The organism is Streptomyces venezuelae (assembly GCF_008642275.1).
Taxonomy (GTDB): domain Bacteria; phylum Actinomycetota; class Actinomycetes; order Streptomycetales; family Streptomycetaceae; genus Streptomyces; species Streptomyces venezuelae_E.
In genome coordinates, this window is the sequence record NZ_CP029189.1 from 7161520 (window position 1) to 7275936 (window position 114417).

General features: G+C 73.7%; 95 protein-coding genes (2 of these 95 cut by a window edge). 41 read left to right on the forward strand and 54 right to left on the reverse strand.

What is annotated here, in order from left to right; translation table 11 throughout:
* On the reverse strand, positions 1-265 hold the 5' end (the start) of the coding sequence (locus DEJ51_RS31760) for a short-chain fatty acyl-CoA regulator family protein (RefSeq protein WP_223836245.1). Its footprint begins 1166 nt before the window's first position; only the first 265 of its 1431 coding nucleotides appear in the window; it begins with the start codon at positions 263-265; the stop codon falls past the left edge of the window.
* 220 nt (positions 266-485) lie between these two features.
* Here DEJ51_RS31760 and DEJ51_RS31765 point away from each other — a divergent pair, with 220 nt between their 5' ends.
* From DEJ51_RS31765 to DEJ51_RS31775, 3 genes are read left to right on the forward strand one after another with little or no spacing between them, the layout of a single operon-like run.
* On the forward strand, positions 486-2006 hold the full coding sequence (locus DEJ51_RS31765; protein ID WP_150261067.1) for an MmgE/PrpD family protein: 1521 nt from the start codon (positions 486-488) through the stop codon (positions 2004-2006).
* A complete protein-coding gene (prpB, locus tag DEJ51_RS31770) occupies positions 2006-2911 on the forward strand; it encodes a methylisocitrate lyase (RefSeq protein WP_150261068.1) in 906 nt (301 codons plus the stop codon). The genes DEJ51_RS31765 and prpB overlap by 1 nt, the downstream gene beginning before the upstream one ends.
* Before the next feature lie 22 nt (positions 2912-2933).
* Positions 2934-4070: a bifunctional 2-methylcitrate synthase/citrate synthase gene (locus tag DEJ51_RS31775; protein ID WP_150261069.1), complete on the forward strand. Its 1137-nt coding sequence runs from the start codon at positions 2934-2936 to the stop codon at positions 4068-4070.
* Between the two features lie 28 nt (positions 4071-4098).
* Here the strand turns inward: DEJ51_RS31775 and DEJ51_RS31780 are convergent, their stop codons facing one another.
* From DEJ51_RS31780 to DEJ51_RS31805, 6 genes are all read right to left on the reverse strand, one after another.
* A complete protein-coding gene (locus DEJ51_RS31780) occupies positions 4099-6555 on the reverse strand; it encodes a SpoIIE family protein phosphatase (protein WP_150261070.1) in 2457 nt (818 codons plus the stop codon).
* 14 nt (positions 6556-6569) lie between these two features.
* Positions 6570-7778 carry a PP2C family protein-serine/threonine phosphatase gene (locus DEJ51_RS31785; RefSeq protein WP_150261071.1) on the reverse strand — a complete coding sequence of 403 codons (1209 nt, stop codon included), beginning with the start codon at positions 7776-7778 and terminating at the stop codon, positions 6570-6572.
* A gap of 111 nt (positions 7779-7889) precedes the next feature.
* A complete protein-coding gene (locus DEJ51_RS31790) occupies positions 7890-8687 on the reverse strand; it encodes a VOC family protein (RefSeq protein WP_150261072.1) in 798 nt (265 codons plus the stop codon).
* A gap of 82 nt (positions 8688-8769) precedes the next feature.
* Positions 8770-9948 (reverse strand): D-alanyl-D-alanine carboxypeptidase family protein, encoded by a 1179-nt coding sequence (locus DEJ51_RS31795; RefSeq protein ID WP_150261073.1) that lies wholly within the window; start codon positions 9946-9948, stop codon positions 8770-8772.
* Positions 9949-10241: 293 nt separating this feature from the next.
* The gene (locus tag DEJ51_RS31800) at positions 10242-11666 is read right to left on the reverse strand and encodes an amino acid permease (protein WP_317852451.1); all 1425 of its coding nucleotides are present in this window, start codon (positions 11664-11666) and stop codon (positions 10242-10244) included.
* 241 nt (positions 11667-11907) lie between these two features.
* Positions 11908-12888 (reverse strand): hypothetical protein, encoded by a 981-nt coding sequence (locus DEJ51_RS31805; RefSeq protein ID WP_150261075.1) that lies wholly within the window; start codon positions 12886-12888, stop codon positions 11908-11910.
* 403 nt (positions 12889-13291) lie between these two features.
* Here DEJ51_RS31805 and DEJ51_RS31810 point away from each other — a divergent pair, with 403 nt between their 5' ends.
* The 10 genes from DEJ51_RS31810 (at position 13292) to DEJ51_RS31850 (ending at position 25338) form a co-directional block, all read left to right on the forward strand.
* Positions 13292-14731: an FGGY family carbohydrate kinase gene (locus DEJ51_RS31810; protein ID WP_150261076.1), complete on the forward strand. Its 1440-nt coding sequence runs from the start codon at positions 13292-13294 to the stop codon at positions 14729-14731.
* Positions 14728-16161 (forward strand): FAD-dependent oxidoreductase, encoded by a 1434-nt coding sequence (locus tag DEJ51_RS31815; RefSeq protein ID WP_150261077.1) that lies wholly within the window; start codon positions 14728-14730, stop codon positions 16159-16161. Before DEJ51_RS31810 ends, DEJ51_RS31815 begins: the two co-directional genes overlap by 4 nt.
* Positions 16158-17354: an NAD(P)/FAD-dependent oxidoreductase gene (locus DEJ51_RS31820; RefSeq protein ID WP_150261078.1), complete on the forward strand. Its 1197-nt coding sequence runs from the start codon at positions 16158-16160 to the stop codon at positions 17352-17354. The genes DEJ51_RS31815 and DEJ51_RS31820 overlap by 4 nt, the downstream gene beginning before the upstream one ends.
* Before the next feature lie 238 nt (positions 17355-17592).
* Positions 17593-19005, forward strand: a complete 1413-nt coding sequence (locus DEJ51_RS31825) for a hypothetical protein (protein WP_150261079.1) — start codon at positions 17593-17595, stop codon at positions 19003-19005.
* Entirely contained in the window at positions 19002-20447 is a 1446-nt protein-coding gene (locus tag DEJ51_RS31830; RefSeq protein WP_150261080.1) for a radical SAM/SPASM domain-containing protein, read from the forward strand. The genes DEJ51_RS31825 and DEJ51_RS31830 overlap by 4 nt, the downstream gene beginning before the upstream one ends.
* Positions 20448-20483: 36 nt before the next feature.
* On the forward strand, positions 20484-22508 hold the full coding sequence (locus tag DEJ51_RS31835) for a ferritin-like domain-containing protein (RefSeq protein ID WP_150261081.1): 2025 nt from the start codon (positions 20484-20486) through the stop codon (positions 22506-22508).
* A complete protein-coding gene (locus DEJ51_RS31840) occupies positions 22505-23488 on the forward strand; it encodes a hypothetical protein (protein WP_150261082.1) in 984 nt (327 codons plus the stop codon). The genes DEJ51_RS31835 and DEJ51_RS31840 overlap by 4 nt, the downstream gene beginning before the upstream one ends.
* Before the next feature lie 207 nt (positions 23489-23695).
* Positions 23696-23848 carry a hypothetical protein gene (locus DEJ51_RS34775; RefSeq protein WP_190620803.1) on the forward strand — a complete coding sequence of 51 codons (153 nt, stop codon included), beginning with the start codon at positions 23696-23698 and terminating at the stop codon, positions 23846-23848.
* 138 nt (positions 23849-23986) lie between these two features.
* The gene (locus DEJ51_RS31845) at positions 23987-24496 is read left to right on the forward strand and encodes a nucleoside deaminase (RefSeq protein WP_190620804.1); all 510 of its coding nucleotides are present in this window, start codon (positions 23987-23989) and stop codon (positions 24494-24496) included.
* Between the two features lie 95 nt (positions 24497-24591).
* Entirely contained in the window at positions 24592-25338 is a 747-nt protein-coding gene (locus tag DEJ51_RS31850) for a CPBP family intramembrane glutamic endopeptidase (protein WP_150261084.1), read from the forward strand.
* A 29-nt stretch (positions 25339-25367) separates the two neighbouring features.
* On the opposite strand, the gene DEJ51_RS31855 is transcribed toward DEJ51_RS31850, so the two are convergent.
* The 5 genes from DEJ51_RS31855 to DEJ51_RS35935 all read right to left on the reverse strand — a co-directional run bounded on the left by DEJ51_RS31855 (position 25368) and on the right by DEJ51_RS35935 (position 33384).
* Positions 25368-27047 carry an alpha/beta hydrolase gene (locus DEJ51_RS31855; protein ID WP_150261085.1) on the reverse strand — a complete coding sequence of 560 codons (1680 nt, stop codon included), beginning with the start codon at positions 27045-27047 and terminating at the stop codon, positions 25368-25370.
* 61 nt (positions 27048-27108) lie between these two features.
* Positions 27109-28857 (reverse strand): SulP family inorganic anion transporter, encoded by a 1749-nt coding sequence (locus tag DEJ51_RS31860; protein ID WP_411757366.1) that lies wholly within the window; start codon positions 28855-28857, stop codon positions 27109-27111.
* A 40-nt stretch (positions 28858-28897) separates the two neighbouring features.
* The gene (locus tag DEJ51_RS31865) at positions 28898-31642 is read right to left on the reverse strand and encodes a cation-translocating P-type ATPase (protein WP_150261087.1); all 2745 of its coding nucleotides are present in this window, start codon (positions 31640-31642) and stop codon (positions 28898-28900) included.
* Positions 31635-32594, reverse strand: coding sequence for a polyphosphate kinase 2 family protein (locus tag DEJ51_RS31870; RefSeq protein WP_150261088.1), 960 nt, complete (start codon positions 32592-32594; stop codon positions 31635-31637). Before DEJ51_RS31870 ends, DEJ51_RS31865 begins: the two co-directional genes overlap by 8 nt.
* A 31-nt stretch (positions 32595-32625) precedes the next feature.
* A complete protein-coding gene (locus DEJ51_RS35935; RefSeq protein ID WP_190620808.1) occupies positions 32626-33384 on the reverse strand; it encodes a MarR family winged helix-turn-helix transcriptional regulator in 759 nt (252 codons plus the stop codon).
* Between the two features lie 6 nt (positions 33385-33390).
* On the opposite strand from DEJ51_RS35935, the gene DEJ51_RS31880 reads away from it, so the two are divergent.
* On the forward strand, positions 33391-33843 hold the full coding sequence (locus tag DEJ51_RS31880; protein WP_411757367.1) for a DUF2809 domain-containing protein: 453 nt from the start codon (positions 33391-33393) through the stop codon (positions 33841-33843).
* Positions 33844-33894: 51 nt separating this feature from the next.
* Here the strand turns inward: DEJ51_RS31880 and DEJ51_RS31885 are convergent, their stop codons facing one another.
* Positions 33895-35073 (reverse strand): RNA polymerase sigma factor, encoded by a 1179-nt coding sequence (locus tag DEJ51_RS31885; RefSeq protein ID WP_150262275.1) that lies wholly within the window; start codon positions 35071-35073, stop codon positions 33895-33897.
* Positions 35074-35081: 8 nt separating this feature from the next.
* A complete protein-coding gene (locus DEJ51_RS31890) occupies positions 35082-35489 on the reverse strand; it encodes a YciI family protein (RefSeq protein ID WP_150261089.1) in 408 nt (135 codons plus the stop codon).
* 402 nt (positions 35490-35891) lie between these two features.
* Between DEJ51_RS31890 and DEJ51_RS31895 the strand changes: the two genes are divergently transcribed.
* On the forward strand, positions 35892-36506 hold the full coding sequence (locus DEJ51_RS31895; protein WP_150261090.1) for a response regulator transcription factor: 615 nt from the start codon (positions 35892-35894) through the stop codon (positions 36504-36506).
* Between the two features lie 31 nt (positions 36507-36537).
* Here DEJ51_RS31895 and DEJ51_RS31900 read toward each other — a convergent pair whose 3' ends face one another.
* The 5 genes from DEJ51_RS31900 to DEJ51_RS31920 form a co-directional block, all read right to left on the reverse strand.
* Positions 36538-38340 (reverse strand): ATP-binding cassette domain-containing protein, encoded by a 1803-nt coding sequence (locus tag DEJ51_RS31900; RefSeq protein WP_150261091.1) that lies wholly within the window; start codon positions 38338-38340, stop codon positions 36538-36540.
* Positions 38337-40124, reverse strand: coding sequence for an ATP-binding cassette domain-containing protein (locus DEJ51_RS31905; RefSeq protein ID WP_150261092.1), 1788 nt, complete (start codon positions 40122-40124; stop codon positions 38337-38339). The genes DEJ51_RS31900 and DEJ51_RS31905 overlap by 4 nt, the downstream gene beginning before the upstream one ends.
* A 74-nt stretch (positions 40125-40198) precedes the next feature.
* Positions 40199-40336 carry a SapB/AmfS family lanthipeptide gene (locus tag DEJ51_RS31910; RefSeq protein WP_030723876.1) on the reverse strand — a complete coding sequence of 46 codons (138 nt, stop codon included), beginning with the start codon at positions 40334-40336 and terminating at the stop codon, positions 40199-40201.
* The gene (gene lanKC / locus DEJ51_RS31915; protein WP_150261093.1) at positions 40333-43002 is read right to left on the reverse strand and encodes a class III lanthionine synthetase LanKC; all 2670 of its coding nucleotides are present in this window, start codon (positions 43000-43002) and stop codon (positions 40333-40335) included. The genes DEJ51_RS31910 and lanKC overlap by 4 nt, the downstream gene beginning before the upstream one ends.
* A 126-nt stretch (positions 43003-43128) precedes the next feature.
* Positions 43129-44370, reverse strand: a complete 1242-nt coding sequence (locus DEJ51_RS31920; protein WP_150261094.1) for a TerD family protein — start codon at positions 44368-44370, stop codon at positions 43129-43131.
* A 125-nt stretch (positions 44371-44495) separates the two neighbouring features.
* Here DEJ51_RS31920 and DEJ51_RS31925 point away from each other — a divergent pair, with 125 nt between their 5' ends.
* On the forward strand, positions 44496-44810 hold the full coding sequence (locus tag DEJ51_RS31925) for an NIPSNAP family protein (RefSeq protein WP_150261095.1): 315 nt from the start codon (positions 44496-44498) through the stop codon (positions 44808-44810).
* 39 nt (positions 44811-44849) lie between these two features.
* Here the strand turns inward: DEJ51_RS31925 and DEJ51_RS31930 are convergent, their stop codons facing one another.
* The 3 genes from DEJ51_RS31930 to DEJ51_RS31940 all read right to left on the reverse strand — a co-directional run bounded on the left by DEJ51_RS31930 (position 44850) and on the right by DEJ51_RS31940 (position 47470).
* Positions 44850-45062, reverse strand: a complete 213-nt coding sequence (locus DEJ51_RS31930; protein WP_150261096.1) for a hypothetical protein — start codon at positions 45060-45062, stop codon at positions 44850-44852.
* A 272-nt stretch (positions 45063-45334) separates the two neighbouring features.
* On the reverse strand, positions 45335-46429 hold the full coding sequence (locus DEJ51_RS31935) for a polyprenyl synthetase family protein (RefSeq protein ID WP_150261097.1): 1095 nt from the start codon (positions 46427-46429) through the stop codon (positions 45335-45337).
* 63 nt (positions 46430-46492) lie between these two features.
* Positions 46493-47470 carry a threonine/serine dehydratase gene (locus tag DEJ51_RS31940; protein ID WP_150261098.1) on the reverse strand — a complete coding sequence of 326 codons (978 nt, stop codon included), beginning with the start codon at positions 47468-47470 and terminating at the stop codon, positions 46493-46495.
* Between the two features lie 74 nt (positions 47471-47544).
* Between DEJ51_RS31940 and DEJ51_RS31945 the strand changes: the two genes are divergently transcribed.
* Positions 47545-48447: a LysR family transcriptional regulator gene (locus DEJ51_RS31945; RefSeq protein WP_150261099.1), complete on the forward strand. Its 903-nt coding sequence runs from the start codon at positions 47545-47547 to the stop codon at positions 48445-48447.
* A gap of 79 nt (positions 48448-48526) precedes the next feature.
* Here DEJ51_RS31945 and DEJ51_RS31950 read toward each other — a convergent pair whose 3' ends face one another.
* Positions 48527-49564, reverse strand: a complete 1038-nt coding sequence (locus DEJ51_RS31950) for a PP2C family protein-serine/threonine phosphatase (RefSeq protein WP_223836064.1) — start codon at positions 49562-49564, stop codon at positions 48527-48529.
* A 349-nt stretch (positions 49565-49913) separates the two neighbouring features.
* On the opposite strand from DEJ51_RS31950, the gene DEJ51_RS31955 reads away from it, so the two are divergent.
* Together DEJ51_RS31955 and DEJ51_RS31960 are read left to right on the forward strand one after the other, a co-directional pair.
* The gene (locus DEJ51_RS31955) at positions 49914-50831 is read left to right on the forward strand and encodes a class I SAM-dependent methyltransferase (RefSeq protein ID WP_150261101.1); all 918 of its coding nucleotides are present in this window, start codon (positions 49914-49916) and stop codon (positions 50829-50831) included.
* A gap of 71 nt (positions 50832-50902) precedes the next feature.
* A complete protein-coding gene (locus DEJ51_RS31960; protein ID WP_223836065.1) occupies positions 50903-51997 on the forward strand; it encodes a terpene synthase family protein in 1095 nt (364 codons plus the stop codon).
* Positions 51998-52049: 52 nt separating this feature from the next.
* Here the strand turns inward: DEJ51_RS31960 and DEJ51_RS31965 are convergent, their stop codons facing one another.
* The 6 genes from DEJ51_RS31965 to DEJ51_RS31990 all read right to left on the reverse strand — a co-directional run bounded on the left by DEJ51_RS31965 (position 52050) and on the right by DEJ51_RS31990 (position 57265).
* Entirely contained in the window at positions 52050-53447 is a 1398-nt protein-coding gene (locus tag DEJ51_RS31965; RefSeq protein ID WP_223836066.1) for a cytochrome P450, read from the reverse strand.
* Positions 53444-54064 (reverse strand): GTP-binding protein, encoded by a 621-nt coding sequence (locus DEJ51_RS31970; protein WP_150261102.1) that lies wholly within the window; start codon positions 54062-54064, stop codon positions 53444-53446. Before DEJ51_RS31970 ends, DEJ51_RS31965 begins: the two co-directional genes overlap by 4 nt.
* On the reverse strand, positions 54045-54404 hold the full coding sequence (locus tag DEJ51_RS31975) for a DUF742 domain-containing protein (protein ID WP_150261103.1): 360 nt from the start codon (positions 54402-54404) through the stop codon (positions 54045-54047). Before DEJ51_RS31975 ends, DEJ51_RS31970 begins: the two co-directional genes overlap by 20 nt.
* Entirely contained in the window at positions 54401-54811 is a 411-nt protein-coding gene (locus DEJ51_RS31980; protein ID WP_411757368.1) for a roadblock/LC7 domain-containing protein, read from the reverse strand. The genes DEJ51_RS31975 and DEJ51_RS31980 overlap by 4 nt, the downstream gene beginning before the upstream one ends.
* A gap of 2 nt (positions 54812-54813) precedes the next feature.
* Positions 54814-56301, reverse strand: a complete 1488-nt coding sequence (locus DEJ51_RS31985; protein ID WP_223836067.1) for an ATP-binding protein — start codon at positions 56299-56301, stop codon at positions 54814-54816.
* 352 nt (positions 56302-56653) lie between these two features.
* Positions 56654-57265: a TetR/AcrR family transcriptional regulator gene (locus DEJ51_RS31990; RefSeq protein WP_150261105.1), complete on the reverse strand. Its 612-nt coding sequence runs from the start codon at positions 57263-57265 to the stop codon at positions 56654-56656.
* Between the two features lie 100 nt (positions 57266-57365).
* On the opposite strand from DEJ51_RS31990, the gene DEJ51_RS31995 reads away from it, so the two are divergent.
* Positions 57366-58154, forward strand: coding sequence for an SDR family NAD(P)-dependent oxidoreductase (locus DEJ51_RS31995; protein WP_150261106.1), 789 nt, complete (start codon positions 57366-57368; stop codon positions 58152-58154).
* 80 nt (positions 58155-58234) lie between these two features.
* Here the strand turns inward: DEJ51_RS31995 and DEJ51_RS32000 are convergent, their stop codons facing one another.
* Entirely contained in the window at positions 58235-58669 is a 435-nt protein-coding gene (locus DEJ51_RS32000) for a hypothetical protein (protein WP_150261107.1), read from the reverse strand.
* A 264-nt stretch (positions 58670-58933) separates the two neighbouring features.
* Here DEJ51_RS32000 and DEJ51_RS32005 point away from each other — a divergent pair, with 264 nt between their 5' ends.
* The 4 genes from DEJ51_RS32005 to DEJ51_RS32020 all read left to right on the forward strand — a co-directional run bounded on the left by DEJ51_RS32005 (position 58934) and on the right by DEJ51_RS32020 (position 62682).
* A complete protein-coding gene (locus DEJ51_RS32005) occupies positions 58934-60211 on the forward strand; it encodes a sensor histidine kinase (RefSeq protein WP_150261108.1) in 1278 nt (425 codons plus the stop codon).
* A 15-nt stretch (positions 60212-60226) separates the two neighbouring features.
* Positions 60227-60946, forward strand: a complete 720-nt coding sequence (locus DEJ51_RS32010; protein WP_150261109.1) for a response regulator — start codon at positions 60227-60229, stop codon at positions 60944-60946.
* A gap of 75 nt (positions 60947-61021) precedes the next feature.
* Positions 61022-61804 (forward strand): crotonase/enoyl-CoA hydratase family protein, encoded by a 783-nt coding sequence (locus tag DEJ51_RS32015; RefSeq protein WP_150261110.1) that lies wholly within the window; start codon positions 61022-61024, stop codon positions 61802-61804.
* Positions 61805-61926: 122 nt separating this feature from the next.
* Entirely contained in the window at positions 61927-62682 is a 756-nt protein-coding gene (locus DEJ51_RS32020) for a DJ-1/PfpI family protein (RefSeq protein ID WP_150261111.1), read from the forward strand.
* A 7-nt stretch (positions 62683-62689) separates the two neighbouring features.
* Here DEJ51_RS32020 and DEJ51_RS32025 read toward each other — a convergent pair whose 3' ends face one another.
* From DEJ51_RS32025 to DEJ51_RS32045, 4 genes are all read right to left on the reverse strand, one after another.
* Positions 62690-63043, reverse strand: coding sequence for a UBP-type zinc finger domain-containing protein (locus tag DEJ51_RS32025; RefSeq protein ID WP_150261112.1), 354 nt, complete (start codon positions 63041-63043; stop codon positions 62690-62692).
* Positions 63040-64605: an ATP-binding protein gene (locus DEJ51_RS32035; protein WP_223836068.1), complete on the reverse strand. Its 1566-nt coding sequence runs from the start codon at positions 64603-64605 to the stop codon at positions 63040-63042. Before DEJ51_RS32035 ends, DEJ51_RS32025 begins: the two co-directional genes overlap by 4 nt.
* Complete coding sequence (locus DEJ51_RS32040) at positions 64602-66278, reverse strand: FAD-dependent oxidoreductase (RefSeq protein ID WP_150261113.1); 1677 nt, start codon at positions 66276-66278, stop codon at positions 64602-64604. Before DEJ51_RS32040 ends, DEJ51_RS32035 begins: the two co-directional genes overlap by 4 nt.
* Positions 66279-66422: 144 nt before the next feature.
* Complete coding sequence (locus DEJ51_RS32045) at positions 66423-67871, reverse strand: helix-turn-helix domain-containing protein (protein WP_150261114.1); 1449 nt, start codon at positions 67869-67871, stop codon at positions 66423-66425.
* 222 nt (positions 67872-68093) lie between these two features.
* Here DEJ51_RS32045 and DEJ51_RS32050 point away from each other — a divergent pair, with 222 nt between their 5' ends.
* The gene (locus DEJ51_RS32050) at positions 68094-68795 is read left to right on the forward strand and encodes a DUF4232 domain-containing protein (protein WP_150261115.1); all 702 of its coding nucleotides are present in this window, start codon (positions 68094-68096) and stop codon (positions 68793-68795) included.
* Between the two features lie 30 nt (positions 68796-68825).
* On the opposite strand, the gene DEJ51_RS32055 is transcribed toward DEJ51_RS32050, so the two are convergent.
* Positions 68826-69566, reverse strand: a complete 741-nt coding sequence (locus DEJ51_RS32055) for an ABC transporter ATP-binding protein (protein ID WP_150261116.1) — start codon at positions 69564-69566, stop codon at positions 68826-68828.
* Between the two features lie 196 nt (positions 69567-69762).
* Between DEJ51_RS32055 and DEJ51_RS32060 the strand changes: the two genes are divergently transcribed.
* The 5 genes from DEJ51_RS32060 to DEJ51_RS32080 all read left to right on the forward strand — a co-directional run bounded on the left by DEJ51_RS32060 (position 69763) and on the right by DEJ51_RS32080 (position 80260).
* Complete coding sequence (locus DEJ51_RS32060; protein WP_150261117.1) at positions 69763-73050, forward strand: ABC transporter permease; 3288 nt, start codon at positions 69763-69765, stop codon at positions 73048-73050.
* Positions 73047-75950: a hypothetical protein gene (locus DEJ51_RS32065; protein WP_150261118.1), complete on the forward strand. Its 2904-nt coding sequence runs from the start codon at positions 73047-73049 to the stop codon at positions 75948-75950. The genes DEJ51_RS32060 and DEJ51_RS32065 overlap by 4 nt, the downstream gene beginning before the upstream one ends.
* Positions 75947-76906, forward strand: coding sequence for an ABC transporter ATP-binding protein (locus DEJ51_RS32070; protein ID WP_150261119.1), 960 nt, complete (start codon positions 75947-75949; stop codon positions 76904-76906). The genes DEJ51_RS32065 and DEJ51_RS32070 overlap by 4 nt, the downstream gene beginning before the upstream one ends.
* Positions 76907-77451: 545 nt before the next feature.
* Positions 77452-79593, forward strand: a complete 2142-nt coding sequence (locus DEJ51_RS32075) for a PIG-L family deacetylase (RefSeq protein ID WP_150261120.1) — start codon at positions 77452-77454, stop codon at positions 79591-79593.
* A 142-nt stretch (positions 79594-79735) separates the two neighbouring features.
* A complete protein-coding gene (locus DEJ51_RS32080; RefSeq protein ID WP_150261121.1) occupies positions 79736-80260 on the forward strand; it encodes a hypothetical protein in 525 nt (174 codons plus the stop codon).
* A gap of 4 nt (positions 80261-80264) precedes the next feature.
* On the opposite strand, the gene DEJ51_RS32085 is transcribed toward DEJ51_RS32080, so the two are convergent.
* Complete coding sequence (locus DEJ51_RS32085; protein WP_150261122.1) at positions 80265-81749, reverse strand: glycoside hydrolase family 15; 1485 nt, start codon at positions 81747-81749, stop codon at positions 80265-80267.
* Positions 81750-82195: 446 nt separating this feature from the next.
* On the opposite strand from DEJ51_RS32085, the gene DEJ51_RS32090 reads away from it, so the two are divergent.
* Positions 82196-83695 (forward strand): DUF6056 family protein, encoded by a 1500-nt coding sequence (locus tag DEJ51_RS32090; protein WP_150261123.1) that lies wholly within the window; start codon positions 82196-82198, stop codon positions 83693-83695.
* Positions 83696-83710: 15 nt separating this feature from the next.
* Here DEJ51_RS32090 and DEJ51_RS35670 read toward each other — a convergent pair whose 3' ends face one another.
* From DEJ51_RS35670 to modA, 3 genes are all read right to left on the reverse strand, one after another.
* Complete coding sequence (locus DEJ51_RS35670; protein ID WP_150261124.1) at positions 83711-84862, reverse strand: methyltransferase domain-containing protein; 1152 nt, start codon at positions 84860-84862, stop codon at positions 83711-83713.
* Positions 84863-85351: 489 nt separating this feature from the next.
* On the reverse strand, positions 85352-87277 hold the full coding sequence (locus DEJ51_RS32100; RefSeq protein WP_150261125.1) for an ABC transporter permease: 1926 nt from the start codon (positions 87275-87277) through the stop codon (positions 85352-85354).
* On the reverse strand, positions 87274-88095 hold the full coding sequence (gene modA, locus DEJ51_RS32105) for a molybdate ABC transporter substrate-binding protein (protein ID WP_150261126.1): 822 nt from the start codon (positions 88093-88095) through the stop codon (positions 87274-87276). Before modA ends, DEJ51_RS32100 begins: the two co-directional genes overlap by 4 nt.
* 363 nt (positions 88096-88458) lie before the next feature.
* On the opposite strand from modA, the gene DEJ51_RS32110 reads away from it, so the two are divergent.
* Positions 88459-88878 carry a molybdopterin-binding protein gene (locus DEJ51_RS32110; RefSeq protein WP_150261127.1) on the forward strand — a complete coding sequence of 140 codons (420 nt, stop codon included), beginning with the start codon at positions 88459-88461 and terminating at the stop codon, positions 88876-88878.
* A gap of 74 nt (positions 88879-88952) precedes the next feature.
* Here DEJ51_RS32110 and DEJ51_RS32115 read toward each other — a convergent pair whose 3' ends face one another.
* From DEJ51_RS32115 to DEJ51_RS32140, 6 genes are all read right to left on the reverse strand, one after another.
* Entirely contained in the window at positions 88953-89768 is an 816-nt protein-coding gene (locus DEJ51_RS32115) for a class I SAM-dependent methyltransferase (RefSeq protein WP_223836069.1), read from the reverse strand.
* Between the two features lie 86 nt (positions 89769-89854).
* Positions 89855-90526 carry a pyridoxal 5'-phosphate synthase gene (locus DEJ51_RS32120; RefSeq protein WP_150261128.1) on the reverse strand — a complete coding sequence of 224 codons (672 nt, stop codon included), beginning with the start codon at positions 90524-90526 and terminating at the stop codon, positions 89855-89857.
* A 169-nt stretch (positions 90527-90695) separates the two neighbouring features.
* Positions 90696-94922, reverse strand: coding sequence for a bifunctional nitrate reductase/sulfite reductase flavoprotein subunit alpha (locus DEJ51_RS32125; protein WP_223836070.1), 4227 nt, complete (start codon positions 94920-94922; stop codon positions 90696-90698).
* A gap of 180 nt (positions 94923-95102) precedes the next feature.
* Positions 95103-96071 (reverse strand): GDSL-type esterase/lipase family protein, encoded by a 969-nt coding sequence (locus tag DEJ51_RS32130; RefSeq protein ID WP_150261129.1) that lies wholly within the window; start codon positions 96069-96071, stop codon positions 95103-95105.
* A gap of 174 nt (positions 96072-96245) precedes the next feature.
* Positions 96246-96878 (reverse strand): hypothetical protein, encoded by a 633-nt coding sequence (locus DEJ51_RS32135; RefSeq protein WP_150261130.1) that lies wholly within the window; start codon positions 96876-96878, stop codon positions 96246-96248.
* Entirely contained in the window at positions 96875-97216 is a 342-nt protein-coding gene (locus DEJ51_RS32140; RefSeq protein WP_223836071.1) for a S26 family signal peptidase, read from the reverse strand. The genes DEJ51_RS32135 and DEJ51_RS32140 overlap by 4 nt, the downstream gene beginning before the upstream one ends.
* A 153-nt stretch (positions 97217-97369) precedes the next feature.
* On the opposite strand from DEJ51_RS32140, the gene DEJ51_RS32145 reads away from it, so the two are divergent.
* Positions 97370-97876 carry a hypothetical protein gene (locus DEJ51_RS32145; protein ID WP_150261132.1) on the forward strand — a complete coding sequence of 169 codons (507 nt, stop codon included), beginning with the start codon at positions 97370-97372 and terminating at the stop codon, positions 97874-97876.
* A gap of 23 nt (positions 97877-97899) precedes the next feature.
* Here DEJ51_RS32145 and dacB read toward each other — a convergent pair whose 3' ends face one another.
* The 4 genes from dacB to DEJ51_RS32165 all read right to left on the reverse strand — a co-directional run bounded on the left by dacB (position 97900) and on the right by DEJ51_RS32165 (position 102701).
* The gene (gene dacB, locus DEJ51_RS32150; RefSeq protein ID WP_223836072.1) at positions 97900-99540 is read right to left on the reverse strand and encodes a D-alanyl-D-alanine carboxypeptidase/D-alanyl-D-alanine-endopeptidase; all 1641 of its coding nucleotides are present in this window, start codon (positions 99538-99540) and stop codon (positions 97900-97902) included.
* An 85-nt stretch (positions 99541-99625) separates the two neighbouring features.
* Entirely contained in the window at positions 99626-101050 is a 1425-nt protein-coding gene (locus tag DEJ51_RS32155) for a carotenoid oxygenase family protein (RefSeq protein WP_223836073.1), read from the reverse strand.
* 117 nt (positions 101051-101167) lie between these two features.
* Complete coding sequence (locus tag DEJ51_RS32160) at positions 101168-101554, reverse strand: hypothetical protein (RefSeq protein ID WP_150261133.1); 387 nt, start codon at positions 101552-101554, stop codon at positions 101168-101170.
* Between the two features lie 61 nt (positions 101555-101615).
* Entirely contained in the window at positions 101616-102701 is a 1086-nt protein-coding gene (locus DEJ51_RS32165; RefSeq protein ID WP_150261134.1) for a hypothetical protein, read from the reverse strand.
* Positions 102702-102917: 216 nt separating this feature from the next.
* Here DEJ51_RS32165 and DEJ51_RS32170 point away from each other — a divergent pair, with 216 nt between their 5' ends.
* The gene (locus DEJ51_RS32170) at positions 102918-103544 is read left to right on the forward strand and encodes a nucleoside/nucleotide kinase family protein (protein WP_150261135.1); all 627 of its coding nucleotides are present in this window, start codon (positions 102918-102920) and stop codon (positions 103542-103544) included.
* A 91-nt stretch (positions 103545-103635) separates the two neighbouring features.
* Here the strand turns inward: DEJ51_RS32170 and DEJ51_RS32175 are convergent, their stop codons facing one another.
* From DEJ51_RS32175 to DEJ51_RS32185, 3 genes are all read right to left on the reverse strand, one after another.
* A complete protein-coding gene (locus tag DEJ51_RS32175) occupies positions 103636-104241 on the reverse strand; it encodes a GOLPH3/VPS74 family protein (protein WP_150261136.1) in 606 nt (201 codons plus the stop codon).
* 125 nt (positions 104242-104366) lie between these two features.
* Positions 104367-105635 carry a Dyp-type peroxidase gene (locus tag DEJ51_RS32180; protein WP_150261137.1) on the reverse strand — a complete coding sequence of 423 codons (1269 nt, stop codon included), beginning with the start codon at positions 105633-105635 and terminating at the stop codon, positions 104367-104369.
* A complete protein-coding gene (locus DEJ51_RS32185) occupies positions 105625-106272 on the reverse strand; it encodes a molybdopterin-dependent oxidoreductase (RefSeq protein WP_150261138.1) in 648 nt (215 codons plus the stop codon). Before DEJ51_RS32185 ends, DEJ51_RS32180 begins: the two co-directional genes overlap by 11 nt.
* Positions 106273-106586: 314 nt before the next feature.
* Between DEJ51_RS32185 and DEJ51_RS32190 the strand changes: the two genes are divergently transcribed.
* From DEJ51_RS32190 to DEJ51_RS32200, 3 genes are all read left to right on the forward strand, one after another.
* Positions 106587-107684, forward strand: coding sequence for an alpha/beta hydrolase (locus DEJ51_RS32190; protein WP_150261139.1), 1098 nt, complete (start codon positions 106587-106589; stop codon positions 107682-107684).
* Positions 107685-107777: 93 nt separating this feature from the next.
* Positions 107778-108350: a PadR family transcriptional regulator gene (locus DEJ51_RS32195; protein ID WP_150261140.1), complete on the forward strand. Its 573-nt coding sequence runs from the start codon at positions 107778-107780 to the stop codon at positions 108348-108350.
* Positions 108351-108465: 115 nt separating this feature from the next.
* Positions 108466-110202 (forward strand): acyl-CoA dehydrogenase family protein, encoded by a 1737-nt coding sequence (locus DEJ51_RS32200; RefSeq protein WP_150261141.1) that lies wholly within the window; start codon positions 108466-108468, stop codon positions 110200-110202.
* Between the two features lie 62 nt (positions 110203-110264).
* On the opposite strand, the gene DEJ51_RS32205 is transcribed toward DEJ51_RS32200, so the two are convergent.
* On the reverse strand, positions 110265-110996 hold the full coding sequence (locus tag DEJ51_RS32205) for an SDR family oxidoreductase (protein WP_150261142.1): 732 nt from the start codon (positions 110994-110996) through the stop codon (positions 110265-110267).
* Between the two features lie 132 nt (positions 110997-111128).
* On the opposite strand from DEJ51_RS32205, the gene DEJ51_RS32210 reads away from it, so the two are divergent.
* Positions 111129-111731 (forward strand): TetR/AcrR family transcriptional regulator, encoded by a 603-nt coding sequence (locus DEJ51_RS32210; protein WP_150261143.1) that lies wholly within the window; start codon positions 111129-111131, stop codon positions 111729-111731.
* A 46-nt stretch (positions 111732-111777) separates the two neighbouring features.
* On the opposite strand, the gene bla is transcribed toward DEJ51_RS32210, so the two are convergent.
* Positions 111778-112680 (reverse strand): class A beta-lactamase, encoded by a 903-nt coding sequence (gene bla / locus DEJ51_RS32215; protein WP_150261144.1) that lies wholly within the window; start codon positions 112678-112680, stop codon positions 111778-111780.
* A 142-nt stretch (positions 112681-112822) separates the two neighbouring features.
* On the opposite strand from bla, the gene DEJ51_RS32220 reads away from it, so the two are divergent.
* The 3 genes in view from DEJ51_RS32220 to DEJ51_RS32230 are tightly spaced (each overlapping or abutting the next) and all read left to right on the forward strand, a layout consistent with a single transcriptional unit that may run on beyond the window.
* Positions 112823-113434, forward strand: a complete 612-nt coding sequence (locus tag DEJ51_RS32220; protein ID WP_223836074.1) for a TetR/AcrR family transcriptional regulator — start codon at positions 112823-112825, stop codon at positions 113432-113434.
* Complete coding sequence (locus DEJ51_RS32225) at positions 113424-114041, forward strand: hypothetical protein (protein ID WP_150261146.1); 618 nt, start codon at positions 113424-113426, stop codon at positions 114039-114041. The genes DEJ51_RS32220 and DEJ51_RS32225 overlap by 11 nt, the downstream gene beginning before the upstream one ends.
* On the forward strand, positions 114034-114417 hold the 5' portion of the coding sequence (locus tag DEJ51_RS32230; RefSeq protein WP_150261147.1) for a GNAT family N-acetyltransferase. 270 nt of this gene lie beyond the right edge of the window; the window shows 384 of its 654 coding nt (coding positions 1-384); the start codon lies at positions 114034-114036; the stop codon falls past the right edge of the window. The genes DEJ51_RS32225 and DEJ51_RS32230 overlap by 8 nt, the downstream gene beginning before the upstream one ends.

The following is a 114417-nucleotide window of genomic DNA, read 5'->3' on the forward strand; positions in this document are numbered from 1 at the left end:
CCTCGTCCCCGAGTGCCGTCCGCAGGTCGGTGGCCAGACGTTCCTCACCTGCCTCGGAGAAGAACTCCGGATCGACGCCGAGGACTTCGGCGATCCGCAGCAGCACGGGAGCGGTCAGCGGCCGCCGGCTGTGTTCGATCTGGTTGAGGTAGCTGGTGGACAGACCCAGGGCGCGGGCCAGTTCGACCTGGTTCATGCCCCGCTCGCGGCGCAGCCTGCGCAGTTTCGCGTGGGCGTAGATCTTTTGTCCGGCGGGCCGTTCCACGGGGATCACGAGCTCCTCTCCACGTCTCCTCGCCTGTGAAATTAGCATCCGCACCTTTCGCAGAATTCGCGGATTCGCAGCTCCGGCATGGACGGATTACGCAGGTTGGAGCCGTCGCGCGGGCCCTCCCGCCGGGGAAGACTCATCCGCGAACTCCCAGTCACCGCGAACCCCCGCGTCCACCCCACCGGCCACGCCACCGCACACCGCGAGGAGCCCCGTGATCGACCATCAGGTACGTGTCCACCCCAGCGCCGACCGACTGCCCCGCGAGGAGCAGCTCGCCTGGAAGCTGGCCGTCGTCGCCACCGGAACCCAGGACGCACCCGACCTCGATCCCGCGGCCGCGGCCACGGCGGTCGACCGGATCATCGACAACGCCGCGGTCGCCGTCGCCTCGCTGCGCCGCCGCCCGGTCGCCGTCGCCCGGGCCCAGGCGCTCGGCCACCGGACCCGTGGCGGTGCGTCGGTCTTCGGCGTCGCGGCCGGGACGCGCGTGTCTGCGGAATGGGCCGCCTGGGCCAACGGCACGGCCGTCCGCGAGCTGGACTTCCACGACACCTACCTCGCCGCCGACTACTCCCACCCCGGCGACAACCTCCCGCCCCTGCTGGCCGTGGCCCAGCGCACCGGGTGCTCCGGCGCGGACCTGCTGCGGGGCATCATCGCCGCCTACGAGATCCACGTCGCGCTGGTCAAGGGCATCTGCCTGCACGCGCACCGCATCGACCACGTCGCCCACCTCGGCGCCGCGACGGCGTGCGGCATCGGAGCGATGCTGCGGCTGGACACCGCGACCGTGTACCAGGCGGTGCAGCAGGCGGTGCACACCACCACCTCGACCCGGCAGTCGCGCAAGGGCGAGATCTCCAGCTGGAAGGCGTTCGCACCGGCCTTCGCGGGCAAGGCCGCGGTGGAAGCCGTGGACCGGGCCATGCGCGGTGAGGGATCCCCCTCGCCGATCTACGAGGGCGAGGACGGCTTCCTCGCCTGGATGCTGGACGGCCCGGACGCCTCGTACACCGTGTCACTGCCCGGGCCCGGCGAGGTGCGCCGGGCGATCCTCGACACCTACACCAAGGAACACTCCGCCGAATACCAGGCCCAGGCGGTCATCGATCTCGCCCGCACCCTGCGCGAGAAGGCCGGCCCGCTGGAGCGGGTCCGCTCGATCGTCCTGCACACCAGCCACCACACCCACCGGGTCATCGGTTCCGGCTCCGGCGACCCGCAGAAGTACGATCCCGCCGCCGGCCGCGAGACCCTCGACCACTCGGTTCCGTACATCTTCGCCGTCGCCCTCGAAGACGGCGGATGGCACCACGAGCGCTCCTACGTCCCCGAGCGCGCGGGGCGGCCCGCCACCGTCGCGCTGTGGAAGAAGATCTCCACCGCCGAGGATCCCGAGTGGACCCGGCGCTACCACGACCCGGACCCGGCCCGCCGGGCCTTCGGCGGCCGGGCCGTGATCACCTTCGAGGACGGCTCCGTCGTCGAGGACCAGCTCGCCGTCGCCGACGCGCACCCCGCCGGAGCCCGCCCCTTCGACCGGGCCGGCTACACCGCCAAGTTCCGCACGCTGACCGAGGGGACCGTCACCGGCGCCGCCCAGGACCGCTTCCTCCGGGCCGCGGACCGGCTGGCGGAGCTGGACACCACCGCCCTGGCCGGTCTCTTCCCCGCCGTCGACACCAACGCCGTCGCCGCCGCCGACGCCCGGCTCCCGAAGGGCCTGTTCTGATGCTCCACACGCGCACCACACCCGCGTCCCGCCGCCGCGCCTTGCGCGAACAGCTCGCCTCCGGGCGGCTGCTGAGGATCCCGGGCGCGATCAACCCGTACTCGGCCAGGCTCGTCCAGGAGACGGGATTCGACGCGGTGTACCTCTCGGGGGCCGTGCTCGCCGCAGACCTGGGCCTGCCCGACATCGGACTGACCACGTCCACCGAGATCGCCGCCCGCGCCCAGCAGATCACCCGCGTCACCGACCTGCCCGCCCTCGCCGACGCCGACACCGGCTTCGGCGAGCCGCTGAACGCCGCCCGTACCGTCCAGCTCATGGAGGACGCGGGTCTCGCCGGCCTCCACCTGGAGGACCAGGTCAACCCCAAACGGTGCGGCCACCTCGACGGCAAGGGCGTCGTGGCGCGCGAGGAGATGATCCGCCGGGTCCGCGCCGCCGCGGACGCCCGCCGCGACCCCGACTTCCTCCTCATGGCCCGCACCGACGCACGTGCCGTCGAAGGCCTGGCCGCCGCGATCGACCGCGCCAAGGCGTACGTGGACGCGGGCGCCGACGCCGTCTTTCCCGAAGCGCTCGCGGACGAGGCCGAGTTCGAGGCCTTCCGCGAGGCCGTCGACGTGCCCCTCCTCGCGAACATGACGGAGTTCGGGAGGAGCGGACTGCTCGACGTACGCACCCTGGAGAACCTCGGCTACAACATCGCGCTGTACCCCGTCACCCTCTTCCGCCTCGCCATGGGCGCGGTCGAGGACGGCCTGCGCACCCTCGCCGCCGAGGGCACCCAGGAGTCACTGCTGCCCCGTATGCAGACCCGCTCCCGGCTCTACGAGGTCCTCGGCTACGCGGACTACGGCGCCTTCGACTCGACCGTCGCCGACTTCACACTCCCGCCCGGCAACTGACCGACCGCACCGGAGGCCACCCATGACCACCACCACACCGGAGATCCACCGCGGTCTCACCGGTGTCGTCGTCGACACCACCGCCATCTCCACCGTCATCCAGGAGACCAACTCCCTCACCTACCGCGGGTACCCGGTCCAGGACCTGGCCGCCCGCTGCTCCTTCGAGGAGGTCGCCCACCTCCTGTGGTACGGCGAACTCCCGGACACCGGCCAACTGCGCGAGTTCCAGGCCCGCGAGCGCGCCCTGCGCCCCCTGGGCCGGACCACCGCCGAACTGCTCGCCCGGCTGCCCGAGACCTGCCACCCGATGGACGTGCTGCGCACCGCCGTCAGCGTCTTCGGCTCGGAGGACCCCACCGAGGACGACGGCAGCACCGGTGCCAACCGCGCCAAGTCCCTCGCGCTGCTCGCGAAACTGCCGGTCGTGGTGGCGGCGGACCACCGCCGCCGGCACGGGCTCCCCGCCGTCCAGCCGGAACGCTCGCTCGGATACGCCGAGAACTTCTTCCACATGTGCTTCGGCAGCGTGCCGTCCCCCGAGGTCGTCCGGTGCTTCGAGATCTCGCTCATCCTGTACGCGGAACACAGCTTCAACGCCTCGACGTTCACCGCGCGGGTCGTCACCTCCACCCTCTCCGACCTCTACAGCGCGGTCACCGCCGCCATCGGCGCCCTGAAGGGACCACTGCACGGCGGCGCCAACGAGGCCGTCATGCACATGCTGCGCGAGATCGGCGACCCCGAGCGGGCGGGGGAGTGGCTGGACGAGGCGCTGGCCGCCCGCAGGAAGATCATGGGCTTCGGGCACCGCGTCTACAAGAGCGGCGACTCCCGCGTGCCGGTCATGCAGGAAGCCGCCGACCGCCTCGTCGCCCGCACCGCCGACCCCGACGCGGCCCGCCTCGCCGCCCTGCACGCCGCGCTCCGGCACGCCATGGTCAGCCGCAAGGCAATCCATCCGAACCTCGACTATCCGGCCGCTCTGGCGTACCACCTGATGGGGTTCGACGTCCCGGCCTTCACCCCGCTCTTCGTGATGAGCCGGATCACCGGCTGGACGGCCCACATCACCGAGCAGCTGGAGCACAACGCCCTGATCCGCCCGCTCGGCTCCTACACCGGCCCCTCCCAGCGCCCGCTCCCGGACACCCGCTAGGCCCCCCGCGAGCCACCCGCGCGGCGCGTCAGGAGCTGCGGCGCCACGGGATCTCGGCCCATACCTGCTTGCCGCCGCTGAGCGGCACCGAGCCCCACGCCGACGTCGTCGCCTCGACGATGAGCAGCCCACGGCCGCCGGTCGACTCCCAGCTCACCCAGACCGGTTTGACGGGACTGCGCGGCGACGCGTCGTTCACGGCGATCCGCAGCCGGTCCGCCGACAGGGTCAGATCCATCCCCACCTCGCCCTGCGTGTGCGCGATCGCGTTGGTGACCAGCTCGGAAACGACCAGCAGAGCCTCGTCCACCTCCTCCACCACTCCCCAGGACCGCAGGGTGCGCGCGGTGAAGCGGCGCGCGTGCAGGACCGCGTCGGGCAGCCGCCACACCGTCCAGTGGCTCCGCATCGGCCGGTCCCCCTGGCCGTCGTAGCGCAGCAGCAGCAACGCCACGTCGTCGTCGCGGCGGCCCATGCCGACGACCAGCTCGTCGGCGACCCCTCCGACATCGACCGGGTCGGCCGCCGCGACCACCTCGCACACCCGCCGCATGCCCTCCTCCAGCGGCAGCCTGGCGGACTCGACCATGCCGTCGGTCAGCAGGACGAGCAGGGTACCGGGGATCAGCCCCGCCTCGGTCATCGGGAACTGCGCTTCCGCGAGCACCCCCAGCGGAGGGCCGCCCTCGACCACCATCTCCTCGGCGACCCCGTCGGGATGGCGCAGGATCGGCGGGAGATGTCCGGCCCGGACGACCCTCGCGATGCCCTCCTCCATGTCCAGGTCGACATACCCGCAGGTGGCGAACAGGTCGGTTTCCATGCCGACGAGCAGCCGGTTGGCCCGGGCGACCACCACATCGGGCGGGTGGCCCTCCACCGCGTAGGCCCTGACCGCCGTACGCATCTGCCCCATGATGGTGGCGGCCCCCGCGCTGTGCCCCTGTACGTCCCCGATGACGAAGGCGACGTGGCCGTCACGCAGCGGGATGACGTCGTACCAGTCGCCGCCGACCTCCAGCCCGGCGGTCGCGGGCAGGTAGCGGGCGACCGCGACCCCGCCCGGCAGCTCCGGGAGCTTACGGGGCAGCAGACTGCGCTGCAGCATGGTGGCGAGCTCGTGGCCCGCGTCCAGCGCGTGGGCGCGCACCAGCGCCTGCCCGACCAGCCCGGCGGTCGCGGTCAGCAGCGACCGCTCCTCCGGTCCGAACCGGTGCTCCTCGTCCCACCCCACCAGACACACCCCGACCATCCGGCCGTCGGCGGGCAGCGGCAGCACCGCGAGACCACCGGGCCCGGCGCCCAGCAGACCGGGCTCCAGGGCCGCCCCCGGCGGCCACAGACTCAAGTGCCCCCCGCGCAGCGCGCTCTGCAGGGTGGGCAGGTCGCTGAGCGCCACGTCGGGCCACTCGGACCGCCATTCCGAGCGCCAGACCTCGGGCCAGGCATCCGGCTCCGGCGGGTCCAGGGCGGTGACGATGAGCCGGTCGTGCTCCAGTTCGCCGACCGCGACCCGGGAGGCTCCGAGCGGCTCGCGCAGGGCGGCGACCACCAGCCGGCTGACCTCCCGGATGGTCGCCGCCCCCGCCAGGGTGGCCGACAGCCGCTGTACGAGGGACACCTCGTCGGCGCTGGGGCGCAGATAGGTGGCGTCGGCCACCACACCCAGGACACGCCGCGGCGTACCGTCCGGGTCCACCTCCACGCGGCAGCGCAGCCCCAGCCAGCGCAGCTCGCCGTTCGGCCGGCGGATCCGGAACGCCAGCTGCTGCCCGGCGGCGGCCAGCCGGTTCGGTTCCACGATCGCCATCAGCGCGGGCATGTCGTCGGGGACGGCGCAGGCGAGCAGGGTCTCCACCTGTCCGTCGAACTGCCCCGGAGGCAGACCGAGCAGTTCGAGCACGTGCGCGTGGGCCTCCATCCGGCCGGTGCTCAGCTCCAGGATGAACGCGCCGCCCTGGTCGGGCACCAGCGACTGCCCCAGATGCGCCTGCGGTGACTTGCGTCCGGCGAAGCGGGCGGCGACCGATTCGAGTCCCGTGGCCACCTGGTCGGCGTAGAGCTCCAGCAGGCTGCGGTCGTCGGCGCTGAAGCCGTCCCCGGCCTGCCCGGCGACGATCAGGCATCCGAGTTCCTGGTCGTCGTACCCCAGCGGCAGCGCGCCCAGCGAGATCGTGGCCGGAGAGTTCGGGGCACCGCCCCGCACCCGGGTGGGGAAGTGGTGGGGGTCCTCCTCGATGAACGCGGCCAGATCCCCGGGAGCCAGCCACAGCGGCCGGCCGGAGCGGAAGGCGTTGGCGGCCGGGGAATGGCCGGCGACGGCGAGGATCGCCGGCAGCCCGTACAGGACGCCGCGGTTTCCGGTCAGCTCGGCGAGGTGGAGTTCCCTGCCCTGGTCGGCGACCACGTAGACGGCCGCGAGCTCGGCCCCGCAGAACGAGAAGCGATGAGTGGTCACGGTCCGTATCACCTCCTCCCGGGGCATCTCGCCGGCCGCCCTCACTCCATGCTGTCGCGTCCGGGACCGTCCGGGCGAGTCCACGAACCCTGCGCCTGGCCTCCGGGCGACCGGTTCCCCTCGTCCTCGCACCGGTCGACGACGAGGATGGCCGTGTCGTCCGCGAGCCGGTTCCGGGTGTGGCGCAGCAACGCCTGGTGCAGGTCCTCCAGGAACGCCTCCCGCGTGTGGTCGCACATGGTCCCCATGGCCTCGGCCAGGTCGAAGAAGGTGTTGTGCTGGTCCCGGGCCTCGATGACACCGTCGGTGTACAGCAGCAGCCGGTCCCCCGGTGCGAACGGATAGCGGTCCGCCTGCCCGGGAGGACCGCTGAGGAACTCCTCCAGCCCGAGGGGTGGCAGGGGGGTGGCGGGCATCAGGGGCCGGACCGTGCCATGGCTCGACAGCAGCGGCGGCGGGTGCCCGCGGTTGATCACCTCGACGTGCGGGCCGTCCGGGATCTGGGCCACGAGCGCCGTGACGAACCCTTCGAGGAGGGTGTCCTCGCCCTCGGCCGCTCCCGAGACGACCGCGTCCCGCCGCAGGGCCGCTCCGCAGTGGTCGACGACCTCCGCCAGATCCTCCTCGTAGTGCACGGACTCCCGGAACGCGCCCAGCACGACCGCGGCGGCCCGTACCGCGGGCAGCCCCTTGCCCCGGACGTCACCGACGATCATCCGGACCCCGTACCGGGTCTGCACCGCCTCGTACAGATCGCCGCCGATCTGGGCTCCCGTCTCGGCCGCGAGGTACATGCTGGCCGCCTGCACCGGACCCAGCCGGGCCGGCACCGGCCGCAGCAGGACGTCCTGGGCGGCGGTGGCGATCCGCCGGACCTGGTCGAGCTCGACCTCCTGGCGCGTGCGCGCGGAGCGGCTCGTCATGAAACTCGCCGCCGTGACCAGGAACAGTGCGAGGAAGTTCGTGTACACCTGCTGGGTTCCCCAGGCGCCGTTGTAGCTGGCGGTGGTGATGCTGACACCGACCGCCACCCCGGCCGCGGCGAGCGTGCCCCGGGGTCCCATCGTCACGGCCGCCAGAGCGGGTGTCGCGACCAGCAGGGGCCCGGTGTAGAGGATGTGCAGCGGGGTGAACTCGACGAGGAGCACCAGCAGGGCGATCGCGAAGGGAACGCACTCCGCCAAGACGAAAAGGACCTGGTGGTGGCCGTCGGCTCGCGGTCCATGAGGCGAGCGCAAGGGCGCTCTCATGAGTACAGACTGCCTCGCCCGCACCCATGGCCGCCACTCCGGTCCGCCGCAACGGTGCCCGTCCGGCACGGCCGGCGCCCCCGGGCGCGCGGCGCGACCGGGTCGCCCGGCTCAGCCGCGGACCGGTGTGAGGACCACGAAGTCGGCGTTCGAGGGGTCCAGGCAGACGGCGAGCCGGCCGACGCCTTCCGCGTCCTGCGGCCCCATCTGCACGCTGCCGCCGTTCCCGGTGACCCCGGCGACCGCCGCGTCGCAGTCGGCGACGGCGAAGACGGGGTGCCAGTACGGCCGCCCCCGCGCGAGGGACAGGTGCTCCGGGGGGAGCTCCATGAGGCCGCCGTGCATCCGCTCCGCGGGGAGTCCGGCGGGGGTGATCAGGGCGTACGTGCCCCCGTCGCCGGGCAGCGTCATGTCGCCGTACTGCCAGCCGAAGACGGCGCCGTAGAACTCCTTCGCCGCCGCGGCGTCACTCGTGTACAGCTCGGTCCAGCACAGGGACCCCGGGGCGTCCACCAGCTCGACGCCCTTGCTCCGTCCCGGCTGCCAGACGGCGAACTGTCCCCCGAGGGGGTCGCTGTACTGCGCCATCCGGCCCCACTCGTCGAGATCCCGCGGTGCCACCCGGACCGTGCCGCCCGCGCGTTCCACCGCCCGGGTGGTGGCGTCCGCGTCGGTGACGCTGTGGTAGATCATCCAGGCCGGGCGCGCGCCCTCCTCGGTGAGCTTGCCGAGCCCGGCGACGATCTTTCCGTCCTTCCGGAACATCCCGCCTTCCATGTCCTCCCCACCGTCCATGGACTCGTAGTCCCACCCGAGAACGGCGGAGTAGAAGGCCGCGGCCGCAGGGACGTCGGGCACCCCGAGGTCGAGCCAGCAGGGTGAGCCGGGTGCGAAGTCGGTGGTGATCATGAGCATGCCTTTCGCGGGTCCTGTACGGCTTCAGCCTGGCAGCGGACACCGCCCCGTGCGCGTCGACACGGGGCGGCGCGGGTCAGCGAAGGCCCCGGCGGTGGCGCAGGACCGCCGCCCCGCCGAGCGCCGCCAACGCGGCGACGACCGCGGCCGACAAGCCGTAGACCACCGGCCTGCCCACATCGACACGGCCCGCCGCGACCACGTCGGCGGCGACGGTGCGCGGCGCGTCGGGCGGCGCCGGGGGGTCGAGCGATCCGACCGGATCCACGTGTCCCGCCGCGGCGAACCCCCAGTCCAGCAGGGACCGCGCTTCCTCGTACACGGCGTTCGCGCCGCCCCACTGGGGGTTCATCACCGTCGCGACCAGGGTGCGGCCGTCCCGGCGGGCGGCCGCGATCAGCGTGAAACCGGCCTGGGAGGTGTAGCCGTTCTTGACCCCGATGATCCCCGGGTAGCGGCCCAGCCCGTCCTGACCGGTCACCAGACGGTTGGTGTTCTCGATCCCGTACGTCCAGGTGGGCGTGCCGTCGGTGTGGGTGCCGCCGGGGAACTGCGCGTCGGCCGTCGCCGCGTACTCGGCGAAGGCCGGGTCGGCGAGGCCCGTACGGCCGAAGACGGCGAGGTCGTAGGCGGAGGAGGCCTGGCCGTCCGCGTCGAAGCCGTCCGGGGAGACGACGGTGGTGTCCCGTGCGCCCAGGGCCCGCGCCTTGGCCTGCATCTGCGCCGACGTGACGTCCCAGCCGCCGTTCATCTCGGCCAGTACGTGGACGGCGTCGTTGCCCGAACTGAGGAACACGCCCCGCCACAGGTCGGCCACCCGGTAGGTGTGGTCCGCGGACAGACCCACCGTGCTGCTTCCCTCCGGCACCTCGTCCAGCTCGGCGTCGGTGACCGTGTGCCGGCCCGAGCCGGGCAGGTGGGGCAGCGCGGTGAGGGCGAAGAGGGTCTTGAGGGTGCTGGCCGGCGGCAGCCGGCGGTGTGCGTCGTGGGCCGCGAGCACCGCACCCGTTCCGGCGTCCGCCACCAGCCAGGACAGGGCGGACACGTCGTCCGGCAGTGCGGGCGCCCCCTGCCGCGCCCGTACGTGGGTCCCGGACCGGTGCAACAGCGATGCGTCGACGGCGGAGGCGGGCCGAGGCGGCAGCGGCTCGGCCCGCGGCGAGCCCGCGGCCGTCGGCACGAGGAGAACCGATGCGCCGATGGCCAGGGCCGCGGCGCCCGCGCCGGTCCTGCGCCCAGAGGATCTGATGCTCATTCAACCAGCGTAGAAACGCATCGGGCGGCGCGCAGCGAGGTGTACGCCGACCGGCGGTAGGCCGGATGCGCGCACGGGCCCGGCCGTGGGTCTTCTCTTTCGGATCCTGCCGGTCGGGGCCGATCCGGATCGGGGTCCGCGTCGCCGCGTAGCGGCCCGGATGCGCGTGGGGGGTACTCCCGCCGGGCGTCGGCGGACGCGACCAGCGCGTCCTCGCCCGACCGGCCGGGCGCCGCCCACCGGTCGTCCGTGGACCGGGAGCGAGCGCGGCCGGCCGGGGCGGCGACGCCGGGTCAGACGATGTCCTCGGCGATCTCGGCCTGCTCGCGGGCGTTGCCGTAGGCCGCGGGGGTGCCGTACGAGCGGCGGGCGACGTACCACCAGATGCTGGCCAGGACCAGGACCACCGCCAGGGCGATGACCGCGTAGTTCATCGAGTCGATGGTGACGGGGGACTTCTGCGGCAGACAGAACAGGACGGTGACGAGCGCCACCCAGACGACGGCGATCCAGCCGACCGGCTTGCTCCAGCGGCCCAGGTGCCAGGGTCCGGGCTCGAAGCGGTTGCCGGCACGCAGGCGCAGGTAGATCGGGATGGCGTAGGCCGGGGTGATGCCGATGACGTTGATGGCGGTGACGGCCCCGTACGCGGTGGCCGAGTACAGCGAGGGCAGGGCCAGTACGCCCGCGACGGCGACGGCGAGCCACACGGCGGGCACCGGCGTCTGGGTCCGGCCGCTGACCTTGCGCCACAGGGCGGAGCCGGGGAGCGCGTTGTCACGGCTGAACGCGAAGACCATCCGGCTTGCGGCGGCGACCTCGGCGTTGCCGCAGAAGAGCTGCGCGACGATGACGACGAGGAGCAGGGCGGTGGCGCCGCCGGAGCCCAGCGCGTCGATGAAGATCTGGGCGGGCGGGACGCCGGTGGCGCTGCCCTGGACGGCGGCGTAGTCCTGGATGGCGAAGGTGAGGCCGGCGAGCAGGGCGAAACCGGCGATCCAGGAGACCCAGATGGCCCGGACGATGCCCTTGGCGGCGGAGACGGAGGCGTTGGAGGTCTCCTCCGACAGGTGCGCGGAGGCGTCGTAGCCGGAGAAGGTGTACTGGGCGAGCAGCAGGCCGACCGCCGCCACGTAGAACGGATTGGCCCAGCCGGTGTCGTTGACGAACTCGGTGAAGACGAACGACGCCGACTGGTGGTTGTCGGGGATGAAGGCCAGGGCCCCGACGATCACGGCGACGCCGCCCAGGTGCCACCAGACGCTGATGGAGTTGAGGACGCTGACGAGGCGGACCCCGAAGAGGTTGAGCGCGGCGTGCAGCAGCAGGATGCACAGGAAGATCAGGAACGTCGAACCGGGCGTGGGCACGAACCCGAAGCGGAGGTTGAGGAAGGCGCCGGTGAACAGGGCCGCGCCGTAGTCGATACCGGCGATGGCGCCGAGCAGGCCGAGCAGGTTCAGCCAGCCCGTGTACCAGCCCCAGCGGCGGCCGCCGAGCCGGTCGGCCATGTAGTAGAGCGCGCCGGAGGTGGGGTAGGCGCTGGTCACCTCGGCCAGGGCGAGTCCCACGCAGAGCACGAAGAGGCCTACGCCGATCCAGCCCCACAGCATCACGGCCGGGCCGCCGGAACCCATGCCGAAGCCGTACAGCGTCATGCATCCGGAGAGGACGGATATGACGGAGAAGCTGATGGCGAAGTTGCCGAAGCCGCCCATCCGGCGGGCGAGGACGGGCTGGTAGCCGAGCTCCCTGAGCCGCTGTTCCTCGTCCTGCTGGGGTGGTGCCTTGCGGTCCTGGCGGGCTGCCCATTCGGTTCTGGACACGGCGGTACCTCCGGGGGGTCTGTGGAGCACGGGGACGGTGGAGCCTGGGGGTGCGGTGCGGTGCGGTGGGCCGGGGCGCGGCCCGGGGTGTGCGGGCGGAGCGGGGGGCTGCGCCGTGGGGAGGCGGCGGGGGTCAGTCCCGGCCGGCCAGGCTGCGGGACCTGGCCTGCAGGAACACCTCCTCGGCCAGGGCGCGGTCGGCGGGGTCGCGGGTCCGCAGGGCCCACGGCAGGGTGGTCCAGTACGGGCCGATCGTGTCGAAGACCCGGGCCGCCTCGTCGAACTGCAGGGCCCCCCACAGGGCGTGGGCGAGCTGGTTGAGATCGAGCGGGGAGGCGAGTGACGGATCGGCGTGTCCGAACCAGGTGTCCAGGGCGTGGAGCGCGTCGCGGACGGCGTCCTCGGCCACCCAGTGCAGGTCCAGGGCCCGCTCCTGGCCGCGCTCGCGGCGGTAGCGCTCGACCCGTACGTAGAGCGGCAGGACGTGCACGGCGGATCCCGGCGGCGCCGAACCAGCCGCCCAGTGGACGAAGTTGGCGGCCTCGGAGAGCGGTCCGGGCGCGCCCGCGTACACGAACTGGAGCATGCGGTGGTAGGCCTCGCGGTTGTGCGGGTCCCGCTTGTCGACCTCCGCGAGGATGCCCCAGGGGCCGGGAGGCAGCATGGGGCCGGGTGGTGCGACCCGGTGCTCGGCCATCTGGCGCTGCTCGTCGAGGAGGGCGAGGGCGAGCAGGCAGACCCAGGGCACGGGGTCGGCGGGACTGATGCGGGCGGCCTCCCGGCAGGTCGCCCAGGCTTCCTGCCACAGCTCGCCGGTGCGCGCGTGCCCGGCGCGGTGGGCGCGGACGGCCCGTTCGACGCACACCCGCGTGTGCATCACGAGCGCGGCGACGCTGTGCGGTTCCTCGGCCCGCCAGGCCTGGACCACGTCGGAGCCCGCGGCGACGGCGGCGAGCACCTGGGTGCGCTGGGTCCACAGCCCCCAGTGGCCGGTGCGTTCGAGCAGGCGCGCCATGGCGACCCAGCGACCGGTGCGCAGGTCCTGGGCGGCGGAACGCAGCTCCTTGTCGTGGCCGGCCGGGTGGTAGACGGGCCGGAAATCGCTGCCCGCCATCACCTCGTCCCGGTCGACGGGCGGCGGCCCGGACGGGCGCGTTCTGCGGTGGTCGTGATCATCAGTCCTCGGATCGCATGGAAGGTGGGTCCATCCGGCCGCCGGCTGCCGTGCTGCAGCCGTGCCCGGTGCCAGGGATGCGTGAACCATGCGAGAACTGTCCGTCGAACCCCCGCCGTTGACCCACGGTCGATGTCGCTGCCCGTTGATCGGCGATCACTATATGGCGATCAGGAGCATACGCATCCAGATCCTTGTTCGAACGTAAGTATCAAGCCACGATCGGCATATGAGGATGCGTCAGTGCCGGCCGTCGTCGCCGGGCGGATCTTGACGGGTGACGTCGGCCGGTGCAGGCTTCCGACCGACGTTCGATCAAGGCGACACCAGGGACGGAGTGGTGATGACGGGCCCGGTGCTCGCTGTCGATCAAGGTACCTCGGGAACCAAGGCGCTGGTCGTCTGTCCGGTACGCGGGGTCATCGGCTCCGGATCCGCCCCCGTACGGCCCCGCTACCTGCCGGGCGGCCGCGTCGAGGTCACCCCCGGCGAACTGCTGGACTCGGTCGTCGGCGCCGGACGCGCCGCCCTGGCGGCGGCGGGGGAGCCCGTCGTGGCGGTCGGCCTCGCCAACCAGGGCGAAACCGTGCTCGCCTGGGATCCGGCGACCGGTGAACCACTGACCGACGCGATCGTCTGGCAGGACCGGCGCGCCGAACAGCTCTGCACCGATCTGGCCCCGCACGCACCGGCCCTGCGGGAGATCACCGGTCTGCCGCTCGACCCGTACTTCGCCGCCCCCAAGATGGCCTGGATACGCTGCCACCTGACCCGGAGCGGCGTCGTGACGACCAGCGACGTCTGGCTCGTCCACCGCCTCACCGGCGCGTTCGTCACCGACGCGGCGACCGCCGGCCGCACCCAGCTGCTCGACCTCGACACCACCCGCTGGTCGGAGGCGGCGCTCGACGCCTTCGGCCTCGCGGGGGAGCGGCTGCCGGAGGTCGTCGACGCGGACACCCACGTCGGCACCACCACGGCGTTCGGCCCCGAACTTCCGCTGACGGGACTGCTCGTGGACCAGCAGGCCGCGCTGCTCGCGCAGCGGGTCACCGAGCCCGGCACCGCCAAGTGCACCTACGGCACGGGCGCGTTCCTTCTCGCGCAGACCGGCCCGCGCCCCCTGCGCAGCACCTCCGGCCTGGTCGGCTGCGTGGCCTGGCGGCTCGCCGGCCGGACCAGCTACTGCCTGGACGGGCAGGTCTACACGGCCGCCTCCGCCGTACGCTGGCTCACCGACCTCGGCGTGATCTCCGGCGCCGCCGACATCGACACCGTGGGCGGGAGCGTCCCGGACGCCGGCGGCGTCACGTTCGTCCCCGCGCTCGCCGGGCTCGCCGCTCCCTGGTGGCGCGGTGACCTGCGGGGCTCGGTCACCGGTCTGGGCCTCGACACCACCGCCGGACACCTGGTGCGCGCCCTGTGCGACGGGGTCGCCGCCCAGGTGGCGGAGCTCGCGGACGCGGTCGCCGCAGACCTCGGCGCCCCGCTGACCTCCCTGCGGGTCGACGGCGGGCTGACCCGGTCCGCGCTGCTCATGCAGGCCCAGGCCGACCTCCTGGGGATCCCCGTGGAGGTCTCCGCGCTGCCGGACGTCACCGCGCTCGGCGCCGGCGCCGTCGCCCGGCTCGGGCTCGACCCCTCGCTCACCGTCGCCGAGGTCGTCCCGGAGTGGAAGCCGTCCGCCGTCTACGAGCCGCGGGCCGACGCCGCACGGGCGGCGGAGCGTCGCGCACGCTTCCGCGGGGCGGTCGCGGCCCTGCTCGGTGACGCACCGGCATGACCGTCACCGGCAGCGGTGCCGTCACCGCCAGGGGTGCCGTCACGACCGGCGGCGCCCTGCCCGCCGGGGAGTACGACGTGACGGTCGTCGGCGCCGGCGTGGTGGGCACGGCGATCGCCCGCGAACTGGCCCGGCTCCCGCTGCGGATCGCCCTGGTCGACGCGGCCGACGACGTCGGTGAGGGCACCTCGAAGGCCAACACCGCCATCCTGCACACCGGTTTCGACGCGGTGCCCGGATCCCTGGAGTCCCGGCTGGTCCGGGACGGATACCGGCTGCTCTCCGCGTACGCCGCCGAAACCGGCATCCCGGTGGAGCCGCTCGGGGCGCTCCTCGTCGCCTGGGACGAGGAGCAGCTGGCCGCACTGCCGGGTCTCGCGGAGAAGGCCGTACGCAACGGCTACCACGCGGCCCGGATCGTCCCGGCCGCAGAGGTGCGGGCCCGCGAGCCGGAGCTGGGGCCCGGGGCGCTGGGAGCGCTCGACGTGCCGGGGGAGTCCGTCGTCTGTTCCTGGACGACGCCACTCGCGTACGCCACGCAGGCCGTACGCTCCGGCGTGCACCTCCACCTCAACTGCCGGGTGCGGAACGTCCTTTCGGACCAGGCCCATACCCTGGTCACGAGCCGGGGCCCCCTGCGCACCCGGTACCTGGTGAACGCGGCCGGTCTGTACGCCGACGAGATCGACCGGCTCCTCGGCCACGAGGACTTCGCCGTGACGCCCCGGCGCGGCCAGCTGATCGTCTTCGACGAGCTCGCCCGCGGCCTGGTGCGGCACATCCTGCTGCCCGTACCGGGTGCCCTCGGGAAGGGGGTACTGGTGTCGCCGACGGTGTACGGGAACGTGATGCTCGGGCCGACCGCCGAGGACCTGGACGACAAGACGGACACCGGGTCGACCGCCGGGGGACTCGCGCTGCTGAGGGAGAAGGGCCGGCGGATCCTGCCGGCCCTCCTGGAGGAAGAGGTCACCGCCGTGTACGCGGGCCTGCGGGCCGCCACCGGCGACGACGACTACGCGATCCGGTCCCACCCCGCGCAGCGGTACGTCACCGCGGGCGGGATCCGTTCCACGGGCCTGACGGCCTCGATGGCCATCGCCGCCCATGTCGTGGAACTGCTCGCGGAGGCCGGCCTGGCGGTGTCGGGGGCCCGGGAGCCGGTTCCGGTGCGGATGCCGAACCTGGGCGAGGCCTTCCTCCGGCCCTACCGCGACGCCGGGTTGATCGCACGGGACCCGGAGTACGGCCGGATCGTCTGCCACTGCGAGCGCGTGACGCGCGGGGAGATCCGCGACGCGCTGGCCTCCACCGTCCCGCCCGGTTCGCCGGACGGCCTGCGGCGGCGCACCCGCGCACGGGCGGGCCGCTGCCAGGGCTTCCACTGCGGGGCCGCCGTCCGCGCGCTGTTCGAGGAGGGCCGGGGGTGAGCCGCGACCGCGGGGTCGACGTCCTCGTCGTCGGCGCCGGCCCCGCCGGGCTGGCCGTGGCCGCCCGCCTCGCCGGTGCGGGCGCCGGCCGTGTGGAGGTCCTCGAACGCGATCAGGAGCCGGGCGGGATCCCTCGGCGCTGCCGTCACGGCGGCTTCGGGGACCCCGTACGCCCCTGGCTCGACGGGCCCGCGTACGTACGGCAGGCCCTACGGGCGGCCACGGCGGCCGGGGCGACGGTCCGTACCGGTGTCAGCGCCACCGGCTGGGCCGGCCCGCTGACCCTGGAGACCACGAGCCCGGCCGGCCTGGAGCGGATCACGGCCCGGGCCGTCGTCCTCGCCACGGGCGCCCGCGAGCGGCCCCGCAGCGCCCGGCTGGTTCCGGGCACCCGGCCGGCGGGCGTACTGACCACCGGCGAGCTGCAGCAGTCGGTCCACCTGTACGGCCAGGACATCGGCCGGCGGGCCGTCGTGGTGGGTGCCGAGCCGGTGGCCCGCCACGCCGTACACACCCTGCGCCGGGCGGGAGCGCAGGTCGTGGCCATGGTCACGGACCGCCCCCGCGGCGCCGCAGTACCGGGAGTTCCGCTGCTCACGGCCACGACGCTGGGTGAACTGCACGGCCGGGGACGCCTGTCGGGCGTGACCGTGCGCCACGCGGACGGCCGCTGCGGGATCCTCACGTGCGACACGGTGGTCTTCACCGGCGACTGGATCCCCGACCACGAGCTGGCGCGCCGCGGCGGCGTCGCCGTGGACCCGGGCACCCGGGGCCCCTCGGTGGACGCCTCCTTCCGTACCTCGGCGCCGGGGGTCTTCGCCGTCGGCAACCTGCTCCACGGTGTCGAGCGCGCCGCCACCGCGGCCGCGGAAGGCCACGCCGCCGCGGTCCCCGTCCTGGCCCGACTCTCGGGCGAGCCGTGGCCGGAGCCCGGTCCCGTGCTGACGGTCCGGGCCCCGCTGCTGTGGGTGGCGCCGAACCGGCTCACGGACCCCGGGCGCCGGCCGCTGCTGCTGCGGTCGGGGGAGCCGCTGACCGCCCCGGTGCTGACGGCCGCCCAGGACGGCCGGCTGCTGTGGCGACGGCGGTTCCCGGTCCGGATGGCGCCGTCGCGGTCGCTGAGACTGGCGTCGGCGTGGACGGACCGGGTCGACCGGTCGGGCGGTCCGGTCGTGCTGGGCATCGGCTGACAGCCGGATTCCGCGGACGGCGAGGCGACCCCGAACGCACCCTTGACTACGTTGCGTGACATGTTGGATACTCTGTGTCACCATCCTCGTAACGTCACCCAGCGGGATACCGACCCGTCAGGAGGTACCGACGTGCCGCTCCCCGTTTTCGGACCGGCCGGCGACCCGGCCCCCTCCTGGACAGCCGGACGGCTCGCCGCGCGTGTTCCGGACTCCTGGAAGGGAACGGAGACCCATCGTGATCGAACAGATCTGGCTCCATCCACCGCTCGCCTTCGCCCGGCTGGGCCCCTCCCCCGTGCCCTGCGACAACTACCGCTGGGGAAGGAGCGACCTGTCGCCGGGCGGCACCGGCAAGACCGTCGTCGAGCCCCTCCCGTCCCTCGACGTCGCCGCCGACGGGACCCTGACGGAGCGGGAACCGGAGGGTGACCGGGTCCGCTTCAAGGACGCCGACGGCTTCCGTCCGATCTGCCCCTTCTTCGAGGTGCACGGCACGTGGACGGCCGGCGGGGAGCGGCACACCGGCGCGCTCACCACCGACGCCCTGGCCGCCGCCGGCATGGCACTCACCGACGTGCGCTGGGCCGTGGAGGTCGCCAACCTGAAGGCGCACCACTGCACCCTCTCGACCGGCGACCGGATCGAGGCACGTGCGGAGCTGGCCGGTGACGACCACCAGCGCAGACCGCTGGAGGGACGATCGCCGCAGGGGGCCGACCGGCCGCTGGTCCCGCCCGGGCGGCACGTACCGCTCGGGTCCGTCCAGGTACCCAGGCCCGACGGCGGCTTCCCCGGACTCCGGCTGCGCTTCACACCCGCCACCGGAGCGGTGTACGGCCCCACGGACCTCCGGGAGCGCTCCGAGCGGTTCGTCCTGCCGGCCGGGAACCTCTTCCTCTCCCCGGACGCACGGTGGTCCGAGTTCACCGGCGAGGACGACCCGCGGACGGTTCCCGGCGGGCTGTTCGCCGGCTCGCGGGAGGAGGACGGGGAGACGAGCCTCGGACTGGTCGACGACGTGTGCGACGGGCTGGTCACCGTCACCCTGCCGGGCGGCCTCTCGGCCCGCGCGCGGATCGTCGTGACCCCGCCCGATTTCGCCCCCGACCGCAGACCCTTCACCTCCCTGGCCGACGGCCTGGCGGACCGGGTCAAGCGCGGGGAGGTCCGCGACCCCGGCTACGTCGCCGAGCACCCGCAACTGACCGCACTGGAGATCCGCGACCTGTTCGAGCGGGTCCTGGAAGCCATGGACGCCGTCAACGTCGACGCGCAGAACGAGCGGGCGACGCTGGAGAACGAGAGCACGGCCGAGGACCTCGGCCTTCCCACGGGCCCCGCCCGGGCCCGGACCTTCGGCCCGCCGGAACCCCTGCTGGGGGTGATTCTCGCGCTCACCGAACGCGGCCGCCGCCGGCACCGCCGCTTCGTCGCGCTGGAGGCCCTGGAGGACATGTTCCGCGAACAGCCCGGGCTGATCGAACGGGCCATCAGGGAACCGGGGTCCGAAGACGTCTGGTACGACCGCCGGATGCCGGTCGCGGTGCGGGGATCCGACGCCTTCCCCATGCATCTGACCCGCCGCCAGTACGACCTGCTCGTGGCCTGGGCCGGTTCGCTGCGCGACCGGGTCGAGGAGGGGACGTGAGCGTACTGCTCCAGATCGGCCGCCGCCCGCCGGAACACGACCCGCGGTCCGGCACCGCAGCCGGCCCGCTCGGGCTCCAAACCGAGACCAGGGTGTTCCGCAGCGCCCACGGGGCCCACCTGTTCGTCGCCGACGGCAGCCGGATCTACGACCTCCCGGAAGCGGCCGCGGACCGACTGGAGGCACGGCTGTCCGCCGCCCGGGACCCCGCGCAGGATGCCGCCCTGGCCGCGGAACTCGGCCTGCCGCTGTGGGGCGGGCCGGGCGGGCCGACGGCACCGCGGATCGACGGCACCCCGGCCGCCGTGCCGCCGCTGTCCTCCCTCTCCCTCAACGTGATGCAGGCCTGCAACCTCAGCTGCGGCCACTGCTACGCCGACGAGGGCCGGTTCGGCGGCTCCGCCCGGGCCATGCCCCGCGAGACCGCGTTCGCGGCCGTGGACCGGCTCCTCGCGGAGGCCGCGCCCGGAGCCGGCGTCGTCGTCGGCTTCATGGGCGGCGAACCGCTGCTCGCCCGGGACCTGGTGCACGAGGTCGTCACCTACGCGACCCGGGCCGGAGCCGCCACCGGGCACGCCGTCCGCTTCGCGCTCACCACCAACCTCACCACGGTCCGGCCCGCCGACGCGGAACTCCTCGCCGCCCACCCGTTCACCGTCGCCGTCAGCCTGGACGGCGACCGGGCCGGTCACGACGCACTGCGCCGGGCTCCGGGCGGGGGCAGCGCCTACGACCGGCTGCGGGCCGGACTGGAGGTCCTGGAACGGTACGGAAGGCCGCGCCACCTCTCGGCACGCGTCAGCGTCACCCCGTACACCCGCCGGCTGATCGACGTACTGGAGCACGGCATCGGTCTCGGCTTCGACGAGGTCGGCTTCGCCGCCGTGGTGAGCGCCCCGGACGCCGCGTACGAGATCGGCCCCGCCGCCTTCACCGGATTCCTGGACCAGATGACCGAGTGCGGGGAAGCGGCGCTGCGCGAGCTGGGGGCGGGCCGCCCGTACCCCTTCGGCAACTTCCAGACGGCCATGTACGAACTCCACACGGGCGGCCACCGCCCCTACCCCTGCGGCGCCGGCGCCGGATACCTCAGCGCCTCCGCCGAGGGCGGCCTCTACGCCTGCCACCGGCTCGTCGACGATCCGGCCTTCGCCATGGGCTCGCTCACCCAGGGACCCGACCAGGGCGCCAGAGCGGCCCATCTCGCGGCCCGCCACGTGGACCGGGCCGAGCCCTGCCGGTCCTGCTGGGCCCGTTACCTGTGCGGCGGCGGCTGCTACCACGAGGTCAGCCGGCGCGGCCGGACCGGCTGCGACTACATCCGCGGCTGGCTGGCCTTCTGTCTGCGCGCCTACGTCGAACTCTCCCAGTCCGCACCGCGGTTCTTCCGTCAGACGGCGGTGTCCGACCTGCCGGCCGACCCGGCTGCCCTGGCCCGCTGACCCGCGCACCCGCCCCATCCGGCCGAAGGAGCCGCCATGAACGACCCCACTCCCGGAAGCGTCGACCTCCCCGTACCCGAAGGGAAGATCTTCCCCCGCAACCTCACCGCCCGGGCCGCCCACGTCGTCCGCGGCAACCCGTCCGGCTCCCGCCCGGAGAGCGGTGTCGACAACTGCTTCCCCGGCCTGGAATTCGACCAGCGCAACCTGGAGAAGGCGTTCTTCCCCGGCCTGACCGTCGACTTCCACCACAGCAGCGGATCGCGGGTGCTGGCCGTCACCGGCGGAATCGCCGCCGCCCAGGGCATCACCGACGCCGACCTGGACGCGGGAACACCGCAGGACCCGCGGCCGCTCTACCTGTGGGCCGTCTGCGGGCGCACCACCGTGGACCAGGAGGAGCAGGACGCACCCGTCTTCCACGCGACCGAGCGGACCGGCCTGGAGCTGTGGCGCCGGGTGCACGACCTGCTCCCGGGCCGGGTGGCCGTCGTCCTCGGCCGCACCCCCGGCAGCACCTCCCCGGGGGCGTTCTGGGTACCGGACGGCGGCCTCAACCGCTGGCGGACGGACGACCGCAGCGAGGTGCAGCGCGACGAGGCCGGGGTACTGGAGGTGGCGATCCTGGTCGCGGACCGGGCCCGCTACCTCGACCCGGACGGGGTCATCGACCCCGAGGTGTACCAGCCCGGCGACCTCACCCGAAGTCTCTGCGCGCCCTGGCAGTACGACTTCCGCGAATGCGGCTGCTACTACTGGGCCGCCTCCAAGCCGGACATCTCCAACAGCTCCGACGGCGTGCACCGCAACCTCAACTTCCAGCGCCGCGACCGCACCACCCAGCCGCCCGAGCCCGACATCCCCACGATCCGGGGCCGCGGCGCCAAGGAGCTCGACCACCCCGCCCTGATCGCGAACTGGAACGTGCTCCCCGTCGTCCTCAACGGCCGCGAGGACGACAGCATGGAACTGCCGGACTGGTCCGGCCTCCAGCCCATGACGCGCGCGAAGGTGATCCGGGAGCTGGAACGGCTCGCCGGCGTCGAGCACGCGCTCTGCCTCGAATACCTCTACGCGCACTACTCCCTGGACGCCCCGCCCGTCTTCGACCCGGCCGTGCACGACCCGGCCACGCCCGAAGGCGCGCGGGTCCGGAAGATCTACGCCGCCGCCGCGGAGGTGTTCTCCGTCGCGGTGGACGAGATGCGCCATCTGAGATGGGTCAACGAGATGCTCGGCACGCTCGGCCGGCCGCTGCGGCTCCAGCCGCCCCGTCCCGACACCGTCATCCAGCTCCAGACGGGCCGGCGCTTCGAGCTCAAGCCGCTCACACCCGAACAGCTCGACTGGTTCATCGCCGTGGAGCGCCCCAGCGCGGTGACCGCCGACCCGCAGGGCATCGACGGGATGTACGTCAAACTGCACGAGACCATCGTCCGCTGCCCGGAACTCTTCCCCGAGGCGGACCGGCTGGCGCACCTCGTCAAGCTCATCATCGACGAGGGCAACGACCACTACCGACGCTTCACGGCGGTCAAGGAGCACCTCGCGGATCTCTCCCCTGACGACTACCTCCGGCCGCTGCGCACCGAACCGGACACGCCGCTGGACCGCCAGCTGGTCGAACTGTCGGCTCTGAACTACACCATGCTGCTCGGTGCGCTGGAAGCCACGCTGAAACGGGGCGACACCGCGGGCGGCGTGCTGATCGAACAGGCCCGCCGGACGATGTACAACCTCCACGAGCTCAACCACCTCCTCGCGTCACGCGGCGTCGCACCCCGCTTCACCGCGCTTCCCCCGGCGCCCCTGCCCGCCGGTGACCAGGCGAGCGCGTCCGCGTCCGCTCCGGCTCCCGCCCCCGTTCCGACGTCCGCGCCGGTACCCGCGGGAGCGCCCGACCCGGAGCCGGACGGCGGCCGGACCGTCCTGGCCGCCGCCCGGGCCTCAGGCCCCGTACGGCAGAGCATCAACGCACTCGCCGTCGACGGAGTACGGGCCATGATGACCCGCCATCAGGCCGACACCGAAGCGCTGATCGCCGCCTTCAGCCTGCGATGAGCCGGGCCGACGTCGAGATCGCCGGCTCCGGTCTGGCCGAGGTCACCTGCGCCTGGCTCCTCGCCGCACGGGGCCACAGGGTCCGGATCCGGCCACGCCCGGACCGGGGCCGGCGCCCGCTCCTGCTCGGCGCGCCCACCCTGGCCCTGCTCCACTCCCTCTGGGGCACCGGCAGCACGGCCGGACCGGGCCTCGTCACCCATGAGCTGACCCACCGGCGCGCCCATTGGGGAGCCGCTCCGGCCGCCCCTCGCATCGCAGCGCCGGCCGTCGTGGTGGACGGGGCCCGGCTCGCGGCCCGGCTGCTCGACCGTCTCGCCGCCCACCATCCGGACGCCGTCGCCGAGGAGCCCGGGGGAGACGGCCTGCCGCAGTGGACGGTCACCGCCGCTTCCCACCCCGACGACCGCCGGACGGCCGGCCGCCGCCGGCTGCTGGCCGGCGATACGGCCCTCGCACCCGGCCAGGACGACACCACCGCCCGACTCGCCTGCACCGAGCTCGCCTGGCTCCACCTCACTCCGCTGGGTGACGGCAGCGCCCTGCTCCAGGCCATGGTCCCGGGCCCCGCGGCCCACCCCGAGAACCTGCTGGGCCGCCTGCTCGCCGCCTCCACGCTGGCGCCGCGACTCCTCGGGCCACCGGCCGCCGCCGTCTCGCTGCCGGCCGCTCCGCACCTCCACCGCACCCCGGCGACCGCCCCGACCACGCGGACCCCCGGGCGGCTCCTGGTGGGGGCGGGCGCCATCCGCTACGACCCCCTCAGCGGCACCGGCACGGCCCAGGCCCTCCGGACGGCCGTCCTGGCCACGGCGGTCATCGACGCCGCGGCCGCGGGCACCTCCCCGCAGGCCCTGTGCGCCCACTACACGGCCCGCCTGCAAGCGGCGTTCCGTGCCCACCTGGCCACGTGTGCCCGCCTCTATCCACAGGCCTTCCCGTCCACCGCCTGGCACCACGAGATCGACGCCTGCCGCTGACCGGGCGCCCTGGACGATTCGACTCCGGGGCGTTCCGCTGGACTACCGACCAGAGGGCCTCTCATGCCCGGGAAACGTGTTTTGTAGATCTGCACGAAGAGTAGGTTTCAGCCAGCATACGTTTTCATGTCTTCCGTCCCTGCCTGACTCCGCCCGATTGCCTGTGTACTCCTCACACAGGATGCAACGAATCGGGGAGAGGGAGCTTTGAGCGAGACGTTGTCCGTCCGGCTGCTCGCCATGGCCTGGCTCGATCCAGGCGTCACCGTCACCGCGGAAACCGCCGTCCGCCATGCGCCGGGGGCGGACCCGACCCGCGCCCCGGGCGCACCGGAGCCCATCGCCGGCTTGCAGCCGTAGCGATCTCCCGCGGGCACCGCCGGCCGGGCCGATCCCCGGACCCCGGCCTCCGAGCGGCACCCGCGAGAACCAACTGTCGCCCCTGGTCAGTGCCCTGCGCGGGCTGAAAACCAGGCAAACCCCCACGTCTCCCAAGGAGTGACCGTGACCGCGCACATCCAAGAAGCGAACATCCAGGACCTCAAGCGCACCTGGCTGGACGAGGCGATCAGACTGGCCACGAACAGCGTGGCGAACGGCGGCGGGCCGTTCGGCGCCCTGGTCGCCAAGGGCGACGAGATCGTGGCCATCGGGAACAACCGGGTCACCTCCACCCTGGACCCGACCGCTCACGCCGAGGTGACCGCGCTGCGTGCCGCGTGCCAGGAGCTGGACACCTTCTCGCTCGAAGGCTGCGTCCTGGTCACCTCGTGCGAACCCTGTCCGATGTGTCTTTCCTCGGCGCTGTGGGCCCGGGTCGACCGGATCGTCTTCTGCGCCGACCGCCACGACGCCGCGGTGGCCGGTTTCGACGACCGCAAGTTCTACGACCTGTTCGAGAAGCAGCCCGCGTCGCAGTGGCCGCTGGCGATCGAGCACCTGGACCTGCCCAACCGTACGGCGCCGTTCGACGCCTGGGTGGCCAAGACCGACCGCATCGACTACTGAGGCGGCGCACCGGCCGGCGGCGCTGCCCCGCCGCCGGCGGTCGAGCGGGCAAGATGGGCCGGACTGGCCTGTCGTCATGACCGAAGTGGGTTCCCATGCGCCGCAGCACCGCCGGTGACGCCGGGCGGCGCCGCCACGGCTGCCCGCGGCGCATCGGTACCTGGCCGGCCGTGGGCGTCACGGTGGCGGTCCTCGTCGCCGCCAACCTGGCCCTCCACCGCTGGACCGGCCTCCGGAGCCTGGTGACGGCCGTCCTGGTCAGCTGCCTGCTGCTCGGGGTGCTGCGCTGGGCCGGCGGTACCCTCGCGGACGCCGGTCTGGCCCGGGCCACGCTGGCCCGCGGTGCCCGCTGGGCCCTGGCCCTGATCGGCCTGGTCGGCGTCGTCTACCTGGCCGGGGCCCTGCTGCCGGCCACCAGGGGACTGTTCGAGGACCGGCGGTACGCCACGATCGACGGGGGCGAGGTGATGCTCCGCGCGTTCGTGCTGGTCCCCGTCGGCACCGTCCTCGTGGAGGAGACCGCCTTCCGCGGCGTGCTCTACGGACTCGTGGACCGCGTCCGCGGGGCGGTCTGGGCGACCGCCGTGTCGAGCCTGCTGTTCGGCCTGTGGCACGTGCTGCCGTCGCTGCGCCTGGCGACCGCGAAACCGGCCGTGACCTCGGTCGTCGGCGACTCCGGGTCGGCCGCCGTGCTGGCGGTCCTGGGGGCCGTGCTGTTCACGGCGGCGGCCGGCGTCCTGTTCTGCGAACTGCGCCGCCGCAGCGGCAGCCTGCTGGCTCCCATGGGCCTGCACTGGGCGGTCAACGCGTTCGGCTACCTCGCCGGGTACTTGCTGCGCTGACCGGCGGTGGGGCGGCCCGGTGCTGCGGCTCAGTGCTGCGGCGAGACGATGTCCTTCAGCTGGTTCAGGTCCTGCGCGGTGAATCCCTCGGGCCGCATGACGTCGTTCCAGGCATCGACGTACGCGGCCTTGTACGTGTGGCCGTGGCCGTCCGGCACGCCCGTCGAGAAGGGCAGGTCGGCGGTGACCTGCCAGAAGGTCACGAACGGGATCCAGACCATGGCTTCGAGGACGTCCGAGCCGGGCCGCTCCCCGATCCAGTCCGGCTCGGTGAGCGCCAGGTTCGGGCTCCACCAGACGATCGGATCGGACGGGTGCATCAGGTAGACCACCCGCGGGCCGTCCCACGGCCGGTCCGCCGGGGGCGCCCCGGCGGCCGGGTCGTCGGTGAACCGGACGGTCCGTCCCTCCCGGTAGACGGGCTCGATCTCGGGGCTGCCCGCATCGCGCTGGTCGCTGAACTCGCGGAACAGCGTGTTGAAGTTGGGCGGGCCGGCGAACACGGTGCCGGCGGTGCGGTTGCGCAGGTCGGCCTCCCCGCTGAAGGCCGTTTCGCCGCCGAACGACCCCAAGCTCTCACCGGCCACGAACAGGCGCGGGCGCTGGTCCTGGGGCAGCTTGGACCACTTGTCGTAGACGGCGTCGAAGAGCTCGCGGCCGGCCGCGCGCGCCTTGGACTGGTCCACCAGGTACGACATCCACGACGGCAGGTACGAGTACTGGATCGCGACGGTGGCCGCGTCCCCGTTGCCCAGGTACTCGAACGAGTCCACCGCGGCGGGATCGACCCAGCCACTGCCCGTGGTGGTCATCACGAGCAGGTTCTCGCGCGTGAAGCCGCCCGCCCGTTCGAGGTCCGCGACCGCCTTGGCCGCCCGGGCCTCCGTGTCGTCGGAGGTCTCCAGCCCGGCGTAGGCGCGGACGGGCTCCTGCGCCGTCCGGTGGGTGAACGCGCCGATCTCCTGGGCCGACGGTCCTCCGTCGGCGAACGCCCGGCCCTCCCTGCCCAGCGAGTCCCACGGCACCAGCGAGCCGGGACCGCCCGAGCGCAGCGCCGACGTGGGCTGGTGGACGCCCTCGGGGGTCTCGGTGTCACGCAGCGAGAAGGCCTCGTTGGCCGCGTTCACGAAGCCGTTCAGCAGCAGCCCGGAGAACGCGGCCCACGCCAGGCCCGCCACCAGGAGCCAGCCGACCACCCGCGCCGCGCGCCCGCCGATCCAGCGCCCGAGCAGGTCGGCGGCCCGGTGGTACAGGGCCCGGAGCCCCCGTCCTGCCAGGAGCAGCAGCAGGAAGACGAGGGCCGCGACGAACGGACACGCGACGGTGAACAGGACGTTGTAGTCGGAGACCCCCATGAGCACGCGGATCTCGTGCTGCCAGTACTGGCCGAGGCCGAACGAGACGCCGAAGAGCACGATCGCGCTGACGATCAGGACGAGCCACGACCGGCGCGAGGGGCTGCGCGCGTCCCGGTCGGCGAAGGCGCGCCACACGGACGCCGCGACCACGCCCAGTCCGTAGCCGATGGCCGCGCTGATACCGCAGACCAGGCCCTGGAGTACCCCTCCCCGGGGGAGAAGTGACGGGGTGAAGGACAGGCAGGCCAGGAGGAGCGCACCCCAGCAGCCGGGCAGCGTCAGGCGGGGCCACCGGCGGTGTTCGCGTACCGGCTCGTCCTGTGCGAGAGGTTCCGGCGGGTCCTCGTTCATGGCGTCCTCCACGGCCATGGTGCTCTCGCCGCGTCGGTCGTGCCATCCGGGACGCGGGCCGTCATGTCGGGCCGGTGGGAGGGGATCCGGCCGTCCCGTCGGGGCCCGGTGCGGACCACTCGGCTCCGGTGCGCCCGCGGAAGGCGGTGACCGCTGCCTCCACGGTGGGGAAGAAGTGCCGGGGGTCGATGGTCCGGGTGAGTTCGTACCGCTCGATCTTCTGCCGCACCGGGTCCTTGAGCTCGGCGAACACCAGGTGCACGCCGTCCGCGTTGAGCGCTTCGTCGAGCTCCTCCAGGACGTCCGCGGCGGTGGTGTCCACGTCCGTCATGGGCTCCGCCGCCACCACGATCCAGCTCGGCCGGGGATCCGCGCCGGCCAGCCGCCTGACCTCGTCCCGGAAGGTCTTGGCGTTGGCGAAGAAGAGGGGGGCGTCGAACCGGTAGATCACCAGGCCCGGTAGTTGCTCGGCCCCGGGGTAGGAGCGGATGTCGTGGTAGCCCTCCAGACCCCGCACCCGCCCCAGCACGGTGTCGTACGGCCACCAGGCCCGCCGGAAGACGTTGAGTACGGACAGGCCCACGGCGATCGCGATGCCGGGCAGCACGCCGAGCAGGGCCACGCCGGCGAAGGCCGCGAAGCAGAGCAGGAACTCCGCCCGCCGCTGGCGCCACAGCCGTACGGCTCCCGGTACGTCGGCCAGGGACAGCGACGCGGTGATGACCACGGCCGCGAGGGCCGGCTGGGGGAGGTTGCGGAACAGACCCGGAGCCAGCACGAGCATGAGGACGATGAGCGCCGCCCCCACGACCCCGGTGAGCTGGCTCCGGGCCCCCGCGCGCTCCGCCACCGCCGTCCGGGACCCGCTGGTGCTGACCGGGAAGCCCTGGAAGAGGGCGGCCGCCAGGTTGGCCGCACCGACGCCCGCCATCTCCTGGTTGCCGCGGACCTCCTGGCCGGTACGGGCCGCGAAGGCGGACGCGTTGGAGATCGTGTCGGCCAGCGACACCAGGGCGATGCCCAGCGCACCGCCGAGCAGCGGCGCGAGGTCGGCGGGCCGCACATCGGGGAGCGTGAACGGCGGGAAGCCCTCGGGCAGTACGCCGACCAGACCGACGCCGTGTTCGTCCAGGTCGAAGACGGTGGCCGCGGCGATCGCCAGGACCACCATCACCAGCACCGCGGGAACCTTCGGCAGGAAGCGCTGGAGGACGAGGACCAGAGCGATCCCGCCGAGGCCCACGGCGGCGGCCGCCGGTACCGTCGCCCCGTCGGCGATCATCCGCACCACGCCGGCGCACTCGCCGATCAGGTTGTCCGCCTCGACCTTGAAGCCGAGCAGTTTGGGGAGCTGGCCGATGAAGATGGTCAGGGCCAGACCGTTCATGTAACCGATCATCGTCGGCTTGGAGATCAGATCGGCGATGAAGCCGAGCTTCGCCACCGAGGCCAGGATCATGATCGCCGCCACCATCACCGCGAGCATCGACGCGAGTGCCACGGCCCGTTCGGGATCCCCGTCGGCCGCCACCAGCGGCAGCACGGTCGCGGCGATCATCGGACCCAGCGAGGAGTCCGGGCCCAGCACCAGGATCCGGGACGGCCCGAACACCGCGTACCCGAGCAGGCAGAGGATCGTCGTGTACAGGCCCGTGATGGCCGGCAGGCCCGCCAGCTCGGCGTAGGCCATGCCCTGCGGCACCAGCAGCGTGGTCAGGACGACCCCCGCGACCAGGTCCTTGGGCAGCCATGCGCGCCGGTAGGACGACACCGCGCGGACCCCGGGAACCGCCCGGAAGCGGGAGAGCACCCCATGGATCCCGTACCGGGCGGTCACCGACCGGCCTTTCTCACGCGGCCCTCGGTGCGGCCTCCGACGAGGCCCTCGACCGGCGGGCCACGAGCTTGCCCAGTTCCCACACGAGCAGGAGTGCGACAGCGGCCAGCAGCGCCCAGCCGAACTGCCGCGCGTCGATGTCCGTCGTCCCGAGGACCCGCTGGAAGCCGTCCATCTGGGTCACCAGCACGGAGAGCACCAGCTGGGCCAGGGCGACCCAGTTCATCTGCTTGCTGTCGAACGTGGAGGTCGCCAGCACGGAATCCGTCTCGCTGCGGCATTCGAAGGCCGCCACGATCAGGCAGAGGGCGAAGGCCGTGAAGGCGATCGACCGGCCGGTTTCGAGATCGTCGTAGTGCCTCTCGCCGAGCGAGATCAGACCGAGCAGGAGGATGGTGACCGCCAGCCCGCCGAGCCCGACCGTGACCAGCACGGGACGGGTGAGCACCGACTCCCCGCGCGGACGCGGCCGGCGCCGCATGAGTCCGGCGCTCTCCCGGTCGAAGCCGAGCGCGAAGCCGAAGGAGGCGTTGACGACGAAGTGGATCCACAGCACCTGCGGAGGGGTGAACGGCTCGCCTGCGGCGATGTTGAAGACCGTGGCCCCGAGGAACGTCAGCACGAACGTGACCAGCAGGAGCAGTACGAACCGGATGTACTTGGTGAGGTTGTCGTAGATCGTCCGGCCCTGCTCGACGGCGTAGACGATGGTGGCGAAGTTGTCGTCGGAGAGGATCATGCGTCCGGCGTTCTTGGCCACGTCCGTGCCGCTGCCCATGGCGATGCCGATGTCGGCGGCCTTGATGGCGGGAGCGTCGTTGACACCGTCCCCGGTCATGGCCACGACCTCGCCCTTCTTCTTCAGCGTGTTGGCGAGCAGCACCTTGTGCTCCGGAGCGACCCGCCCCACCACACCGATCCCGTCGATGCGGGCGAGCTGCTCCTCCTCGCTCATGGCGGCGAAATCGGAGCCGAGGACGGCCTCGCCGGGGATCCCGATCTGCCGGGCGATCGCCGCGCCGGTGGTGACGTCGTCCCCGGTCACCAGGCGGACCCGGATGTGCGCCGCCTGGGCCTCGGCCACCGCGGCCTGGGCCTCCTCACGGGGCGGATCGACCATTCCCACGAGACTCGTCATCCGCAGCCCGGTGACGTACGTGAGCAGGTCACCCTCCGGGTCGAAGCCGTCCGGGTCCAGGTCGCGCATGGCCGCGGCCATCACCCGCCGCCCCTCGCCGCCCATCCGCTCGCTCTGCTCCTCGGCCCGGCGCAGCAGTCCGGCGTCCCACGGGACGCTCTCGCCCGCCGCGAGCGCGGTGGTGGCCCGTGCCATCACCGCGGGGGCCGCCCCTTTGACGAAGCAGCGCACGACCTGCCGTCCGGAGGCGTCGACCGCCGCGTGGAAGGTGGCCATCAGCTTGTACTCGGGGTCGAAGGGCAGGGTGGCGAGCCGGGGGAGGGCGTCCCTGGTGGCGTCGGTGTCCAGACCGGCCTTGTGGGCGAGCACCAGCAGTGCGCCCTCGGTCGGATCGCCCACCACCTTGCCGCCCACCAGCTTGGCGTCGCTGGCCACCACGTACGGCAGGATCGCGTCCTCGATCCCCGCGGCGGACCCGGCGGCGTGGTGGACCTTCCCTTCGAGCCCGTAGCCCGTCCCCGACACGGTGTACCGGTCGGTGGGGCTCAGCACTTCGACGGCGGTCATCTGGTTCATCGTCAGGGTGCCGGTCTTGTCCGAGTTGATCGCCGACGTGAACGCCAGCGTCTCGACCGACGGCAGCTCCTTGACGATGGCACTGCGCTTGGCCAGGTTCAGGCTCCCGACGGACAGGATCGCCTGGGTCACGGTCGGCAGGGCCTCCGGGATGGCCGCGATGGCCAGCGAGACCGCGCTGACGAACAGGACGTCCCAGGCCTGGTCCCGCTGGCGGCCCAGGGCGAACATCACGATCATGGTGAGGCCCGCCGCCCCCGTGATCCACAGGGTCAGCCGGTCGAGCTCCCTGGTGAGCGGCGGGACCTCCTTCTCGGTGGCCGACAGCATTCCGGAGATCTTGCCGAGCTCGGTGTCCGCACCGGTCGCGGTGACGATCATGACGCCGCTGCCGTGGGTGACCGGGGTGTTCATGAACGCCGTGTTGGTCTGGTCGCCGGGCGACAGCCGGCTGCCCGGCAGCGGGCCGGTCTCCTTCGCGGCGGGAACGCTCTCGCCGGTCAGCGCCGATTCGTCGATCTGCAGGGCGCTGGCCTCGATGAGACGTCCGTCCGCCGGCACCTGGTCCCCGGCGGAGACGAGCACGACGTCCCCGTCGACCAGCAGTTCGGCGGGGATCTCGGCCTCCCGGCCGTCCCTGCGCACCCGGGCCGTCGCCTTCATCATCGACTTCAGGGCGTTCATGGCGCTCTCGGCCTTGCCCTCCTGCCGCAGGCCCACGACCGCGTTCAGCAACGTCAGGACGATCAGCAGGATCGCGGTGGTCCACTCCTGGATGGCCAGCGAGACGACCGCCGCGGCCACCAGGACGATCTGCATGTAACTGCGGTACTGGGCGAGGAAGCGGCGCCAGGCCGGAGTCCGCCGCTCCTCCGGCAGGGCGTTCGGGCCGTTCGCGGCCAGGAGTTCGGCGGCCCGCGCCGCGGACAGACCGGTTGCGGGGTCGACACCGAACGCCGCCACGACCTCCTCGGGTGAGCGCGCGTACCAGCCGCCCCCACCCGCCCGGGGATCCTCCGCCACGGAATCCGGCCGCCTAGCCATGCTTCTTCTCCCGCTTGCCGTGCCGGGCGGCGTACGGATCGGCCGGGGCGCCGTCCGGGGCCTCCCGCTCCAGGCTCCGCTTCGTGACGAGGAGATCCTTGCGGGCCTCCTCGCCCACATCGGGATACTGCGGATCGATGTCCATCAGGGTGTGCGCGAGGACCGCCGCCGCGCAGATCCGCGCGAACCACTTCCGGTCTGCCGGCACGACGTACCACGGCGCCCACCGCGTGCTCGTCGCCGACAGCATCTCGGAGAACGCGTGCTGGTACTCGTCCCACCGGAGCCGTTCGCGGACGTCGGCGGCGGAGAACTTCCAGTTCTTCTCCGGCAGGTCGATCCGCTTCAGGAAGCGGGTGCGCTGCTCCTCCTTGGACAGGTTCAGGAAGATCTTCACCACCTTGAACCCGTTGTCCGTGAGGTAGCGCTCCCAGCGGTTGATCTCCCGGTAGCGCCGGTCCCAGATGTCCGGCCCGAGTACGTCCTCGGGCAGTCTCTGCCGCAGGAGGACTTCGGGGTGGACGCGTACCACGAGCACCTCCTCGTAGTGCGAGCGGTTGAAGATGGCGATCTCCCCGCGCGCGGGGAGCCGGCGGGCGTAGCGCCACAGGTAGTCGTGGTCGAGTTCCTCGGAGGAGGGCACCTTGAAGCTGCTGACCCGTACGCCCTGGGGATTGACGCCGCTCATCACGTGGCGGATCGTCCCGTCCTTGCCTCCGGCGTCGAGCGCCTGGAGGCAGAGCACCACGCCGTACGCGTCCTGGGCTGCCAGCCGCTCCTGGTACTCGGCGAGCAGCGACACCCCGGTCCGCAGCAGCTCGGTCCCGTCGCGCTTCTTCATGCCGGCCTTGTACCGGGGATCGAAGTCCCGTCCCAGACGCACCTTCGCGCCCGGCGGTACCCGAAGCGGCTCGATGAACTCCGCGATGCGTTCGGCTCTGTCGTCGGACATCAGCCCTCGCCCCTTCCCCGGCCCACGGGACTCACGGCCCGTCCCCGACCGCGTCCGGGGTGCACCGGGAGGCGGCCGCGGCGAGCGCAGTGCGGGACCGGCGTTCGGCCAGGATCGGTACGTACTTCCTGACCCTGGCCCGTCCGAACGAGTGGTACGCGGCCCAGACCGTGGCTTCGACAGTGTCCGCGTCGACCGAGGGGAAGGCGGCCTTCAGCCGGGCCACGGTGGTCCGGACGGACGCGAGTTCCTCAGGACCGGGCGACCACTCGTCCGTCGTCCGCTCTTCCCCGGTCCGCTCTTCCCCGGTCCGCGCCCCGGGATCTTCCATGGCGGGAGAGGCCGCGGTCCCTTCCGCGCCCTGGAGCGTTGCAGGTGCCATGTCCCACCGCCTTCGGACCCCCGGTCCGCGCGTGCCGGCATCGGGTGAGGGTGTCTTCCATGGCGATTCTCTGCCAAACCAGACAAGATCGCCCACCGGAGCGCGTGCACGCGCGGGGCGGGTGGTGAGGGGGAGGCGGAGGGCGAGGCGGAAGGGCGGGTCAGCAGCCGTCCGGGCCCCCGAGGGCGGCACCGCACTCCGCGCGCTGCCGCGGGCGACCTCCGTGCACAGGGTGGCTTCGACCTTGCCCAGGAGGCGGGCCAGTTCGGTGCGTTCGGCGGCGTCCGGGCCGCCCAGGGCCTGGCGTTCCAGCTCGCCCCATGCCCTGCGCACCTCGACCAGGAGTCCGCAGCTGGCATCGGTGGCCTCGACGAGGGAGGCCCGCCGGTCCGAGGGGTCCGGCATCATGACCCCGTGGACCACCTGCCCCGACGCCGCGACAGCGCCGCCGCCCCCGACGCCCGACGGATCAGGCTGACGGCCGCCGCGGCCGCGGCGGTCACCGTGGGTTCGGGGCTGGGGCTGCGGGCCGTCGCGTCGGGGAGCACGGCCAAGTACGGGGGGGACGCCCTGTACACCGTCCTGCTGCTGACCCTCGTCGTCCTGGTCGCGCCCCGGCTCACCCCCGTGCGGGCGGCCGCGGCCGCGCTGGCCGCCAGCTGGGCCGTCGAGCTCCTCCAGCTGACCGGCGTACCCGCGGAGCTCTCCCGGCACAGCACCCTGGCCCGCCTGGTCCTCGGTTCCACGTTCAACGCTCCCGACTTGTTCTGGTACGCGGCCGGGGCGGCAGCGGGCCTGCTCCTCCACGCCGCGCTCAGGGCGTCCGGGACGGCCAACCCGCCGACCGTCGCGCCCGCGCCGCGCTGAACCGCCGAGCGGACACCCCGTGGGCCGGGGCGCCGCCGTCCGCGTGGCCGGTCAGCCGGACCGCCGGGCGGTGTTCAGCCGGGCGGCCTGGCGGGTCAGGTGGTCGCGCTCGGCGAGGTTGGGCGCCTTGCGGGCCGCCTCGGCGTACAGCCGCGCCGCCGTCACCACGTCGCCGTCGCGCTCGTGGAGGTACGCCGCCACCGCGGTGTGGCGGGGCAGCCCGTCGTCCAGCGCGGCGAGGGCCGCCAGACCGGCGCGCGGCCCGTCGGCCTCGCCGACGGCCACCGCCCGGTTGAGCCGCACGACCGGGCTCTCGGTCAGGAGCACGAGTTCGTCGTACCACTCGACGATCTGCACCCAGTCGGTCTGCCCGGCGGTGGGCGCGTCGGCGTGGAGCGCCGCGATGGCCGCCTGGGCCTGGAACTCGCCCAGCCGGTCCCGGGCGAGGGCCGCCTGCAGGATCTGCACGCCCTCGGCGATCGCCCGGGTGTCCCACCGGCCGCGGTCCTGCTCGGAGAGCGGCACCAGACTGCCGTCGGGCGCGGTCCGGCCGGCCCGCCGGGCGTGGTGGATCAGCATGAGGGCGAGCAGCCCGGCCACCTCGGGGTGGTCGACCCGGGCCGCGAGCTGCCGGGTGAGCCGGATCGCCTCGGCGGACAGGTCGACGTCGCCGGAGTAGCCCTCGTTGAAGACCAGGTAGAGCACGCGCAGCACGGTGGCGACGTCGCCGGGACGGTCGAACCTTCCCCGAGCTCTTCGAGCAGGGGAGACCCCATGACCGGAGACGGTGCGCTTGGCCCGGCTGATGCGCTGCGCCATGGTCGCCTCGGGCACCAGGTAGGCCTGCGCGATCTGGCGGGTGGTGAGCCCGCCCACAGCGCGCAGCGTCAGCGCCACCGCCGACGACGGTGTCAGCGACGGGTGGGCGCACAGGAAGTACAGCTGGAGCGTGTCGTCCACCGCGGACGCCGGCCCGGGCGGCGGCTCCTCCTCCACGAGGTCCTCACGCCGGCGCCGGGCGGTGTCCGCCCGGGCGGCGTCGAGGAACCGCCGCCAGGCCACGGTGACCAGCCAGCCCTTCGGGTCCCGCGGCGGATCGGCGGGCCAGGTGCGGAACGCCTCGATCAGTGCTTCCTGGACGGCGTCCTCGGCCGCATCGAAGTCTGCTCCGCGGCGGACGAGGATGCCGAGCACATCCGGTGTCAGGCTCCTGAGCCGGGCGGCGTCCATCGGCGGGGTCATTCCGTGATGGTGGGCGGGGCGGTCAGGAACGGGCGCAGTTCGAGCCACTCGTGGATCGGCCGCCCGCCCGCCCCGGGGGCGGCCGACAGCTCACCGGCCAGTTCGACGGCGCGCTCGTAGCTGTCGACGTCGATCACCATCCAGCCGGCGATCAGGTCCTTCGTCTCCGCGAACGGGCCGTCGGTGACCGGCGGGCGCCCCTCCCCGTCGTACCGCACGAAGGTCCCCTCGGGGGCGAGTGCCTGACCGTCGACGAACTCGCCGGTCCCTTCGAGCCGGGCCGCGAAGTCGTGCATGTACTGGATGTGCGCCGAGATCTCCTCGGGTGTCCAGCGGTCCATGGGCACGTCGTTGACCGCTGCCGGGGCGCCGCGGTAGTGCTTGAGCAACAGGTACTTCGCCATGGTCGTACTCCTCGGTGCGGGTGCGGCCCATTGTGGCCGCCTTCACCCCTGGGACGGAGCCGGCCGCGTCTTCTCGACATCCCGCCCGGAGTTTTTTCGACACGGATGGACGAGCCCGTGCGAACGGCCCGTCGACCGCCCCGTCGCGCGGCCGGCGGCGCGGGCGGATCCCGCCGAATGCACCCGGAATCAGCCCATCCGGATCCCGGGCGCCCAGAGGGTCCCACGCTGCCTTCCGGATGCCCTCCGAGGTGGGAGGGCCACCGGCCGCACGGAGGCGGAACGGGCGGAGCGTCCGGGTCCGGCCACGCGCCCCCACGGGCCTTCCGCCGTGACGTTCCCGTACGACGGTAGCTGGGCAGCCGCTTGATGCTGATCGATCGTCTCGTGAGGGGAACCCCGATGACCAAGGTTCTGGTGCTGCACGCCGTCTGCCTCGTGAGGTCGGCCCTGGCCGCGCTGCTGAGATCCGAAGGCGACTTCGACGTCACGTCCGCCGGCTGGCGGGCCGCCGCGCGCCAGGCCGAGTTCTTACGACCCGACGTGGTGGTGGTGGACCTCGACTGTCCGGGGATCTCCGCCGCCCTCCTCGCCGACGGCGGCGCGGCCCGCCTGCTGCCCCACGCGCCCGCGCCCGCACCCCTGCTCGTCCTCGCCCGGGCCGACCTGCCCGGCGCGCTGGCGCGCGCGTTGCGGACCCAGGCGCTCGGCTACGTGGACAAGGACGGCTCACCGGCCCGGCTGGTCCGGGCCATCGGGAAGGTCGCCGCGGGAGAGCGCTTCATCGACGCCACGCTCGCCTCGGCCTTCATGGAGGCCGATCCGGTGCCGCTCAGCCCGCGCGAGCTGAGCGTGCTGGCCCGCGCCGCCGAGGGCGACTCGATCGCGGAGATAGCCCGGGCCCTGCACCTCGCCAGCGGAACCGTGCGCAACTACATGGCCGCCGTGACCCGCAAGACCGGCGCCCGCAATCGGATCGATGCCATCCGGATATCCCGGCGGGCCGGCTGGGTCTGAGCCGCCGGGCCGAAGTCCGCCGGACCCTCCCTCACTCCGGGGCGTCCCACAGGCCCACCAGCTCCCGGTACAGGGCCGACCTGGCCGGCAGCTCCGCATGCGTGCCGCACACCGCCCGGGTCCCGTCGAGTACGAGGACCCGGTCGGCCCTGGCGGCGGAAGAGATGCGGTGGGCGACCACCACCAGCGTGCCGGGGCGTCGTGCGAGCGCCCGCTCGGCGTGCTCCTCGGCCCGGGGGTCGAGATGGCAGGTGGCCTCGTCCAGCAACAGCAGGGGGGCGGGGGAGAGAAAGGCGGCGGCGAGGGCGAGGTGCTGCCGTTCGCCCGGGGTCAGCCGCGCCGGATCCACGGCCGCGTCCAGTCCGCCGAGCCGGGCGACGAGGGCGTCCGAGCCGAGGGCGGCCGTGGCCCGCTCCACCTCGCCCCGCGGCACCGGACCCGGGGACAGGTGGGTCAGGTTGTCGAGGACCGTACCCGTGAAGACGTACGCCTGCTGGGGCAGCAGCGTCCGGCGGACATCGGGGCCGGGCCCCGGGCCGCCACCGTGCCCCGCGGGGACGTCCGCGAGCGCGCCTGCGGGGGCGCCCGCCACCCGTACGCTTCCCCGGCCCGGCGGCAGCAGACCGGCGATCAGCGCGGTGAGGGTGGACTTGCCGATGCCGCTCGGCCCCACCACCGCCAGGTGTTCGCCCGGCCGGACCACCAGGTCGAGGCCGTCGATCACCGGCTGCGCGCGGGGACCGTAGGCGAAGCGGACCCGGCGCAGTTCGACGGCGGGAGCCGGCGGAGCCAGCTGCGCGGGCGGTGCGGGCGGTGCGGCCTCCGGCCCCGGCCCCTGCGCGGGGGCCTCGGATGCCGGTCGCGGGGCCGGCCGCGGATCGCAGAACCGGTCCAGCACCACCAGCAGCCGGGTCCCCGCCGCGCCCACCGCCGTCATCAGCGCGTCCAGGGCGGGCAGCAGCGACTGCACGAGGTAGGTGAGGGCCCCGGCCACTGCCCCCGCGCTCACCCCGCGCCCGGTCAGCCAGGGCGTCCCGGCCAGCAGGACGACGACCGGCAGCCGCCCCGCGACACCCAGCGCCAGCGTGCGCAGGGCGGTCCACCGCGCGAGCCGCCCGGTCAGCCCCTCCTGCTCGGCGATCAGCGACTCCACCCCGGCTCCGGCGCCCGCCCCGCCCCCGCACGCGAGGACGTCGCGCAGCCCCGCCGCCAGTTCGCCCGTGCGCGCGGACAACGCCTCGTCGGCGTCGAGCGCGGCGCGCTGCACCCGTGCCATCGGGCGCAGCGTGGTGAGGAAGGCGGCCGTCCCCAGGAGCAGCGCGGGCAGGACCAGGACCAGCAGGACAGGGGCCAGGGCGGCCAGCCCGAGCAGCGCGCCCAGGGCGGTGAAGACGAACGACCGCGCGACGAGGACCAGTCCGGCGAAGGAGTCCCTGGCCATCTCGGTCTGCTGGGTGAGCCGGGACACCGCGCCCGAGTCACCGGCCCGCCCGGGATCGGCGACGGCGCGCCCGATCGCCTGGCGCACGGACCGCCGCACCAGGCCGTCGCGCAGCGGTTCGACCAGGTCCGCCAGCCCGCCGAACACCCCCCGCAGCGCGAGGGCGCCGAGCAGAGCGCCCGCGCCGGCCACGGCCAGCCAGCCGATGCCGGTACCGGTCCGGCCGGCGAGGAAGCCGTCGTCGAGGGCGCGGGCCACCGCGTAGCCGCCGAGGAAGGTGTGCGCGGACTCCAGCAGGGACCACAGCGCGAGCCGGCCCAGCGTCCGGATCCGGCCGCGCAGGAAACGGCGGCCCTCGCGGGACACCCGGCGCCAGGTGCCGTACTCGCTCATCGGACCGCTTTCCGGCCGGGCGGCCTTGAGGCCGGTTCCGGTTCCGCTCGCGGGTCCGGCGCCCCCACGCCGAACACCGCCCGGTAGCCGGGGTCCCGCCACAGCTCCGCGTGCGTACCGGTGGCCCGGACCCGTCCCGCGTCCAGCCAGACGACGAGGTCGGCGCGGGCGGCCGAGGAGGCGCGGTGGGCGACGACGAGACGGGTCCCCGGCCGGACCCCGTCCGCCAGGGCGCGTTCCACCTCGCGGGCGGTGCGGGTGTCCAGGCTCGACGTCGCGTCGTCCATGACGAGCAGCCGCCCAACCCGGCAGAACGCCCGCGCCAGGCCCAGGCGTTGCAGTTCGCCCCCGGACAGCGGCGCATCGGCGAGCGCCGTGTCGTACCCCTCGGGCAGGCGGCGGACGAAGGCGTCGGCCCCGGCCGCCCGCACCGCGGCGCGCACGGCCTCGGGGGCCGGGCCCGGCCCGCCGCCGAAGGCGACGGCCGCCGCGACGCTCTCCCCGAAGAGGGCCGGCCGCTCGAAGGCGTGGCCGACCTCGCGGCGCAGCTCCTCGGCCGACAGCTCGTCGAGCGGCACACCGTCGAGCAGCACGCGGCCCGCGTCGCAGGCCGTCAGCCGGCCCGCCACCGCGGCCAGCGTCGACTTGCCGGAACCCGAGAGGCCGACCACGACGGCGGTCGTACCGCCGGGGATCCGCAGGTCGACGCCGTGCAGCAGCACGGTGCCCGCGCGGACGACCCGTACCCCGCACAGCTGAAGCGTGCCCGGCCCCGACGCGGGCAACCGCCTTTCGCCCTGAGGGAGTTCGGGGAGCTCGAAGAGGGCCGCGGTGCGGCGGGCGGCGGCCCGGCCGCGCACCACGGCCGCCAGCCGCCCCGTCACGGCCCCGACCCCGGCCGCGAGGCCCGCGTAGCGGACGGCGGCGAGCAGCCCGCCGACGCCGAGGGCCCCCTCCGCGAGCCGGACCCCGCCCACGCCGAGGACCACGTACAGCAGCAGCGGCATGAGGGCTCCGGTACGGGCCATCGTCGCGCCGTAGATCCGCCATGTCCGCCGTCCCTCGGCGCCGAGCTCCGGCAACCGGGCCAGTACGCGGGCCTGTTCGCGCTCGGCGGTGCCGGCGGCGGCGATCGTGCGGGCGCCCCCGAGGGCCTCCACGAGGCGGCCGGCCAGGTCGAGCTGCACCTCCTGGTAGCGGCTGACGCTGGCACCCGAGTCACGGGCGAACGCCCGCAGCAGCAAGGCGAGCAGCGGGAGTCCGGCGAGGAAGGCCAGGGCGGTCCACACGTCGACCAGGACCAGGGCCACGAGTCCGCCGAGCGGGGGGACCAGGGCCACGGACGCGGTCACGACGGCCGCCGGTACGGCGCCGGCGGTGGTGGCCTGGGCGGTCAGCCGGGCGGAGAGCTCACCGGGGGAGTGACGGGCGGCATGGTGCGGCGCGGTACGCAGCAGCCGCCCGAGCCCGAGCCGCCGCAGCCAGGCGGTGGACCGGGCGTCGACACCGCCGGTGAGGCGGGCCGTCGCCGCGTCGAGCAGCACCTCGGCGGCGATCACCACGGCGCACCACACGGTCCACCGGACGCGGGCGGGGTCCTGCCGCAGCAGCAGATCGAGGGTGTGGCCGAGGACCGCCGGCTCGGCCAGGGCCGCGCCGGCGGCGGCCACCGAGCAGCCGGACACGGCGGCGAGACGGCCCGCGCTGTGCCGCGCGGCCGCCCGCAGGGCCCGGTCGGCCGCGCGGGCGGCCGACGCCTCGCCGGGGGGATCGGGCACGGTCATGGGGCGCGGCCTCCAGGGGTGTGGTGCGGGCCCGGGCGGCGAACCGCCCGGGCCCGGGAGGACCTGATCCCTGATCAGTTACAGGTCGTGATGCTCAGGCTGCTGTCGCCGCAGAGCAGCAGGCTGGCGCGGCTGCCGCCGCCACCACCGTGCGCGGCCTCGGTGGTCTCTTCCTTGGGGGTTTCCATCGACTGCAGGTCGAGAAGCGTCATGTCCGTTTCCTCTTCACTGTGGTGTTCCGATGGGACACGGCCCCCGCGAGGGGGACCGGCTCTGGGGCCGCCGCGGTGGACCGCGGCGGCGGGAGGAACGGCAGGTGTGCGCGCCCGTCGGGCGCGGTGCTGCCGAGGGCCAGGAGAGCGCCGGCCGTGCCCGTGGACAGGTCCATGGACAGGCGCATCATCTGCTCGCCGGGGAAGGCCAGGAAGCCCTGGTAGGGGACCGCGTGCCGGGCCAGGGCCGCCACCTGCCGGGCGATGTCCGCGGGGCCGGATCCCGGACCCGGCGTCGTGGTCCGCGCCAGGTGGAGGATCATTCCGGCCGCACCGCGGAACAGGCCGGGCTGGGCGTAGAAGGTCGCCTGGGCGGCGCGGACGATCTCCGGCCGGGCGCGTTCGAAGCGGTCGTCGTGCGCGTGCTCCAGCCAGTCGTCGAGCACCATGCCGATCCCCACGCTGCCTGCGCCGAGGTAGGGCATCGTGCGCCAGCCCTCGTCGACCTGCAAGGTGCCGAAGACGCTGGTCACGCAGCGGTCGAGGTCGCGGTGCAGGGCCCGGCCGGCCCGGAGCAGCAACTCCTGGTCACGGGTGCGTTCGTAGAGCCGCAGATGGAGCAGCGCGGGGCCGCTGTGCCCGTGCAGCAGACCGGCCCGGTTCGGTCCGGACGTGGTCGCACGATCGGCGAGGAGCTCGGCGCAGCGCAGGGCCGCGGTGTGCAGTGCGCCCTCGCCGGTGGCCGAGCCCAGCCAGTCCAGCGCCAGGCCGATCCCGGCGAGTCCGCCGTGCAGGTCGGGTCCGGCCGACTGCCAGGGCTGGTCGAGCAGTTGCTCGGCCAGGGCGAGCGCGCGGTCGCGGTGGCCGAGCCGTTCCAGGGTCCAGGCGAGACCGGCGAGGCCGTCGTAGAAGCCCAGCGGCATCCCGGAGACGGGCTCCTTCGTACGGGCCAGCAGCCATTCCTCGGCCTCGGGCCAGGGGCCGGCACCGGTCTCGGCGAGCGCGTACAGCACACCGGCCGCTCCGTGGCCGAAGCCGGTTCCACCGCCGGCGGCCGCGAACTGGGCCGGGTCCCCGGGGAAGAGACGGTCCTCGCGGTCGAAGGTGGCGCTCGCCCGGATCGCCGCCGCCATCGAGGCACATGCGGCGTCCCGGTCGCCCGGCTCGACGGGCAGGTAGGGGCGGGCACGGCGTACGGTCGCACGGCCGCCCGAAGCAGGGGCCGCATGAGGACCGGAACCGGGACCGGGGTCCGCGAGGATCTCCCGTACCGCCTCGTCGAGGAAGCCGCGGGGCACCGGGAACTGCTCGGCGGCGATGTCGGCCAGATGCACGGCCTTGGCCCGGTCCAGCACCAGCAGGCTGGTCAGCGGCAGGAACAGGGCGAGCCGCAGGCAGGCCAGGGCGTACCGGTCGACGGCGAAGCCGCGGCGGCCGGCCGGGGCGACGAACGCCGGGTTGGCGATGGTCTGGCGGAGGCCCTCGTCCACGTGGGCGGCGGCCTCGAAGTCGAGCAGCGCGACCGACACGGCCCCGGTGGCCTCGTCCTCCGCGACCATGATGTTGAACAGGTGCAGGTCGTTGAAGACGATGCCGCGGGCGTGCACGGCCTCCACGGCCCGCGTCACCCGCCGGTGGACCTCCAGCGCCCACCGGGTGTACTCCGCGAGCTCCGCGGGATCGGGGTCCGCCTCGATCAGCGGGTGCCGGCGGGCGAAGTAGGTGTTGAGGGGCTTGCCCTCCAGGTACCGCATCACCAGGAAGTGGTGGTCGCCCACGGTGAAGGTGCCGTGGACCGCGGGCACGCAGTCCAGCCCGGCCAGTTGCTCCAGGGCCCTGCGTTCCCGGTGCAGTCGGGTCACGGCGTCCGCCCCGTCGGCCGCGAGCCCCGCGAAGGGGCGCGCTTCCTTGAGGACGACCGGTTCGCCGGTGCGCACGTCACGGCCGGCGTAGACACCGCCGCCGTTGGAGAAGTGCAGGGCGCGTTCGACCGTGTAGGGAAGGCCTTCGAGGGTGACGGCGGCCCGCCGGGCCAGATGGGGCGCGAGGAACGCGGGCAGTTCGACCCACTCGGGCGGCTGGAACACCGGACCGCGCGGGTCCGGTACCAGCCGGCCGTCCGGTGTTTCGATCGCCGGGACGAGCTCGCCGCGGTCGTCGTAGCAGTGCCGCAGGGTGAAACTCCCGTAACGCAGGTGCACGGGACCGTCGTTCCAGCGCAGGTCGCTCAGGATGTACGGCCCGGCCTCACCGGCCAGCAGCGCGTCGAGCTCCTCGGCGGTCCGCCGGCACTGCTCCTCGTCCGCCGGGTACACGGTGAGGAACTTGCCGCTGGCCGCGCGGTCGGCGTACTTGGCGTTGCGCAGGTGGAGCAGGTACCGGCTCGGCACGAACTTGAACGCGATCCGGCGCTCCAGGCAGTACGCGCGGACCCGTTCGAGCACGGACTCTGCGTTGTCCAGGCACGCCGACACGTGGATCTTCCAGCCCTGGGAGGGCAGCCGGGCGTCGACGGGCCGCAGCGCCAGCCAGTCCCCGCTGCGGTGCGTCTGCCACCCCGCCGGTACGGGGGCCAGCGCGGCCGGGTAGTTCTCCTCGGACCGCCGGTACGGCGCGTCGTAGAACCAGCGGTCGGCGTCGCAGAAGGCGGCGTACCCCTTGTTCACTCCTGCTCCCTCGGTCGGTGACGGGCCAACGCTGTCACGCGGCCCGAGGGCCGCGACAGTCGCGGCTGTCACCGATGGGGCGTGCAGTACGCACGAGTCACCAAGGGGCGGAAAGGGGCCGGCGGGTCAGTCCTTGCTCGCCGGCTGCCAGCTCATGCCCCAGCCGTACTCGATGTCCGCCGCCTGCTGTTTGAAGACGCCGGGCGCAGGCAGGAGGTACTTCGCCTCCCGCCGGACGATCAGCTCCCCGCCCACGTTCTCGATCAGCGCGATCGCGGCCACCGGTGACGGGACGGTGCATTCGTCCAGACGCACTTCGATCGGCGGTCCGGCGGGCGGATGGAGCGTGGCGACGCCCTGAAGCCCCGCGAAGCCGGTGGCCCCGGCGTAGACGACGACGAACACCAGCAGGCGCCGGATCTCCGCCGCGTGGTCCAGGTTGATCACGAGGTTCTCGCCGCCCTCGCTCGCACCGGTCCGGTCGTCGTGGTCCAGCTGGACGTACGGCGGCTGGTGGAACGAGCCGAACTGGTCGTCGATGGGGTGGACGACCCCCTTCGTCCCGTCGCGCAGCTCCCACAGGCAGGAGAGGTCGAGATCGACGTCCTCCAGCCGGACGGCGTCCTGCCCCTTGCGCATCCAGCCCCGCGGCGGCACGGCGGCGCTCCACGTGAGGTTGACCCGCATGCCGCCGGAGGTGGCCCCCTGTTTGGTCAGCGACACCGCGGGGGCCGCCTTCGTCAGGGTGATCTTCGACAGCCGTACCGGACGGGTGGGCGCGGGCGGATGCGCCGGCCGCTGCACCGGTACCGGCGCAGGCGGGGCCGGGGCGGGGGCCGGGGCGGGATCGTCGACCGTGATCCCGAAGTCGGTGGCGAGCCCGGCCAGACCGGAGGCGTAGCCCTGGCCCACCGCACGGAACTTCCATGCGCCCGCCCGCCGGTACAGCTCCCCGAGCACGAACGCGGTCTCCGACGTGGCGTCCGTGGCATCGAACCGCGCCGTCTCGACGCCGCCCCGCGCGTCCAGTACGCGTACGAAGAGGCCGGACACCTGACCGAACGTGCCGTCGGTGGAAGCCGCGACCACCACGGTCCCGATCTCCTCCTCGACCGCGGATAGCGTCACCCCGATCGTTTCGAGCACGCCCGTGCCTTCCTGGCGCCGTCCCTCGTGGCGCACGGCACCGCTGGGGTGCACGGGCTGGTTGTAGAAGACGAAGTCGTCGTCCGAACGCACCTTGCCGGCCGCCGTCAGCAGGAGGGCCGAGACGTCCACGTCAGGAGCTCCGGGACCCCCTCGCCAGCCCAGTTCCACCCGGACCGTGGCACTCGGCACCGGTACGTTGGCACCTTTCCGCATGGACATGCGGTCCCCCTTCCGCTGCTTGTCTCCCGCTTCCGCAGCGTACGAGGATTCGGCCCGGTCCTCGCCCCGGAGGCGCCGATTGCTCCGGTACCGGGGGAAGTCGCGGGTCCCGGCATGATGGGGCGGTGATCACCATTCATCTGAAGTACGAGATCGACGCGGACAAGCTCGCGGACTTCGAGGAGTACGGGCGCCGCTGGGTCCGGCTGGTCAACCGGTTCGGAGGCACCCACCACGGCTACTTCCTGCCCAGTGAGGGCGACAGCGACATCGCCTACGCCCTCTTCTCCTTCCCCGGCTTCGCCGCCTACGAGCGGTACCGCACGGACAGCATGTCCGATCCGGAGTGCCAGGCCGCCTTCGACCTGGCGCGCGAGACGGGCTGCATCAAGCGCTACGAGCGCCGCTTCCTGCGGCCACTCGACACCCCGGCCTCCTGAAGGCACCGGACGGGACCGGCCCCCCGGGGCCGGTGCGTGTCACCCTTCGCGGTCCATGACGCGACGGGCCGCCTCGGCCTCCGCCGCGGGCGGTGACAGTTCGTCGAGCGTGTCGAGCTCGTCGTCCGAGGCCAGCTCCCGCTCCCAGGCGGCCGCGAGCCGCTCCTGCTCCTCCGGCGGTCTGCCGGTGACGGCCTCCTGCTGCTGCGGACCCAGAGCCGCGAGGAAACGCCCGACCGCGTCCGTCGGCATGCCGTACTCCTTCTCGCCGTGGGGGAGGGCAGCGGCCATCACGATGCCGTGCCTGGCCCAGGATGGCGAACCAGGCCGGGGCGGGCCTCCCGACACGGCGGTCCGCCACCCGAATGCCGTGCCTCATGCCCGCGCCGCGGGGCGGTCCGGCCGGAGCCGACCGTCTGCAAGGGATCGTCCGGCTGCCCGCCAGGGGCTGCGGGGCGGGGACGGCCGGATCCGCCGCCGTCGTGTGACGGTTCCCGTCGGTGCCCGTGGGCTCCCGGCCTCGCTCAGGACATCCGGTGCACGTTCCACATCGGCAGGCCGCGGAAGAACTCCACGGCCTCCGCGCGCCAGTACGGCGCCCAGGACGCGGCCTCGGCCGCTGCGGCCTCCGCGTGCCGCCGGATCTCCGCCTTGAGCAGCCGGTCCACGCCGGCGGCGCGGGCGATCTCCCTGATCCGGCCCAGGGTTTCGTCCGGGCAGCCGGGATCGCCGAGCGCCGCTTCGACGAGGGCCGCGTCGGCCCCGGTCGCGGCGGCCAGGACCGCGCGGACGGCGTAGGTGCGGCGGCCCGAGCGGACGTCGGCGCCGGTGGACTTCGCCTGGGCCGCCGGGCCGTCTCCGGCCGGGCCGAAGAAGTCGAGGAAGTCGTCGCGCATCTGCTCGGAGATGCCCACGAGCCGGGAGTAGCGGTGCAGCCGGGCGCGGTGCGGCGCCGGATCCTCGCCCGCGGCCAGCAGGCCCATGGTCAGCGGTGCGAGGACGGAGTACCGCGCGCTCTTGAAGTCGGTGACGGTGTGCAGGAACTCCTCGTCGGGCAGGGGGTGCGAGTCCCGCTCCAGGTCGGCGATCTGCCCGGCCACGGTCTCCGCCGCGGTCCGCGTGTGCACGCCGAGCAGGGCCTGGCGGAGTTCGGCGGGCGCCTCGGCCTCCAGCAGCACCTGGGCGGACAGGAACGCGGCGAGGTCCCCGGCGAGCATCGCGAGCCCGAGGGCCGTCGCGTCCTGGCCCGGGAACTCCTGCCGGTACGCGTAGTAGGTCGAGGGGCCCCCGCGGCGCAGCGGCGCGTCGTCGATGATGTCGTCGTGGACGAGCCCGTGCGTCTGCAGCAGTTCGATGCTCAGTGCTGCCTCGGCGAGCCCGGGTACCTCGTCGGTGGTGACCAGCCGGGCCGCCTCGTACAGCAGGACCACCCGCAGCCGCTTGCCGCCGCGCATCGAGAACTCCCGCAGGAGCTCCAGGCAGCGGGGCACGTGCCGGCTGGGCACCGGGACGTCGAAACGCTCGCCGAGGCCGTCGAAGTACTGCTCGAACCGGGCGTCGAAGCGGATCCGGTGACCGGCGACGCGTTCCAGGGTGGCGGCGGTGACGTTGGCATGCATGAAGATCAGTATCGAGCACGGCCCGGCCCGCCCGGATCCGCTCCGGGGCGTCGGTGCATCCGTTCAGCCGCCCACGGGAGCGGCGGAGAGGCAGGCGCGCAGCTCGGCTTCGCCGGCGTTCCCGCCCGTGCACATGATCGCCACCCGCTGCCCGGCGAGGCCGTCGCGTGCCGCGAGGAGCGCGGCCAGCGGTGCGGCGGCGGCCGCCTCGGCCACCGTCCGGGCATCACGCATGAGCAGCCACTGCGCCTGCCGGATGGCGTCGTCGTCGACCAGCCGGAAGTCCGCGAGGTGCTCACGGAGCAGACGCTGCGTCAGCTCGAAGCCCGACCCGGTGGCCAGTCCCTCCGCCGTCGTGCTGTTGGGACGTTCGACGCAGCGGCCCGAGCGCCAGGAGTCGTGCGCGGCCGGCGAACGGCTGGACTGCACCGCGATGACGCGGCAGCGCGGACTGACCGCCGCCGCCACCAGGCAGGCGGCGGCGGCCCCGCTGCCACCCCCGACCGGCACGAGGACCGCGTCGAGGTCCGGCTCCAGCTCGAAGAGCTCCAGGAAAGCGGTGGCCACGCCCGCGATCAGGGCCGGCTCGTTCGCCGCGCTGACCAGGCGCATTCCACGCCGCGGCGCGAGCTGCTCGGCATGGCGGCGCGCCTCGTCGAAGTCTGCCCCGTGTTCGACCAGTTCGGCGCCGAGCCGTCGCACGGCCTCGGCCTTCAGCGGGTTCGGGTGCTCGGGCATGACGAGGGTGCAGGGGACGCCGAAGAGCGCCGCGGCATGGGCGAGGGACTGCGCGTGGTTGCCGGTGGAGTACGAGAGCACGCCCCGGGCACGCTCGTCCGGGGTCATCGAGGCCAGCAGGGCGACGCCTCCCCGGACCTTGAGGGCGCCGGTCGGCTGGAGGTTCTCGTGTTTGACCAGCACCCGGATCCCGGCGCCGACGGTCGCGTCGAGAGCGGGATAGGACAGCAGGGGGGTCGGGGAGAGGTGCGCGCTCTGCAGGCGGCGCGCGCGAAGGACGTCGGAGATCGTCGGACTGTGCATGTCCACATGCTGCGCGGCGGCCGACCCATAGGACAAATGTCAGTTTCCGATGAAACCATCGATATCATCGATGAATGTTCGACGAGAACCGGCTCCGGGTGTTCGCGGCCATCGCCCGCGAGGGCTCGGTCACGGCCGCCGCCGCCGCGCTGCACTACGCGCAGCCCTCCGTCAGTCACCACCTCGCGCGGCTCGAAGCCGAAGCCGGTGTGCCGCTCGTCCAGCGGGCGGGCCGTGGCATCCGGCTGACCGGGGCGGGCCGGCTGCTCGCCGATCGCGCGGAGGAGATCCTCGGCCGGATCGATTCGGCCCGGACCGAGCTCGCCGCCCATGCCGGGCTCGGCGCCGGACGGGTGCGCCTCGCGGCGTTCCCCTCCGCGCTCGCCGCGGTCGTACCGGCGGTGGCCGCCGCGTTCGGCGCCGCGCACCCGGACATCGAACTGGCGCTGACCGAAGCGGAGCCCCCCGAGGCCCTGGCGGCGCTGCGGCGCGGCGAGGTGGATGTCGCCCTGACCTTCCACCACGGTGACAGCCGGCCCGGTGACCGTCAGGGACACACCGTGACACCGCTCCTGCACGAGCCGCTCTACGTCGTCAGCCGGGCCGGCGGATCCTGGCCCGGGCCGCGTGCCGACCTCGACACCTACCGGGATCAGCGGTGGATCGCCGGCTGCGAGAGGTGCCGTACGCACCTCCTGTCGGCGTGCGGGAAGCGCGGCTTCACTCCTGCGGTCGCCTTCGAGACGGACGACTACGTCGCGGCCCAGGCGCTCGTGGCCGCCGGCCTCGGCGTCACCACGCTGCCCGGCCTGGCCCTGCGCGCCCATCTCCACCCCGGGGTGAGGATCGACCGCCTGCCGGACGACCACCGTTTCGTCGATGCCGTCGTCTACGGCGCACCGCCGCTCCCGGCCCCGGTCGCGGCCTTCCTGGAGGTTCTCCAGGAGACCGCGGCCCGGCCCCTCCCGTGGCCCTGACGGCCCCGGCCGCCGGGCGGCCGGGGCGCCGGCGGTCATGCGAGCACGTCCGGCAGGAAGGAGCGGGGCGGAGCACCGGTCAGGGCTCGCACAGACGCACGGCGAGGGCGGCGATGTCGTCGTCGAGGCGTCCCCTGCTGTGGCGCAGGAGATCGCGGTGGAGCGCCGTGAGCAGTTCGTCGGGCGGTGTCGGGGGCTGTCGGCGCATCCAGGCCGTCAGCGGGAAGAAGTCGCCGCCCCGGACGCGGGCCTCGGCGATCCCGTCGGTGTAGAGGAGCAGCAGGTCGTCGGGGGCGAAGTCGAAGGTGTCGACGCTGTAGTGGTCGCCGATCAGCTCCGCGAGGCTGAGCAGGGGCGAGGGGGAGGTGGATTCGAGCGTACGGACCGTTCCGTGGCTCAGCAGCAGGGGCGGGGGGTGTCCGCAGTTGAGGATGTCGATGCGCCTGCCGCCATGCGGGATCTGGACGAGAAGCGCCGTCGCGAAGCGTTCCAGCGGCCCCTCCGGTGGGAAGGCGCCGTTGTACCGGGTGCTGCTGGCGTCCATGCGGCGTGCGACGTCGACCATGTCGGGCTCGCCGTAGGCGGCCTCGCGGAAGGCGTTGACGATCGCCGCGGCCGCCCCCACCGCGGGCAGGCCCTTGCCCCGTACGTCGCCGATGAGCAGCCTGACCCCGAACGGAGTGTCGACCACCTCGTAGAAGTCGCCGCCGATGCGGGCCTCGGCCGCGGCCGCGAGGTACAGCGACTCGATCTCGATGCCGCCGAAGCGGCGCGGCAGCGGGCTGAGGACCACCTGCTGGGCCGCGTCCGCGACGAGCCGCACCTGGAAGAGGGTGCGCTCCCGCTGCAGCCGGACGTGGCTTCCGTACGCGGCGGCCACGGTGACCGCGATGATCCCCGCTGCCGTCCACCACGTCCCCAGGTCGGGGAAGACGAAGCTGAGGCCGATCATCAGGATGAGGCAGACCGTCCCGAGCAGAACGGTCGGCAGCACCGGCCACATGGCGGCGGCGAGGGCCGGCGCGGCGGGCAGGAGACGGCTGAAGGCCATTTCCGGCGGAGTGTTGTACGCCAGGCTGGCGATGACGACGGTCAGGATGACCGGCGACAGCCGCACAAGTCTTCCCGGGCCGGGGCGCCGGCGTAGCCGCGGCCGTCCAGACTCGATCACACTTCACAGGATATCTACGTAATCGGGTCATAGCGCTCTGGCGGTCGGGCCCGGACGCCTCCACGACGGTGGCCACTCCGTGGCGGACAGTAGCCGTCCGTTGGGGCCGGGGGTGCCGCTCCCGGATTCCGGCGCGCCCGGTCCCCGGCTGTTCCGGGTTGCTCCAGTGGGCTGACGTGGGGCATGCGAAGTGCCACGATGATCCGTGCTTCAACAGTGTGCCGGACGGGACGCGACGAGTGCGGTGACAGCGTGTCCCGGAGGCGGCCCTACCCCACGAAAGGGCGGACATCCCATGCGCGTCACCCCCCTCGTGCCGTCGTTACCCGGAGACCAGGTCTCGGCCGCGGACGACCCCATACGCCTCTATTACAGCCACAAGACGCAGGAGATCCTGCACAAGTACGGCCCGGGTCCCCGTGTCCACTTCCACGTGGGGCTGTACCCGGACGGTCCGCCGGACAGCACCGCCCCCCAGAGCGTGCTGAAGCAGCACATGCTCGACGCGCAGGAGCGGATCGTCGAGCACGCGGCCCGGTCCTGGGGCGCGTACGACGAGCCTCCCCGGCGCCTGCTGGACATCGGCTGCGGCCTGGGCGGGACCTCGCTGTACTGGGCGCAGGAGCACGGAGCATCGGTCACCAGCCTCACCGTCGCGGCGGAACACGTCCCGATCGTCCGGCACTTCGCCCGGCACGCCGGGGTCGGGGAGCGGGTGAACCCCCTGCTGGCGGACGTGCACGACCTGGACGAGACCCGTGCGTACGACGCCGTCTACGCCAACGAGAGCAGCGGCTACACCGACCGGACCCGGCTCTTCGAGGTCGTCGCCAAGGCGCTGGAGCCCGGTGGATGGTTCGGGATCCAGGAGCATTTCGCAGGCCGTTCCGCATGGCGCGAGTTCATCGACGGCTACTACAGAACGCGGCTGGGACTGAGAGACGAATACCTCGCCGCGGCCGAGGCGGCCGGGTTCGAACTCGTGCACGAGGAGGACGTGACGGACTCCGTGGCGGAGTTCTGGGTGCAGTCCATGGCGTGGAACACCGCAGAACTCGACCGGCTGCGGGAGGGCGGCGACACCGAGCCCGGAGCCTGGACCGGCGAACGGCTCGAACAGTCGACGCTCGCGCACAGCAGGTTCTTCCGGCTCTGGCGTGACCACGCGGTGCAGACACGGCTGCTGCGCTTCCGGATCGGGGGCCGCCGATGACGGCGTCACCGGCACCGGCACGGTCTCCGGCACAGGCACAGGCACAGGCACAGGCGCCGTCGCGGGCACCGGTGCCCGCACCGCGCCCCTCGCTCCTGGGAGCGCGCCTGCCGTCCTTCTACTGCCCCCTGGAGCGCGACCTCGTCCATCCCGAGGCGAAGCGGGTGGAGGCCCTGGCGGTGGAGTGGCTGGACGCCTTCGGCGTCTACCCCGATCCGGTCGAGCGGGCCTGGGGTCTCGCCACCCACAGCGCCGACTTCTCCTGCCGCATCGTCCCCGAAGGGAACGTGGAGGCCCTCCTGCTCTTCACCGAGTGGAACTACTGGGCCAACGCCGTCGACGACTGGCAGGATTCGGGTGCCGACGAGGTGGGGACGGGCGCCGTCGTCGAACACGGGGTACGGCTGCTGCGCACCATCGAGGACCCGGGGGCCGCGGTGCTGCCCGACGGCCCGATGACCCGTGCGCTGCTGGACCTGGTGCGCCGCACCCATGCGATGCTCACGCCCTACGAGCTGCGCAGGTTCACCGAGGGGACGCGCGACTGGCTGCTCGGGGCAGCCTGGCGGGCCGCCCGGGCCGAGGCCGGGATCATGCCGGGGCTGAACGACTTCGTCGCGATGGGGCCGCTGGCGAACGGCACGCGCTTCTCGCTGACCTGGTCCGACGTCGCGCGCGGGGACCGGCTTCCGGCGGAGGTGCTCTGCTCCCGCGCCGTGACGGTGCTGACGGACGCGGCGGGGTTCGTCGTCAGCGCGGACAACGACCTGTTCTCCTACGACAAGGACGACCACCTGGAGCCGCGGGAGGTGAATCTCGTCAACGTCCTCGCCCACCAGGAGAACTGCCCGCCCGCCGAGGCCGTGCCCCTCGCGGTGGCCCTGCGTGACCGGGTACTGGTCCGCTTCATGACGCTCAGGGAGCAGGTGGAGGCCGGCGCGAACCCTGAACTGCGCCGGCACCTCGCGGCGTTGGGCCACTACGTGGCCGGCTCCATCGCCTGGCAGAGCCGGGCACCGCGGTACGCGAGCCCGCGCAACCGGCATGAACTGCCGCTGCCGGAAGCCGGGTTCGAAGTCCGGTTCGCCGACGCGCCCGGCTTCGCCGGAACCGGGGCTCCGGACGTGCCGGCCCTCGCGTCCTGGTGGCGGCCGGTGCACGGCTGAGTGACGCCGAGGGCTCCGTCCGGTACGGCCGGAGCCCTCGGCGCGGAAGCCGTCAGCCGAGGCCGAGCAGCCGGCGCCACCAGCTGACGCTGCGGCGGCGGCGCCCCGAGACCGTGGGGGCCGTCGTGGGCCGCGGCGGGACGGGCGCGTGCACGGGGTGCTCGGCGGGCTGCTCCTTCTGGGGCTGCGCCGGCGGTACGGGCCGCGGGGCGAACCGTACCGGCAGGGACAACAGGTGGCGCGACATGAGGGTGCCGCGCCATTGCAGCTCGCTCGCGTCGACCGCCAGCTGGAGGTCGGGCAGCCGGTCCAGCAGGACCTCGATGCCGGTGTCCGCGATGGCCCGGCCGATGTCCTGGCCCGGGCACTCGTGCGGGCCGCTGCTGAAGGCCAGGTGGGAACGGTTGCCGTGGACGGAGGCCGCGGGATCCGGCCGGATCTGCGGGTCGGCGTTGCCCGCGGCCAGCCCGAGCAGGATCATGTCGCCGGCCTTCACCTCCCGGCCGCCGAGCAGGGTGTCACCGGTGGCCCAGCGCCCGATGATCGTGTTGATCGGCGGGTCGTCCCACAGGACCTGTTCCAGGGCGTCGGGCAGCGTCATGTGGCCTCCGGAGAGGCTGGCGCGGAAGCGCGGGTCGGTCAGTACGGTCCGCAGCGTGTTCGCGATCAGGTTGGCGGTGGTCTCGTACGCCGCGATCAGCACGACGCGCAGGTGCATCAGCACTTCGGTGTCGCTCAGGTTCGCGGGGTGCTCGATCAGCCAGGAGGCCAGGTCGCGCACGGGCCGGGCCTTGCGCTCGACGACCAGGTGTTCCAGCGTGGCGGTGACGTAGCGGTCGCTCTGGAGGGCCGTCTCGGTCCCCTGGAGCATGTCGCGGGCCGCGTTGACCAGCAGGGGCCCGTGTTCGTCGGGTGCCCCGATCAGCTGGGTCATGACCAGCATCGGGAGCTGGTCGGAGAAGGCGGACACCAGGTCCGCGTACCCCTCACCCGCGATCTGGTCGACGAGCTGGTTGGCGAAGCGGGTCACATGGCGGCGGATGCCGCGCTTGTCGAAGCGCTCCAGGGACTCCACCACGGCCGAGCGCAGCCGCTCGTGGACGGGACCGTCGGTGAAGTTGCACACCGGCACCCACGACACCATGGGGCCGAGCGGGGTGTCGGCCGGTACCCGGCCCTCCTTCATGTCGCGCCACCCCCGCGGGTCGCGGGCGAAGCGCGAGGACGTGCGTGCCACGTCGAGGTTCTCCCGGTGGCCGAGTACCAGCCAGGCCGGGAGGTCCCCGCTCACCAGCACGGGAGCCACCGCCCCGTGTTCGGCCCGCAGCTTCTCGTACAGCGCGAGGGGATCGGCCTGGGCCTCCGGTCCGTGCAGCCGGTGCAGGCTGCCGGCCGCGGCCGCCGCCGCGTGGGCGGGGCATTCGGGCGGCGGGACGGGGGTGGTGCTCACATTGCCTCCTGGGTGGCTGCCTGGGCGTGCAGGTAGCGCATGAGGGTCAGCAGGACATCGCGGGACGACTCCCGCCGTCTGGCGTCGCAGACGAGGATCGGGACGGCGGGGGGCAGATCGAGGGCCTGGCGCAGTTCCTCCAGCGGATGCTCGGGCGCGCCGGGGAAGGAGTTGACGGCCACGACGAAGGGGACGCCCCGCTCCTCCAGCCGCCCGATGACGTCGAAGCTGATCTCCAGCCGACGGGTGTCGAGGAGTACGACGGCTCCGAGCGCGCCCTCGAAGAGCCCGCGCCACAGGAACCAGAAGCGCTCCTGGCCGGGTGTTCCGAACAGGTACAGGACGAGCTCGTCGTTGATGCTGATGCGGCCGAAGTCCATGGCGACGGTGGTGGTGATCTTGCGGTCCACCCCCCAGGTGTCGTCGACGCCGACACCGGCCCGGGTCATCGTCTCCTCGGTCGTCAGCGGCTTGATCTCGCTGACCGCACCGACCATCGTCGTCTTGCCCACGCCGAATCCGCCGACGATGACGATCTTCACGGCGGCCGCGGCCGTCTGCGGGAGCACGTCCGCCTCGCGCGGCCCGGCGGGCGGGTCAGAGCTTCTGAAGTCCATCGATCACTGCCTCGATCAGAGCAAGGTCGGGTAGCTGCGCGGCGGGAACGGGCGGGCGGACGTACACGCGACCAGCGGCCATCAGATCCCCGACCAGCACGGTGACGGCGCTGACGGGCAGGCCCGCGTACGCGGCGATCTCGGCCACCGACAGCGGTGACCGGCACATCCGCAGGATGGCCGCCTGCTCGGGCTGCATCTCGGGCCGGGCGGAGCCCTTGGCCACGACCAGGGTCACGAGGTCCAGCTGGACGGCGGTGGACGGTCCACTGCGTCCGCCGGTGATGACGTAGAGCCGTTCGGGGCTGCTCTCCTCCCAGCTTGCGGGCGGCTCACTCACGCGGGGTGCCCGTCATGCCGGGGCGGGCTGCTCAGGTGGTCCCCCATTCGGGTGACGAGGGCGCGCATCTGTGCTCCCATCAGCCCCGCGTCCACTCCTTCGTCGGCGAGGACCGCGAGGTAGGAGCCGTCACCGGCGGCCATCAGGTAGAAGAACCCGCCGTCCATCTCGATCACGACCAGGCGCATCCGCCCCTCCGAGCGGGGCAGTTCCGCGGCCACCGCCCCCGCCAGGGACTGCAGGCCCGCACAGGCCGCCGCCAGACGGTCGGCCGTGTCGGTCTCGGCCCCGTACTGCGCCACGCAGAGCCCGTCCGCGGACAGGACGATCACGTGCCGCGTCTGCGGCACCCCGGCCGCCAGGTCCTTGAGCATCCAGTCCATGCTGCTGATTCGCTGAGTCATCATTGCTACGCCCCCTTGGTCGCTGAACCCGACGTTCCTTCGGTGCCCGGAGCATCGTGGCCGGGCGTGCCGGACAGTCCGCTGTGGAACGCCTCCAGCCACATTCCGGGGCCACCGTCGTCCGCCGACCGGGGCTCCACAGCCGGCCGGACGTCGTACGTGGCCACACGGTCCTTCCGGCGTCGCTGCGGGAGCCCGGTCGCGGTCCGCGCACCGGTCTCCGGCTGCCCGCCACCGACGGGCTCCGGGCCGGGCGCCTGGCTGGGCACCGGAGCCTGCCGGGGCGCGCCCATGCCCGCCGACGAGCGGTCGGAGGGGTGCTCACGCGGCGTTGCGGCCACGGCCCTGGGGCCCGAGGAGGAGCCGATGCCGTGGGCGAGACCGGTCGCGGAGGACGCCGTGGTGATCAGGTGCTGCGGCACGATCACCACGGCGCGGACGCCGCCGTACGCGGACGAGCGCAGGGACACCTGGAACCCGTACGCCTGGGCCAGCCGGCCGACGACCGCCAGACCGAGCCGCGGGGTCTCGCCCAGGTCGTTGAGGTCGATGCCGGACTGCGCCTGCGCGAGCATCCTCTCCGCCCGGCTGCGGGCCTCCTCGCTCATGCTCAGGCCGCCGTCCTCGATCTCCACGGCGATGCCCGACTGCACCTCGACGGCCGTGAGGTGGACCCGGGTGTGCGGCGGCGAGTACCGCGTGGCGTTGTCCAGCAGCTCCGCCAGGGTGTGGATGAGCGGTTCCACGACGGGACCGACGACGGCGACCTCGGTGACCGAGTGCAGCTCCACCCGCTGGTAGTCGATGATCCTCGACATCGCGCCGCGCATCACGCTGTACAGCGTGACGGCCCTGCTCCACTGGCGGCCGGGGCGCGCTCCGCCGAGGACCGAGATGGAGTCGGCCAGCCGGCCGATCAGGGCGGTGCCGTGGTCGAGCCGCAGGAGGTCACCGAACACGTCCGGGTTGGTTCCGTGCCGGTCCTCCATCTCACGCATCTCGTGCGCCTGCTGATGGACGATCGCCTGCACGCGCCGGGCCACGTTCACGAAGGCCCGCTGGGCGGAGTCGCGAAGGCTCTCCTCGTTGTCGACCGCGTCGATGACGTGCGCCAGCACGGCCTGGAGGGCGGCTCGGAAGCGCGGGGTCAGGGCCTCGTCGTCACCCCAGCGGGTGCCGTGGCCGCCGCGCCCTCCCAGGGCGGTCAGCACCTCCTCGGCCGGCTCGCCCTTGCGCAGGCGCTCGATGGCCTCGGGCAGAACCGCCCGGGACAGCCGGGCCGCCTCGGTCTCCTGCCGGGCCAGGGCGTGCTGGAGGGCCGCGACCTGCGCGCGCCCGGCGGAGAGGGCGCGCCCGCGCCGTCGCGCCTCGACGAAGACCGCTCCGGTGCACACGGCGCCGACGGCGATCAGCCCGGTGCCGAGCGGTGCGGAGGAGGAGGCGAGCGCCCCTATCAGGCAGGCGGTGGCCACGACCGCGATCGCGGGCAGCATCCGGCTTGCTCTTCCCTCCAGGCGGGCACTTTCGGGGGGCGTACCTCTTTGCTCCATCGGCGTCCTCGAACTATCGAAAAGGGGGGCCTTCTGACCGGTGGGCGGGAGCATAACTACGCCCAACTTCCCTGATGTGGGCTTTCGTTGGAGTTCATCGGACCGGAGGAACCGATATGCGCCATCGATGACGCCGAATTCCGGCGCGGAAACGGCCCGGTGTGCGCCGCGCGGCGGAGTAACGGGAGGTCGGCGGCGCGCCGACCGCGATCGGCGCGCCCGGATCGGCGTCCGCGTGCCGATCGGATCCGGCCGCGGCCCCGGGCCCTGCGGTGGCGCACCGGACCGAAATGCGCTACGGGGAGTCCGGGCCGGCCGCGCCGAGGCCGGTGAGCAGGATGTCGAGGGCGAGGTCGGTCGCCTCGTCCAGCGGTGTGTCCTCCAGGAGGGAGCCGACGGCCAGGGCCGCGAGGCCGTGCACCGTGGAGAAGGCGACCTGGGCGAGCCGGGCCGGGTCCCCGGCCCGTACGGCGCCCTCCTGCTGTGCGAGGGCGATCAGCTCGGCGGCGATGTCCAGGCTCCGGTGGCCGAGCTCGCGGAGTTCCGCGCTGGAGTCGTCGGCGTGCTTGGCCGTGAACATCAGGCTCAGCAGCGGGGCGTGCGCGACGGCGAAGCCGATGTACGCGCGGCCCATGCGGGCGAGCCGGGTGGTGACGGGGCCGGGCTCGGCCACGGCGGCCCGCAGGCGTTCGTTGAGCCGGTTGAAGCCGCCGACGGCGAGCGCGTCCAGCAGTGCCTGCCGGTCGCGGAAGTGGCGGCCCGGTGCCGCATGGCTGACGCCGAGGTCCCGCGCGAGGGCGCGCAGGGAGAGGCTGTCCGCCCCCGAGGTGGCGAGCACGTCTTCCGCGCGCGCGAGCAGGGCCTCCCTGAGGTTGCCGTGGTGATAGGGCGCTTCGGCGTCGGCCAAGGCGGTCTCCTCCCTCGATGTTGTCATTGACAACAATGTTTGCTCTGCCTACATTCAAGTATCGACCATCAACCGGAGTCCCGGAACGGAGCGCCGACCCATGTCTATGACATACCGCGGAACCACAGCCCTGATCACCGGGGCGAGTGCAGGCCTCGGTGTCGAGTTCGCCCGGCAGTGGGCCCAGCGCGGAGCGGACGTCGTCCTCGTCGCCCGGCGCGTCGACAGGCTGCAGGAACTGGCGGCGGACCTGGAGCGCAGCCACGGGGTCACCGCCCGCCCGATCGCCGCCGACCTCGCCCGCCCCGGTGCCGCGGCGGCGCTGCGCGCCGAGCTCGACGAACTCGGCGTACCGGTCCACACCCTGGTCAACAACGCGGGCTTCGGCACCCACGGGCCCTTCGCCGGCGAGGACCCCGCCCGGATCAGCGAGATGATCCAGCTCAACGTGCTCGCGGTCACGGAACTGACCAGGGAGTTCCTGCCCGCCCTGACGGCCGACGGCCGCGGCGCCCTCGTCACCGTGGCCAGCGCGGCCGCCTACCAGCCGACCCCGGCGATGGCGGTCTACGGGGCCACGAAGGCCTTCGTGCTGAACTTCACCGAGGCCGTCGCGTACGAGACGCGCGCCTCCTCCCTGCGGGTGCTCGCCGTCTCGCCGGGGCCGGTCCGCACCGAGTTCTTCGACGTCGTCGGCAGCCGGGACGCCGCCGTGGGCCGGATGGCCACCCCGGAGCAGGTCGTCACCGCCACGCGCCGGGCGCTGGAACGCGGCAAGACCCCGCCCAGCATCGTCGTCGGCCTCGGCAACCGGCTCTCCGCCACGGCGTCCGCACTGGCCCCCCGCCGCCTCGCCCTGACGGTGGCGGGGCGCGCCCTCAAGGCCTGACCGGCCGGGGGAAGAAAAGCGCCGGAGGGCGGGCCGTCACAGGGGTGACGGCCCGCCCTCCGGGCGACAGGGGGACCTGCCTACCAGGCGGCCCGGCAGTTCAGCAGCTTGGTGGTGCCGACCTTGCGGTCGCAGGCGTAGGCCTTGACGTCCTTCTTGTTCTTGAAGGTCCAGCTCTTCGTGCCGTTGACCACCGCCACGTAGTTCTTCACCGGATGCCAGGCGCCGTCCTTCCAGTCCTGGTAGGCCAGGGCCAGTACGGCCTCGTAGCCGTCGCCCGCCACCTTGTCCTTGGCCGTGGAGCCCTTGAACGACCCGGAGTAGAGCTTCTCGTTGGTCTGCGGGATCGTGCCCGACACGTGGTACTCGTAGGTTCCGCTGATCTCGGCCTTGCCGCTGCCGGACGTCTGGTTGAAGCCGAAGGTGGTCGCACTCGCGGTGCCCGCCAGCCCGATGACGAGGGCCGAGGCGACGGCGGAGGCTGCGACCAGCGTGCGCTTCACGGAAATGGTCATGGCTGTGTCTCCTCTTTCCCGGGAAATTCAGAAGTCGGTGGGTGCGCCGCCGCCACGCTGAGCCCGGCGGCCGGCCAGACAGAAAGCTAGGCGGGCCGGAGGCCGCCCGGCGGCACGCACCGGGATGATTCGGATCTCCACCCGGCGCGGGTGGCGGGCGTCCTGACTGCAACCGCGGCGGTAGCCGGACCGTGCCGGCGCGGTAGGCCCGGCTCCTGCGACGGGCCCATGGCCCGGCGGCCCGACGGCCCGTAGGCTGCGCCGATGCACGCTGGATCGGGATTCCTCGACAGGCTCGGGGGGCGGTACCGGCCGCTGGCCGTCGACGCGTTGCTCGCGCTGGGCTACATAGGCGCCGGGCTGCTGCTCGGGCGGGAGGAGCCGCCGGCCGGGTGGCGGTCCGTGGACGGACTGGGGGCGGTCCTGACCGCCCTGGTGGGTCTGGTGATGGTGGCCCGCAGGTTCGCTCCCGTCCAGGTGTTCGCCGCCGGCAGCGCGTTGTGGGCCCTGTTCATCGCCTGCGGCTACTGGCCCGTCGTCAACTCGATGCCCCCGCTCCTCGGCCTCTACACGGTGGCGGCGACGCGTCGCCCCCGCACCGCGGCCGTGTGCGCGGTCGTCGTGGCGGGCGTGTGGGTGTACGCCGGGATCGGCAACATCGACCACAGCTCCATGCCGACCGTCCTGGCGCAGGCGGTCCTCTTCCCGGCCGTCGTCCTCGTGGTCGGACGCGGCTCGGGAGCGCTCGCCGAACGGAACAGGCAGTTCGCCGAACTGACCGACCGGCTGCGCCGGCAGCAGGAGGAGAACGCGCTCCGCGCGCTCACGGAGGAGCGGGTGCGCATCGCACGGGAACTGCACGACGTGGTCGCACACCACATGTCGGTGATCTCGCTCCAGGCGGGCATGGCCTCGTACGTGTTCCCCACCGATCCGGAAGCGAGCCGGCGGGCCCTGGACACCATCGCCGACACCAGCAGGGAGGCGCTGGAGGAGATGCGCCGGATGCTCGTCCTCCTGCGCGTCGGCCAGGAAGAGCAGCAGGACGGACGGGCGGAGGACGGACAGGGGGAGGACGGTGGCGCCTACGCCCCGGCCCCCGGACTCGACCTGCTCGGGCGGCTGCTGGAGCGGGTAAGCGGCGCGGGGGTCGACGTCGCCATGGAGACCACCGGATCGCCGGTCCGCCTCCCGCAGGGCATGGCCCTGTGCGTCTACCGGGTGGTCCAGGAGGCGCTGACGAACGTGCTCAAGCACGCGGGGCCGACCACGGCGGCCGTGACCATCCGTTACGAACGCCGCACCGTCGTGGTGCGCGTGACGAACGAGCAAGGCGACAACTTCCGGCCAAACAAGGAGATGTCACCTGGTCACGGCTTGATCGGCATGAGGGAGCGCGCGAAGATCTACGGCGGGTCGGTCACCGCCGGCCCCCGCGACCTCGGCGGATTCGAGGTGCGGCTCACCCTCCCGGCGCCCACCACCAGTGACCGGCCGGGGAGCCTCCCGGCCCCGGGCACCGGGGACGTCCATATCCGATGAGGACCGAATTCCCCGATGCCCACGGTACTGGTGGTCGACGATCAACTGCTCATCCGTGCCGGCCTGGTGTCCCTGCTGAACGCCGCGCCGGGGCTGTCCGTGGCCGGCGAGGCGTGCGACGGGGAAGAAGCCGTCCGGCTGGCCGGGGCCACCGCACCCGATGTCGTCCTCATGGACCTCCGGATGCCGGGCACCGACGGGATCACCGCGACGGAACGCATCCTCCGCAGCGCGGGTGACGCGGGCGGGGCTCCACCGAAGATCCTGGTGCTGACCACCTTCGACCTCGACGAATACGTCTACAACGCCCTGCGCGCGGGCGCCTGCGGGTTCCTGCTGAAGGAAACGCCCCCCGAGCGCCTGGTCGCCGCCATCCACACCGTCGCCGCGGGCGACATGCTCTTCGCGCCGACCGTCACCAGACGCCTGATCGAGGCCTACCACCCGGGGCCGGCCCCGCCCGGGGCGGTCACCCCGGAGTGGCACACCGTGACCGGACGCGAGCGCGATGTCCTGCGTCTCGTGGCCACGGGTGCGACGAACGCGGAGGTCGCCCGGCAGCTCTTCATCAGCGAGGCCACCGTGAAGACGCACCTCAACCGTGCGATGGCCAAACTCGGACTCTCCAGCCGCGCCCAGGTCGTCGTCTTCGCCTACGAGACGGGCCTCGTGACGCCGGGCGGCCCGACCAGTCTCCCCGGCGCCTTCGACCCCGCTGCGGGCGGACCGGGCTGAGCGTCCCGGGGAGTCCCGCGCGCGGCGGCCTCCCCACCCCCACAATGGAGTCCGGCGACCGGGAGGGGAACGGGCATGGCGGACGAGCGGGCCTCGGTGCGGGTGGAGCGGAACGGCCCCGTCCACACGGTGATCCTGAGCAGACCGGAGGTGCGCAACGCCGTGGACGGCCCCACGGCGGCGCGACTGGCCGACGCGTTCCGGCAGTTCGAGGCCGACGAGGAGGCGGCCGTCGCCGTGCTCTGGGGCGAGGGCGGAACGTTCTGCGCGGGCGCCGACCTCAAGGCCGTCGGCACCGGGCGCGGCAACCAGGTACTCGCCTCCGGCGACGGGCCCATGGGACCGACCCGGATGCGGCTCGGAAAGCCGGTGATCGCGGCCGTCGCGGGGCACGCGGTGGCAGGCGGCCTGGAGCTGGCCCTCTGGTGTGATCTGCGGGTCGCGGAGGAGGACGCGGTGTTCGGGGTGTTCTGCCGCCGCTGGGGCGTCCCCCTGATCGACGGCGGTACGGTGCGGCTGCCCCGCCTGATCGGCGAGAGCCGGGCCATGGACATGATCCTGACGGGCCGTCCGGTCCCCGCGGCCGAAGCGCACGCGATCGGGCTCGCCAACCGCGTGGTCCCCACGGGCCGGTCGAGGGAGGCCGCGGAGGAACTGGCCCGCGAGATCGCCGGCTTCCCCCAGATCTGCCTGCGCCACGACCGGCTGTCCGTCCTGGAACAGCACGGACTGGCCGAGGAGGACGCGCTGGCGGGGGAGTTCCGGCACGGCCTGGTGCCGCTGACCGCGGGTGAGACCCAGGCCGGCGCGGACCGGTTCGCCGCCGGGGCGGGCCGGCACGGCACCTTCGGCCGGTAGCGGCACGGCGCCGCACCGGGGTGTGGCCCCCGCCACAACCGCCCCCGGGAACCCGGCCTCCGGCCGCTGCGACTCCTGTCGTGGAACGGCGTACCGGCCGGGCGATCGGAAGGAACCATCGGATGAACCGCAGGAACGTGCTCCGGGCCCAGGTCGCGGCCGGCGCCGCGGCCGCTCTGGGGGGTACGGCCGGCGTGGCCGTGGCCGTGGCCGCGGAACCGGGGTCCACCCGTGCGCCGGCGGGTCCGGCCGGGCCGTTACGCGTCCACGTCGTCATGTACGAGGGCGTGGAGGAACTCGATTTCGCCGCGCCCTACGAGGTCTTCTCGGCCGCCCGGTTCTTCACCGACCGGCAGGTCGACGTCCGCTACGTCAGCGCCTCCGGGCCCGGCCCGGTCCGCGCCGCCTACGGCACCCGGGTCGAGGTGGAGCACGCCTGGTCCCCACGCACCGCGGACGTCCTCCTCGTGCCCGGCGGCGGATACGCGCGCCGCGACAGCCCCGGAGTGTGGGCCGAGATCCGCAGCGGAGTCCTCCCGGCGGGACTGGCCGCGGCGGTACGCCCGGGCCTCACCGTCAGCGCCGTCTGTACGGGCACCATGCTGCTCGCTGCGGCCGGGCTGACCACGGAGCGCCCCTGCACCACCCACCACAAGGCGCGCCCCGACCTGGAGAAGCAGGGCGGCCTCCTGAAGAACGCCCGGGTGGTGGACGACGGGGACCTGGTCACGGCAGGTGGCATCACGTCCGGGCTGGACCTCGCCCTGTGGCTCGTACGCCGGGAGCTCGGCGCCGAGGCGGCGACGGGCGTGGAGGCCATGCTCGAGTACGAGGCCCGTGGCACGGTGTGGACGCCGCCCGCCGCCGGACGGCGGTAGCCGCAGGTCAGCGGTGCAGCCGCCGGGTCCAGTCCTCGGGAACCCGGTCGGCCGGACCCGGAGCCGGCTGCTCCGCGGGGTGATCGCGCGGAGCGGCCAGTTCGGGGCCGGAGTCGTACAGCGCGTCCGTGTCGTAGTTCCAGAACCACTCCTCGCCGGGCTCGAAGCTCTGCACCAGGGGATGGCCGGAGGACTTCCAGTGGGCGGTGGCGTGCTGGGCGGGGGAGGAGTCGCAGCAGCCGATGTGCCCGCACTGGGCGCAGCGCCGCAGGTGGAACCACCAGCCGCCCAGCTCGTCGCACTCGACGCAGCCGGTGCCGGTGGGCGCGGCCCCCGGGTCGATACCCTCGATCTCGCTCATACGGACTCCTCAGCGGTCTGGCTCTGGGGCTGGGTCTGGGTCTGGACTTGGGTCTGGTCCTGGCTCCGGGTCTGGTTCCCGGCCGCGGACCCGGTCCCGGCCCGGGACTCGGTCCCGGTCTCGGTCTCGGGGGCCGGCGCGGTCAGTGGCAGCAGTACCTGGAACCGGGTGTCACCCGGGGTCGACTCGACCTGGAGACTGCCGTGGTGCTTGTTCACGACGATCCGCCAGGAGATGTCGAGGCCCAGACCCGTGCCCTCGCCCACCGGCTTGGTGGTGAAGAACGGGTCGAAGATGCGGCCGCGGATCTCCTCCGGCACCCCGGGTCCGGTGTCGCGGAACTCCACCAGCAGGCGGTCGCCCTCACGCGCGGTGCGGACCGTCAGCGTGCCCTCGCCGCCGGTGCTCCCGATGGCGGACACGGCGTTGTCGATGAGGTTGGTCCACACCTGGTTGAGCTCCGCCGGGTAGGCGGGCACGTCCGGCAGGGAGCGGTCGTACTCCTTGACCACCCGCACCCGGGAGCCGATCTTGCCGGACAGCATCAGCAGGGTGCTGTCGAGGAGTTCGTGGACGTCGACCACCCGGTACGGGGCGCGGTCGAGCTGCGAGTACTGCTTGGCGGCGTCCACGAGGTGCGAGATGCGGGTGGTGGAGTCGTCGATCTCGTCCATCAGCAGCTCGGTCTCGACCGTGTAGTTGAGCCAGCCGATCGCCGACGGCAGGATCTCCTCGGCCACGGTCGCCGCCACGTGCTCCAGCCAGTCCGAGTCCAGCCCGGCCTGCACGAAGGTCGGCGCGAGCCGCCAGCCGTCCGCGATGCCGTGGTCGTCCAGCCAGTCGGCGATCTCGTCCTCCCGGTCGGAGGCCTCCAGCGGACTGAGCGCCGTCGCCTTCGCGACGCGTTCGACGGTGCGCTCCTGGATCTCGATGAGGTCGGCGATCGTCTCGCGCGAGTACTGGCCCTGGGAGATGTGGGCCAGCTTGTGCCGCATCTTGCCGACCCGCTCCCGCAGGGTCGCCGTGGCCCGGACGGCCGCCGCCGCCGGGTTGTTGAGCTCGTGGGTGAGTCCGGCGGACAACGACCCGAGCGCCAGCAGCCGTTCGCGCTGCCCGATGGCCCGCTGGGTGTTCTTGGAACCGAAGAACAGTCCCTCCAGCAGGTGCGCCGCCATCGGGAACCACTCCCGCATGATGTCCGCGAACGACTGCGCGGGCAGCACGAAGAACCGCGTCGGCTCGGTCACCCGCATCGAGTTGGTGTACGTCTGCGGCACCTGGTCACCCAGGTACGCCTGCATGGCCCCCGCGTACACACCGCGCTGCGAGGTGCGGCTCACCTCGACGTCGTCCCCGCCGACCCGGCGGGACAGGACGACGGTGCCCTCGATCATCACGTAGAAGCAGGTGGCCGGGGAGCCCTCGGTGTACACCGGGCCGGCTTCGAAGCGCTCCACCCGCCCCTCTGCGCACAGCCGTCCGAGCTGTTCCGGGGTGAGCTTCTCGAACAGGAACAGGGAGGAGATCTCCTGCGGGCTGCAGGGCATCAGCTGCCCGCTCATGACTGCTCCAGGTAGCGGTGGACGAGCATCACGGCCATGGCTCCTTCTCCGACGGCGGACGCGACGCGCTTCGCGGACTGGGCGCGTGCGTCGCCCGCCACGAACACGCCGGGAACGTTGGTCTCCAGGTGGTAGGGCGGCCGGTCCAGTGCCCACTCGGCCGGGGGCCGCCCGTCCGGTGTCAGGTCCGGTCCGGCCAGGATGAAGCCGTGTTCGTCGCGCAGCACCGTGCCGTCCAGCCAGTCGGTCAGCGGGGCCGCGCCGATGAACACGAACATCCACTGGGCGTCGACGAGTTCGCTGCCTCCGCCGTCCACGTCCCGCAGCGTCAGCTGCTCCAGGTGCCCCTCACCGTGCGCCGCCTCGACGACGGTCCGGGTCCGCACGGTGATGTTCGGCGTCTCTTCGATCTGCTGGATCAGGTAGTACGACATCGACGCCGTCAGGGACTCCCCGCGCACCAGCAGCGTCACCGACTTGGCACCCCGCGCCAGGTACATGGCCGCCTGTCCGGCCGAGTTGGCACCGCCCACGATGTACACGTCCTGCCCCTGGCAGGAGGCCGCCTCGGTGAGCGAGGAGCCGTAGTACACCCCGCAGCCGGTCAGCTGGTCGCAGCCCGGCGCGCGGAGCTGCCGGTACGACACACCGGTCGCCAGGATGACGCTGTGGGCGGCGATCGCCGAGCCGTCCGAGAAGCGGACGACGCGCGCCGCGCCGTTCACCTCCAGCCCGGTGACCTCGCGCGCCGTGAGGATCTCGGCGCCGAACCGGCCGGCCTGGCGGCGGGCACGCTCGGTGAGCTGGGCACCCGACACGCCGTCCGGGAAACCGAGGTAGTTCTCGATGCGGGAGCTCTGGCCGGCCTGTCCGCCGGTCGCCGACCGCTCGACCAGTACGGTGCGCAGCCCCTCGGAGGCCCCGTACACCGCGGAGCCGAGCCCGGCGGGGCCGCCGCCGATGACGACGAGGTCGTAGAAGTCGGCGGCCGGTGTGGTCGCGAGCCCCACGTGGGCGGCCAGTTCGGGCGCCTCCGGTTCGATCAGCGTGGTGCCCTCGGGCGTGACGACCAGCGGCAGCCGCTGCCCGTCGGCTCCGGCGGCCTCCAGCAGCCGCCTCCCCTCCGGTTCGTCGGAGGAGTACCAGCGGTACGGCACCTGGTTGCGGGCCAGGAACTCCCGTACGTCCGAGGAGCGCGCCGACCAGCGGTGCCCGACGACCTTGGTGGCGGGTACCGGACGGTAGTCGCTGGTGCGCCAGGCCGTGAGCAGGTCGTCCACGACCGGGTAGAGCTTCTCCTCCGGGGGGTCCCAGGGCTTGAGCAGGTAGTGGTCGAGGTCGACGACGTTGATCGCGTCGATCGCCGCGTTGGTGTCGGCGTACGCGGTGAGCAGCACCCGCCGTGCGCCCGGGTACACCGCCAGGGCCTGTTCCAGGAACTCGATGCCGTTCATCTGCGGCATCCGGTAGTCGGCGAGGATCACCGCCACCAGGTCGCCGCGCAGCTTCAGCTCGCGCAGCGCGTCCAGGGCGGAATCGCCGGACTCGGCGCGCACGATCCGGTACTCGGCGCCGTAGCGCCGCCGCAGGTCACGGGCGATGGCCCGGGAGACCCCCGGGTCGTCGTCCACGGTCAGGATGACGGTCCGCGCTGCGTCGGCGGCCTGTGCCATACGTCGTCTCCACCCCGAGTGCTCTGGGCGGGCGGCCCGGCGAGCCGCCCGCGCCGGTTCCCGCCCATCGTAGGGTCGATCCTCCGGGACCGCTCCGGGACGGTGCGGACCGCGTACTCCCGGTACGTGCCCGGTCGCTTCCGGTCAGCGGCCGACCGTGCCCGCCGTGACCCATCCGTCGCCCCCGAGGGGGAACTCGTAGCCGGGCCTGCCGCCGCGTCCGCTGGTACGGAAGGGCCTGCCGTTGTGGTCGATCTTGAGGGTGCCGTGACGGGAGCCGCTGGACCAGGACAGCTCCAGGTACCAGCTCACGTCGTGGGCGGAGGTGACGGCCTTGACGTGGAACACCTCCGGCTCCGATTCGCTGACCGAGAAGGGGAACCCCCGCTGACCCGGCACGGGGGCGACGGCCGGGCGGGCGGAGTCCAGGGCCACGTCGAAGGACCGGGTCGGGACGCCCGCCCCGCAGCCCACGCCCGGGTAGCCCATGGCGTAGTCGTTCCAGGGCAGCGGAGCACGCTTGGCGACCGTGCGGACGGTCATGCCGTCCAGCACCACCGTGTCCGGGCCGGAGCCCTGGAGGGTGAGGGTGACGTACTGCTCACCCGCGGGTACGGCCCCGGCCGCCGCCACCCAGGCGGGCGCGTCGCCTTCCACGGGGGGCGGTCCCACCTGCGCCGGGGGCTTGTCGATCAGATAGTGCTGGCCGCACGGTGCCTCCCAGGTGTGCGGGCGGGTGGTCACCTTCACCGGGGTACCGGCTGCGGTGTCGCCGCCGGCGTCGCTTCCTCCGGTTCCGTTTCCCGCCGCGGGGGCGTCCGGGGCGGCGTCCGGGGACGCCGCGGGTGCGGACGGCGAGGACGAGGCGGACGGGGACGGGGACCCGGACGGGGTCGGCCCGGGCGGACCGCCCGGAGTCTGCTCCTCGCCGGGGGACCGGCCCGCGGCACCGGCGGGGGTGTTCCTGACGTCGGTGCCCCGGTCCGCCGGGCCCGCGTCGAGCGGGAGCACCCCGGCCAGGGCGGTGACGGCGGCCACGACCGTCACCGCGATCCCGGCGAGCACGGCCCCGCGGGGGCGTGCCCGCCGGGCGGGGGAGGGGGCGGGCGACGGTTCGGCGGCGGCGGCGGCGGCGGTCACTTCCGCGACATCGGCCGCCGTCTCGGCCACTTCGGCCGGCTCGGGTGGCAACTCGGGCACCGCCTCGGCCGCTTCCGCCGGCTCGGCCGCCGCCTCGGGCACCGTCTCGGCCGTCTCCGCCCGCTCGGGCACGGGGGTTCCGGTTCCGGCGGCTGCCGCCGTAGCCCCTTCCCCGGTGCCGTGCGTGTCCGCGTTCCTGCGCCGGCGGTTCGTATCGGCCCGTACCCAGTCCCGGTGCAGGGCGAGGAGTTCCTCCGGCGAGGCCTTGCACAGGCGGGCGAGTCGTTCCACCGGTGCGTAGTCCGCCGGGACGACCTCGCCGCTGCAGTAACGGTGCAGGGTCGAGGGGCTCATGTGCAGCCGCTTGGCGAGCGTTCCGTAGCTGAGACCGGACCGGTCCTTCAACTCCCGCAGCAGCCCGGCGAACCGCGGACCAGCAGTGTCCTGCGACACCGTTCCTCCCACCCCGTGTCCTGCCCCGCATCCCAGGAACAGGTTGTTTGCGCAGCTCAGAGCCTATGCCGGTATTCCAGCGTCCCGGATTGACCGGCGGACGTGGCGGCTGGGACGCAGCATCGTCCAGGCTGAGGCCATCCAAACACACCGCTCCCGGCGGCCGGTCCCGGTGGACCCCGGCCGGGCCCTGCGGTCATGCCCCGTGAAAGGCCGTCAGCCATGCACGTGTTCCACCGCGCACCCCTCGCCGACCGTGCGCGCACCACCTCCCGCCCGCAGTTCCTCCGGCGCCTCACGGGTGCCGCGGCCGCCGCCCTCTTCGTCCTCTCCCTCACCGGGTGCAAGGACGGCACGGGCTTCAAGGACGGGGGAGAAGCGGCCGCTTCGAGCCCCGCGCCGGCTGCCACCGCCCCGGCCGCCCCGACCACGGGACAGCCGCCCAAGGGCTCGCCCGCGCCGTCGGCCCCCTCCGCCCCGCCGGGCGCGGGGGAGCAGCAGCGCGTCCCGTGCAACGGCGCCAACACCGGTGTCACGGTGCAGCCGGTCTCCCGGCCGCTCAACCACATGCTGATCACGGTGAAGAACACCGGCTCGAAGACCTGTGACCTGACCTACTACCCCGTGCTCCGCTTCGACGAGATGCAGTGGGCGCCGGCCGCGCGGCAGGAGACGCGGCCCCAGGCCGTGGTGTCCCTCGCCCCGGGCGAGTCGGGCTACGCGGGGGCCCTGCTGTCGGCGGCCGACGGCAGCGGTGAGGGCGGGACGACCGGACACCGGCTCACGATCGCCTTCCAGGGCCGGACGCCCCTCAGCGACGGCGGCGCGTCCGCGACCCCGGCGCTCCCGCCGGCCGGGATCGCCTACGACAGCTCGCTGACGGTCACCTACTGGCAGCGCAGCAGCGCGGACGCACTCGGCTAGGCCGTCACTTTCGGATCCTGCCGGCCGGGGTCATGAGCCGGACGGGGCGATGCGGCCGTCGCGCAGTTCCACGACCCGGTCGGCGAGTTCGATCAGGTTGGGGTCGTGGGTGGCGACGAGGATGGTCACCGACTCGCTGCGGACCACCGCACGCAGCAGTTCCATGACCGAACGGCCGGTCTCCGAGTCGAGCTGGCCCGTCGGTTCGTCCGCGATGATCAGGTCCGGGTCGTTGGCCAGGGCGCGGGCCACCGCCACCCGCTGCTGCTGGCCGCCGGAGAGTTCGCCGGGCCGCTGTTCGGCGTGGTCCGCGAGCCCGACCAGGGCCAGGAGGGTCCGGGCGCGCTCCTCGCGCACCTTGGCGGGCACGCGCCGCAGCCGCATCGGGACACCGACGTTCTCGGCGGCGGTCAGGACGGGTATCAGGCCGAAGGACTGGAAGACGAAGCCGATGCGGTCGCGGCGCAGGGCGAGCAGGCCCGGCTCGTCGAGGTCGGCCAGGTCGGTGCCGTCGAGGGTGATCCGGCCGCCGGTCGGGGTGTCGAGGCCGCCGACGAGGTTGAGCAGGGTGGTCTTGCCGGAGCCCGACCGGCCCCTGAGAGCGGTGAGTTCGCCGCGGCGGACCTCGAAGGACACGCCGCGCAGGGCGTGGACGGCCTGCGGTCCGCTGCCGAAGCTGTGGTGCACGTCGTCGACGACCACGATCGGCGAGCCGTCGTCCTTCCGCGCCGCCCGCGTCGCGACCGCCGCCGGTGCCTGGTGATCCCTCATCGTGTCCGTTCCCCCGTCGAGTCGTCCGCGCGGGGCGCCCGGCCCCCCGTCCCGCACCATCTGCCGCTGCAGCTTTCTGATCGCATTTGCGCATCCGTCGCACCAATCACGCAAGCCCCTTCCCTCTGTCGATCACATCTGACAGCATCGTCCGCTATCCGGTACTCATGGTCCGGACGGGGGAGGATTTCCACACGTGCTCGGCTTCGTCGTGCGCCGACTGCGCGGGCGTTGGCCGCTCGCGGTCGCCGTGCTGCTCACCGTACTGATCACCGCGACCACACTGACCGCGCTGACGGCCTTCACCCGTGGCGTGGGCGAGGAAGGGCTCCGCCGGGCCCTGACCGGGACGGCGCAGTCCCGGACCACCGTCCTGATCACCAGCGGCCATCCCGCCGACGCCCGCGCCAAGGACGACGAGTCCGTACGGGCCTTCGCGGACCAGGTGTTCGGGCGGCTTCCGGTGGCGTCCGAGAGCGTCGCGCGCAGCCGCTCGTACGGACTGCCCGGCGTCGCCGCCTCCGGCCGCGACGCCGATTTGACCCTGCTCGCCGCCCTCGGCAGGGACCGCGTACAGCTGCTCGCGGGCCAGTGGCCCGCGCCCGTCGCAGCGCCCCCGGCCACCGGCGCCCCGGCGGCGCCGACCCAGGTGGCCGTGCCGCGCGCGGCGCTCGCCCGCCTCGGCCTGGCCGAGTCCGCGCTGCCCGCACCGGTCCGCCTGGACGACCGGTTCGGCGGGGCACCGCTGACCGTGCTCGTCACCGGCGTCTACCGGGCCGCCGACCCGGACGCCGCGTACTGGCGGCTCGACCCCCTCGGCGGCCGCGAGGTCCAGGCCGACACCTTCGCCATCTACGGCCCGCTCCTGGTGGACGACAGCGCCTTCACCACCGGCAGCCTCCTGCAGAACCACCGCCTCACCCTGCTCACCCCGGATCTGCGCACGGTCCGCGCCGCCGAGGCCGAGGCCGTCCGGACCGCGGCCGGCCCCGCGAGCGCCGCCCTCGAACGGGCCGGATCGCTGCGCACCGCCACCGAACTGCCCAAACTGCTCGCCGAGCTGAGCGCCGGCACGGTCGTCGCCCGCTCCACCCTGCTGATGGGCGCGCTCCAGCTCGCCGTCCTGTCGACCGCCGCACTGCTCCTCGTCGCCCACATCCTGACCGTCCGCCAGGAACCGGAACGGGTCCTGCTCACCGCGCGCGGCGCCTCCCGCCGCCGCCTCGGCGCGCTCACCGCCGCCGAGTCCCTGCTGCTCGCCCTGCCCGCGGCCGTCCTGGCACCCCTGCTCACCCCACCCCTGCTGCGCCTGTTCGGCCGGTTCGGACCGCTCGGGCGGGTCCACCTGGAGATCCCGGACACCTGGCTGGTCTGGCCGGTCGCGGGCGGCTGTGCCCTGGCCTGCGTCCTGCTGACGACCCTGCCCTCCGTCCTGCGCGGGGCCTCGGCCGCCGTACTGCGCCGCGTGGGCAGCCGCCAGGCGCTGGTCACCGGCGCCGCACGCTCCGGCGTCGACCTGGCCGTCGTGGTCCTCGCCGTCCTCGGCTACCAGCAGCTCTCGCAGTACGGCGGTACGGACGCCCCCGCGGCCGACGGCTCCGCCGGCGGGCTCGGCGTCGACCCGGTCCTGGTCGCCGCTCCCGCCCTGGCCCTGTGCGGGGGCACGCTGCTGGTCCTGCGGCTGCTGCCGTTCGCGGCACGGGCCGGGGGACGGCTGGCGGCGCGCGGCCGGAGCCTGGGCCCCGCCCTGTTCGGCTGGCAGCTCGCCCGGCGGCCCGGCCGGGCCACCGGGCCCGTGCTCCTGCTCGTACTCGCCGTCGCCAGCGGGATCCTGGCGCTCGGCCAGCACGCCGGCTGGTCCGCGTCCCAGCGCGACCAGGCCGACTTCGCGACCGCGGGCGGCCTGCGGATCTCCGGCAGCAGCATGTCCCCGATGGGGCAGGGCGGACGCTACGGGGCCCTGCCCGGCGGCGACCGCCTGATCCCGGTGGTCCGCAGGGAGCAGAAGCTGCCGGACGGGAATCCCGCCGACGTCGTCGCGCTCGACGCCGCCAAGACGGGCGAACGGGTGCCGCTGCGCGCGGACCTGCGCGGCGGGCACGGCATGCGCGAGCTGTTCACCCCGCTCGCCGCCGGTGACCCGGGCGCCGAGGCCGCTCCCGCGAGCCCCGGCGTCGCCCTTCCCGGCTCCCCGCGCCGGATCGACCTCGACGTGTCGGTGCGGTCCTCCGGTACGAGCTGGGCCGCCGTGAGCCTGCTGCTGCGCGACCGGTTCGGGGCGACGTACGGCACGGCATCGGTCACCCTGCCCGAGAGCGGCGACATCACCCTGCCCTTCCTCCTCGACGCACTGACCGGCGCCCCGGTCGGATCCGCGGCCACCCCGCTGACCCTGGCGGGCATCCGCCTCTCGTACGCCGGGGACGGCGACGACCCGGGCGACGGCAGCGAACTGACCGTGCGCCGGATCGCCGTGTCCGACACCGCCGACGGCGCCGCCACGGGCGTGAGCGCACCCGCCGACGCCACCGGCTGGCGGACCTCGCTCCCGCAGGGGACGAGCGCCCGGAAGACCCCCGAGCCGCTCCCGGTCCCGGCCGGTTCCACGGACCGGCTGCGGCTGCGCTACTGGGGCGGCTTCGGCACGCTGCAGGGCGTCACCACCGTGGTGTTCCCGGCACCCGCCGCGCCGGCACCCGCCGCCGTCCCCGCGGTCGCCACCACCCGCTACCTGCGGTCCCTGGGCGCCTCCGTGGGCGACACCGTCCGCGTCACGCTGGACGGCGCCGACGTTCCGATGCGGATCACCGCCTCCGTGGACTCGCTCCCCGTGGCCGGCCGCTCGGCGCTCGCCGTCGACCTGCACGTGCTCGGCCGGTACCTCCTGGAGACCGTCGGCCAGCAGCCGGGCTCGCCCACCGAATGGTGGCTGCCCGCCGCCTCCGCGGCCGACCCGGTCCCCGCCCGCGCGGCGGACAAGCTGCGCGAAAGCGCCCGGATCGAGCGCGTCCAACTGCGCGAGGAGATCACCGAACAGCTGCTGGACGACCCGCTGAGCGCCGGCCCGCAGAGCGCCCTGGCCGCCCTCGCCGCCGCCTGCGCGGTCCTCGCGGCCATCGGCTTCGCGACGTCCACCGCTGCCGAACGCCGGGTCCGTGGAAGGGAGTTCTCGGTCCTGCTCGCCCTCGGCACCCCGCGCCGCTCGCTGGCCCTCGCATCCGCGGCCGAGGGCGGAGTGCTGATCCTCATCGGCTCCGCGGTCGGAGCCGGGCTGGGCGTCGCCCTCGTCCACCTGATGGCGCCCCTGGTCGTGCTGACACCCGCTGCCGGTCGGCCGTTCCCGCCCGTACAAGTGGACATGCCGTTCTGGCAGACCGCACTCACGGTCGCCGCCATCGCAGCCGTTCCCCTGCTGTCGGCCGCGCTCAGCGGCCCCCGCGGCCGCGACATCGCCGCCCGGCTGCGTCCCGTGGAGGAGATGTGACCACCCCGTCGTCCGCGACCCCGCCCTCGTCCGCCCCGCCCACCGCCCGCCCGGCGTCCACCCTGCCAGCGTCCACCGCCCCGCGGCCCGCGCCCTGGGTCAGGACCCGGCTGCGCGCGGCGCCCCTGAGCACCCTGCTCGGCGCCGCACTGGCCTTCGTCGCCGTTCTGCTGGCCGCCGCGCTGCCGCGGGCCCAGGACCGGGGCGCCGACCAGGCCCTGCGGTCCTTCCTGGAACGCAGCGGAGCCGGCAACACCAGCCTCCAGGTGACCGCGCCCTCCCCGGACAGCGGGCAGAGCGCCCAGGCCCTGGACGCGACGCTGGGGAAACTGCTCGGGCCGACCGGATCCACCTTCCGCGTGGACCCGGAGTCGACGGTCCACGGCGCACGCACCACCAAGCGGCAGCAACTGCTGAACCCGGAACTCTCCCGCCCCTCCGGCATTCCGCCCAGCATGAACCTCCTGCACGTCCGCGAGGCGGAGAGCCACGTGAAGCTGGCGGAGGGGAAGTGGCCGAGCAGCACACCCCCGGCCCCCGCGCAGGCCGCCGGCGGTGAGACGACGCCCCTGCAGGTCGTCCTCTCGCAGAAGGCCGCCGCGACCCTCGGCGCCCGGGTCGGATCCGTCCTGACCACCGAGGCACGGGTGGACGGCACCCCGTCCGTCGAGGTCGTTGGTCTCTACACGGTCCTCGACGAGAGTGCCCCCTTCTGGACGGACAACCTGGGGTGTCTCGCCCGCGCCTGCGAGCACTACTTCAACGAGAGCCTCGCCTGGGACGTCGACGCCCTCGTCGGCGCCGGGGACCTCGGCCGGATGAGCACCTGGAGCCGCACCGCCGAGGACTTCTGGCGGCTGCCGGTGGACATCGGCAGTCTGCGGGCCGACCGGCTCGACGCCGCACGGGCGGACATCGCCTCCTACATCGCCGGACCCACCGCCGCCACCCTCGCCCGGGAGACCGGCCGTCCACGGCTGCACACCACCTCCTGGCTGCCCGAGCGGTTCGAAGAAGCCCGCGCCCGTACCCAGGCCGCGGCGCCGCTCGCCGCGATCGGCCCCGCCGGGGTCGCAGGTGTCGCCTTCGTCGTCCTGTGCCTGGCCGGCGCACTCGCGGCCGACCGCCGCGACGCCGAACTGCGGCTGCTGCTCGCGCGCGGCGGCTCCCGCGCCGCCATCGTCGGCCGGCTCCTCGGCGAGGGCGCCGTCACTGTGCTCCCGGCGGCCGCGGCCGCCACCGCGCTCGCCGTCCTGCTGCTGCCCACCCCCCGGCTCGCGCCCGCACTGCTCTCGGCCGCGGCCGTCGCCCTGCTCGCCCTGCTGGCCTTCCCCGTCCGCGCGGCCGTACTGCTGACGCCGGCCCGCCCCGCCGGGCGGTGGCGCAGGCCCGTGGCCGAACTGCTCGTCCTCATCGCCACCGCCGCCGCCGTGGTCGAGGTCCGCCGCCGCGGGGTCGCCCCGCCCGGAAGCGACCTCGACCCGCTGCTGATCGCGGCCCCGCTGCTGCTCGCCCTGTGCGGGGGCCTGCTGCTGGCCCGGCTCCAGCCGGTGGTCACCGGCCGGCTCGCCCGGGCGGCCGGCCACGGCTCCGGACTGGTCGGCTTCCTGGGACTCGCGCGGGCCGCCCGCGGCCCGGCGGCGAACGGCGCACACGCCCGAGGCCGCGGCGGCCCCTCCGTCCTGCCGATGGTCGCGCTGCTCATCGCCCTCACCACCGGCGGGTTCGGCGCCACCGTCCTGCACTCGGTGGACTCGTCCCGGCTGGGTGTGGCCCGGCTGACCGTCGGGGGCGACGCGGCGATCTCCGCGTACGGGAAGTCCCCGCTCCCGGCGGGCCTCGCGAAGGCCGCGGGTGAACTGCCGGGCGTACGGACGTCCGTGCCGCTGTGGATCGACCACGACTCCTCCGTGCTCGGCACCACCGTGCGATCCAGCCAGGTCACCGTGATCGTCGCCGAGCCGGCCGCGTACGCGGAGCTGTCCCGGGTCCTCGGCTGCGGGGCCTTCGAGCCCGCCCTGCTGGCCACCGGCGGTGCCCCGTCCGCCGACGCCCCGGTGCCCGCGCTGTTCAGCAAGGGCATGGCCGGGCAGGTCGTGCAGGGCGGCACGTACGCGGTGCAGCCCGGTGACGGCGGGGAGGTGAAGGTACGGGTCGCGGGCCTGGTCGACTGCACCCCGGCCCATCCGGCGCGGGACGCCGCCACCGTGGTCCTGCCGACCGGTGCCGCCACGGCCGTCATGGGCGGCGCCGACCACCCGAACCGGTGGCTCGGCCTCGGCGACGTCGACGGTGACCGGCTGCGCGAGCTCGTGCGCTCCAGGCTCCCGGCGCCGTCCGGGGCTCCCGCCCCCGCGCCGGCACCGATCCCGGGTTCCGGTTCCGCGCAGGGTCCGGCCCCGCTCGACGACGTGTACCCCGTACACACCAGCGCCGAGGCCGTCACCGCTCTGGGCGCCGACCCGCTGCAGCGCTCGGCGCAGCGCCTGTTCTGGGCCTCCATGGCCGGAGCAGCCGGTTTCGCGCTGCTGGCCGTACTGCTGACGCTGATGCGGACCGTTCCCGAACGCGCGGCCCTGCTGGCCCGGCTGCGCACGATGGGACTGCGCCGCAGGCAGGGCGTGGCCCTGATCCTCGCCGAGACCCTGCCGCAGACCCTGGCCGCGACGCTGGGCGGGGCCCTGGTGGCGGCCGCCGCCGTGGCCCTGCTGGGACCGGCGATGGACCTGTCCACGCTGGTCGGCGCGCACGTGCCGCACGGGGTGCGGCTGGCGGCAGGGCCCGTACTGACCCAGGCCCTCGGCCTGGCCGCCCTGGTCGCCGCCGCCGTGTTCGCCGAAGCGGCGACGTCCGGCCGGCGGCAGATCACCACCGAGTTGAGAGCGGGAGACCAGCGTTGAACACCGACCAGCCGACGTACGAGGAACTGCGCCGCCGGGCGACGGCTGCCACGCTGCCGCGCACCCCGGCGGCGGACGCCGCGATCGCCTGCGACCGCCTGGTCCGGATCTTCAGCCAGGACGGCATCGAGGTACAGGCCCTCCAGGGGCTGGAGCTGACGGTCGAACAGGGCGACCTCATGGCCCTCGTCGGCGCCTCCGGCAGTGGCAAGTCCACCCTCTTGAACATCCTGGCCGGCCTGGACGTCCCCACGGCCGGCAGCGCCGCGGTCGCGGGCTACGACCTGCTGGAACTCTCGGCGCGGGACCGGCTGCGCTACCGGCGCGAGGCGGTCGGCTTCGTCTTCCAGCAGACGGCCCGCAACCTGCTGCCGTTCCTGACGGCCGCTCAGAACGTCGCCCTGCCGATGCAGCTGAAGGGCGAGCGCCCCCGTCGCGGCGCGGGCGCCCGCCGCGCGGCCAGGGTCGGGGACATCCTGGAGGCCCTCGGGATAGGCGACCTCGCGCACCGCCGCCCGGCGGAGCTGTCCGGAGGCCAGCAGCAGCGGGTCGCGATCGCCGTGGCGATGGCGAACGACCCCAAGGTGCTGCTCGCCGACGAACCCACGGGCGAACTGGACTCCGAGACGGCCGCGGCGGTCTTCGAGACCTTCCGGACCGTGAACAAGGAACTCGGCGTGACGGTGGTCATCGTGACGCACGACCCCATGGTGGCGGGCGAGGTCCGCCGCACCGTGGCGATCCGCGACGGCCGCACCAGCAGCGAGGTCCTGCGCCGCCTGGTCACCGACGAACACGGCGAGGAGTCCGTCAGCGAACGGGAGTACGTCGTCCTCGACCGCTCCGGACGCGTCCAGCTCCCCCCGAAGTTCCTGGAGGCCCTGGGCATGGAGCACCGCGTCGCGGTCGACCTGGCCCCTGACCACATCGCACTGCGCCCGGACGGCGCCCACTGAGAGCCACGCCGCCCGCGGGACGGGACGCCACCGGCCCGCCGATGCCGGCGGCCGACCGGTTTCCCGCCGCGCGGGGAGCGGCGCACCCCCGGCTCCACGGCAGCCCGGCCGTCCAGCCGGGAGGAGGAGCCTTCGGACCCGGCAGTCGGCACGGCACCGGACAGCGCCGGTGAGAGCTGCGTCACGGCCGGCACCGTCCCGTGCCGGCCCGTCGGCGGTGTGGAATGCGCCACTTGTGGGGGTCGGTGGTGAAGCGGGCGGCGCGCCCGGTGGACGTACCGATCCCGCGCAACTCGCGGGTGGCCAGCACAAACGCCGGTTCCGGGCCGTTTCCAGGGTCAATCGCACGCGAGTGAACAAATAGGGCAAAACGTCCTCTTCCTACCACAACTCCCTTTGCGGTCATATGGGATTTGATGGTGTGTCAGCCCGAACGTGCGGGACATAATCGGCCGCGGTCGTCTCCGGAAGCAGTGGAGCCATCGGGACACCGATCGACCTCCCAGGCGGATCGCCGCACCGGACCGACCCTCAAGGCGCTGTACATGTCCCTGGCCCGCCGCACCCGACTCGCGGCCCTGCTCGCCGCGCTCTCCGTCGGCACCGCCGGCGTCACGGCCTGGGCCTACGGACACGACACCGAGCACCCCCGGACGGCCCCCGCGGCGCTGGTCAGCCCGAGCGTGACCGAGGGGTCCACCCTCCAGGTCGTCGCGCACCCCGACGACGACCTCTTCTTCATGAACCCCGACCTGAGCCGGTCCATATCGACCGGCATCAAGGTCACCACCGTCTACCTGACCTCCGGCGAGTCCGACGGCAGGAACGAGGCGCACAGCCCCCACCTGCAGGACACGGCGGGCCCCTCCGACCGTGCCGCCTACGCGGAGGCCCGGCAGAACGGCATACGCGCCGCCTACGCCCAGATGGCCACCGGGGACCGGGCCGGCGCCTGGCGGCGCACGTCCGTACCCACGGCCGGCGGCGGCAGCGCCGAGGTGGACGTCCTCGTCGACCGGCCCCAGGTCAATCTCGTGTGGATGGAGCTGCGCGAGGCCCGCAGCATCTCCGGGGACAACCCGGAGAGCCTCCGCGGCCTGTGGGACGGCAGGACCCCCGCCCTCGGCGCGCAGCTGACCTCCGGGACCCCGGTCGAGGACTGGTTCTCCTACACCAAGGACCAGGCCGTGGCCGCCATAGCGGGCGTGTTCGAGGCCTACCGGCCGACGACGATACGGACGCAGGACCCGACCCCCGGCCGGGCGGAGAACGGCGGAGCCTTCCTCGACCACCAGGACCACGTCTACGGCGCCCGCTTCGTGCAGGCCGCCGCCGAGCGCTACGCGAAGACCTCCGACCGGCCGCACTTCTCGGTCCAGAACTACGTGAGCTACCCGAACAGCTCCCTGCCCCCGACGCTCGACCCGCAGACCGCCGAGGAGAAGCTCGGCTACCTCAAGACCTACGCCTGGACCGACCACCAGGACTGGTGCGGCAGCCCCGCCGGATGCGGCGACCGCAAGACCGCGACCCGGCCCACCGGCGCCGGCTGGAGCCAGACCATCCGCTACAGCCGCGGTGACGGCACCTCCTGGATGACCGAGGGCGTCTCCGGACGGCTGTGGGCCTTCGCCGCACTGGACGGCCGCATGGCGTACTGGTCGCGCAGCGGCCCGCAGGCCCTGTGGCAGGGCCCCGCGTTCCTGCCCGGCGACGGCATCGACTCCGGGGCGGCCGCCGTCCGCCTCTGGGACGGCCGGATCGGCGTCTTCGCCACCCGCACCACCCTGGGCGCCACACCCGAGGAGTACGGCCGGGAGATCGTCTACGCCGTCCAGGGCACGGTCGACGGCGGGTTCGGCCCGTGGCGGTCGCTGGGCACCCCGGACACCGTGGACCGGTCGGGCACCTCGGCCATCAGCGGGCCGTCCGTGGCCGTGGACGCCGAGGGCCGGATGACGGTGTACGTCCGCGATTCCCGCCGGACACTGCGCGCCCGCGCGCAGCAGACCCCGGGCGGCGACTTCGGCGCGTGGCAGGCCCTGGGCGGCGCCGGCCTCCAGGGCGACCCGGTCACCGCGATCGACGCGTCGGGGCGGCGCCACGTGTACGCGGCGACCGCCGGGTCGGTACTGGCCTGGGTCCAGCCGGCACCGGACGCCCCGTTCGGCGGCCCCGTGGCCACCGGGCTGCCCCAGACGACGGGCGCGCTCTCGGTCCGGCCGGAGGGCGACGGCGTCCGCCTGTTCTTCCGCAGGCCCGGCATCGGCACCGTCGCCACGAGCCTGGCCCGCGCGGGCGGGCCGGCGCCGGAGTTCTCCCCCGTCGCCGAGGCCGGCGGCCTCGGCGGCTACGGCGCCGTGGGCATAGCGGGAGACCTGCTCGCCGGCCGGGCGGGCGCGGGCACGGTCGGCGTGGCGGCCGCCGAAGGACCGCAGCCCTGGCAGGAGTCCCAGATGCTGTACACGGGCGCGCCGGCCGGTGTCGCCGAAGGAGCCGGCACGGCCGTCGCCGCGGCGCTCGGCCTGGACGCCGATCTGCACGTCATCACGACCGTCCCGGCCGGCGGCGCCACGCCCCCCGGAGGCCGGACACCCGCCCCGTGGCACCGGGCCGTCCAGCCCTGGACGCTCGCGCAGGCCGGCCGCCCCGGCACGTCCGTCGCCGGAGGACAGCCCCCGAGGTGACCTGCGCCGCGGCGCCCACCGCGGCACCGGCACCCCCGGACCGCCGGGTGGCAGGGCGGAGGGGAGCGGGCGAGGATGGCAGCCGGACCACCTCGCGCAGCCAGGGCGGCCGCAATCGGACCAACGGGCGATCGGGGCTTCCATGACCCCTCCTCTCCACTCGTGCCGACGCACGTGCGCGGGCCCCGCGGCGATGCGCGCCCTCGCCGCCCTCGCCGCGTGCACGGCACTGGTGGCCGGATGCGGCAACGGCACCGGGCCCGACCCGGGGTATCCGGAGCTCGGGGCGACGCTGCGCTCGCTCTCCCGCGGACTCGACGAGGCCTGTGAGCCGACACAGACCCCGGAAGGCTGTGCGCGGGACCTCGACACCCTCACGGCTCCGACGGAGCGGGCCTTCGCCCAGGCCCTGGAGCACCGGCTGCTCGACGCCGGCAGCGTGGCGGCGATGAACGAACTGGACAGGGCCAGGGCACTGCGCGTCGCCGCCGCCGAGGAGGCCCGGTCCCGGCAGGATCCGCAGCACGTCCCCCTCGCACGCGCGGTGGCGGCCGAGAAGCTCGCGTACCAGCGCCTGCTCGCCGAGCTGGAGCGCCTGCGCACCGCTCCGCCGCCCGGTGACCGGACGGACCCGGTCCGAGGCGCTGCGACCCTGATGAAGGGCTGAAGGGCTACCGGCTCCGCGGTGGTGCGGGGAGCGCTTCGCCGTCGAGTACCACCAGGGTGAGCACGACGATCGAGCCCGTCCACGCCAGGGGCGCGACCGACGAGGGCCTGCCGGCCCGGTCCACCTTCTCGGGCAGCTCCCCGAGCGGGTTCCGCTTGGCCAGGATCCAGTCCAGGACCCGCCCGGCCTTCGCCTGCTGCCCCGTACCCGCCCATGCGAGGGCGAAGAACGACGTGCTGGGGGTCCAGGCGTTGGCACCCCAGGGCGCGGTCGGATCGTTCCCGGGGGTGAGCCCGCCGTTGGGCAGCAGCAGCGCCTTGTACGTGGTGTCCAGCGCCCGCGGCAGATCGGCCGGGGCGGTGTTGAAGGGCGGTGCCATGAAGGCCACCGCGCTGTCCCGGCCGTGCTGTCCGTCGACGGTGCGCTGATAGCCGAGGGGGGCGAACTTCCGGGAGATCCCGGTGGAGAGCCGCCCGGCGGCGCCGGACCAGCGGGCCGCGTCCTGCGGCCGGTCCAGCTCGCCGGCGAGGAACGTGGCGGCGTTGAGTCCGGCGAGCAGGGGTGCGGCCGTACCGAGGTTGGTGGTGGTCGTCATCACCTCCCAGTAGTCCGGGGAGGCCGGGGGCAGCCCGTCCGCCCCGAGGGAGGCCGCGGCGCGGTCGGCCGCCTTGCGGATCATCGGGTAGAGGGCGGTCAGCCGGGCGAGGCGGGTGGGGGGAGGGGCCGTCAGGTACCACTGCCAGGTCGCCCACGGCACCCAGCCGTTGGCGTCGAGCTGCCACCGCCTGCTGTCCGGCGGGCCGGATCCGTCGAGTTCCGTCCGCGCGTCCCAGGTGCCGTCCCGGCGCTGGGTCGCGGCGCTGTAGCGCAGGATCCGGTAGGCCTCGGCGTCGTGGCCGGTGTGCGCGAACGCGGCGGAGGCGAAGCTGGAGTCGCGCGGCCAGGAGTACATCCAGCCGGGGGACCAGCCCGCCGCCATGGCCCCGTTCGGCCGCAGCAGGGCGCGCATGGCCAGCAGGGCCCGCTCCGCCGCCGCGCGCTGGGCCGCGGACCTGCCCGGCACCCGGCCGGCGGCCAGCCAGTCGCGGCTCTCGGCGATCTGCAGGCGGGCCGTCGGGTTCTCCGGGGGCACCACGACCGACTCCGCCCGGCCGGTGGGGAGGTACCTCCACCGGCCGGACAGCAGCCGCAGTACGTGGCTCCGCTCGACGTACTGCGCGCCCCCGGCGGAGGCGGAGGTGACGCCCTCGGCGGCGGTGGTGTTGGACAGGAGCCCGATGGTGGGCGCGACGAGCATCGACAGCGGTGCGTACCGGCCCTCCGCGTCGCCGTGGCTCTGGTGTCCGAGGGGCCGGACGAAGAACAGCGGCCGCTCCTCCCCGGAGGGACGGGCGGCCGGGCTCCCGGCGACACACACGGGGAGGGCGACGCTCGCGATGCCCGCCGTGACGGCCGCCCAGCGGACGAGCAGGGCAGCGGCAGGAGACATCGCCACTCCTTCTGTCGGGCTTCCGTGCGCGGGCTTGCGTGCGCGGGCTTGCGTGCGCGCACCCCCGGAGCTCCCATCGTGGGCCGCGGGTCCGGGGCCCGCCACGGCACACCCGCCGGCCGGGTGACGGAAGGGAGGGGCCCGAGGAGACCCCATGTCCCGCACACGACCGACGGAGCGGCAGGCGCAGCAGCGGGCGGAGCAACGGACGGAGCAACGGACGGAGCAACGGACGCGGCAGCGGATCGGCGGCCGGGTCCGGGGCGAAGTCCCCCGTGGCGCACGGGAGGAGGGCCGCCGGCCCGGCCCCGGCACCGCCCCGCTCGGATGCCGCTGGGCGGTGGACCGTGCACATTGGTGTGACCGGAACCGGGCGGGTGCACCGCACGTCGCACGCCGCGACGCGCACACCGCTCCGGCCGCGCTTCGCTGCGAAGGACTGGTGGATGAGCACTGCTTCGACGGAGAGGAACCGCCGGTTCGTCCGCAGGCTCCTGCCGGTCGCGGGCGGCTCCCTCGTGGCGGCGGCCGGAGCCCTGGTCGCCGTCGGCTGCTTCCTCGGCCTCTACGTACGGCCCACCTCGGACGACTGGTGCGCCGCCTGGAAGTCCCGCGATCTGGGCGTCCTCGGGATCACGCACGACTTCTACGCCACCCAGAACGGCCGGATCACCAACGCCTTCCTGAGCGGCCTCGTCTACGGCGACGGGTTCGCCGGGACGAAGGTCCTGCCGACGGTCATCGTCGTCGCCTTCACCGTCGGCCTGGTCCTCCTCGGCATCGTGTTCCTGCGGTGTCTCGGTGCGAGGCCCCCGGTGCTGCTCCTGGTCGCCGCCGCCCTGGCCGTCCAGGCCGTGATCTACTACGGCGGCACCCGCAGCTACCAGGTCCTGCTGTGGGCACCGGCCACGATCTCCCACACCGTTCCGAGCGTCATCGGAGTGTGGGCGCTGCTGCTGGGCATCTGGACCGTCCGCCGGCCCCGGGACGCGCTGCGCACGGCGGGCTTCGCCGCGGCGTTCCTCATCGGGTTCGCGATCGGCACCCTGAGCGAGTCGTTCTCCCTCGTCAGCGGGCTCCTCGCGGCCTGCGTGGGGCTGCTGGCCGTGCCCCGCCTCAAGCTGGCGCGGACCTGGCGCCCGTTCACCTGGTGCCTGCTCTGGTGCTCCGGGGTCGTCTGCGGGCTGGTCGTGCTGACCACGTCCCCCGGCGCCCGGTGGCGTCGCGCCCAGCAGCCGCCCAAGGAGTCCGTGCTCTCCGCGGCCGAACTGCGTGGCACCTACGAGGACTGGCTGCACATGTGGGACACCGTCACCGGTCAGTGGGCCTACCTGGGAGCCGCCGCCGTCGGTGTCCTGCTGGGCCTGGGCGCCGGGCTCGCGGCGCCGGTGCCCGCGCCCGGACAACGGGAGTCGGGCCCGGCCGTCCCGCGGAAGGCGCTGGTCGCCCTGCTGTTGCTGCCGGTGCTCGTGGTGGTGCTGGGATCGTTCGCGGTGGTGGTGGGGCTGCGCAGCGGCTACGGGCCGACCGGATGGACGTACGCACGCACCTGGACGAACTACCTCGTGCCGATGGAACTGGCACTGTGCGCCTACGGCGTCCTGCTGGGGCTCTGGGCCCGCCGGTTCACGGCGGGCCGGGGGGCCGCCTCCTGGGCCCTGCCGGCCGGCATCGTGGTCACGGCCGGGCTGGCGCTGGCCTCGCTGGCGGTGCTCGTCCCGGGCGTCAAGCAGCTCACCACCGCGACGGTCACCCGCTCGGTGGCCTGGGACGCCCAGAACTCCCGCATCCGGACCGGGGCCGCGGCGGGTGCGGCCGACCTCGGATACCGGCCGATGCACATCGGGAACCTGGCCGAGCCCTTCTTCACCTCCGACTACCGGCGTGACTGGGTCGCGGCCTGCGTGTCCGCCTGGTACGGCATCGAGCGGATCCACCGCCTCTGACCACGGGCGCCGGGTTCAACGGCGCGGCAGCGCGCGGGCCAGGAAGTGACCGGCGGCGTCCTCGTACTCCTCCAGGTGCCAGCCCGTGGCCTCCAGGGCGCGGCGGAGGTTGCCTTCGGCGAGGAGGTCGCCGGGGTCGAGGGGGCGGCCGTGCCGGGCCGCGCGCTCCGCGCGGCCCGAGGGATGGAAGAGCAGCAGGACGCCGTCGGCGGCGGTGACGCGGGCCCATTCGCGCAGGGCCGCGGCCGGCTCCGGGAGGTGGTCGAGCAGCCCCGCCGAGAAGATGCCGTCCACCGACGCGGCGGCCAGCGGCAGCCGGGTGCAGTCGGCGGCGAGGAGGGACCCGTGGCGGGTGCGGCCGTGCCGGGCGGCGGCGGTCAGCATGGCCGGGGTGAGGTCGACGCCGACCACCTGGCCGCCGGTCCCGACCTGGGCCCGGAGCGCGGGCATGGCCCGTCCGGTGCCGCAGCCGAGGTCCACGGCCCGCGCGCCGGGCGCCAGCCGGAGCCGGGCGACCGCGGCGTCGTAGGCGGGGGTCTGGTAGGCGAACCGCTCCTCCCAGGCGTCGGCCCGCCGGGTGAAAAAGGCCCGGGTGGCCGTGTGCGTGGCGCGGTCGGCCACGAGTCGGGCGAACCGGCCGAGGAGCTGCTCACCCCAGGGGTCCAGGGGGAGGTCGTGCGGCAGGAAGCGGACTCCCCAGGCGCTGGGACCGATCCGGAACGCCTGATCCGGGTACCCGTCGCAGGAGGCCAGGACCACGGCGCCGGCGGGCAGTTCCAGGGGGTCGCAGGCCGGCCGGAGGCCAGGGGAGGGCGGGGTGGCCCCGGCGAAGAGCGGGTCGGAGCCCGCGGCCCGGGTGAGTTCGACCGGCGGGCGGTCGGGGGCGGTGCCGGGCCGGACTCCGGGGGCGGCGTCCGGCTCCCGTACCAGCAGTCGCGTACCCGGTTCCAGGGCCAGGACCGGCACCTCCGCGGCGAGGGCCTCCTGGAGCAGGGCCGGCGCGGCGGCGCCCAGGACGATCAGGCCCTCCACACCGGTGAGGCCGTCGGACGGGCCCGCATCGTCGGCGGGCGGGAGGGTCCGGGAGGCCAGACCCGCCGCGGCGAGCACCCTGCGTACGGCGGTGGGCGCCTGCCCGGCCGCGGGCTGCACGACGACTACCGCCATACCTCAGTCCTTACATTCGAGCTGATCTTGCTGTTTCGCACTGTATCTGCGCAAGCATGCCCGTATTCATGCCGCATATGCCAGATGTACTCCGCTCCGTGAGACGGCCGGCCGGCGCGAGGCGATCGGCGACGCGGTGACGGAAGGGCGAACACGGCGGCCGGGGTGCGGCGTTCGGAACGCAAAGAGGCCCCCACGTGCCGAACACCGCGATCGGCATGCAGGGGCCTCTTTTGCCGGTGCTCCCCATGGCGGCGAGAGCCGCTCGACCGTCACGGGGCCGGTGTGCGTGCCGGCCGGTCTGGGTCGACCCGGCAGGGGGCGACTGAGGCGCGGACGCGGACACGGGGGCGGGCCGAAGCGGCCTGCCTGCGGCCAGTTAATCATTCACGAGGCGAATGCGCCATAGTAGATCGCATATGCGAGGTAGGAACCCGCTTTTCATGGCGTGTGCCGCCCTCCGTCAAGGGCTGCCGGGCGCGTCGGAGGTCACAGGGGTACGAGGGTGATCTCGGTGGCCTTCACGCTGCACCACACTGCCGTGCCGTCGGCGATCGCCAGCTCGGCGGCGGCCTGCGGGGTGATCTCGCAGACGACGTCGGCCGCGGCCTCCGACGTGACGAGGACCCGGAGCCGGCTGCCCGCCGCGGTGATCTCACGGACGGTTCCGGGCCATACGTTGCGCGGACTGCCGGACGGCTGGACGCGATGGAGGGACACGGCCTCGGGCGCGACGATGGCCAGGGCCTCGGAACCCTCCGCCACGGGTTCCGCCACCACGACGGACCCGCCGGCGGCCAGCTTGAGCCCGTCCGCCGTGGCCGTCCCCGGCCATGCGTTGCGGCCGAGCATGCGGGCCACCCACGGGGACCGCGGATTGCGCGTGACCTCGGCGGGCGGTGCGTCCTGGAGGGCCCGCCCGTGGGCCAGTACGAGCACCCGGTCGGCCAGGGAGACGGCCTCGACGGGATCGTGGGTGACGATGAGGCAGACGCCGCCGAAGCCGGCCAGGTGGGTGCGCAGGGTGTGCCGCACGCGGGCCCGGGTGGTCTGGTCGAGCGCGGCCAGCGGTTCGTCCAGAAGCAGCAGGCGGGGCTGGGCGGCCAGCGCCCGGGCGAGGGCCACCCGCTGGGCCTGGCCGCCGGACAGCTGCGCGGGCCTGCGGTCGGCGAGATGGCCGACGCCGAGCCGGTCGAGCCACAGGCGCGCCCTGGAACGGGCCTCGGCGCGGTGCGTGCCCTGGGCGCGCAGCCCGTAGGCGGTGTTGCCGAGCGCGGTCAGGTGCGGGAACAGTGCGCCGTCCTGCGGCACCCAGGCCACCTGGCGCTGGTGCGGGGGCAGGGCCGTCACGTCGTCGTCGCCGAGGCGCAGGGTGGCGTGGGCGCGCGGGGTGAGGCCGAGCAGGGCGCGCAGCAGGGTGGTCTTGCCGGCGCCGTTCTCGCCGACGACGGCGATGGTGGTGCCGGGTTCGGCGTCGAGGGTGAGCTCGTTGAAGCCGGTGACGGCCGCGTGCAGGGACCAGCGGCCGGCGGGCGCGGAACCGGTGACCGGGTCCGGCTCCGGGGCCCGGCCGACCGGGTCCTCGGCAGGCGTCGCGTGACGGGTGTCGCGTACGGCGTGGCCGGAGGTCCAGCGGCCGCGGAGGGCGACCAGGACCGCCATCGCCACGACGAGCAGGAGGAGGGACAGCGAGGTCGCGGCCTCGGGGTCGTCCTGGAGGAGCAGGTACACCTGCAGCGGCAGGGTCTGGGTGACGCCGGGAAGGTTGCCGGCGAAGGTGATCGTGGCCCCGAACTCGCCGAGCGCCCGGGCCCAGGTGAGGGCGGCGCCGGCGATCAGACCGGGAGCCACCATCGGGAGGGTGACGGTGAAGAAGACCCGCAGCGGGGTGGCGCCGAGGGAGGCCGCGGTCTCCTCGTAGCCGGGGCGCAGCCCGCCCAGGGCCCCTTCGAGGCTGATGACGAGGAAGGGCATCGCCACGAACGTGGCCGCCACGACGGCGCCCGAGGTGTGGAACGGCAGGGTGATCCCGAAGGTCTCGTCCAGGAAGGGGCCCAGCAGACCGCGCCGGCCGAAGCCCAGCAGCAGCGCGACACCTCCCACCGTCGGGGGCAGCACCATCGGCAGCAGCACGAGGGACCGTACGACGGTCTTCCCCGGGAAGTCGATCCGTGCCAGCAGCCAGGCCAGGGGCACGCCCAGCAGCAGGCTGAGCCCCAGCGCCCAGAAGGACACGACGAGGGAGAGCCGCAGGGCCTCCAGGGAGCCGGGGGTGGTCAGGTGCGCGCGGAGCTCGCTCCACTGTGTGCGGACGAGGATCCCGGCCAGCGGGATCATCAGGAACGCGATCGCCAGGAGCGCGGGCAGGGCCAGGAGGAGCGGTGGGCGGGGCCCGGCGGCGCGGCGCTGGGTCACGGCTGCTGGAAGCCCGCCTCCTGGAGGATCTTCTGGGCCTCCGGCGAGGACAGCCACCGGACGAAGGCGTCCGCGGCGGCGGCGTTCCGGGCGGCGTCCAGCGTGGCGGCCGGGTAGGAGGCGACGGCGTTCTGGTCCTCCGGGATCTCGACCGCGCCGACCTTCCCCCGGGCCGCGGTCGTGTCCGTCGTGTAGACGAGGCCGGCATCCGCTTCGCCCAGCTCCACCTTGGACAGCACGGCCCGTACGTTCGGCTCCAGCGAGACCGGCTTCACGGTGATGCCCTGCTTGTCGAGGATCTCCTGGCTGTAGCGCCCGGCCGGCACCTCCGGGGCGGCCAGGACGACCTTCAGGCTGGGATCGGACAGGTCCTTCAGGGAGTCGATCTTGTGCGGGTTGCCCGGAGCGGTGGCGATCACGAGCTCGTTCTTCGCGATCACGGTCGGGGTTCCGGTCTCCGCCTTGAGGCCGTCCATCGTCTTGGTGTCGGCGGTGACCAGGGCGTCGGCCGGGGCTCCCTGTCTGACCTGTGCGGCCAGCTCCTGTGATCCGGCGAAGGAGAAGGTGACTTTCGTGCCCGGGTGCTCCTTCTGGTACTCCGCCCCGATGGTCTTGAACACGTCGGTGAGGGAGGCGGCGGCGAGCACGGTCAGGTTCGCGGCCTGCACGGAGCCCGACGGGGACGCGGCGGTCGGTGCCGCGGCCGCGGAAGGGCCGGTGCCGCCACCGCCGCAGGCGGTCAGGACGGGGAGGAGCAGGGCGCCGCCGAGGAGGCCCGCGGCCGCCCGGCGCTGTCGGAGGTACGGAAGGAAGCGCATGGCGGGATGTGTTCTCCGGTCCGGTGGGCCGTATCCCGTGCACGCGGCACGAGATGCGGATATGGTGCTGCATTTGCTGTCAATGGGGCATCAGAAGGCCCGCATCTGCAATTCGCCGCTCTCCGGCCGGCAGGGTTCTGATTCCGCCAATCGGGTCGGAAGGCCCAGTTCAGGTGGGTGAAGGGCCCGGAAAAGGAGGGGACCTGGGGCCTTTCCCGAATACGCCAGGGCGTTGCGTCCATTCGGCTGGCGAATGAGATGGGTGCGCTCCGGACCCCGTGCTCCGTCGGGTACGTTCGGGCATGACGCAGGTCACACGAGTGCCTGCGGTTTCCTTTTCCGACCACGTGAGGCGTGTTTTCCATGAGCCTGTCCATCCGCAACCAGATCACCGGCACCGTCACCGCAGTGACCGCGGGCGAGGCCATGGCCTCGGTGAAGGTGCGCCTGGTCGGCGGTCAGGACATCACCGCCGCCATCACCACCGACGCGGTCAAGGACCTCGGCCTCGCCGAAGGCTCCTCGGTCAAGGCCCTGGTGAAGGCCACCGAGGTGTCCCTCGCGACCGGCCCGGTGGAGGGCATCTCCATCCGCAACCAGATCGCCGGCACGGTCACGGACGTCGCGACCGGGGGCGCCATGGGCTCGGTGAAGGTCTCCGTCGAGGGCGGCGAGCTGACCGCCGCGATCACCAAGGACGCCGTCGAGGCACTCGGCCTGGCCTCCGGTACCTCCGTCGTCGCGCTGATCAAGTCGACCGAGATCTCCCTCGCCGCCGCCTGATCCCCGCGTCACACCGAGGGCCGAGGGCCGCACACCACACCGGTGTGCGGCCGATCCGGTCGCTCACCTCACGTTCAGTGCGGCCCGGCGCCACCAGGCCGCGGGCCGCGGTCGTGGCGACGAGGACTTCGGCCAAGCGCCGTGTCTCCACCAGCCCCAGGGCGCGCGGTCGTTCGTCCATCCGGTCGGGTACCGACATCACGTTCCGCCCCTGGTTCCGGTTCTTCCCACGGGGTCGCGCGCACGATCACCAGTGATCCCTCGTAGCTCGGCCGACTGCGCAGGTGGCCGAACTCCTCGTCCCAGGCCCCGGACTCCAGGTCCGCGCGGAGGGTCCTGTCGAAGTGCTCGCGGACCCGGTCGTCGACGAAACTCCACGCCGGGCACCCCTGGCGGGCGGCCGGATCGAGCAGTGTCTCCGGGCGCCCGTAGTAGGCCTCGCTGAATCCGTCGGTGCAGTCCAGGGGGATGGGCACGGTCCGGACCGTGCCGGAGCCGCCGAGCGCCGACGCCAGTTCCTCGACGGTCGGGTGGGACAGGGCCTCGGTGTCGAGGACCTCGGGCGCGTACCGGTACAGCCAGAAGTCCCGGACCAGTGCGGGGTCGCGGGTCAGGATGACCACCGGGCCGCGGGTCACCCGCCGCATCTCGCGCAGCCCGGCCCGTACGTCCGGCCACTGGCGGACGCCGAACAGGGTCATCGCCGCGTCGAACTCCCCGTCGGCGAAGGGCAGGTCCTCGGCGACGGCGCCCACGTCGAGGACGGTCCGGGAGCCGCCGAGGGCCTCGGCGACGACTCGGGCGATGCGCTCGTCCGGGCGGCCGTGGGGGGAGCGGCGGGCGGCGCGGGATCCGATGGCTCCGCCGCCGTACGGGGTGCGTGTGGTCATACGGTGTTGCCTCGCCTTGTGAGCAGGAACGGGGGAGGGGTCCGCACGCCGGTGGATGTGCCGGTCGGGTACGGGTGTTCGCGGGCCTACGACCAGAGCCGGAAGCGGTCCCAGCCGTCGCCGGCCCGCTCGTAGCGCAGCCGGGTGTGCACGCGGCTGCGGGCCGCCTGCCAGAACTCGACCTCGGCCGGGGCGAGGGTGTAGAGGGTCCAGCCGGAGTCGACGAGCGAGGGCTCCTGCCGGACCAGCGCCAGGGACTTCTCCAGGGCGTGGTCGCGCTCCGCCGTGTCCGCCAGGTACTGGCTCTGGCGGCCCAGCAGCGACTCGGCGCGCGCGGTGTCCGAACGGCCAAGGAAGTCGGTCGCGTTGTCCTGGGCGGATCCGGGGGTCACGGGCCCGCGCAGGCGGACCTGGCGGCCGTGCTCGGGCCAGTAGAAGGTGAGCGCGGCCCGCGGATGGACGGCCAGCTGGTGTCCCTTGGGGCTGAAACCGTGGCCGGCGAACTGCCATCCGGCGCCGTCCACCCCCTTGAGGATCAGCACGCGCGCGTCCGGGTCGCCGGCCTCGTCGACGGTGGACAGGGTCATCGCGTGCGGGTCCCGCAGGCCGTCCGCCACGGCGTCGGACAGCCAGGACAGGAAGAGCTGCACGGGATCGGCCGGGGCCCGCTCCGGGTCGAACTCCGCGAGCGGTCCCGCGAACACCTCGATGCCCCGCAGCCAGCCACGGACGGAACTGCCGTGATCTCCATCGCCCATCAGAGAGCCCCCTTCGCCTGCAACCTTCTGACACCATCCTGCATCTGCGGCGAATATTCGACAATCACCTGGCAAATGCTTGTCTCATGCCCCAAATCCCACCGCGCCTGAGCTGGAGATATGGGAGGTGCCGACGAACTCCTGGCTGGCAGGTAGACAGGCAGAGGGCTCAGTACACGTCGCGGCCGTACCGTTTGGCGGCGGAGAGCTGCTTCAGGTACGCGGCGGCCTCGTCCGCGTCGAGACCGCCGTGCGTCATGGCCGTCTCGCGCAGCGCCCGGTCCACGTCCCTGGCCATCCGGCTCGCGTCACCGCACACGTAGAAGTGGGCACCGTCCTGGAGCCAGGACCACAGTTGGGCGCCGTGCTCGCGCATCCGGTCCTGGACGTAGACCTTGGTCCGCTGATCGCGGGAGAAGGCCAGGTCGAGCCGGGTGAGCGTGCCGTGCCGGTGGAGTTCCGCCAGCTCCTCACCGTAGTAGAAGTCCGTGGCGCGGCGCTGTTCGCCGAAGAACAGCCAGTTCCTGCCCCGGTGGCCGAGCGCCCGGCGGTGTTCGAGGAAGGCCATGAACGGTGCGACGCCGGTCCCCGGACCGACCATGACCGCCGGGGTGTCCGGGTCCGCGGGCGGCCGGAAGTGCGCCGCGCTCTGTACGAACAGCGGTACCGGCGTGCCCGGTTCGGCGTCCGCGAGGAAGCCGGAGGCGACGCCCTTGCGGTGGTGGCCGCCCGGTCCCTCGTAGCGCAGGACCGAGACGGTCAGGCTGACCTCGCGGGGGTCGGTGAGCGGGCTGGAGGAGATCGAGTAGAGGCGCGGCTTGAGGCGCCCCAGGCGGTCGGTCCATTCCTGGGGACTCAGCCGGACCGGGAACTCGGCCAGGACGTCCACGGGCTGGCGGCCCCAGGTCCACCGGGCGAGGCCGTCCTTGTTGTCGGGCCGGGTGAGCCGCTTCAGCGTGCGGTCGCCGGTGTGCTCGGTGACGAAGCGCAGCAGGTCCGGGGTGAGCCGGGTGATGTCCAGGTGACGGTGGAGCGCCTCGGCGAACGGCATGGGCTCCCGGCCCGGTACGGCGACCTCGGCGTCCGGGGGGAGTCCGGTGGCGGCCAGCCATTCCGTCACCAGGCCGGGGCAGTTGACCGGCTGGACCCCGAGGGCGTCGCCCGCCTCGTACGCCGGGCCGTCCTCGCCGAGGTCGAAGGTGAACCGGCGGACCTCCTTGGCGGCTCCGGGCAGGCTGAGCAGCCGGTTGCCGGACAGTCGTGCGCCGTAGGGGGAGTTGCGGTCCGCCGTGCGCCGGGGCGGCTTGGCGCTCTCCGCCGCCGGGGCGGCGGCGAGTGCCTCGCGCACCTGCTCCAGCCACCGGCCCGCGGGCTCCTCGTAGTCGGGCTCGCAGTCCACCCGGGGCAGGAGGCGCCGGCCGCCGAGCTCTTCGAGGCGCTGGTCGAGCCGGCGGCCGTGGCCGCAGAAGGCGTCGTAGGTGGAGTCGCCGAGGGCGAGCACCGCGTACCGCACGTCCTGGAGGCGGGGCGCGTCGGCGGCGTTGAGGGACTCCCAGAACGCGGCTCCGTTGTCGGGCGCGTCGCCGTCGCCGAAGGTGCTGGTGACCACCAGCAGATCGGTGCCGGGCGTCAGGGCGGCAGCCGTGTGGTCCGCCATGCTGTGCACGCCCGCCGGGGAGCCGCTCGTGGCCAGGGCCGCCGCGACGGTGGCCGCGAGGTCCTCGGCGTTGCCCGTCTGCGAGGCCCACAGGACTGTGGTTTGCCGGGTTTGTCGGGCCTGCCGGTCCTGCCGGTCCTCGGCCGCAGGAGCGGGAGCCGGAACGGCCGGATGGGCGGGCGCGGCCGGGGAGACGGGGGCCAGGACGGTCGCCGTACGGGCGTACGTGCCGGCGAGGACACCGTCGACCCAGAGCGCGTGCCCGGCCTCGAACGGGGCGCCGGAGGGAAGCGAGGGAACGCCCGGGCCGGGCGGGGCGCAGGAGAGCCCGGCGAGGAAACCGGCGAGGTACTGGCGTTCCCGGTCGGAGAAGGCGGGCGGGGCGTGGTCCTCCAGCCCGAACACGGAGGCGAGGGCGGCCGTCGTGGCGGCGGCCGCGCCGGGCGGGTTCTGGGCGGTGGCCGGGCCGCGGGATCCGGAGTCCGCCCCGGATCCCGCCCCGGATCCGGCGCCCGCCCCGGCCGGCAGGGCCGCCACGGGGACCGGGGCCCGCGTCTTGGCCAGGGTCACCGCACACATCTTGAACCCGGGCTGGAAGGAGAGCGGATCGACGGCGTCGTCGGTGACGGCGTTGACGCTGAGGTACTCGCCGAACAGGTCGTTCCAGTGGAAGGGGGCGAAGCAGTTCCCGGGCTGGACCCGGTCGGTGACGACGGCGGGCAGCACGGCCCGCCCGCGCCGGGAGGCCACCTCCACCCCGTCGCCCTCCTCGATGCCGAGTGCGGCCGCGTCCTGCAGATGGATCTCCACGAACGGTCCGGGGTTGAGCTTGTTGAGCTTGGCGACCTTGCCCGTCTTGGTCAGGGTGTGCCACTGGTGCTGCAGACGGCCCGTGTTGAGCACGAACGGATAGTCGTGGTCGGGGAGTTCGCCGTCCGGCAGGTACGGACGGGCGAAGAAGACGGCCCTTCCCGTCGCCGTCGGGAAAGCCAGCCGGGGCCGACTGCCGTCGGGGCGCACGGCCAGGTCCTGGCTGACCCCGTCGTTGAGGTAGCGGACCGGGTTGCGGTCCGGGCCGCCCGGGGCGGCCGGCCACTGCACCGGGCCCGAGCGCAGCCGCTCGTACGTGACCCCGCGCAGGTCCCAGCCCGTCTTCGGGTTCCAGGCCTGCCGGAGCTCCTCGAACACCTCCTCGGCACAGCTGTACGTGAACGCCTCGGCGAACCCCATCGCGCAGGCGATCCGGGCGATCAGCTGCCAGTCGGGCAGGGCCTCGCCGGGCGGGTCCGCGGCGCCCTGGACCAGGGTGAGGTTGCGCTCCGAGTTGATCATCACGCCCTCCGCCTCGGCCCACAGCGTCGCGGGCAGGGCGATGTCGGCGTAGGCGTTCGTCTCGGTCTCCGCGAACACGTCCTGCGTGATGACGAGTTCGGCGGTCTCCAGCGCCTTGATCACCGTGCTGCGGTTGGCGACGGAGGCGACCGGGTTGGTGCAGATGATCCAGCAGGCCTTGATCTCACCGGCGGCCATCTTCTCGAACATCTCGACGGTGCCGCGGCCGACGTCGGTGCGCAGGGTGCCCTTCGGCACGCCCCACAGCTCCTCGACGTAGCCGCGGTCCTCCTCCACCAGGACCGAGCGCTGGCCGGGCAGCCCGGGGCCCATGTAGCCCATCTCCCGTCCGCCCATCGCGTTGGGCTGGCCGGTGAGGGAGAAGGGGCCGCTGCCGGGGCGGCAGACGGCGCCGGTGGCGAGGTGCAGGTTGATCAGGGCGTTGGTGTTCCAGGTGCCGTGGACGGACTGGTTGAGGCCCATGGTCCAGCAGCTCGTCCACTCGCCCGCCTCGCCGATCCAGCGGGCGGCCAGCCGGAGGTCGGCCTCCGGTATGCCGGTGATCCCGGCGACCCGGCCGGGCGCGTAGTCCTTCAGGAAGGCGGGCATGTCCTGCCAGCCGTCGGTGTGCTCGGCGATGAAGGCGGGATCGGTCCAGCCGCCCTCCACCAGAAGGTGCAGCAGGCCGTTGAGGAGCGCCAGGTCGGTGCCCGGCCGGATCTGCAGGAACAGGTCGGCCTTGTCGGCGGTGGCGTTGCGCCGTGGATCGACCACGATGAGCTTGGCGCCGGACGCCTTGACGCGGTCCATCATCCGCAGGAAGAGGATGGGGTGGCAGTCGGCCATGTTGGCGCCGATGACGAGGAAGGCGTCCGCCCGCTCGAAGTCCTCGTACGAGCCGGGTGGCCCGTCGGCCCCGAGCGAGAGCTTGTAGCCGGTCCCGGCGCTCGCCATGCACAGCCGCGAGTTGGATTCGATCTGGTTCGTCCGCAGGAACCCCTTGGCCAGCTTGTTCGCCAGGTACTGCGCCTCCAGGGACATCTGGCCCGAGACGTAGAGCGCCAGCGCGTCGGGGCCGTGCGCGTCGAGGATCTCCCTCAGGCGCCCGGCCGCCTCGGTGACGGCCGCGTCCACCGGGGCGGGCGTCGGCCCGGCGCCCCGCTCGGCGCGGACCAGCGCGGTGGTCAGCCGGCCGGGCGCGGCCAGCATGTCGGCGTGCGTGGCGCCCTTGGTGCACAGGCGCCCGGCGTTCGCCGGATGCTGCTTGTCCCCGGCGACCTTGGCCACCGTACGGCGGCCGTCGCCACCCGTGGCGATGTCCAGGACGACCCCGCATCCCACGCCGCAGTAGGAGCAGACCGTACGCACCCGCTGCCCGGTCGTGGCCTCCGCCTCCGCTTCCGCCACAGCGGACCTCCTCGCGCCCCCGGCCGACACCGCCCCGCTCCGGGCCGCTGCGGCCGTGTACAGCTCGGTCCCGTTGCGGTCCAACGTAGGAAGTCCCTGTTGCGGGCAGGTGACGGGCGGTGCCTCCCGGGGGTTACAAGCCGCTTCGCCAAGATCACCACGGGCGGTGAGGCGAGGTGGTCAGCGGCCGGTCGCGTCGAGGTGCTCGTACAGCGCCAGGTGCCCTTCGGCGGTGGGGTGCAGGCCGTCGGAGAGCAGGTCGCTCCTTTCCCGCAGTGGTTCCCACAGGTCGAGGTGGTCGACGTGGTGCGCCTCGCACCAGGCCTGGAGGAAGGCGCGCAGGGCCAGTGCGCGCGCCCGGGTGAAGCACAGGCCCTCGTAGTCCCGGGTGCGGTCCTCGTCGAGCCAGGACGGTCCGGCGACGACGAGCCGGGCGTTGTGGGCGAGGGCGGTGGCTGCCAGTGCGTCGAGGCTGCCGCCCAGCTGCCCGAAATCGGCGTGCCCGTCGGTGCCGGCTCCGGTGTCGCCGGTGCCGGCCCCGGCGCGGCCGGCCGGCACGGCGGAGTCGTTGATGCCGGCGGCGACCACGAGGGTGTCGGGCCGGCGGGCCGCCAGCAGCATCGGCGTCTGCGCGCTGACCTCGGCGAGGGTGCTGCCGGGGATCGCCAGGTTGAAGAGCCGGCGCCGGGCCTCGTCCCCGGAGATGTGGGCGGCCGCCAGGTGGCCCGCCCAGCCGCCCCGCGGGTCGCAGCGTCCGTAGGCGATGCTGTCGCCCACGACGACGATGCGCTCAGCGGGGCGCAGCGGCTTCGCGTCCAGGTAGGCCCAGGTGCTCTCGCCGGAGGAGAGGACCACCCGACGGCGGGTGTAGTCGTCGACCTCGTAGGCGTCGGCCGCGGCGAGTTCCTCGTCGGTGAGGTGCAGCACGGCTCCTTCGACAAAGGCGCCGAGCCTGCGCTCCAGGATCAGGTGCACGTCGAGCCCGCTGGCGGCGATCACGGCCGGATCGGTGATCTTCAGGGGCCGGGTGGTGTAACCGGCCAGCGACGCCGGGGAGGTGGGCACGGCTCCGCCGAAGAGCGCGGTCTGGACCCGCTCGTCCATCAGCGTGCCGAAGGAGAAGAGGGCGTGCGTGCGGGATTCGGTCACGGTGAGCCGCAGGGCCTTTCTTCACGAAGGGGTGGGTTTCACCCTAACGGCCGACGGACGGAGCCGGACTCCCCGGCGGCCGGGCCCGGCCGATGCCCGGGCCGGTGACCGCCTCCCGGGCCGGTGACCGCCGGGCCGTTGACCAACCCCTCCCGCCGTAAGGGCAGTTGCGGGTCACAGGACCCACGCGTCGCAGTACTCGACGTGGATCGAGCGCCCGTTGCCGAGGACACCGGCCGTGGAGTGGATGGTGGTGCAGAAGTGGGAGTGGAGCGGGCCTTCGCGGGCGACGTCGACGAAGTGCCGGGCGGTGTCCCGGAACACCCTCGCGCTGCCCGTCATGAACAGGGTGTCGGCGAGGACGTGCTGGTGGAACAGGTCCCGGTTCTCCCGGTGGTGCCGTGACTCCAGGTGCACCACGGGGTCGTCGGAGAGGTCGGGCGCGGGCAGCCGCACCGTCTGACGGCGGCCCGGGTCGAGCCGCGCGCGCACGTCCTTCCAGCGGGACGGGGCGAACTGCAGCGAGTGATGCAGCAGTACGAGGTCCAGCTGCCGGGTGCCGGCTTCGGTGGGCTCGTTCGCGGGGGTGGGGTTCCCCCGCAGCGGCAGATGGACCAGTGACCGGGGGGAGGAGGCGGCCATCGTCCACAGACCGGCGAGGACCTTCGCGGCCGGCTGGTCGAGGTAGGCGTCCAGGCGGCTGTCGTGGTCGACGAGCACACCGCGGACCGGTCGCCGGGCGGGCCGGATGACCTTGAACTCCTCCCGGCCGAGGCGGGCCCGGTGGATGGTGACCGGCAGCTTCACGCGTCACGCCTCGTCTTGCCCGCGGCGCCGGCCCGGGGGACGCCGTCCACGGCCAGGCAGATGCCGAAGACCCGGTCGTGGCCGGTCCATCCGTTCACCCGGCCGCGGTTGTTGCTGATCTGCACCCGCTTCCTCGCGGGGTCCACGGCCGACACCAGGTGCAGGTACACCGTCCCGGCGACGCGGGCCAGCACGATGTCCCCGACCGCCAGCTTCGACGGGTCCGCCGGGGCGACCGTCACCTGCTGGCGACTGCGTACCAGCGGGACCATGGAGGAACCGGTCGGCCGGAACTCCACGGTCGCTCCGCCGGCGACCCTGCCTGCCACTGCGTCCATCGCACCCATGTGACGATGCTGGCAGAGCCGGGCGCATGGCCCCAACGATTTAACTCCCCGCCCGGGTGAGGGCGCCTCCCGGTGTGTCTGCGGCGGTCCGTTCCCGGCGGGCGGTATGGATGGTGGATCGGGGACGAGAGCGGGGAGCTGCGCGTGGCGGCGATGGTCGGACTGTTCTGGGTCACTCCGGACGCGGTGTACGTCGGGTCTCCGCCGAACGCCATCGGGATCGGTGTCCGGCTGACCGCCGAGGGGCTGGAGGCCACGGACCCCGCCAGCCCCCGGACGTGGACCTGGGCGGAGCTGCGTTCCGCCGTGGTCGAGGACGTGCCCCGGCACGATCCGGTGGGCCGCGCGACGAAGGCCCTCGGCGCGATGATCTCGGCCGCGATCGGAAGCGACTACCTCGGCGAGGGCCCGCCGGAGATGAAGCTGCGGCTGGAGACGGAGGAGGGCACGCACGAGGTGACCGTCCACTCGGCTGCCGCCGGAGGCTACTCCGCCGGTGAGACGCGGCTCTCCCAGGAGCTGCTCGACCGCTTCGTGGCGGGAACCGCGCACCCGCGGGCCGTCGAGGAGTGGGGCCGCGAGCACGCAGTGGAGGGCACCCCCGACCCGCGTGCGCGGGAAGTCCTGCTGCACGCCTGGGCACGGCAGTAGCAGGTGCCCCGGTATCCCGGCGTCTAGGACGACTCCTGGAGGTAGGCGGCGATCATCGCGAGGTCGTTGGCGATGGCCAGCACCTCGGTGGGGTCGGCGCTCGGCGTGGAGGCGCCGTTGACGCCCGCGTAGAAGGTGTCGAAGCGGCCACCGCCCTTATCGAGGTAGCCCGCGATGGTGATGGCCCCTACGGCCAGCCGGTCGTTGAGCGCGTCACCGCCGACGGCCGCCCCGGTCTTGGCGAAGACCTTCCCCCGGGCCGGACAGCTGCGGCAGTTCTCGGCCAGCAGGCCGTCGACCCCGAGGATGGGCAGGGCCTCCCGGAACAGCCGCGCGTCCGGCGTCCGTTGCCAGTAGGCCAGCATCTGCACCAGCACCTGCGGTGTGGCCCGGTCGGCGGGGTTGCCGCCCCGGCCGTCCATGAGCTGCGCCTGCTCGCGGTCGACGCCGGCCTCGTCGAGGAAGCCGGCGAGCACCGGGAAGCCCGCGGGGCACTGGTTGCTCTTCGCCGTGACGGCGAGGAGGCAGATGCCGAGGTTGGCGCCCAGGTTGTGGCTGACCTTGAGGATCAGCTTGGCGTACTGCGCGTAGGGCGGTGAGGTGTACGCGGCCACCCGCGGGCGGCCGTCGTAGTCGCGCGGCAGCCGCTCCACCGGATTGGCGCCCGACGGGTCGGCGGTGACGTGCACCCCGGCGCGTTCGAGCGCCTCGATCAGCGCGACGCGTCCGAAGGCGGCGGGGTCGCCGATCGGGGAGGTGCGCAGCAGCGGTTCGGAGTCCGCCGCGATCGTTCCGGTCAGGCGGATCCGGGTGCCCCCGTCGGTGGCCGTCACCGTGATCGCGGTCGGCTTCCCGGCCGCCACCGTCTTCACCGCAGAGGTGACCTCGTAGGGCGCGACCTTGGGCCGCCAGTCCAGCCGGGCGTCCGCCCCGGGCCGGTCACCGGGCGTGGTCAGGAGGTCGATCAGGTTGTCGTTGACGATCAGGGGCGTCGGCGTGGGGACGAGCTCCGGGTCGGGGAGGAAGAGCCGGCTGTCCACGATGACGTTTCCCTCGACACGGGTGATGCCGGAGTCGCGCACCTGCCGGGCGAGCTGGTCGATCCCCGCGAGCGGGTTCTCCGGGGTGAGGGTCGCCCCGGGGAAGTCGTTTGCGTAGGTGTGGTCGAGGTCGGTGTACGCGACCGTGCCGTCGGGGCGGGTACGGCCGCCCATCGTCAGGTCGCCCTGGGCGACGAGGTCGAGGTCGCCGGTCAGGGTCGCGCCGTCGCGCTCGCCGACGGCGTAGAGCGGGGTCACGAAGCGGTGGTCGGCGCCGAGGGTGTGCCACGGGCCCGAGACGCTGATCAGTTTGGCGGTCGATCCGGGGATGAAGAACTGCCCGGGAAAGAGGCTGTGCACCACGCGGCCGCTGTCCGGCTCGGTCTGCAGGAGACCCCACTGGGCGTTGCGGTAGTCCGGCTTGCGCATGATCTCCGTGATGCGCGGGTCGAGGCCGGCGAGCCCCGTGTCCCCGGCCGCGGACGGCGTGGCCGCCGACGGGGTCGGGGTCGGGGTGGGGTCCGCCCCGGTCGCGGTCCCCGAGGCGAGGGCCACGAACAGCAGGGCGGCGCAGGCCGCGGCCGTACCACGGCGCAGCGGTGCGGGGTGGATCGGTCTGCTCACAGCGCGCTCCGTTCGTCGCGGCTGTCTCCTCCCGAGGCCAGGACCAGCGTGGCACGCGGGCGCCGGGCGGGCGCGCCGGGCGGGTTCACTCCTCGGTCGGCAGCCAGCAGCCGTGCAGGCCGAGCGGGACGCGTACGGGGATCCGGGCGCGGGCCACCGGGCCGGAGGCGGGATCGGCGGCGGGGACGACCAGGAACCAGCTCGACCCGTCGGTGCGGTCCGTCGCGAAGGTCAGCCAGTGGCCCCCCTCCCCGGAGCCCGGATCGGGCGCGAAGACCGGCTCGCCGACCGAGAGGTTCCCGGCCTCCCAGACGCACGAGGTGCCGGTCTCGCAGTCGTACCAGCGCACGGCGTCGTACTCGCCCGGCAGCAGGTCGGTGCGACCGGTCTCGGTGGCCAGCGCGGTGTACCGGTGGCGCCGGCCGATGCGCCGGTCGTCGACCCGGGGGAACTCCACCCGGGAGTCGTCCAGCGCGGTACGGGCCATGCGGCCGGCGGCCGGATCGACGCGCGCCCGGAACAGGCCGCCGCTGATCGGCGCGGTGTCCTCCTCCGGGCCGCCGACGGTGAGCCTGCTCCACTGCACGTAGTCGAGGACCACCGGGGCGTCCTCGCCCGGGCCGTCGTCGTAGGCGTTCACGGTGTGCCACACCCAGAAGGCCTCGTCGGCCGCCCAGCGCACCGGTCCGCCGTCGCGCGGGATCAGCGCCACCCGGGTGCCGCGCTCGGGGCGCCAGGCCAGGACGGAACCCCCGCTCATGGCCGCGGCCAGGTCGAAGAAGGCCGGGGCGAGCACGAGGACGGCGTAGCGGCCGGTCAGGGCCATGTCGTGGATCATCATCGGCTCCTCCACCCCGTCGACCGAGGTGGGCCCGCGGCTGACCGTGCCGTGGCGGTCGATGACGGACCAGGTCAGGTAGGGCGGCTCCACGCCGTAGCAGAAGACGACCATCTCGCCCGTGACCGGGTCGATCTTGGGGTGGGCGGTGATGCCCGCGGGGAGCGCCCCGCCGAAGTCCTCACGGCCGAGCGTCGCCAGCCTGGAGTCGACCCGGAAGGGGCAGGCCGATTCGGCGAGTGCCAGGAGACGGCCGGCGTGCCGGACCACATTGATGTCGGGCATGTCCCGGAAGGTGCCGGCGAGCTCCGGCCCCACCTGGTCGGCGTCCGGCATGATCATCGATTCGATGCCGCCCCACAGGGCTCGTCCGGCCCGCTCCTCGGCCAGCAGCGCGGGGGTGCGTACGAAGCGGTTGCGGTAGCGGGCCCGCCCCTCCTGGATCCAGACGCCGTGCAGCATGCCGTCGCCGTCGATCGGGTACAGGTACGAGCCGATCGGCGTGAACCGCGGATTGGGGCCGTTGCGTACGTACAGGCCGTCCAGGGTGTCCGGCAGCTCACCGGTGACCTCCAGGTCCGCGACATCGACCTCCTCGGACACGGGTGCGAAGGACCCCAGCAGGTGGGGGACGCGGGTGGGGTCGAAGCGGGGTGGCACGTACGTGTTCACAGGACCTCCCGGGGGTCCGGCCTCCGTGGGCGCGCAGGACCGCACCTTCCAGTGAAACGCCCGCCGCGCGAGGGTGCCAGGCGGACCCGGAAGGCCCGGGAGGACCCCGGCCGGGCCTCAGACGGAGGTGAAGAGCTCCTCGTGCGCGCCGTCGAGGACGAACCCGTTGTCGAAGCGGACGCGGACGCTCACGTGCGGCCTCTGCTCCTGGAAGGCGGTCCACGCCGGTTCCAGGGAGGCGACCTGCTCCTCCAGCTGCCGTCTGCTGCCCTCGGGCATCTGCCGGCCGAAGGAGTCCAGGAGCGACTTCAGGCGTTCGTACTCGCGGACGTCCTCACCGCTCACCGGCTGGTGCTCGTCCACCCGCTCGACGGTGCCCTCGGTGCCCGCCGCCAGTGCCAGGAACCCGGCGACGGCGTCCCCTGCCGTGCCCGCCGCCGTGACCGAACCGGTCAGCGTGAGGTCCGCGGCCAGCCTCACCCGCAGGCCTTCGTTCAACGTCATGGATCCTTCATCTCCCCGGTCGGTGCCCGAGCCTATCTCCCGCCCGTGCCGGTGACGGACGTCAGGGGCGGGTCGGCCGGTGGTCGGCGAGGGCCTCGTGGGTCAGGTGGAGGCCCGCGCGCAGGACGGCGTCGTGCCGGGTGGGGTGGGCCGCCCGGTGGGCCAGGTCCAGGCCGCGGGCCCGTTCGAGGTCCGCGGCGAAGTCCTCGCCGCGCAGGGCGCAGTCCAGCGCGCGGGCCGTGGCCCGCACCAGCGGGGCGAGGTCGCGCAGGGCGGCATCGGGAACCGCGCCCGCGCCGCCGGCCCGGTCCGCGGCGGCGGTCCTGGCGCGCTCCCGGAGTTCCTGGGTGAAGTACTGGAGGGTGAGGGCGCTGCGGGCGGCGAGACGCAGCCGTTCCCCGAGCCCGTCCGGCGGGCGGCTCGGGGTACGCAGGTACAGCCGGGGGAGGCGGGTACGCCGGGCGGCCCGGTCGTAGGACGCGAGGCCGTCCTGCGGGCGCAGCCACAGGTGCGCCTCCCCGGGGAGTTCGGGGGCGGTGGCCGCACCGCCCCCGCCGAGCCGGGCGGCGACCGTGCCGAGGAGAGCGCCGAGTCCGCCGCGGTACGCGTCGAGGCCGGCGGCGGCCGACCGGTAGGGGTCCGGTGGCCACAGCAGGGGTCCCAGCAGGACGACGGCGGCGATGCCGACCGCACTCTCCGCCAGGCGGGCCAGGGCGTAGCCGGGGGTGGCGGTCGCGTAGATCACCAGTGCGGTGATCAGGACCTGCTGGTTGGGGGCGCCGCCCTGGTACATCAGGTACATGCCCGCGCAGCCGCAGGCCAGTACGGCGAGGAAGGACACCGAGGCCGCCGCCGACCCCGAGGTCACGGAGGAGGCCGAGGGCGGCGGGAGCCAGTGCAGCACGACCGTGCTCAGCACCACGCCCACCACGACGCCGACGAGCCGGTTCCACCCGAGGCGCGGGGCGTCGTACACGTCCTCGCGCAGGATCAGTACGGCGGGCAGGGCGGCGGGCACCGGGACCGTGCTCGTGCCCCACCAGAGGCAGAGGAACCAGGGCACGGCGGCGCATACGGCCAGGCGGGAGGCGGACCGCAGCCGTGCGCGGGGCGGCGGGTTGGGCGGAACGGCGACCGTACCGGGCATGGCGGACATCGTAGGCCCGGCCGGCCGGTCCGAGGCGGCACCATCGACGGGACGGCCGCGCCCACCCGTGCCCCCCCCCGCCTGCACCGCGCACCTCCGACGCGCGGACCCGCAGCGGGCGACGGCCGGTCCACGCGTGCTCGCGTACGCCGCGGAGACGGTCCGCCCCGGCCCCGGCCGGGGCGCCGGGCCCCAACGCTCGGGCAGGATGTGCGGATGCGTACGACGGAACTGGCAGTGAGGGCGGGGGAGCTGGCCGCCCCGGGGGAGCGGCGCGTCCTGGGCATCGCCGGGCCCCCGGGGGCCGGAAAGTCGACCCTGGCCGCCCGGCTCGCCGCGGCGCTCGGGCCGGAGCGGGCCGTGGTGGTCCCGATGGACGGCTTCCACCTCGCCCAGGCCGAACTGGAGCGGCTGGGCCGCGCCGACCGCAAGGGCGCCCCGGACACGTTCGACGCCGCCGGCTACGTCGCGCTGCTGCGCCGGCTGCGCGCACCGTGCACACCGCACGGGCCGGCCGTGTACGCGCCCGCCTTCGACCGTTCCCTGGAGGAGCCGGTCGCGGCCAGCATCCCCGTACCCCCCGACGTACCGCTGGTGATCACCGAGGGGAACTACCTGCTGCACGACGCGGGGGAGTGGGCTGCGGTACGCCCCCTGCTCGACGAGGCCTGGTACCTCGCCCCGGCCGAGGACCTGCGCCTGGAGCGGCTGATCGACCGTCATGTACGGCACGGCAAGGACCCCGTGCACGCGCGCGAGTGGGTGGCCCGCTCGGACGAACGCAACGCACGCCTCGTCGCCCTCGGCCGCCACCGCGCCGACCTCGTCCTCGACGCCGGCTGACCGGCCGACCGCCGCACGGGACGGCTGGGCGGGGACGCCTGACGCGGCGTCCGTGCCCGGCCACGCGCGCGGCGGTCCTCACCGGCACCGCTCAGGGAACGCGCCAGACGTTGGCGAACGCCGCGTTCTCGATGGACCGGCGCTGGCGCACGGCCTCCAGTTCCATCACGGCGTCGCCGACGACGGCCAGCACCGTCGTCACCGCCTCGTCGTCCGGGCCGGGCTCGTCCTCGGAGCGCGGTTCGCGCACGCCCACGGTCGCGGCGAGCGAGGCGAGGACGGGCTCGTCCGCCTCCCAGCGGCTCAGGGCCCGGCGGTGAACGGGTGTGTCGGCGACTTCGAGGCGGTCGGTGCCGAACGGCAGCAGACCGCGGCGCCCGCGCGTCAGGTGACCGGCTTCCTCCAGGGCGGCCTGGTAGGAGGCGGAGAGGTCACGGCCGCGGCGCCACAGCCAGTCCTCGACCCGCTCGTACGGGGTCTGCCGGCTGAGCGCCGACGACGCCTCGGCCAGGAGTTCGTCGTTCAGGTCGGGCTGTCCGCCCGGCACGATACGGTCCCCGTCCAGAACGGCGGCCTGCGCGCCGAGGAGGTCGATCAGCTCGGCGCCGGCGAGGGCCAGCGACAGGTCACCCTGGCCGACCGCATGGTCCGGCCGCGGATCCATGGCGATGATGAACAGGTCTTTCGCCGTGCTCATGAACGGCTCCCCTCTGGGTCATCGGAAGTCGGATCCCGCTGATCACCTTCCCATGGTCGCACCAACGCCCACGACCGAGCCGGGGTTCCCGGGTTCCCGCGGACCAGCCGGACGGAGGACAGCCCTCAGGGGCCGTCCTCCAGCAGGGCCTGGCCGACGTAGCCGCCCGGCCGGACTCCGCCGGGGACGACGAACAACGACGAGGCCTCGTGGACCAGGTAGCGGCCGAGGGCGTCGCCGCGGGCGAGACGCTGCTGTACGGGGACGAAGCCGGTACGGGGGTCGGACTGCCAGGCGACGAAGAGCATCCCGGCGTCCGCGGTGCCGTCCGCGCGCAGGCCGTCGTAGTACGACCAGCCGCGGCGCAGCATCGTCGCCCCGCCGTTGGTGGCGGGTGCGGCCAGCCGGACGTGGGCGTTGTACGCGATCACCGGGACGCCGTCCGGGCGGCTGGCCGAGAGGTCGGGGGCGGTGCGTTCGCCGCCGCCGGTCAGCGGGGAGCCGTCGGCGGCACGGCGTCCGACGGCCTGCTCCCGGTGTTCCAGGGGAAGGGTCTCCCAGTGGTCGAGGAGCATCCGGATTCGGCGGACCACCACGTACGAGCCGCCCGTCAGCCACGACGGCGTACCGGGGCCGGTCACCAGGATCCGGTCCCGCGCGGCGGCGTCGGCGGGGGAGGGGTTGGCGGTGCCGTCGAGCTGCCCCATGAGGTTGCGGTGTGCGGGCGCGGTGTGGCCGGGCACCGGCGCGGTGGTGAACCCGGACATCACCCAGCGGGTCTTCGCCTCACCGTGCGCCAGGCGCTGCACGGTGCGCAGGGCGTGCAGGCCGACGAGCGGGTCGTCGGCGGCGATCTGGACGAACAGGTCGCCGCCGCCACGGGCCGGGTCGAGCCGGTCGTCGGGGAAGGCGGGAAGCGGTGCGAGTGCCTCGGGCCGGGCCGGGGCCAGGCCCACGCGGTCGAAGAAGCTCGCGCCGAATCCGAAGGTGAGGGTGAGCGCGGCGGGCCCGGAGCCCAGCGCGACACCGGTGTCGGCGACCCGGGAACCCGGCGGGCTGATCTCCTCGCCGACCGGTTCGCCGCGGGCGAGGCGCTCGGCGGCGGTGCTCCAGCGCAGCAGGAGCGCGCCGGCCCGGCCCCGGTCGGTCCGCGCCCCGAAGTCGAAGGCGACCAGGTGGGCGTGGGTCTGACGGGGGTGCAGGATCCCGGCCTGCTGCGGGCCGTGGAAGGGGACGGCCGCCGCGGCGCCGCGCGGACCGGCCGGGGACTCGCGCACGGTGGCCGCGGCGAGGGCGCCGCCGCCCGCCACGGCCCCGAGCCCGGCGGCGCCGAGCAGCGCGCGCCGGGTCACGGACCGTCGGCGGCCGGGCGTCGCGGAGCCCTCAGCGACCACCGTCGACCACCGGATCGACGGTGCCGACCCACAGCTGGTTCAGTTCGGAGACGTAGCGGCCGCCGCGGGTGTCCTGCGGGACGACCAGGCGCGGTCCGGCGGAGTCCTCGAAGGCCGTCCCGTCCTCGGAAACGGCCAGCAGGACCTGGGACTTGGCGAAGCCCGGATCGATTTCGGCCCATGCGAAGACCGCGCGGTAGTCGCCGCCGCCGGTGGCCGCGACGACCCCGCGCAGCTGGCCGTTCTTCTTGCTCTGGTCGAAGCGCGGTTGGGCCGCCTTCAGCACCTCGTGCAGCAGCACGCCCTGGTAGGTGTGCTTCTGGTCCCCCTTGGCGCTGACGAACTCCACCGAAGCCTCGGCCTGGGGCAGCTTGCGCAGGTCGGCCAGGGTGATGGTGTACGGCTTGTCGACCTCGCCCCCGATCCGTACCTCACCCGGCCCGATCGGAGCCGACGAGGCCGTGGCGGAGGCCGATGCCGATGCGGACACCGGGGCGGACGGGGCGGCCGCGCCCTTCGGGTCGTCGGCGGGACCGCAGGAGGTGAGCAGCAGCACGGTGGCGGCGGTGGCCCACCCGTGCGCCACGCGGCGCGATGCCCGACCCGCGGACAGCCGGCGGTCTTCGTCCTGCGTCATGCGGAACTCCTGGTCAGCGCATGCCGTCCGCCGAGATCAGATCATCGAGCGCATCTGCAAGGGGAATCGGCGAATGAGGGGGAATGTGCCGCGTGAAAGATAGCTGAGAACTCTCAGATGCCAACAGTGCCGGACCGCCATTCCGTGCGGGGGTCCGTACCGCCGTCCGGTCTCCTGTGGCATTGCACGAAGGGGCCTTGTCGCTCCACGGGGGAACGCGGAGCCCGATCCGCCCCTCTTGCCCGGTGCGCCACCCGCCGGTGGCGCTCCGGGCCCGAGCGTCCGGACGGACGGTGCAGAGGGTTCGCTGAAACATGGGTCTGACAAGTGGCACGCTCCTGGCGGGCGTCGTGGTGTGCACGGCGCTGCTGTTCGCGCTCACGGTGGGGGTGTGGCCCCGGCTGGCGGGGCCGGGCGCCCGGCGGGTGCTGGGGCGCATCGGGCTGCTCGTGCTCGTGCAGGTGCTGGTGCTCGCCACCGTCGGCGCCGCGGCCAACCGCACCTTCCTCCTCTATGACTCCTGGGCCGACCTCGCCGGGACCAAGCGGCACGCCCCGGCCGCTCCGGGCGGCGCCGCCGTGGAGGTACGGGGACGGCAGGCCCCGGAGGTGCCCGGTGGACGGAACCCGCAGGTGGGTGGAGTGATCGAGAAGGTGACGATCCACGGCGAGCGGTCCGGGGCCGCCGCCGAGGCGTACGTGTACCTGCCGCCCGAGTACTTCGACGAGGGCGCCGCGCAGCGCAGGTTCCCGGCCGCCGTCGTCCTCACCGGCTACCCGGGCATGGCCGAGAACCTCATCAGGAAGCTGCACTACCCGAGGCTGGCGTGGAGCCTGGCGAAGCAGAAGCGCATGCAGCCGATGATCCTGGTGATGATGCGGCCCACCATCGCCGCGCCCAACACCCAGTGCGTCGACGTCCCCGGGGGCCCGCAGAGCGAGGCCTTCTTCGCCGCGGACGTCGTCAAGGCGGTCTCCGGCACGTACCGCGTGGGTGCCGGCCCGCGGAGCTGGGGGATCATCGGCGATTCCACCGGGGGCTACTGCGCCCTGAAGATGGCGGTGCAGCACCCGGAGGCGTACGCGGTCGGCGTGGGCCTCTCGGCGGAGTACCGGCCCGAGATCGACCAGGACTCCGGCGATCTGTTCAAGGGGAACAAGGACGAGGAGAAGAGGTCGGACCTGCTGTGGCACCTGGACCACCGGCCGCAGGGGAACTCCTCGTTCCTGGTGACCTCCTCGCTGCGGGGCGAACCGAACTACGCCGAGACACAGGAGTTCATCCGCAAGGTGAAGGCACCCGCGCACGTCTCGTCGATCATCCTCGACAGCGGCGGCCACAGCTTCAACACCTGGCTGCGGGAGATCCCGCCGGCCCTCGTCTGGACGGGCGCGCGGCTCGGCGCCGAATGAGCTGCCGGCCCGCCCGGCCGTGTCCGGGTGAGCCGCGTCTCACCTGGCCCCCGCCGCTTGTCTATGCAACGAGTTGCATAGAAAGATCGGGGCATGGCGCTCGACCACGCGATCCTCGTCTCCCTGCTGGAGAAGCCGGGCTCCGGCTATGAGCTGGCCCGCCGGTTCGACCGGTCCATCGGCTACTTCTGGACCGCCACCCATCAGCAGATCTACCGCGTCCTCGGGCGCATGGAGGCGAGCGGACTGCTCGCCGTCCGCGATGTGCCGCAACAGGGCCGGCCGGACAAGAGGGAGTACTCCGTCGCCGGCCCCGGCCGCACCGCCCTCGCCGAGTGGCTGCACGAGCCGATCGAGCCCGAGAGCCTCCGCCACGACCTCGCCGTCAAGATCCGCGGCGCGGCCTTCGACGACCCGGCCGCGCTGATCCACGAGGTCGAGCGGCACCACACGGCGCACAGCGAGCGGCTGACCCGCTATCTCGCCGGTGAACAGCGCGACTTCACCGGGCCGGACGCCCCCGCACCGCTCGACTGCGGCCAGGAGCTCCAGCACGTCGTGCTCCGCGGCGGCATCGCGTTCGAGCGGATGACGATCGCCTGGCTGGACGACGTCCTCGCCACCCTCCACCGGCTCGGCGGGCCCCCGCCGGCCGCCACCGCCTGAACCCCGCCGCGCCGCACGGACCCGTACCCGCCCGGGCCCCCGGGGCGCGCCGCCCCCCCCACGCATGCGACCGACCGGCCCTCCCGTCCTCCAACCCCTCGGAAGGTGAACCTCCATGGCAGACGCCCTGCTCTTCAACCCGCACACGTACGACCCGGCGCACTTCGACCCCGAGACCCGCAGGCTGCTGCGCGCCACCGTCGACTGGTTCGAGAGCCGCGGCAAGCGCCGGCTGATCGAGGACTACCGCTCGCGCGCCTGGCTCGCCGACTTCCTCGCCTTCTCCGCGAAGGAGGGCCTCTTCGCGACCTTCCTGACCCCGGCCGCCGAGGCCGGCGAGGGGGAGTCCGACCAGCGCTGGGACACGGCACGGATCGCCGCCCTGAACGAGATATTCGGCTTCTACGGCCTCGACTACTGGTACGCCTGGCAGGTCACCATCCTCGGCCTCGGCCCGGTCTGGCAGAGCGACAACGCCGACGCCCGCAAGCGTGCCGCGCAGCTGCTCGCCGAGGGCGAGGTGTTCGCCTTCGGCCTGTCCGAGAAGACCCACGGCGCCGACATCTACTCCACCGACATGCTGCTGCGACCGTACGTCGACGCATCCGGTGCCGCCGGATTCCTGGCGAGCGGCTCCAAGTACTACATCGGCAACGGCAACGCGGCCGGCCTCGTCTCCGTCTTCGGCCGCCGCACCGACATCGAGGGCCCCGACGGCTACGTCTTCTTCGCCGCCGACAGCCGGCACCCGGCCTACCACCTGGTGAAGAACGTCGTCGACTCCTCCAAGTACGTCAGCGAGTTCCGCCTCGACGACTACCCGGTCCGCGCCGAGGACGTCCTGCACACCGGCAAGGCCGCCTTCGACGCCGCCCTGAACACGGTCAACGTCGGCAAGTTCAACCTCTGCACCGCCTCCATCGGCATCTGCGAGCACGCGATGTACGAGGCCGTCACCCACGCGCACAACCGGGTCCTCTACGGCCGCCCCGTCACCGCCTTCCCGCACGTCCGCCGGGAGCTGGCGGACGCCTACGTCCGCCTCGTCGGGATGAAGCTCTTCAGTGACCGGGCCGTCGACTACTTCCGCTCCGCAGGCCCGGACGACCGCCGCTACCTGCTGTTCAACCCGATGACGAAGATGAAGGTGACCACGGAGGGCGAGAAGGTCATCGACCTGATGTGGGACGTCATCGCCGCCAAGGGCTTCGAGAAGGACAACTACTTCGCGCAGGCGGCGATCGAGATCCGCGGACTGCCCAAGCTGGAGGGCACGGTCCACGTCAACCTCGCGCTGATCCTGAAGTTCATGCGCAACCACCTGCTGGACCCGGCCGAGTACCCGGCCGTCCCGACCCGGCTCGACGCGGCCGACGACGCCTTCCTCTTCCGGCAGGGACCGGCCCGGGGCCTCGGTTCCGTACGGTTCCACGACTGGCGGACCGCCTTCGACGCCTACGCCGAGGTGCCGAACGTGGCGCGCTTCCGCGAACAGGCCGACGCCCTCTGCGCGTTCGTGGCCACCGTCGCTCCGGACGAGGAGCAGAGCCGCGACCTCGACTTCCTCCTCTCCGTGGGCCAGCTGTTCGCGCTGGTCGTGTACGGACAGCTGATCCTGGAGCAGGCCCGCCTGACGGACCTGGACGGGTCGGTGCTCGACGAGCTGTTCTCCGTCCTCGTACGCGACTTCTCCGGCCACGCGGTCGAGCTGTACGGCAAGGACTCCGCCACCGAGGCCCAGCAGGAGTGGGCGATGGGAGCGGTCCGGCGTCCGGTCGTCGACGAGGAGCGGGCGGCGCGCGTCTGGGCGCGGGTCGAGGCGCTGTCCGGCACGTACGAGATGGCCCCGTAGGAACGCGGCCCGGAGGGACCGGCACGGCCCGCCACGGCCGCAGCCGGTCCCTTCCGGGGTTCTCAGGCCTGCGCGGTGGGGCGTACGACGATGTCGCCCACGTCGACACCGTCCGGCTGCTCGACGGCGAAGGCGATCGCGCGCGCCACCGCGTCCGGGGACAGCGCGGTCTCCATCATCTTGTCGATCCTGGCCCGCGACCGGGGGTCCATGCGCTCGGTGAAGTCCGTACGGACGGCCCCCGGCGACACCACGGTCACGCGCAGGCTGTCCCCGGCCTCCTGGCGCAGCCCTTCGGAGATCGTGCGCACGGCGTTCTTGGTGCCCGCGTACACCGACTGCAGCGGCACGACACGCAGTCCGGCGGTGGACACGGTGTTGACGAAGTGGCCGGAGCCCTGCTCCCGGAAGACGGGCAGGGCCGCGGCGATCCCGTAGAGGACGCCCTTGAGGTTGACGTCGATCATCTCCTCCCAGTCCTCGACGCGCAGTTCGTCGAGCGGGGAGACGAGTCCGACCCCGGCGTTGCTGACGAGGACGTCGAGCCTGCCGTACCGCTCCCGCGCCAGGCCGACGAGGCCGGACAGGTCGGCGCGCCGCGTCACGTCCGTTCGGATCCAGGCGGCAAGGCCGCCGGCCCGCTCGATCCGGGTGGCCAGCGCCTCCAGCCGGTCGGTGCGTCGTCCGCCGAGCACCACCTTCGCGCCCCGCTCGGCGAGCAGGAGGGCGGTTGCCTCGCCGATCCCGCTGCCGGCGCCGGTGACGGCGACGACCTTGCCTTCGATTCCCGACATACGGGGTCCCTTCGGAAGAGGAACGGGCAGGCCGAAGCCATGCCCTAGAGTGAAAGTGGAGGCGCCGCCACTTTGGTCGACATTAAGTGGAGGCCCCTCCACTTAGCAAGTGAGGAGCGAGGGGAGCCACGGATGGCGGCAGACGCAGGACGCCCGCTGAGAGCCGACGCGCAGCGCAACCGGGACAAGATCCTGGCCGCAGCGGTACGCGTGTTCACCGAGCAGGGGCTGGAGGCGCACTTCGAGCGCATCGCCAAGGAGGCCGGTGTGGGCACGGGCACCCTCTACCGCAACTTCCCCACCAAGGAAGCCCTCATCGAGGCGGCCTACCGCAACGAGGTCGCCCGGCTGTGCGACAGCGTCCCAGCCCTGCTGGGGACCCTGCCGCCGTACGAGGCCCTGCGCGCATGGACGCGCCGCTTCATCGACTACGCCACCGCCAAGATGGGCATGGCCGACGCGATGCGGGCCGTCCTCGCGGCGGGGACCGACCCGTACGCCGAGAGCCGGCGGATGATCCAGGACGCCCTCACGTCCCTCATGGATGCCTGCGCCGCCGCGGGCGCCGTCAGGACCGACATCGACTCGACCGACATGTTCGCCGCTCTCGCCGGCATCGCCCTCACCTCGGCCGGGCCGGACCGGCGTGAGCAGGCCGAGCGCCTGCTCGACCTCAGCCTGGACGGACTGCGCTACCCGCTCGTGCGGCGGCCCGCCCCGGACGCCGCAGGGTAGCGGGCCCGGGCGTGCGGCGACCGCCCGCAGGCCCGGGGTCGAGGGCTCAGGCGAGCATGTCCGCCAGCAGCTTCGCGGTTCTGGCGATCAGCGTGTCGTCTCGCGGCGTCGTCGCCTCCGGCATGGTCGAGAGGATGGCCAGGACGACGGGCGGACGCCCCGGGGGCCAGGCGATGCCCACGTTGTTGTTGGTCCCGTACGAACCGGCGCCCGTCTTGTCCGCGACCGCCCAGTCCTTCGGCAGGCCGGCCCGCAGGCGGTCGCCGCTGGTGGTGTTCGACAGCAGCCACCGCTTCAGCTGTTCCCGGTCCCCGGCGTCCAGCGCGTCGCCGAGCGTGAGGCGGGCATAGGTCCGCCCGATCGCGCGGGGGCTCGTCGTGTCGGTCACCCGCGACGGCTCCGCCGAGTTCAGTTCGGGCTCCCACCGGTCGAGCCGGGTCGTGCGGTCGCCCAGCGAGCGGCAGAAACGGGTGACCGCCGTGGGGCCGCCGAGCTCGCGCAGCAACAGGTTGGCGGCCGCGTTGTCGCTCTGGGCGATGGCGGCGGAGCAGAGCTCCGCCACGGTCAGGCCGCTCGCGATGTTCCCGGGCCGCTCGGTCACCGACCCGCCACCCGCGTCCGTGACGTCCTGGAGCGTGTAGTGGACGCGCTGGGCGAGGTGCGCGCCGTCGTGGTCGAGGTCCCGCAGCACGGCCGCCGCCGCGAGCGTCTTGAACACCGAGCACATGGGGAACTGTTCGTCGGCCCGGTGGGCCACGGTCCGGCCGGTGGCGGTGTCCCGTGCGTACACCCCCAGCCGCGCGCCGTACTCGCGCTCCAGTGCGCGCAGCCCCGCCGCCGGCGACGCGGCGGCCCGGGCCGGGCCGGCCGGCAGCGCGGCGGCCAGTGCCACCCCGGCTCCCGCGGTCAGCAGTGCGCGTCGGGACGTCGATGCGTCCGAGGTCCTCACGTCGGGTTCTCCTCTTCCTCGCGGTCAGATGACCCCGAAGACGCCAAAAGTGATCAATTCGGTTCCGGCATGGTGGTGTACGTATGAGGTGTACCGGCAGGGTGTACTAGCAGTACACCCTGCTGGTGTGTACCGTGAGTACATGACTCCACTCCCGCGCTTCCACCGGCTTCCGGCCGAACGGCAGGAGGCGATCCTCACCGTCGCCCGCGCGCACTTCGCCGAGCACGGTCCCGCGTCCGCCTCGTACAACAAGATCATCGAGGCGGCGGGCTTCTCGAAGACCGCCGCCTACCAGTACTTCGACGGCCGCGAGGACCTCCTCGCCGCCGTCCTCGACGACGTGCTCGACCGCCTGCTCGGCGTGCTCGGGCCCTGGACCCCGGCCCCCGACGAGGCAGGCTTCTGGGCACGGCTGGAGGCCGGATCGCACGCCCTGGTCGCCCACCTGCACACCCACCCGGACGACCTGGCCCTTGCCGACACCGCACTCGGACGGGCTCAGGACGGCGCCTGGGCGGGCTGGTTCGGGGCCGTGGTCGAGGACGGGCAGCGGCTGGGATTCATCCGGACGGACGTGGACCCGGCCCTGCTGGCCGGCGCCACCGCGGCCGTGATGCGGGCGGCCGACGCATGGGCACTGGGCGTGCTGCGCTCCGCACGGCCGACGGCGTCGGGAAGCGAGCAGGTCTGGAGCCTGCTGCGGGGGCTGTGGGGCGGCGGAGCGGACGGAGGGGCCGGGCGTGCGCACTGATCTGGAGATCCACTGGGAGATACCGCCCACCTCGGCGGGGCCGCTGGGCCGTCTGGAGCGCTTCATGGGACCGGGCAAGTCCCGCTCCGAATCGGCGGTGGAGGTGCTCGGTGCGGGCGGGTGCGCGCTGCTGCTCGCCGCCGGGGTGTGGTCGTCGGGGATCCACCGTGACTGGAACGGCCTCCAGTGGGCCGTGGTGGTGCTGATCGGACTCGATCTGCTCGGAGGGATCCTCACCAACGCGACGAACTCCGCCAAGCGCTGGTACCACCGCCAGGACCCCGGGGCCCGGCGCGCCCGCCTGCTCTTCGTCGGCGCCCACGTGCTCCACCTCGCCGCGATGGGCCTGCTGGTGCTCGGCGGGGACCGCGCCTGGACCCTGGGCAACACCGCGCTGCTGCTCGGTGCCGCCGTGGCCGTGGAGTTCACGCCCGTCCATCTCAAGCGCCCGGTCGCCATGGCCGGTTACTCGGCGGCCGTCGTGGTCAACCTGTTCTGGCTGCCCGTGCCCACCGCCCTCGCCTGGTTCGCGCCGCTGTTCTTCCTGAAGCTCCTGGTGTGCCACCTCGTGCCGGAGGCACCGCTGGAACGGCGGCGCGATGTCTGACCCCGACAGGGGCCCCGGTCCCGGCCTCGTCCGCGACGACGCCCCGCCGCCCGGGCGGTGCGCGCCCGTGCTCGCCGCGGCCTTCGTCCGCGAACCCGCCATGGCATGGATCGCGGGTGGATCCGACCGCGTACGGCAGGCCTGGTTCACCGCCACCCTGCGTACGCACGCCACGCTCCCCGGGGCCCGGCGGCACCTGCTGGCCGACGGTCGCGGACGGCCCCTCGCCGCCGCCGTCCTCACCCCGCCCGCCGCCGTGCCCTCGGGTGCGGCCCGGGCGGCGTGGGCGGCCCGCACCCTGGCGGGCTGCGGCCCGCGCGCCCTGGTGCGGACGCTGCGCTATCTGCACGCCGCCGAGGCCGAAACCCCGGCCGGG

Bases quoted from the DNA above. Each gene is read 5' to 3' on its own strand.
- prpB (WP_150261068.1), top strand. From the start codon at position 2,006: ATGCTCCACACGCGCACCACACCCGCGTCCCGCCGCCGCGCCTTGCGC.
- DEJ51_RS31775 (WP_150261069.1), top strand. From the start codon at position 2,934: ATGACCACCACCACACCGGAGATCCACCGCGGTCTCACCGGTGTCGTC.
- DEJ51_RS31780 (WP_150261070.1), bottom strand. From the start codon at position 6,555: ATGCCCCGGGAGGAGGTGATACGGACCGTGACCACTCATCGCTTCTCG.
- DEJ51_RS31785 (WP_150261071.1), bottom strand. From the start codon at position 7,778: ATGAGAGCGCCCTTGCGCTCGCCTCATGGACCGCGAGCCGACGGCCAC.
- DEJ51_RS31790 (WP_150261072.1), bottom strand. From the start codon at position 8,687: ATGATCACCACCGACTTCGCACCCGGCTCACCCTGCTGGCTCGACCTC.
- DEJ51_RS31795 (WP_150261073.1), bottom strand. From the start codon at position 9,948: ATGAGCATCAGATCCTCTGGGCGCAGGACCGGCGCGGGCGCCGCGGCC.
- DEJ51_RS31800 (WP_317852451.1), bottom strand. From the start codon at position 11,666: ATGGGCGGCTTCGGCAACTTCGCCATCAGCTTCTCCGTCATATCCGTC.
- DEJ51_RS31805 (WP_150261075.1), bottom strand. From the start codon at position 12,888: ATGGCGGGCAGCGATTTCCGGCCCGTCTACCACCCGGCCGGCCACGAC.
- DEJ51_RS31810 (WP_150261076.1), top strand. From the start codon at position 13,292: ATGACGGGCCCGGTGCTCGCTGTCGATCAAGGTACCTCGGGAACCAAG.
- DEJ51_RS31815 (WP_150261077.1), top strand. From the start codon at position 14,728: ATGACCGTCACCGGCAGCGGTGCCGTCACCGCCAGGGGTGCCGTCACG.
- DEJ51_RS31835 (WP_150261081.1), top strand. From the start codon at position 20,484: ATGAACGACCCCACTCCCGGAAGCGTCGACCTCCCCGTACCCGAAGGG.
- DEJ51_RS31840 (WP_150261082.1), top strand. From the start codon at position 22,505: ATGAGCCGGGCCGACGTCGAGATCGCCGGCTCCGGTCTGGCCGAGGTC.
- DEJ51_RS31850 (WP_150261084.1), top strand. From the start codon at position 24,592: ATGCGCCGCAGCACCGCCGGTGACGCCGGGCGGCGCCGCCACGGCTGC.
- DEJ51_RS31855 (WP_150261085.1), bottom strand. From the start codon at position 27,047: ATGAACGAGGACCCGCCGGAACCTCTCGCACAGGACGAGCCGGTACGC.
- DEJ51_RS31865 (WP_150261087.1), bottom strand. From the start codon at position 31,642: ATGGCTAGGCGGCCGGATTCCGTGGCGGAGGATCCCCGGGCGGGTGGG.
- DEJ51_RS31870 (WP_150261088.1), bottom strand. From the start codon at position 32,594: ATGTCCGACGACAGAGCCGAACGCATCGCGGAGTTCATCGAGCCGCTT.
- DEJ51_RS35935 (WP_190620808.1), bottom strand. From the start codon at position 33,384: ATGATGCCGGACCCCTCGGACCGGCGGGCCTCCCTCGTCGAGGCCACC.
- DEJ51_RS31885 (WP_150262275.1), bottom strand. From the start codon at position 35,073: ATGGACGCCGCCCGGCTCAGGAGCCTGACACCGGATGTGCTCGGCATC.
- DEJ51_RS31890 (WP_150261089.1), bottom strand. From the start codon at position 35,489: ATGGCGAAGTACCTGTTGCTCAAGCACTACCGCGGCGCCCCGGCAGCG.
- DEJ51_RS31895 (WP_150261090.1), top strand. From the start codon at position 35,892: ATGACCAAGGTTCTGGTGCTGCACGCCGTCTGCCTCGTGAGGTCGGCC.
- DEJ51_RS31900 (WP_150261091.1), bottom strand. From the start codon at position 38,340: ATGAGCGAGTACGGCACCTGGCGCCGGGTGTCCCGCGAGGGCCGCCGT.
- DEJ51_RS31905 (WP_150261092.1), bottom strand. From the start codon at position 40,124: ATGACCGTGCCCGATCCCCCCGGCGAGGCGTCGGCCGCCCGCGCGGCC.
- DEJ51_RS31910 (WP_030723876.1), bottom strand. From the start codon at position 40,336: ATGACGCTTCTCGACCTGCAGTCGATGGAAACCCCCAAGGAAGAGACC.
- DEJ51_RS31920 (WP_150261094.1), bottom strand. From the start codon at position 44,370: ATGTCCATGCGGAAAGGTGCCAACGTACCGGTGCCGAGTGCCACGGTC.
- DEJ51_RS31930 (WP_150261096.1), bottom strand. From the start codon at position 45,062: ATGCCGACGGACGCGGTCGGGCGTTTCCTCGCGGCTCTGGGTCCGCAG.
- DEJ51_RS31935 (WP_150261097.1), bottom strand. From the start codon at position 46,429: ATGCATGCCAACGTCACCGCCGCCACCCTGGAACGCGTCGCCGGTCAC.
- DEJ51_RS31940 (WP_150261098.1), bottom strand. From the start codon at position 47,470: ATGCACAGTCCGACGATCTCCGACGTCCTTCGCGCGCGCCGCCTGCAG.
- DEJ51_RS31945 (WP_150261099.1), top strand. From the start codon at position 47,545: ATGTTCGACGAGAACCGGCTCCGGGTGTTCGCGGCCATCGCCCGCGAG.
- DEJ51_RS31955 (WP_150261101.1), top strand. From the start codon at position 49,914: ATGCGCGTCACCCCCCTCGTGCCGTCGTTACCCGGAGACCAGGTCTCG.
- DEJ51_RS31970 (WP_150261102.1), bottom strand. From the start codon at position 54,064: ATGGACTTCAGAAGCTCTGACCCGCCCGCCGGGCCGCGCGAGGCGGAC.
- DEJ51_RS31980 (WP_411757368.1), bottom strand. From the start codon at position 54,811: ATGATGACTCAGCGAATCAGCAGCATGGACTGGATGCTCAAGGACCTG.
- DEJ51_RS31985 (WP_223836067.1), bottom strand. From the start codon at position 56,301: ATGCTGCCCGCGATCGCGGTCGTGGCCACCGCCTGCCTGATAGGGGCG.
- DEJ51_RS31995 (WP_150261106.1), top strand. From the start codon at position 57,366: ATGTCTATGACATACCGCGGAACCACAGCCCTGATCACCGGGGCGAGT.
- DEJ51_RS32000 (WP_150261107.1), bottom strand. From the start codon at position 58,669: ATGACCATTTCCGTGAAGCGCACGCTGGTCGCAGCCTCCGCCGTCGCC.
- DEJ51_RS32005 (WP_150261108.1), top strand. From the start codon at position 58,934: ATGCACGCTGGATCGGGATTCCTCGACAGGCTCGGGGGGCGGTACCGG.
- DEJ51_RS32010 (WP_150261109.1), top strand. From the start codon at position 60,227: ATGCCCACGGTACTGGTGGTCGACGATCAACTGCTCATCCGTGCCGGC.
- DEJ51_RS32015 (WP_150261110.1), top strand. From the start codon at position 61,022: ATGGCGGACGAGCGGGCCTCGGTGCGGGTGGAGCGGAACGGCCCCGTC.
- DEJ51_RS32020 (WP_150261111.1), top strand. From the start codon at position 61,927: ATGAACCGCAGGAACGTGCTCCGGGCCCAGGTCGCGGCCGGCGCCGCG.
- DEJ51_RS32025 (WP_150261112.1), bottom strand. From the start codon at position 63,043: ATGAGCGAGATCGAGGGTATCGACCCGGGGGCCGCGCCCACCGGCACC.
- DEJ51_RS32035 (WP_223836068.1), bottom strand. From the start codon at position 64,605: ATGAGCGGGCAGCTGATGCCCTGCAGCCCGCAGGAGATCTCCTCCCTG.
- DEJ51_RS32040 (WP_150261113.1), bottom strand. From the start codon at position 66,278: ATGGCACAGGCCGCCGACGCAGCGCGGACCGTCATCCTGACCGTGGAC.
- DEJ51_RS32050 (WP_150261115.1), top strand. From the start codon at position 68,094: ATGCACGTGTTCCACCGCGCACCCCTCGCCGACCGTGCGCGCACCACC.
- DEJ51_RS32055 (WP_150261116.1), bottom strand. From the start codon at position 69,566: ATGAGGGATCACCAGGCACCGGCGGCGGTCGCGACGCGGGCGGCGCGG.
- DEJ51_RS32075 (WP_150261120.1), top strand. From the start codon at position 77,452: ATGTCCCTGGCCCGCCGCACCCGACTCGCGGCCCTGCTCGCCGCGCTC.
- DEJ51_RS32080 (WP_150261121.1), top strand. From the start codon at position 79,736: ATGACCCCTCCTCTCCACTCGTGCCGACGCACGTGCGCGGGCCCCGCG.
- DEJ51_RS32085 (WP_150261122.1), bottom strand. From the start codon at position 81,749: ATGTCTCCTGCCGCTGCCCTGCTCGTCCGCTGGGCGGCCGTCACGGCG.
- DEJ51_RS32090 (WP_150261123.1), top strand. From the start codon at position 82,196: ATGAGCACTGCTTCGACGGAGAGGAACCGCCGGTTCGTCCGCAGGCTC.
- DEJ51_RS35670 (WP_150261124.1), bottom strand. From the start codon at position 84,862: ATGGCGGTAGTCGTCGTGCAGCCCGCGGCCGGGCAGGCGCCCACCGCC.
- modA (WP_150261126.1), bottom strand. From the start codon at position 88,095: ATGCGCTTCCTTCCGTACCTCCGACAGCGCCGGGCGGCCGCGGGCCTC.
- DEJ51_RS32110 (WP_150261127.1), top strand. From the start codon at position 88,459: ATGAGCCTGTCCATCCGCAACCAGATCACCGGCACCGTCACCGCAGTG.
- DEJ51_RS32115 (WP_223836069.1), bottom strand. From the start codon at position 89,768: ATGACCACACGCACCCCGTACGGCGGCGGAGCCATCGGATCCCGCGCC.
- DEJ51_RS32120 (WP_150261128.1), bottom strand. From the start codon at position 90,526: ATGGGCGATGGAGATCACGGCAGTTCCGTCCGTGGCTGGCTGCGGGGC.
- DEJ51_RS32140 (WP_223836071.1), bottom strand. From the start codon at position 97,216: ATGGACGCAGTGGCAGGCAGGGTCGCCGGCGGAGCGACCGTGGAGTTC.
- DEJ51_RS32160 (WP_150261133.1), bottom strand. From the start codon at position 101,554: ATGACGTTGAACGAAGGCCTGCGGGTGAGGCTGGCCGCGGACCTCACG.
- DEJ51_RS32165 (WP_150261134.1), bottom strand. From the start codon at position 102,701: ATGCCCGGTACGGTCGCCGTTCCGCCCAACCCGCCGCCCCGCGCACGG.
- DEJ51_RS32170 (WP_150261135.1), top strand. From the start codon at position 102,918: ATGCGTACGACGGAACTGGCAGTGAGGGCGGGGGAGCTGGCCGCCCCG.
- DEJ51_RS32175 (WP_150261136.1), bottom strand. From the start codon at position 104,241: ATGAGCACGGCGAAAGACCTGTTCATCATCGCCATGGATCCGCGGCCG.
- DEJ51_RS32185 (WP_150261138.1), bottom strand. From the start codon at position 106,272: ATGACGCAGGACGAAGACCGCCGGCTGTCCGCGGGTCGGGCATCGCGC.
- DEJ51_RS32190 (WP_150261139.1), top strand. From the start codon at position 106,587: ATGGGTCTGACAAGTGGCACGCTCCTGGCGGGCGTCGTGGTGTGCACG.
- DEJ51_RS32195 (WP_150261140.1), top strand. From the start codon at position 107,778: ATGGCGCTCGACCACGCGATCCTCGTCTCCCTGCTGGAGAAGCCGGGC.
- DEJ51_RS32200 (WP_150261141.1), top strand. From the start codon at position 108,466: ATGGCAGACGCCCTGCTCTTCAACCCGCACACGTACGACCCGGCGCAC.
- DEJ51_RS32205 (WP_150261142.1), bottom strand. From the start codon at position 110,996: ATGTCGGGAATCGAAGGCAAGGTCGTCGCCGTCACCGGCGCCGGCAGC.
- DEJ51_RS32210 (WP_150261143.1), top strand. From the start codon at position 111,129: ATGGCGGCAGACGCAGGACGCCCGCTGAGAGCCGACGCGCAGCGCAAC.
- DEJ51_RS32220 (WP_223836074.1), top strand. From the start codon at position 112,823: ATGACTCCACTCCCGCGCTTCCACCGGCTTCCGGCCGAACGGCAGGAG.